The sequence below is a fragment of the Adhaeribacter sp. genome (assembly GCF_057359045.1).
Genome location: NZ_JBMQUD010000081.1, coordinates 1 through 89,852 on the forward strand (window position 1 = coordinate 1; position 89,852 = coordinate 89,852).

71 protein-coding genes, 1 tRNA gene, 1 pseudogene and 1 riboswitch are annotated in these 89,852 nt (G+C 43.2%); of the genes and pseudogenes, 28 read left to right on the forward strand and 45 right to left on the reverse strand.

Annotated features, from left to right (window positions below):
* The first annotated feature begins 653 nt into the window (after window positions 1–653).
* Window positions 654–1,298, forward strand: coding sequence for a chemotaxis protein CheC (locus tag ACO1R6_RS12730; protein ID WP_486265240.1), 645 nt, complete (start codon window positions 654–656; stop codon window positions 1,296–1,298).
* 36 nt (window positions 1,299–1,334) lie between these two features.
* On the opposite strand, the gene ACO1R6_RS12735 is transcribed toward ACO1R6_RS12730, so the two are convergent.
* From ACO1R6_RS12735 to recA, 5 genes are all read right to left on the reverse strand, one after another.
* Window positions 1,335–2,048 (reverse strand): RluA family pseudouridine synthase, encoded by a 714-nt coding sequence (locus ACO1R6_RS12735; protein ID WP_486265241.1) that lies wholly within the window; start codon window positions 2,046–2,048, stop codon window positions 1,335–1,337.
* Between the two features lie 197 nt (window positions 2,049–2,245).
* The gene (locus ACO1R6_RS12740) at window positions 2,246–3,286 is read right to left on the reverse strand and encodes a sensor histidine kinase (protein ID WP_486265242.1); all 1,041 of its coding nucleotides are present in this window, start codon (window positions 3,284–3,286) and stop codon (window positions 2,246–2,248) included.
* Window positions 3,286–3,975 carry a response regulator transcription factor gene (locus ACO1R6_RS12745; protein WP_486265243.1) on the reverse strand — a complete coding sequence of 230 codons (690 nt, stop codon included), beginning with the start codon at window positions 3,973–3,975 and terminating at the stop codon, window positions 3,286–3,288. Before ACO1R6_RS12745 ends, ACO1R6_RS12740 begins: the two co-directional genes overlap by 1 nt.
* A 437-nt stretch (window positions 3,976–4,412) precedes the next feature.
* Complete coding sequence (locus ACO1R6_RS12750; RefSeq protein WP_486265244.1) at window positions 4,413–5,138, reverse strand: DUF3108 domain-containing protein; 726 nt, start codon at window positions 5,136–5,138, stop codon at window positions 4,413–4,415.
* Between the two features lie 226 nt (window positions 5,139–5,364).
* Complete coding sequence (recA, locus tag ACO1R6_RS12755; protein ID WP_486265245.1) at window positions 5,365–6,396, reverse strand: recombinase RecA; 1,032 nt, start codon at window positions 6,394–6,396, stop codon at window positions 5,365–5,367.
* A gap of 148 nt (window positions 6,397–6,544) precedes the next feature.
* Here recA and ACO1R6_RS12760 point away from each other — a divergent pair, with 148 nt between their 5' ends.
* Entirely contained in the window at window positions 6,545–7,681 is a 1,137-nt protein-coding gene (locus tag ACO1R6_RS12760) for a hypothetical protein (protein WP_486265246.1), read from the forward strand.
* Between the two features lie 25 nt (window positions 7,682–7,706).
* Here the strand turns inward: ACO1R6_RS12760 and ACO1R6_RS12765 are convergent, their stop codons facing one another.
* From ACO1R6_RS12765 to ACO1R6_RS12810, 10 genes are all read right to left on the reverse strand, one after another.
* Window positions 7,707–8,294, reverse strand: a complete 588-nt coding sequence (locus tag ACO1R6_RS12765) for a GNAT family N-acetyltransferase (protein WP_486265247.1) — start codon at window positions 8,292–8,294, stop codon at window positions 7,707–7,709.
* A gap of 112 nt (window positions 8,295–8,406) precedes the next feature.
* The gene (locus ACO1R6_RS12770) at window positions 8,407–8,835 is read right to left on the reverse strand and encodes a hypothetical protein (RefSeq protein WP_486265248.1); all 429 of its coding nucleotides are present in this window, start codon (window positions 8,833–8,835) and stop codon (window positions 8,407–8,409) included.
* 163 nt (window positions 8,836–8,998) lie between these two features.
* Window positions 8,999–9,964 carry an AAA family ATPase gene (locus ACO1R6_RS12775; protein WP_486265249.1) on the reverse strand — a complete coding sequence of 322 codons (966 nt, stop codon included), beginning with the start codon at window positions 9,962–9,964 and terminating at the stop codon, window positions 8,999–9,001.
* A 6-nt stretch (window positions 9,965–9,970) separates the two neighbouring features.
* Window positions 9,971–11,344, reverse strand: coding sequence for a peptidylprolyl isomerase (locus tag ACO1R6_RS12780; protein WP_486265250.1), 1,374 nt, complete (start codon window positions 11,342–11,344; stop codon window positions 9,971–9,973).
* Window positions 11,345–11,630: 286 nt separating this feature from the next.
* Window positions 11,631–13,901: a peptidylprolyl isomerase gene (locus ACO1R6_RS12785; RefSeq protein WP_486265251.1), complete on the reverse strand. Its 2,271-nt coding sequence runs from the start codon at window positions 13,899–13,901 to the stop codon at window positions 11,631–11,633.
* Between the two features lie 447 nt (window positions 13,902–14,348).
* Entirely contained in the window at window positions 14,349–14,798 is a 450-nt protein-coding gene (locus tag ACO1R6_RS12790; protein WP_486265252.1) for an ATP-binding protein, read from the reverse strand.
* Entirely contained in the window at window positions 14,791–15,129 is a 339-nt protein-coding gene (locus tag ACO1R6_RS12795) for an STAS domain-containing protein (protein WP_486265253.1), read from the reverse strand. Before ACO1R6_RS12795 ends, ACO1R6_RS12790 begins: the two co-directional genes overlap by 8 nt.
* A 15-nt stretch (window positions 15,130–15,144) precedes the next feature.
* Entirely contained in the window at window positions 15,145–17,211 is a 2,067-nt protein-coding gene (locus ACO1R6_RS12800; RefSeq protein ID WP_486265254.1) for a GAF domain-containing SpoIIE family protein phosphatase, read from the reverse strand.
* Window positions 17,212–17,403: 192 nt separating this feature from the next.
* Window positions 17,404–18,873, reverse strand: a complete 1,470-nt coding sequence (guaB, locus tag ACO1R6_RS12805; protein ID WP_486265255.1) for an IMP dehydrogenase — start codon at window positions 18,871–18,873, stop codon at window positions 17,404–17,406.
* A gap of 430 nt (window positions 18,874–19,303) precedes the next feature.
* Window positions 19,304–19,624, reverse strand: a complete 321-nt coding sequence (locus ACO1R6_RS12810) for a rhodanese-like domain-containing protein (RefSeq protein ID WP_486265256.1) — start codon at window positions 19,622–19,624, stop codon at window positions 19,304–19,306.
* 102 nt (window positions 19,625–19,726) lie between these two features.
* Here ACO1R6_RS12810 and pnuC point away from each other — a divergent pair, with 102 nt between their 5' ends.
* Window positions 19,727–20,278 (forward strand): nicotinamide riboside transporter PnuC, encoded by a 552-nt coding sequence (gene pnuC / locus ACO1R6_RS12815; protein ID WP_486265257.1) that lies wholly within the window; start codon window positions 19,727–19,729, stop codon window positions 20,276–20,278.
* Between the two features lie 24 nt (window positions 20,279–20,302).
* Here pnuC and ACO1R6_RS12820 read toward each other — a convergent pair whose 3' ends face one another.
* Together ACO1R6_RS12820 and ACO1R6_RS12825 are read right to left on the reverse strand one after the other, a co-directional pair.
* Window positions 20,303–20,989, reverse strand: a complete 687-nt coding sequence (locus tag ACO1R6_RS12820; RefSeq protein WP_486265258.1) for an ABC transporter ATP-binding protein — start codon at window positions 20,987–20,989, stop codon at window positions 20,303–20,305.
* A gap of 251 nt (window positions 20,990–21,240) precedes the next feature.
* Window positions 21,241–22,179, reverse strand: a complete 939-nt coding sequence (locus ACO1R6_RS12825; RefSeq protein ID WP_486265259.1) for a DUF4097 family beta strand repeat-containing protein — start codon at window positions 22,177–22,179, stop codon at window positions 21,241–21,243.
* A 382-nt stretch (window positions 22,180–22,561) separates the two neighbouring features.
* On the opposite strand from ACO1R6_RS12825, the gene ACO1R6_RS12830 reads away from it, so the two are divergent.
* From ACO1R6_RS12830 to ACO1R6_RS12840, 3 genes are all read left to right on the forward strand, one after another.
* Window positions 22,562–22,720, forward strand: coding sequence for a hypothetical protein (locus tag ACO1R6_RS12830; protein ID WP_486265260.1), 159 nt, complete (start codon window positions 22,562–22,564; stop codon window positions 22,718–22,720).
* An 82-nt stretch (window positions 22,721–22,802) separates the two neighbouring features.
* Entirely contained in the window at window positions 22,803–23,321 is a 519-nt protein-coding gene (locus ACO1R6_RS12835) for an AAA family ATPase (protein WP_486265261.1), read from the forward strand.
* A 340-nt stretch (window positions 23,322–23,661) separates the two neighbouring features.
* The gene (locus tag ACO1R6_RS12840; protein WP_486265262.1) at window positions 23,662–24,534 is read left to right on the forward strand and encodes an aldose 1-epimerase family protein; all 873 of its coding nucleotides are present in this window, start codon (window positions 23,662–23,664) and stop codon (window positions 24,532–24,534) included.
* Here the strand turns inward: ACO1R6_RS12840 and ACO1R6_RS12845 are convergent.
* Window positions 24,531–24,581, reverse strand: a pseudogene (locus tag ACO1R6_RS12845) (keywimysin-related RiPP); the annotation flags it as partial. The gene ACO1R6_RS12840 and the pseudogene ACO1R6_RS12845 sit on opposite strands and share 4 nt — an antisense overlap.
* A gap of 81 nt (window positions 24,582–24,662) precedes the next feature.
* Window positions 24,663–24,917 (reverse strand): hypothetical protein, encoded by a 255-nt coding sequence (locus tag ACO1R6_RS12850; RefSeq protein ID WP_486265263.1) that lies wholly within the window; start codon window positions 24,915–24,917, stop codon window positions 24,663–24,665.
* 212 nt (window positions 24,918–25,129) lie between these two features.
* A riboswitch (TPP riboswitch) is annotated at window positions 25,130–25,226 on the forward strand.
* Between the two features lie 61 nt (window positions 25,227–25,287).
* Between ACO1R6_RS12850 and ACO1R6_RS12855 the strand changes: the two genes are divergently transcribed.
* The 5 genes from ACO1R6_RS12855 to queG all read left to right on the forward strand — a co-directional run bounded on the left by ACO1R6_RS12855 (window position 25,288) and on the right by queG (window position 32,542).
* Window positions 25,288–27,699, forward strand: a complete 2,412-nt coding sequence (locus tag ACO1R6_RS12855) for a TonB-dependent receptor (RefSeq protein WP_486265264.1) — start codon at window positions 25,288–25,290, stop codon at window positions 27,697–27,699.
* 162 nt (window positions 27,700–27,861) lie between these two features.
* The gene (locus ACO1R6_RS12860) at window positions 27,862–29,040 is read left to right on the forward strand and encodes an acyl-CoA dehydrogenase family protein (RefSeq protein ID WP_486265265.1); all 1,179 of its coding nucleotides are present in this window, start codon (window positions 27,862–27,864) and stop codon (window positions 29,038–29,040) included.
* Between the two features lie 82 nt (window positions 29,041–29,122).
* Window positions 29,123–29,821, forward strand: a complete 699-nt coding sequence (locus ACO1R6_RS12865; RefSeq protein ID WP_486265266.1) for a hypothetical protein — start codon at window positions 29,123–29,125, stop codon at window positions 29,819–29,821.
* A gap of 278 nt (window positions 29,822–30,099) precedes the next feature.
* Window positions 30,100–31,137 carry a Holliday junction branch migration DNA helicase RuvB gene (gene ruvB, locus ACO1R6_RS12870; RefSeq protein ID WP_486265267.1) on the forward strand — a complete coding sequence of 346 codons (1,038 nt, stop codon included), beginning with the start codon at window positions 30,100–30,102 and terminating at the stop codon, window positions 31,135–31,137.
* A gap of 478 nt (window positions 31,138–31,615) precedes the next feature.
* Entirely contained in the window at window positions 31,616–32,542 is a 927-nt protein-coding gene (gene queG, locus ACO1R6_RS12875) for a tRNA epoxyqueuosine(34) reductase QueG (RefSeq protein WP_486265268.1), read from the forward strand.
* Window positions 32,543–32,547: 5 nt separating this feature from the next.
* On the opposite strand, the gene ACO1R6_RS12880 is transcribed toward queG, so the two are convergent.
* The 3 genes from ACO1R6_RS12880 to ACO1R6_RS12890 all read right to left on the reverse strand — a co-directional run bounded on the left by ACO1R6_RS12880 (window position 32,548) and on the right by ACO1R6_RS12890 (window position 34,571).
* Window positions 32,548–32,739 carry a hypothetical protein gene (locus ACO1R6_RS12880; RefSeq protein ID WP_486265269.1) on the reverse strand — a complete coding sequence of 64 codons (192 nt, stop codon included), beginning with the start codon at window positions 32,737–32,739 and terminating at the stop codon, window positions 32,548–32,550.
* A gap of 223 nt (window positions 32,740–32,962) precedes the next feature.
* Window positions 32,963–33,790 (reverse strand): ferritin-like domain-containing protein, encoded by an 828-nt coding sequence (locus ACO1R6_RS12885; RefSeq protein ID WP_486265270.1) that lies wholly within the window; start codon window positions 33,788–33,790, stop codon window positions 32,963–32,965.
* Between the two features lie 22 nt (window positions 33,791–33,812).
* Complete coding sequence (locus ACO1R6_RS12890; RefSeq protein WP_486265271.1) at window positions 33,813–34,571, reverse strand: ferritin-like domain-containing protein; 759 nt, start codon at window positions 34,569–34,571, stop codon at window positions 33,813–33,815.
* Between the two features lie 469 nt (window positions 34,572–35,040).
* Between ACO1R6_RS12890 and ACO1R6_RS12895 the strand changes: the two genes are divergently transcribed.
* The 3 genes from ACO1R6_RS12895 to ACO1R6_RS12905 all read left to right on the forward strand — a co-directional run bounded on the left by ACO1R6_RS12895 (window position 35,041) and on the right by ACO1R6_RS12905 (window position 38,613).
* Complete coding sequence (locus ACO1R6_RS12895) at window positions 35,041–36,498, forward strand: BatD family protein (protein ID WP_486265272.1); 1,458 nt, start codon at window positions 35,041–35,043, stop codon at window positions 36,496–36,498.
* A gap of 1 nt (window position 36,499) precedes the next feature.
* Entirely contained in the window at window positions 36,500–37,582 is a 1,083-nt protein-coding gene (gene aroC, locus ACO1R6_RS12900; protein WP_486265273.1) for a chorismate synthase, read from the forward strand.
* Between the two features lie 65 nt (window positions 37,583–37,647).
* Window positions 37,648–38,613, forward strand: a complete 966-nt coding sequence (locus tag ACO1R6_RS12905; RefSeq protein ID WP_486265274.1) for a YitT family protein — start codon at window positions 37,648–37,650, stop codon at window positions 38,611–38,613.
* A gap of 62 nt (window positions 38,614–38,675) precedes the next feature.
* On the opposite strand, the gene ACO1R6_RS12910 is transcribed toward ACO1R6_RS12905, so the two are convergent.
* Entirely contained in the window at window positions 38,676–39,668 is a 993-nt protein-coding gene (locus ACO1R6_RS12910) for a 2-hydroxyacid dehydrogenase (protein ID WP_486265275.1), read from the reverse strand.
* Window positions 39,669–40,015: 347 nt separating this feature from the next.
* Here ACO1R6_RS12910 and ACO1R6_RS12915 point away from each other — a divergent pair, with 347 nt between their 5' ends.
* Complete coding sequence (locus ACO1R6_RS12915; RefSeq protein WP_486265276.1) at window positions 40,016–40,825, forward strand: tellurite resistance TerB family protein; 810 nt, start codon at window positions 40,016–40,018, stop codon at window positions 40,823–40,825.
* A 112-nt stretch (window positions 40,826–40,937) separates the two neighbouring features.
* On the opposite strand, the gene ACO1R6_RS12920 is transcribed toward ACO1R6_RS12915, so the two are convergent.
* The 6 genes from ACO1R6_RS12920 to ACO1R6_RS12945 form a co-directional block, all read right to left on the reverse strand.
* Window positions 40,938–42,278, reverse strand: coding sequence for a purple acid phosphatase family protein (locus ACO1R6_RS12920; protein WP_486265277.1), 1,341 nt, complete (start codon window positions 42,276–42,278; stop codon window positions 40,938–40,940).
* Between the two features lie 5 nt (window positions 42,279–42,283).
* A complete protein-coding gene (locus ACO1R6_RS12925; RefSeq protein ID WP_486265278.1) occupies window positions 42,284–45,511 on the reverse strand; it encodes a PAS domain S-box protein in 3,228 nt (1,075 codons plus the stop codon).
* Window positions 45,512–45,977: 466 nt separating this feature from the next.
* A complete protein-coding gene (locus ACO1R6_RS12930) occupies window positions 45,978–46,841 on the reverse strand; it encodes a fumarylacetoacetate hydrolase family protein (protein ID WP_486265279.1) in 864 nt (287 codons plus the stop codon).
* A gap of 181 nt (window positions 46,842–47,022) precedes the next feature.
* The gene (locus ACO1R6_RS12935) at window positions 47,023–47,805 is read right to left on the reverse strand and encodes an SDR family NAD(P)-dependent oxidoreductase (protein WP_486265280.1); all 783 of its coding nucleotides are present in this window, start codon (window positions 47,803–47,805) and stop codon (window positions 47,023–47,025) included.
* A gap of 73 nt (window positions 47,806–47,878) precedes the next feature.
* Window positions 47,879–48,706, reverse strand: coding sequence for a 3-keto-disaccharide hydrolase (locus ACO1R6_RS12940; RefSeq protein ID WP_486265281.1), 828 nt, complete (start codon window positions 48,704–48,706; stop codon window positions 47,879–47,881).
* Between the two features lie 249 nt (window positions 48,707–48,955).
* Window positions 48,956–49,672 carry a tetratricopeptide repeat protein gene (locus tag ACO1R6_RS12945; protein WP_486265282.1) on the reverse strand — a complete coding sequence of 239 codons (717 nt, stop codon included), beginning with the start codon at window positions 49,670–49,672 and terminating at the stop codon, window positions 48,956–48,958.
* A gap of 896 nt (window positions 49,673–50,568) precedes the next feature.
* Here ACO1R6_RS12945 and ACO1R6_RS12950 point away from each other — a divergent pair.
* From ACO1R6_RS12950 to ACO1R6_RS12970, 5 genes are read left to right on the forward strand one after another with little or no spacing between them, the layout of a single operon-like run.
* Entirely contained in the window at window positions 50,569–51,183 is a 615-nt protein-coding gene (locus tag ACO1R6_RS12950; RefSeq protein ID WP_486265283.1) for a TetR/AcrR family transcriptional regulator, read from the forward strand.
* A gap of 12 nt (window positions 51,184–51,195) precedes the next feature.
* On the forward strand, window positions 51,196–52,692 hold the full coding sequence (locus tag ACO1R6_RS12955; RefSeq protein WP_486265284.1) for a TolC family protein: 1,497 nt from the start codon (window positions 51,196–51,198) through the stop codon (window positions 52,690–52,692).
* A 30-nt stretch (window positions 52,693–52,722) separates the two neighbouring features.
* Complete coding sequence (locus tag ACO1R6_RS12960; protein ID WP_486265285.1) at window positions 52,723–53,865, forward strand: efflux RND transporter periplasmic adaptor subunit; 1,143 nt, start codon at window positions 52,723–52,725, stop codon at window positions 53,863–53,865.
* Window positions 53,866–53,920: 55 nt separating this feature from the next.
* On the forward strand, window positions 53,921–57,337 hold the full coding sequence (locus ACO1R6_RS12965; RefSeq protein WP_486265286.1) for an efflux RND transporter permease subunit: 3,417 nt from the start codon (window positions 53,921–53,923) through the stop codon (window positions 57,335–57,337).
* A 10-nt stretch (window positions 57,338–57,347) separates the two neighbouring features.
* The gene (locus ACO1R6_RS12970) at window positions 57,348–57,602 is read left to right on the forward strand and encodes an acyl carrier protein (protein WP_486265287.1); all 255 of its coding nucleotides are present in this window, start codon (window positions 57,348–57,350) and stop codon (window positions 57,600–57,602) included.
* A gap of 202 nt (window positions 57,603–57,804) precedes the next feature.
* Here ACO1R6_RS12970 and ACO1R6_RS12975 read toward each other — a convergent pair whose 3' ends face one another.
* From ACO1R6_RS12975 to ACO1R6_RS12990, 4 genes are all read right to left on the reverse strand, one after another.
* Window positions 57,805–58,479: a hypothetical protein gene (locus tag ACO1R6_RS12975; RefSeq protein WP_486265288.1), complete on the reverse strand. Its 675-nt coding sequence runs from the start codon at window positions 58,477–58,479 to the stop codon at window positions 57,805–57,807.
* 114 nt (window positions 58,480–58,593) lie between these two features.
* Window positions 58,594–59,337 (reverse strand): M48 family metallopeptidase, encoded by a 744-nt coding sequence (locus ACO1R6_RS12980; RefSeq protein ID WP_486265289.1) that lies wholly within the window; start codon window positions 59,335–59,337, stop codon window positions 58,594–58,596.
* Window positions 59,338–59,528: 191 nt separating this feature from the next.
* Window positions 59,529–60,239, reverse strand: a complete 711-nt coding sequence (locus ACO1R6_RS12985; RefSeq protein ID WP_486265290.1) for a YkvA family protein — start codon at window positions 60,237–60,239, stop codon at window positions 59,529–59,531.
* 254 nt (window positions 60,240–60,493) lie between these two features.
* Complete coding sequence (locus ACO1R6_RS12990; RefSeq protein ID WP_486265291.1) at window positions 60,494–61,114, reverse strand: C40 family peptidase; 621 nt, start codon at window positions 61,112–61,114, stop codon at window positions 60,494–60,496.
* Between the two features lie 499 nt (window positions 61,115–61,613).
* Between ACO1R6_RS12990 and ACO1R6_RS12995 the strand changes: the two genes are divergently transcribed.
* Window positions 61,614–61,967, forward strand: a complete 354-nt coding sequence (locus tag ACO1R6_RS12995; protein ID WP_486265292.1) for a hypothetical protein — start codon at window positions 61,614–61,616, stop codon at window positions 61,965–61,967.
* Window positions 61,968–62,019: 52 nt separating this feature from the next.
* Window positions 62,020–62,544 (forward strand): acyl-CoA thioesterase, encoded by a 525-nt coding sequence (locus tag ACO1R6_RS13000; RefSeq protein ID WP_486265293.1) that lies wholly within the window; start codon window positions 62,020–62,022, stop codon window positions 62,542–62,544.
* Window positions 62,545–62,622: 78 nt separating this feature from the next.
* Here ACO1R6_RS13000 and ACO1R6_RS13005 read toward each other — a convergent pair whose 3' ends face one another.
* Window positions 62,623–63,258, reverse strand: a complete 636-nt coding sequence (locus ACO1R6_RS13005; protein ID WP_486265294.1) for a porin family protein — start codon at window positions 63,256–63,258, stop codon at window positions 62,623–62,625.
* A gap of 188 nt (window positions 63,259–63,446) precedes the next feature.
* Here ACO1R6_RS13005 and ACO1R6_RS13010 point away from each other — a divergent pair.
* A tRNA-Val gene (locus ACO1R6_RS13010) sits at window positions 63,447–63,521 on the forward strand.
* Window positions 63,522–63,833: 312 nt separating this feature from the next.
* On the opposite strand, the gene ACO1R6_RS13015 is transcribed toward ACO1R6_RS13010, so the two are convergent.
* A complete protein-coding gene (locus tag ACO1R6_RS13015) occupies window positions 63,834–64,250 on the reverse strand; it encodes a hypothetical protein (RefSeq protein WP_486265295.1) in 417 nt (138 codons plus the stop codon).
* Between the two features lie 240 nt (window positions 64,251–64,490).
* Here ACO1R6_RS13015 and ACO1R6_RS13020 point away from each other — a divergent pair, with 240 nt between their 5' ends.
* Entirely contained in the window at window positions 64,491–65,744 is a 1,254-nt protein-coding gene (locus tag ACO1R6_RS13020) for an MFS transporter (protein WP_486265296.1), read from the forward strand.
* A 393-nt stretch (window positions 65,745–66,137) separates the two neighbouring features.
* Here the strand turns inward: ACO1R6_RS13020 and ACO1R6_RS13025 are convergent, their stop codons facing one another.
* The 6 genes from ACO1R6_RS13025 to ACO1R6_RS13050 all read right to left on the reverse strand — a co-directional run bounded on the left by ACO1R6_RS13025 (window position 66,138) and on the right by ACO1R6_RS13050 (window position 73,238).
* Window positions 66,138–67,040 carry an aminotransferase class IV gene (locus ACO1R6_RS13025; RefSeq protein ID WP_486265297.1) on the reverse strand — a complete coding sequence of 301 codons (903 nt, stop codon included), beginning with the start codon at window positions 67,038–67,040 and terminating at the stop codon, window positions 66,138–66,140.
* Window positions 67,041–67,046: 6 nt separating this feature from the next.
* Window positions 67,047–67,757: a sulfotransferase-like domain-containing protein gene (locus tag ACO1R6_RS13030; RefSeq protein WP_486265298.1), complete on the reverse strand. Its 711-nt coding sequence runs from the start codon at window positions 67,755–67,757 to the stop codon at window positions 67,047–67,049.
* A 327-nt stretch (window positions 67,758–68,084) separates the two neighbouring features.
* Window positions 68,085–68,432, reverse strand: a complete 348-nt coding sequence (locus tag ACO1R6_RS13035; RefSeq protein ID WP_486265299.1) for a nuclear transport factor 2 family protein — start codon at window positions 68,430–68,432, stop codon at window positions 68,085–68,087.
* A gap of 584 nt (window positions 68,433–69,016) precedes the next feature.
* A complete protein-coding gene (locus ACO1R6_RS13040; RefSeq protein ID WP_486265300.1) occupies window positions 69,017–71,353 on the reverse strand; it encodes a heparinase II/III domain-containing protein in 2,337 nt (778 codons plus the stop codon).
* A gap of 340 nt (window positions 71,354–71,693) precedes the next feature.
* The gene (locus tag ACO1R6_RS13045) at window positions 71,694–71,969 is read right to left on the reverse strand and encodes a hypothetical protein (protein WP_486265301.1); all 276 of its coding nucleotides are present in this window, start codon (window positions 71,967–71,969) and stop codon (window positions 71,694–71,696) included.
* A gap of 90 nt (window positions 71,970–72,059) precedes the next feature.
* The gene (locus tag ACO1R6_RS13050; protein ID WP_486265302.1) at window positions 72,060–73,238 is read right to left on the reverse strand and encodes an SIS domain-containing protein; all 1,179 of its coding nucleotides are present in this window, start codon (window positions 73,236–73,238) and stop codon (window positions 72,060–72,062) included.
* A gap of 511 nt (window positions 73,239–73,749) precedes the next feature.
* On the opposite strand from ACO1R6_RS13050, the gene ACO1R6_RS13055 reads away from it, so the two are divergent.
* Window positions 73,750–75,549: a T9SS type A sorting domain-containing protein gene (locus ACO1R6_RS13055; RefSeq protein ID WP_486265303.1), complete on the forward strand. Its 1,800-nt coding sequence runs from the start codon at window positions 73,750–73,752 to the stop codon at window positions 75,547–75,549.
* A 750-nt stretch (window positions 75,550–76,299) separates the two neighbouring features.
* On the opposite strand, the gene ACO1R6_RS13060 is transcribed toward ACO1R6_RS13055, so the two are convergent.
* A complete protein-coding gene (locus tag ACO1R6_RS13060; RefSeq protein WP_486265304.1) occupies window positions 76,300–78,480 on the reverse strand; it encodes a beta-N-acetylhexosaminidase in 2,181 nt (726 codons plus the stop codon).
* 1,209 nt (window positions 78,481–79,689) lie between these two features.
* Between ACO1R6_RS13060 and ACO1R6_RS13065 the strand changes: the two genes are divergently transcribed.
* Window positions 79,690–80,643: a carbohydrate kinase family protein gene (locus ACO1R6_RS13065; RefSeq protein ID WP_486265305.1), complete on the forward strand. Its 954-nt coding sequence runs from the start codon at window positions 79,690–79,692 to the stop codon at window positions 80,641–80,643.
* Between the two features lie 218 nt (window positions 80,644–80,861).
* Here ACO1R6_RS13065 and ACO1R6_RS13070 read toward each other — a convergent pair whose 3' ends face one another.
* From ACO1R6_RS13070 to ACO1R6_RS13080, 3 genes are all read right to left on the reverse strand, one after another.
* The gene (locus tag ACO1R6_RS13070; protein WP_486265306.1) at window positions 80,862–81,695 is read right to left on the reverse strand and encodes a class II fructose-bisphosphate aldolase; all 834 of its coding nucleotides are present in this window, start codon (window positions 81,693–81,695) and stop codon (window positions 80,862–80,864) included.
* A 77-nt stretch (window positions 81,696–81,772) separates the two neighbouring features.
* Window positions 81,773–82,681, reverse strand: coding sequence for a DMT family transporter (locus ACO1R6_RS13075; protein WP_486265307.1), 909 nt, complete (start codon window positions 82,679–82,681; stop codon window positions 81,773–81,775).
* A gap of 60 nt (window positions 82,682–82,741) precedes the next feature.
* On the reverse strand, window positions 82,742–84,721 hold the full coding sequence (locus tag ACO1R6_RS13080; protein ID WP_486265308.1) for a S9 family peptidase: 1,980 nt from the start codon (window positions 84,719–84,721) through the stop codon (window positions 82,742–82,744).
* A 1,317-nt stretch (window positions 84,722–86,038) separates the two neighbouring features.
* On the opposite strand from ACO1R6_RS13080, the gene ACO1R6_RS13085 reads away from it, so the two are divergent.
* Window positions 86,039–89,167, forward strand: a complete 3,129-nt coding sequence (locus ACO1R6_RS13085) for a SusC/RagA family TonB-linked outer membrane protein (protein ID WP_486265309.1) — start codon at window positions 86,039–86,041, stop codon at window positions 89,165–89,167.
* Between the two features lie 39 nt (window positions 89,168–89,206).
* The coding region (locus ACO1R6_RS13090; RefSeq protein ID WP_486265310.1) for a RagB/SusD family nutrient uptake outer membrane protein at window positions 89,207–89,852 on the forward strand (646 nt) is incomplete at its 3' end.

Genomic DNA, 89,852 nt, shown 5'->3' on the forward strand with positions numbered 1-89,852 from the left:
ACTACCCAACCTTTATTAGCGGTCGCCTTATTAACTGATAGCGTCTTATAACTTAAATGGTCCATTAGTTATGGTTTGTAAATATATATAAATAAGTTTATTCACTCCCAGGAAACTGAAAATGAGGTGCAAAGATAAGTTAATTTATCTGATTTGCAAATTGCTGAAGATTAAAAAATTAGAAAGTTATGCGGGTAGTAGCACATCCTTAAAAAATATAAGTTCAGCTTGGTGTGCTCATTAACCGCCTTTGTACGCGGTTATAGATTAACCGCCTGCGTAATTATTGCCAGACTTTACTTTTGCAACGGGCAAAAGATTTATCAACCTAATTTTTAAGATTAAAGCTACGTTACTTCTCCAAACATACATGCGGTAAGAACAGCTATTCTTAGCTATATAAGAATTAGGTTTAAATACGTAGTGCATTTTTTAAAACAAAATTTGTACTTACAGGTTGTTTAGGCTTGTAACCGGTTATTTATGCCTATATTAAAATAAATGTGTTAAATTTTTTAGCCATTAATAAAAAAATACCGTTGCTAACCAGTATTAATACCTAAGATAAAATACACAAATATTTAGATTTAAATAGTAAGTTTGTATTAGTAAGGTGGTAGAACGTTAGTAACTCAGATTTTAAATTTTACGGTATGTACATAGTAATTAATGAATTGGAGAAAGATGTGCTACGAGAAATAATAAGTATTGGGTTGGCTTGTGCGGCCGATTCTTTCTCGAGCTTTGCGAAAGATGGCATATTGTTAAAAGTGCCCGATGTGAAAATTATTGAGCCAAAAGTATTGCCGGAGGTAATAAATGAATACGAAGAGATTTATTACGTAACTCGTTCGGTTATAAATGGAGATTTAAACGGGAAAACTTTTTTACTTTTTTCGGCCGATAATATTACCCGGATGGCCGAGGCTTGCCTGGATACGAATGAGCGGGTTGGTCCTACTTACGAAGCCCAGAAAAAACTGATGCAACAAGAACTGAGTCAGCTTATTTCTACTGCCCTGGCCAAGCAATTAAGCAAAATATTGCATTTCGATTTGCATACCGGCGAGCCGGTAATTTTATTTTCGAACCAGGCAAAATCCATTCGTCATATCCTGGAAGATTTGCCGGAATACCAGCCTTTTGTAATTACCATTAAAACACAATTTAAGAACCTGGTAAAAGCGGTAGAGTTACCCATGCTGGTAGTTTTTGATGCTACCTCTGTATCTACGTTGCTCCGTACCATCCGGCGCGATAATCTATACGACTACAAACTCCTGAAAGCGAGTGTTTAGTTACCCCGGCTAATTCTGTTTTAACAAAGCAGTTTATTAACGGTATTGACGTAACATTTTAAGTAGAACCTGAAAATCTTTGGGGTAGGGCGCTTCTATGTGCAAGGGTTCGCCCTGCAAAGAGGTAAAACTAAGTTGGGTCGAGTGTAATGCAAAACGCTTAATAAAAGGCTGTTCTTCTTCTTTACTGCTTAAATTATACTTCTTCTTCAAATCAGAAAGGTAAACATGCTCCCCTTTATAAAGGGTGTCGCCGACAATAGGCGCTTTCAGGTAAGCCAAATGGAGCCTGATTTGGTGCATGCGGCCGGTAATGGGTTTGCAAGCCACCAAAGTGTGCCGGTTAAATTTTTCTAAAGTATTAAAATACGTTTCGGCGGGTTTACCGGAGCGGCTAAGTTTGGCCGTGCCTTTTAAACCGGGTAAAATGGCGCGGTCTACAAGTAAATCAGTAAAATCGTGGCTGCCCCAGGCTATTGCGTGGTACAACTTGCCTACTTGCCGGTGTTCAAACTGCATCGATAAATGCCGGTAAGCTTCGTTGTTTTTGGCCAAAGCCAGGGCGCCGGAAGTTTCCTTATCGAGCCGGTGACAGGCCTGGGCATCGGGCGTATATTGCCGGGCTAAGCGTAAAATATTGGTGCTTTGAGGCGTACGATCTTCTAAAGTAGCCAGAAAAGGAGGTTTATTTATTACAATGTAATCGTCGTTTTCAAAAAGTATCAGATCCTTAAAAACAGGATATTTCATGTGCGTTATTCGTTAATCGTTGGTAGTTGTTCAATTTTTTTGAACAAGGCTAACTAACTGCAAAGATGCAGCTTTATTTCCTTAACGTAACAGAACGATTTTAGGTAAATTATTTAGAAAGAGAAGTACCGCCCAAACTTTTAGCGTGTTACCAATAGCTACCCTGAATATTTAATATTGAACAACGAATAACGCAGCTAAACTTTGGGTTTGTTCAGCTTAAATTTCATGGTAGTGCCTTGGTCTACTTCGCTGGTAAGTTCTATGACCGAGCGGTGGGCTTCCAGAATATGCTTAGAAATGGCCAATCCTAAACCAGAACCGCCACTTTCCCGCGACCGGCTTTTATCAATGCGGTAAAAGCGTTCAAATATCCGGTTGCGGTGCTCGGCGGCAATACCCGGTCCGTCGTCGGTTACGGTAACTTGCACCCGTTTTTTGGTTTCGTGCAATTTAACCCAAATATTGCCATCGTTGCGGCCGTATTTTATGGCGTTATCAATTAAATTAATGAGTACTTGTTTAATCCGATTCCGGTCGGCAAAAACGGGTAAACCTTCCGGATGACTGGTTTCGTAATGTAATTGAATGTGGCGGGTAGCAGCCTTTTGTTCTAATTCATCAAAAACTTCCGCGCACAAAATATTAATATCAAAGGCAGCTTTCTGCATTTTTACTACCCCTTTTTCCAGTTGCGAAATACTGATTAAATCTTGTACCAGGTTATCTAGGCCATCCAGACTTTTGGCTGCTTTCAGCAGAAATTTATCCCGAACCAGTTCATCGTCTTTGGCCCCATCGAGCAGCGTATGTATAAAGCCTTGCGCTGCAAATATGGGCGTTTTCAGTTCGTGCGATACATCGGCCAGAAACTCCCGCCGCAGCACCTGCAACCTTTTTAGCTCGTCAATTTCTTTTTGCTTTTGCTCGGCCATGTACAATATTTCGTCGCGAATGCGCTTCAGGGGGTCGGGCCGGAATAGAAATTTATTACTCATGCGCCGGAACTCTTTGCGTTTTATATGTTCCAGTCCGGCATAAATATTATTTATCTCTTTAAAAATTAATATTTCGAAAGAAAAATAAATCAGGATAAAGCAAACTGAAAAGGTGCAGCCCAGCGTAATAGCCAGCGCCCGCATTGATAAATATTGCGAAAAATACAGGAAAGCAGTAAAAATAGCCGCCACAACTACCGAAACCAAGATGGCAATTGTGCGGGAATTAAATTCCATCATTAATCGGTATTAAACTTGTACCCAACGCCCTTTATGGTTTTAATGTGTTCTTCGCCAATTTTTTCGCGGACTTTCCGGATGTGCACGTCTACGGTGCGGGCTATTACAAAAACGTCGGTACCCCAAATATTATTTAATAATTCTTCGCGGTTAAAAACTTTATCGGGGGTATTAGCCAAAAAGGCCAGCAGCTCAAATTCTTTTTTAGGCAATGTAATCTTTTCGTCGTTTTTAAATACCGAAAAGCTGGTCCGGTCTATTTTTAAATTGCTAATCTGGATAACTTCTTTGGTTTCGGGCGTTTGGATGCTGTCGCGGCGCACGTAAGCGGCCAAACGGCTAAGCAGCGCCCGGGGTTTAATAGGCTTGGTAATAAAATCGTCGGCCCCGGCTTCAAAAGCAGCTACTTCCGAAAATTCTTCGGAGCGGGCGGTTAAAAAAATAATGAACGTTTCTTTAAATTCTGGTAATTCGCGGAGGTGCCGGCAAGCAGTTATACCATCCATTACCGGCATCATTACATCCAGCAAAATAATATCGGGCTGAAAAGTAATTGCTGTTTTGAGGGCTTCTTTCCCGTTTTCGGCGTGGGTTACTTCATAACCTTCTTTGGTGAGGTTATACTGCAGCAGTTCGGCAATGTCTGGGTCATCATCTACTACCAATATTTTGTAACGAGTTGTTTGCACTTGATTTAACTTTTACGTGTCGGGAAACAAACTTTTAATAAGCACCACTAAACACTTAAGTTGGCTTAGCTTTTACAAAGATAGGGGAATTTAATATGACAGCCTTGGCTACGGAACCGCTTGTTTGTTAAGAAATTATTAAGAAATAATTGCGGTTAAGTATAACTGGTACTTAACCAATAGGAGGGGTAGTTCCGCTGAAAAATATTAGAAGCCATTGCAGTAGCAGAACCATTATGCGGCTACTGGACTTAATGCCAAATAACCCGAAACCAAAAAGCTATGAAAAGGATTGATGTTAATAGAAAAATATAATGCAGCTTTGAGGTTTTAAAGTGTATGTTGCCTGCTCAAGTAGAAAGAACAACGGGCTTATTCTAAATCCAGGTTACAGGGCTTGGAGTTAAATTAATTAATCGTGATTAAGCTGGAACAAGCTAAATTTTAATGGTATTTAGTTTGTATTTAAGGCCGCTGGCCTGGTATAAATTTACTTTAACCGAACCCACAAACATTTCGGCTTTAATCAAAACTGGTATTTTATTTTTATCGTCAGATAAATATACCGAAACAGCATCTTCGCCGGAGAAGAGTTTGTTTTTAGGCATTTTAGGCACTAGCTTAAAAGCCCGGATACTACCGGCTTTAGTTTCTACGGTTTCGCGGCCCCGGAATACTACAGTAAAGTCAAACACTTCATCATCAAAAAAGCCTTGTAACCGGATAATATCGCCGTTTTTATATTTATCGAGGGGCAGAGTGCGCATGTAGTAAAAGCCACTTACAATATCCTGTACATTAACGGGTACTTTAAAGGTTTCGGTGCCTTTTTTATCTTCTACGGTAACTATGTTGCGGTAATGGTCAAAAGTTGCGTTTTCTTTTTTGCGGTATTTGCCTTCTTCTATATTCCTATGAAACATTTGCGGTAAAATGGCCGAGGTATCGATATAAGATCGCCAGGTATCGCGGATGCGCAGAAAATAATCAAAAGAACCAACGGTTTTGCCGTATACATTGGCTTTATAACAAGGCCGGTTGTTTATTTTATGAATATCCGGGCCAACGTCAATTACGGCTTCGGCTGCGTTTATAAGGCCGTAATGTACCTTATACCGCAATACCTCGCCGGTAGTAAACGAATCCTGCTCTACCCGGCGCATAGAGTCTGTCGTTATAAAGCCACAGACTGCCAACAGAATTAATATAACCGGTATTACTTTACGCATAATATTTTTAAAGTAGTATAACGCTTAATAAACAAATGTTATACCAACTACCACCACTATAAATGTACGAGATTGGTTTTATACGTGAAGAACTTAAATTAATAAAAAAAGGTGCCTGTAAAATAAGCACCTTTTTTTGTTAAAGAAAATTAATCTTCAGCTACTCACCGTTTAAGGTGGCGGCTACTTTCTCCGGCTCGCCTTTGATCATACTCCGGATTTTGCCTTCAATTTCTTCCATTAAGCCTTCGTTGTCTAACAAAATGGTTTTAACAGCATCGCGGCCCTGACCTAATTTATCGCCGTTGTAAGAGAACCAGGAACCCGATTTCTGAATAATATTTAACTCCACGCCTAAATCCAGAATTTCACCTACTTTAGAAATACCTTCGCCGTACATAATATCAAATTCTACTACTTTAAACGGCGGCGCAACTTTGTTTTTAACTACTTTTACCTTGGTCCGGTTACCGGTTACATTGTCGGCACCTTCTTTAATCTGGCCAATCCGGCGAATATCTAAACGTACCGAAGCGTAAAATTTAAGGGCATTACCACCGGTAGTTGTTTCGGGGTTACCAAACATTACCCCAATTTTTTCGCGTAACTGGTTAATAAAAATACATAAACAGTTGGTTTTATTAATGGTACCGGTAAGTTTACGTAAGGCTTGCGACATTAAACGAGCCTGTAAACCCATTTTGCTATCGCCCATATCGCCTTCCAGTTCGCCTTTAGGTACCAGCGCCGCTACTGAGTCGATTACAATAATATCTATAGCACCGGAGCTGATCAGGTGATCGGCAATTTCTAAAGCTTGCTCGCCATTATCTGGCTGAGAAATTAATAAATTGGTTGTATCTATCCCTAATTTCTCGGCGTATACGCGGTCAAAGGCGTGCTCCGCATCAATAAAGGCAGCCAGGCCACCACGTTTCTGAGCTTCGGCAATACAATGTAAGGTTAAGGTGGTTTTACCCGACGATTCCGGGCCGTAAATTTCAACCACGCGGCCTCTCGGCAGGCCACCTACTCCCAGTGCAATATCAAGCCCCAAAGAACCGGTGGATATAGCAGGGATTTCTTCCACTTTGTTATCGCTCAGCCTCATAACAGTGCCTTTGCCATAGGCCTTGTCGAGTTTATCCATCGTTAGCTGGAGAGCTTTTAATTTTTCGTTGTTTGCACTCATTTTTATCTTTTTATATTGCTTAAATTTAGGCCTAAATTACACTTTTTTACGTCAATTTGCAAGCTTTACTGCATTAAGAAACGGTGGTAACGGAGGCTCATTTTTAACATAAACCGCTGCTTATTCGTGCCATCGGGCCCGTGTTTTTATGAGAAAAATCGCTATATTTTTTACGTTATTATTTCCCTTTTTTATACCCCTGGCGCAGGCACAATTAAACAACCAGGCCCTGGAAAAAAATCTAACTGTCAAGCCCGAATACGACCAGAATTTACGAATTGGCGTAGATGCTTTCGGTTTTTTTAAGAACAACGAGTACTTTAATGATATTGCCGATGGGTATACCTTATTTGGGTATCACCTAAACCCCAAACTGGTATATTTTCCGGCCGATTATATCCGGTTAGAGGCGGGGGCTTTTTTGTGGCAAGACTTTGGTACCAACCGATTTAACCAGGTACGGCCAACGTTTACCATAAAACTCCAAAAGCCGCACTATGAGTTGTTGTTCGGTAATTTGCAAGCCAACGTAAGCCACCGGTACATAGAACCGCTTTACGATTTTGAAAAAGTAATGAATGATCCGCTCGAAACCGGCGTGCAATTTATACTGCACCGCAAACGCCTGTGGTTAGATACCTGGGTTGACTGGGAAAAAATGATTTACCGTGGCGACCCTTTCCGGGAGGAAATTGCCGGTGGACTGAGCGCTGTACAAACCCTATGGCAAGACAGCATTAGGGGCTGGCGTCTGGATTTACCCCTGCAATTTACCGCCCAACACAAAGGTGGCCAGATTGATGCGACTGATTTGCCCCTGATAACCTTATTTAACGGCGCGGCTGGTTTTCGGCTCCAGAAAAATATTGACGGCCCTTTCTGGAAAGCTTTACGCACCGAAAATTACCTGCTTACTTTTAAAGATTTCTCTAATGTTTACCAGTATCCTTACCAGAATGGTACGGGGTTATATTTTAATGTGGGCGTAGATACCCGGGTACAAAATGTAATGCTAAGCTATTGGCGCGGCAACGGGTATATAGCAGAGCAGGGCGGAAAATTATTTCAATCGGTATCTACTACTTTTAAAAAGCCCGATTACCTGGAAAAAAAACGGGAGTTACTTATTCTTCGGTTTACCCACGATTTTAAATTAACCGAGGATATGTTTTTGGTACTACGCCTGGAGCCGCTCTACGATTTTAACGAACCACAACTAGAGTTTTCGACGGGCTTGTACCTGCGGTTTAATACTGATTTCTTTGTTACCCAACCCAAACGTTAATGAGTTTTACCGCTTGGCAAAGAATTTAACCTTTGCGGTAAAGCAGTTCGTAATCGGCGCGGGTGAGGCCGTAGTAATAAATATCAATTAGCTGGCGGGTGTGGTCCCGGAAATCGTGCTGGAGCAAGCCTTCCCGTTTAAAACCGCACCGCTCGGCCAAACCAAAACTACGGGTGTTGTGCAACGCACTCCGGATAAATAATTTATTTACTTCTGCGCGGTCGAAGGCAAATTTAATCACTTCCTGTAAAGCTTCCAGGGCCAGGCCCTTGCCTTCAGCCGCAGCATCTAAATAATACCCTACTTCGGCTTTAGGAATAGAAAAATCGAAGTTTTTGAGCGAAATATCGCCAATATATTGGTTGTGGGGCAATAGCCAAATGCCAAAAGCATAAACCTGACCCAACATCCAATCTACTTTAAACCGTTTTATCAGCTTAAGTGCTTCTTCGGGATGTTTGGTTACTATTTGTACCCTGCTGGGAAAAGCCGGTGCCAGGCGGATTTTATTTGCCTGGATTAAACGATAAAATACCTCGGTGTGGTTTTCGTGGTAAGGGCATAAACGGAGGCGGGGAGTACTTAACTCCGTGTTGTCGGGAATTTCGGCCATAGGTAAAGCAAAACGGTTAATAGCTTTACGCAAAAAATATTTATTGCGGTTGCCTGTAGCCGGTTTATACTTTTGCCGGTTTGGTTACCCAAAGGTAGTTTGCTGTAAATATTTATTTATTAGACTTACCGTATGCGTATTGGAGAGGGCTGCCTAAAGCTTTTTGGGTGTACATTACATTCAGTACCCTTGCCGTTTCGTTAAAATATTCGAGCCGCCGAATAAGCATTTCTTTGGTGAGCATGGTGCCTTCTGGCGTTTTCATGTAAGAGCGCTTGTCATTTAAAATACGCTGCATGGCTTGCGCCGCGTGCTCTTTCTGGTGCACGTATAAATCATGAAACTCGGCTACCGCATTAATGTCCGAAGCTTTTACTTCAAAATGCTCGCCGGTGGTGTTTAACACCGTGCAAAGTATTTTAACTTCTAACGGCAGCGAAGTCTGAAAGGGCGTGCGGTTCAGGTCGATATCTGTTTTAAGAATTTCCAGAATCGTGTTCAGGTTCTTTTCAAATAATTCGTAAAGGGCACGTGCTTCCATGTTGGGTAAGGTAAAGAATATTGGTTATAGACGGAATTCCGGGTACAAAGGTATAAAAATGCTTTTTCTTTTCCGGAAAATTTAAAATGCGCCTTGGCTAAAGTTTATAAAAACACAAAGCCTGCACCGGGTAGTACAGGCTTTGTGTTTTTGTAAAGTAAGTCTACAATAAACCTTGAATTATTTTCTCGACAGTAATGCCATCGGCTTCGGCTTTAAAATTCCTAACTACCCGGTGCCGCAAAATAGGTAAGGCTACGGCTTGTACATCTTCAATATCCGGCGAATATTTGCCACTGAGCAAGGCATTGCATTTAGCGCCTACAATTAAGTGCTGCGAAGCCCGCGGACCAGCGCCCCACTCTAAATATTGGGTAGCCTGCGCTGCGCCCATGGCGGTATTAGGTCGGGTTTTATGTACCAGGCGCACGGCGTAGTCAACTACGTTATCTGCCACGGGTACCCGCCGTACCAGGTGCTGGTAAGCCATTATATCATCGGCGTGTAATACATTCTGAATGGTATGTCTAACATCAGAAGTAGTATTTTTTACAATCTGCAATTCCGATTCAAAGCTGGGATAATCGAGGTTAATGTTAAACATAAACCGGTCGAGTTGGGCTTCGGGCAGGGGATAGGTACCTTCCTGCTCAATTGGGTTTTGCGTAGCCAGTACAAAGAACGGTCTTTGCAAATCGTAACGCCGGCCGGCCACGGTAACCGAATATTCCTGCATCGACTCCAGCAACGCGGCCTGGGTTTTAGGCGGTGTCCGGTTTATTTCGTCGGCCAGAATAATATTGGCGAATACCGGTCCTTTTACAAACTGGAAATTGCGGCTTTGGTCCATGGTTTCGGAACCCACAATATCCGAAGGCATCAGGTCGGGGGTAAATTGGATGCGGTTAAAAGATAAATCCAGCGAGGATGCAATGGTTTGGATAAGCAAGGTTTTGGCTAAACCCGGTACACCCACCAACAAACAATGCCCCTGCGAAAATATAGCGGTTAATACCAACCGCACTACTTCTTCCTGACCTATTATTATTTTAGAAATTTCACTATTCAGGCCTTTGTAGGCCTCGTGCAGCGCATCGGCTGCTTCTTTATCCGAACTGAATTTTCGCATGCGGCTTTAATAGAGAACACCTTGCAAGATATCACATTTATTGAAATCTGGATCGATATCTATGTAAACTGTGTTTTTATTTTTTTCGAACCACTCTACTAAAGCTTTTCTTCTTTTCTCGTTTAGTGCCCAAGCGGCTAACTTCTGGTAATCGTCTTTTAAATTAGCCTGGTGGGGCGGGGTATTAGATTTAAGATAAATAATGCGCATAGCCTGTTTGCCGTCTTCGGTGCGGTAGGGAATTGGCTTGGTAATATCGCCTACTTTCATGGTATCGATAATAAAGAAGATGGCCGGGTCTACCAGGTCTAACGGAATAAAAGTGCTGCGGTCGCGTGGGTTAAACATTAAACCGCCGTTGTCTTTGGTGGGTTTATCGTCGGAAAAGTCTTTGGCGGCTTTAGAAAACGAGATGCTGTCTTTTAAAATAAGACCCCGGATTCTTTCTAGTTCGGCAGCGGTGGCATCCATGTCAATATCGGTACTGGTGGGTTTAAGCAGGATGTGGCGGGTATTGTATTCTTCGCCGCGGCGCTCAATTAACTGAATTAAGTGAAAACCAAACTGCGATTCTATTACTTCTGACATTTGACCAGGCTCTAACTTAAGGGCGGCTGCTTCGTATTCCGGTACCAGTTCCCGTTTTTTGAAGAAACCTAATTCACCTCCTTTTTGCGCCGATCCGGGGTCTTCGGAATATTGGGTAGCTAAAGCCGAAAAACTCTCGCCACCTTGTACACGTTTTTTCAATTCGTTTAAGCGGGCGCGTACTTCGTCTTTCTGGGCTTTGCTTACGCCAGCTAATTTTACAATCTGGCCAATTTCTACTTCGGTAGAAAAGTAAGGTAAACTGTCTTGCGGAATTTTATTAAAAAATCTTTTAACGTCGTTGGGCGTTACCGTTAATTTTTGGGTAACCTCAGATTGCATTTTTTCGGCGACTAACTGCTCCCGGATAGGTTTGCGCAAGTCGTCTTTTATTTGCTTAAGGCTTTTGTTGTAATATTCTTCGAGGCGTTGTTCGCTACCAATCTGCGACACAAAGTAAGCCATGCGTTGTTCCAGGTTGCCTTCTACCACATCATCATCTACTACTACCGAGTCTATTTCGGCACGCGCCACTAATAATTTTTGCTGCATTAAAGCCCGCAGCACTTCGCAACGATCTTTTTCCGTTAACTTTTTGCCCTGGTTTTGGGCTTCTTCCTGGGCAATGGCAGTTTCCAGGTCGGAACGTAAAATAATCTGGTTGTTTACTTTAACAATTATGCCATCTAGTACCCGGCGTTGCTGTCCCCAGGCCGTAGTGCCCAGCAAAACAAAAGCAAACAGGCAGGCAATATTTTTGAAATAAGGATTAAATCCGGTTTTGGTTATCATCTAATTAATAAAAATAAACAAGCTTTATTTAAAAAACAGGCAAAAAGCTTGCCTTTAAGTAACGGTTCTGATACAGGAAAATTTTATTTAATTTAAAAACAAAATTACCTAATTTATAGCACAAATTTAAATTTACCAATTGTAAATTATGCTTTTGTTTTTAGCTAGCCTTTAGGCTGATAAATTTTGACAAGTTTGTTTGCGAATAAAGATTTAAAATAATCTAAAATTTGGCCTTAAATAAAAAACGCTGCCCACTGGCAGCGTTTAAATAATTAGCTAAAATTTAATTCTTTACCAGTTTATCAAATTCGGCTTGGTTTACAACTACCGGGAACCGCTGGCGCAGTTCATTAATCCATTGTTTTTCCAGGTAGTTCTGGTAGTCGGAGGTGGCTACACCCCGGGTCTCATTCAGATTTTTATAGCCGGGCGGCAATATTTTGGTTATCTGAATCAGATATACCCGGCCATCTTTTTCTAAAGTAGTAGTGCCTTCCTGCCAGTTTATACCATCTAATATTTTGTTTTCGCCTTTTACAAAGCGTTTACTGGTAACCTGTAAGGCTAAAGGGTTGTTTTCGTTTAAGGTTTGCTCTAAAACTTTAACATCGCTGGAGTATAAATCCAGGCGCGTGCCCCTTATACCGGTTTTGGCTGTTGGGCTGCTTTGGGTTAATTGGTTAGGTGCTACGCCTTTCTGAAGCAGGTAATTATTTACTGCAGTAGTCCGGCGTTGGGCCAGGCTTGCCCGGCTGGTTTCTTTGGCGTCGGCTTGCCCGGTTATGGTTAAGGTTAACTTAGGATCAGCGATTAAGCGATTAGCCAGTTCGTCGAGTTGGGTTGGGGCCTTAGTGGGCAATTGAGCACTATTAGCCGCAAATAATACCGGGGCTGGTTTGTTTTTCTTTACTTCGAACCGGCCGGTTTGCATTAAATTTTGCGCACGGGTAAGTAAATCTTTGTTGGTAGCACTTAAAATAGTGGCTTCGGCCCGGGTATCCCACTTGTAATTGCCGCGGTTGTTTTGGAAAAAGTTTTGCAGGCCTACCGTATCGGCAATGGCTTTAGACCAAACTTTCTCGTCCATTAACTGGAAAAGCAAAATACCGTCGCGGTATTCCTGAACGAGCATTTTGTAATCCAAGTGTTTGTTTTCGAGGTTGGCTTTTTCGTAAGAAAGCAAGCTGTTTTCTACAAAATTATCATACAATAGTTGTATGGCATGTGCCGCCGAGGTATTGGGCCGGGGCTTTTGGCTGTGCTCGATGTAAGTAAAAAAATCTTTAATGGTGTAGCGCTGGTCTTTTATGGTAAATAGGGCAGCATTGGTTTCCTTTTCGGGGAAGCTGTTTTTCCAGGAACCTTGCGTGAGGCCAGCATCGGCTTTGGTAAATATATATTGCTTGGCCGTCGCATTTTCTACAAAATTGTTTTCGCCTTTAATGCGCTTTAAAAAGGCCGCTTTATTTAGTTCGGAACGCGAATCTTTGGCTACGCGGTTGCGCAACGAGGTTTCCATGTCTTCGTAAGGCGGCAGGCTGCGACGTTCAATTAATTTAATAATGTGCCAACCGTAGGGCGTATGAATAGGTTTGGCTATTTCGCCGGGTTTGGTAAGTTTAAATGCGGCTTCTTCAAAACTAGAAATCATGCGGCCCGTGCCAAACCAAGGCAATTCGCCGCCATTTTGCGAAGAGTTTACATCTTCAGAAAACTGCGATACCAGACGGTCCCAATTTTCGCGCCGGGCAACGCGGGTATATATTTCGTCAATCTTTTTCTTGGCTGCTACTGAATCGGCTTTGGGCATACCGGGCGTGGTGCGCACCATAATATGCGATACTTTTATTTCGCCTTGGGCCGGACGCACCTCGTTTACTTTAATTAAGTGGTAGCCGTATTTGGTCCGGATGGGGTTCGATAACTGACCGGCTGGTGTCCGGTAAGCAGCATCCTCAAAAGGGTAAACCATTTGCAACGCCGTAAAATACCCTAACTGACCATTGTTCTCTTTGGCCGATGGATCTTCGGAATAAGTAGATGCCAGTTTAGAAAAATCTTCGCCGGCCTGCACCCGTTTACGTAATTCGACTATGCGGTTGTAAGCCGCCAAGGTATCTTTCGGGTCGGCATCAGGCGCGACATTTATCAGAATATGCGCGGCGTTTATCTCTTTTTGCATCCGGTCGTAGGCTTCCCGGATGAGTTTATCAGTAACACTTTTTTCGGTTAAGTAGGGTTGCGCCAGTTGTTGTTTGTAACCGTCTAACTCCAGCCGGAAAGCGGTGGTGGTATCCAGACCGCGGCTTTCGGCATCCATCACTTTTAACTTAAAGTTGGTATAAAGATCCAGGTATTCCTGTAAGCTGGCGCGTGAGTAGGCATTCTCGGCCGAACCGTTGTTTTTATTATAAACATATTCAAACTCCGAAGTATAAACCGGTTTACTGCCCAGGGTTTCTAATACTGGTTCTTTTGTGGCCGAAGGTTGAGAAGTTTTGCAACCGGTTAAGAGCAACGCCGCAGCGCCAAAATAAAAAAAGCTTTTACGCATAAAAAGGAAAATATACCGGGTAAAGAGGTGTAAATTAACGCCGTAAACACCTGCAGATAACTCTACCCCGTTACTTAATAAACTGTAAGTTTTAATTTTTTAGCTTAATCAGGCTAAGATAACGAAAAATTTAGAGTTAAAATATTATTTAAAAGAATGTGCAGTTGTTTTTACCCGAAACGGTAAATTTTAGAGAGATAAAGAATTAAATAGCAGGCGATGATAAGGAAAGAAGTTGGGAGTAGCTGTAATTAATTATCTCTTGCCGGTGAAAAACCGGGCACAAAACCTAAGCTACCGGTAATTTCTAGGGCACGCAGTTAAGTAGCAGTACCGCAGCAAAGCTAACTGGCAATAAATTGGCTTTTACTCCATGCTTTTGGTTTAAATAAACCAAGGAATAAATAAATCTAGGGTATTATTTTTTCAGAAGCACGGGCTTAAGATTTAACGACTGGCTTTTGCCGGAACTTTAACCGCCTGAATTTTGCCTACATTTTTGTATAAACGGCAAACATTGTGGTTGTCTTGGGTCGTAAATTCTACCTTATCCATAATTCGCTTAACCAAAACCAAACCCCAGCCTCCCGCTTCTTTGTCGGCAATTTTTTTCTTCATATCGGGTAGCTTGTACTTGCCCTGGTCAAAGGGTCTTCCATTGTCCGATAATTCAAAAAGAAAGCATTCGCCAACCTGTAAAATGGTGAGCTTTACAAATTTGTTTTCGTCTTCGTTATTCGCATGAATAATTAAATTGGCTGTAATTTCATCTACAGCCAAAATAATCTGATTTAAAACAACCTCGGTTAAAGCATAAGCACTCAGATACTTCGTTACAAACTCCCTGAATACTTTTAAGTTACTTAAGCTGCATCTGATCCGGATAGAGTTATTCATTCGCAACGGTCATGGCTTCGTCGTAGGTAGAGACAATGGTCATCAGCAGGTCGAGGCCGAGAATTTCGAAAACGTTTTTAACTTTCTCCTGCATGTTGAAAAAAATGAGCTTGATTTGCGCGTCTTCGAAACGCTGCAGGTGAGAAATAAAAACGCCTAAACCGGCGGAGGAAATGTAGTTAAGATGCTCACAATCAACTAGTATCTTGTTGAAGAGCATAATTTCTGGTTTAGATAATTCTTCGTCTAACATTACTGAAGAACTGGCATCTAATTCACCATCTAAACTAATGGTGATTGTTTTTTCTCTGATTTCTTGTGTTATTTTCATGGCCATTTTATTACGTCAAGACGAAAAATTTGGTTGGACATTTCTAAACTTAATTACGATTAAGGTTTGATCGTCGTGGATAGGCATGTCCTGACTAAACTCGGTTACATCGTTGATAATTGCATATTTTATGTCATCGGCTTCGAGGTGATACGTTTGGGTTAACATCTCGAGGAGGCGTTCCTCGCCGTATTCTTCCTGGTTTTTGTTGCGCGCTTCTACAATGCCATCGGTGTAAATAACCATTACATCGCCGGGATTATAATCGTAGTGCATGTTATGGATGCGCTTGGCGTAGCTTTTATCCCGTATAATGCCCAGCCCTAAACCTTCGGTATTAAAGTAAAAGGTATCTTCGGTCATGGAGTTGTAATACAGGGTGTGGCAGTGGCCGGCACGAGCAAAGAACAAGCCTTTGAGTTTATAATCTATAATGTAGAGCGAACTGGTAATAAACGAAGTACGCTCCAGGCAGTGCGTTAAGGCATTGTTGGCCTTAACCATAAACTTAACCGGCTCCAGGTCGTCTTGCATCAGGCCATGAAAAATACCTTTCATCTGGGCCATGTGAAAAGCCGCCGAAATACCTTTACCCGATACGTCGCCGATAATAATGGCAATGCGGCCTTCGCTGAGTTGCAGAAAATCATAAAAATCGCCGCCTACTTCTTTGGCTGCCTGCGAAAAGCAGCTTATCTCAAACCAACTGTCTGAAGGAAAGGTTTTGGGGATTAAGCTTTCCTGTACGGTGCTGGCAATTTTTAATTCTTCTTTGTAGCGTTCGTTCTGGATGGCTTCTTCGGCCAACCGTAAGTTTTCGATGGTGAGATTGGTTTGGCTTACAAAAGTCCGGATTACGTTAACCGTTTCGCGATCGAAGCCTTGTTCCAGTTCCTTCAATAAATACAAAATGCCAAAAGTACGGTGCGCCGATTTTAGAGGTGCCACGTAAATAGATTTATAAGGCAGGTTTAGTGATTTAAAATGGCTGTTATCGAGGTTATTGTTAATATAATCGAGGTTGGTAACGATATTGCTTTCTACTACTCCCCGGATTTGAATAATGGTTTTTTCTTCAATCTCGTAAATTTCAGTTACTTCAACCTCCTCTTCGGTTAGTATTTCCAGCCAGGCGGCATCAGAATTAGAGGCTTTAATGGCGCTTTCAAAAAAGGTTTTAAACACCTGCTGCTGGTCATCTCCTTGCTGAATTAATTGGGTTAAACGCTGAAAATTAAGTAAATCAGAGCGCTTTTGTTCAAAAACTGAGGCGGTGGGCAAATTAAACAGGGCCACCAGGAAAGAAAAAGCAGGGTATAGGGTGGCAAACAGTGCTGCTAATAGAATAAAAGGATCTTTCAAATAATTATTTACAACCGCTTGCTCCTGGTGCGGTTTTAATAAATATTGTATAAAAATGCCTAAACTGGCCAGGGTAGCAATTAAAAGTAAAATAGCGCGCCACTTTTGACCGGCCGTTAGGTAAGCTACCCATTTAAGGTGGAAACTTAAAAATAAGGTATAAACCGCCATGAGGGCCAGTAGCGGTATAAATACAAAGCTTAGGTAATCTAGGTTAAAGAACGAAATTACCAGAGTGGCATAAAGCAGTATTTCAAACCATTTCCATTCAAACTCCAGGGCTTTGGTTTTCTGATATAAAATCAGGCGCCGCCAGATGTAAAAGCTTTTGGCAATGAAATAAACAAAAAAACCAAAGTTGATGGCGTAGGTTATTTCCAGAAGGGATGTTTTGTGATCCGGAAAATAATTTTCGAAAGTGCTGGTGCCCAAATATAAAACCGCACATGCGTAAGCGGTTATGCCGGCCCGGAAAAAGAGATTCCACAGGTAGCCCATGTAATCAATTCCCTTGTAATCGTCTACGCGGAAGCGTTGCCACAGAAAAACGGCTAATACAAAAAGGGTCTTGAAAATATAGGTCAGGTAAAGCGGGACATTGGGTTCGGCAACCGCCGAACCAATGCGGGAATAATTTAATAAAGTATTACCAACCAGCAATCCCCAGCTTAAAACCGCAATAAATATTAAATATTTTTTAAGCTTTATCTGATCTGGCATGTATTACCGGTGGTTCTTTATTTTTAGGTTAAATGCTGCTACTAAACGGTAAAAAAGAAATAGTTTGGTATAAAAAAGATTTAAATGGTATAAACCCAAGTACAGAGCAATACATTAATTTAATCCTTGTCCAGAGCAAACTACTTCTTTTAACCAAAATTAGTTTAAAAGTATTTAAAAATTTCTATTTTTCTAACGGCTGTAGTTAGGGGCTTCTCTAATAATTTGTACATCATGCGGGTGACTTTCGCGTAAACCGGCTCCGGTTATTTTAACCATTTGGGCTTCCTGGAGTTTAGCAATAGTAGCAGCTCCGCAATAGCCCATACCGGCTCGTACCCCGCCTACCAACTGGTATAGAACTTCGGCTACAGCCCCTTTGTACGGCACCCGGCCCACAATACCTTCCGGTACCAGTTTTTTCATATCGTCTTCGGCATCCTGGAAATAACGGTCTTTCGATCCATCTTCCATAGCCTCAATAGAGCCCATACCCCGGTAAGTCTTAAATTTACGGCCTTCTAGCAACAGCATTTCGCCGGGCGCTTCTTCAGTACCAGCCAGTAAAGAACCAATCATCACGGTGCTGGCACCGCCGCCAATAGCTTTTACTATATCGCCCGAAAATTTAATACCGCCATCGGCAATTACCGGCACATCGGTGCCTTCCAATCCTTTGGCGGCCTCCATTACGGCCGATAATTGAGGTACCCCGATTCCCGCAATAATTCGAGTAGTACAAATACTGCCAGGTCCTACGCCTACTTTTACGCCGTCGGCTCCTGCTTCAGCTAAAGCTTTGGCGCCAGCAGCGGTAGCTACGTTACCCGCAATTAAATCTACTTTAGGAAATTGTTTTTTAATTTCCTTTACCATATCCAGTACGCCTTGCGAGTGGCCGTGGGCAGTATCTACGCTAATTACATCTACGCCGGCTTCTACCAGGGCCGCTACACGGGCTAAAGTATCGGCGGTAACACCAACGGCAGCACCTACGCGCAAACGGCCAAACTGGTCTTTACAGGCATTGGGCCGATCTTTTCTTTTCAGAATATCTTTGTAAGTAATTAAACCTTCCAGTTTACCTTCAGCATCTACAATAGGTAATTTTTCAATCCGGTATTGCTGCAGAATATCTTCGGCCTCAGTCAGGCTAATGCTTTTGTCGGCGGTAATCAGGTTTTCGCGGGTCATAATTTCCGAAATAGGCTGCGTTTTATCTTTCTGAAACCGGATGTCGCGGTTGGTAATAATGCCTACTAATTTACGGTCGGCGTTAATAACCGGTATGCCGCCAATATTAAACTCCCGCATCAGCTTCAGGGCATCACCTAATACGGCTTGCTCGTCTAAGGTAACCGGGTCCAGAATCATGCCGCTTTCGGAACGTTTTACTTTCCTGACCATATTGGCCTGTTTTTTAATCGACATGTTTTTGTGAATAATGCCAATTCCACCTTCCTGGGCCATGGCAATTGCCAGCTCGGTTTCAGTTACGGTATCCATTGCCGCCGAAATTAAAGGAATATTTAACCGGATATTACGGGTAAGCGGGGTAGAGGTGTCGCAGTTACGGGGTAAAACTTGGGAGTAGGCCGGTAACAGAAGCACATCGTCGTAAGTAAGTGCTTCAAAAATTATCTTGGATTGGGAGGAAGACATTGCAAATACGTTTTGTTATTTGCCGTGTAAAGTTACTATAAATTTTGGAATTAGAAGAATAAAATAAAATATTCTATTGGGTTAATAAAGGATGTTGCTTTTTTGTTAGCAAATGTTCTAAACGCAGATATTTTAAGAACTCATTTTCTAACTGAATACTTAAGCGTTTATCTTTTGCAAGATGCAATCTTGCAATACACAGGTGCTAACAGTTGGTTATAGCCTAAGTAAGCTCTTGGCCGCGGGGCCCCGTCGGTGAGTTCAGACTGTCTAATCTTCCTTTCCTCCTTCGTCGGAATGCTAAAGCACCGGTATCTTAGAAGGTCTTCACTCCACCGACTGCGATATCTGCCTGTAGCTAGCGTTATTCAGGAGTTTGTATCGTGGTTTCTTTAAACTAACAGCTAACCACTGACAACTAACAACTAAGTTAATATACTGGCATGGTAAGGTCTATTTGTTCGGCCCAGGCGTGAATGCCGCCTTTTAGGTTAAGCAAATTGGTATATCCGTGGCGTTGCTGGAGGTACTGCAGGGCTTGTGCGCTCCGGAAGCCATGGTGACAAACCAATACTACGGGTTTGTCCTGGGGAATATTGTCTACGTTCTTCGGAATTTCGGACAAAGGAATTAAAACCGATGGCAACGCACAAATTTCGTACTCCACTGGTTCCCGGACATCCACTAATAGAATATCTTCGCCGGTGGTCATTTTTTTACTAAGTTCGGTTACAGTAATTTCGGGCAACATTTCAGGAAACAGTTATTAGTAAGCAGTGGCAAAGATTATTTAATATCAGACGATTAACAATCAACCATTAACAATTAACAACCAACGTTCAATAAATAATTAATGAATAATTACGAAATAGTGGGGGCTATAACCGGGCTTTTATGTGTTTGGCTGGCGGCCCGGCAAAACGTCTGGACTTGGCCCATTGCGTTAATTAGTGTATTTTGTTATTTTGTTTTCTTCTACCAGATACATTTATATGCCGATATGTGGCTGCAGGTATTTTTCTTTGGGTCTAATTTATACGGTTGGTACGAATGGCGTTTTGGCGGTAAAAATAAAACGGAGTTGCCGGTTACGCGGCTTAAACCAATCCAGATTGGGCTGGTGCTGGTAATTGGTATTGTTACCAGCGGGCTAATGGCACTTTATTTTCAACATTTTACCAATGCCTCTTATCCGTGGTTCGATTCAACATTGGCGGCTTTTAGTGTGCTGGCGCAAATACTGCTTACCCGTAAAAAGATTGAAAATTGGGTTATCTGGTTTCTGGTAGATATTGTTTACGTGGGCTTATACTGGAAAAAAGAAGCGCACCTAACGGCTGGGTTGTATTTTGTTTTCCTGATTATTGCTGCCCAAGGTTTTTGGGAATGGAGAAAATCTATGTAAACCCAACCCGCCGCGGTTTAGAAATTATTCTTTTACCATCGAGCCATCAAGTAAGTTAACAATACGGGTGCCGTAAGTTGCATTTTTTTCGGAGTGCGTAACCTGAATAATGGTGGTGCCTTCCTGGTTCAGGCGCTGGAAAAGCTCCATGATTTCTTCGCCTTGCCTTGAATTTAAATTACCGGTCGGTTCGTCGGCCAAAATAAGTTTGGGCGAGGCTACTACCGCCCGGGCAATGCCCACCAATTGCTGCTGTCCGCCCGACAGTTGGTTTGGAAATAAATCTTTTTTACCCACAATGTTAAATTTATCCAGCATTTCGGCCACCATACCTTTCCGGTCCGATGATTTTACATCCTGGTAAAGCAGCGGGGTTTCTATGTTTTCGTAAACGGTTAATTCATCTATTAAGTGGTAGCTCTGGAACACAAAGCCAATGTAGTTTTTATGCAGTTGGGTGCGTTCTTTCTCCCGGATTTTGTGCACCGGTTTGTCCAGAAAGAAATATTCACCGCTCGAGGGCTCTTCCAACATGCCGATAATATTAAGTAAGGTAGATTTGCCCGAGCCGGATGGTCCCATAATGGAAATAAATTCGCCTTCCTGTACGTCCAGGTTTATATTGCGGAGCACATAAGCACGGGAGAAACCACTGGCATAATATTTATCGATATCTTTTAGCGTAATCAGCATATATTCTTTGGGAATCATTTAAATAACATTACACAGCAAATTAAAATATATTTATGGTTATAACTTCTCAAACCCATCATTTAGAAAGAATCTTTGGTTATCTGCTAATAAGAGATTTTCTAAATGACGGCAGCAAGTTTTACTTTTATAATTTAAATTTTGTGTAACATCCGGTATGTAAACGAAGGTAAATATATTTTAATAATGGAATATAAAAATACCCTAACCCAAAATAATTGAGTTAGGGTAGCATAATTTTTTATAAGAATTTACATCCGGTACGACAATTCGGTGGTGCCGCCCGAAGTACTCATTTTTACCGGAATGCCGCCGCCGTTAACGCTGCCTTTTACCCGATTGGTTTCGGAGTTGCCGTTAAAGTTAGTAAGGGCGGTTTTTACCCGGTTACCGGTTAACTCTAAATCAAGTCCTTTGCCGGGCGGAACGGTGGCGTGTACACTGCCGCCGCTCGTTTGTAAGGTTAAATATTTACCAAGCTCCGTTACATCGGCGCGAATGCTGCCGCCGCTGGTACGGGCATCAATGTCGCCGGCTACTTTTTGCAACTGAATGCTGCCGCCACTGGTGCGGGCTTTTAACGTGCCGCGTGCATCGGTCAGTTGTATAGAGCCGCCGCTGGTTTGGGCATCGAGGTTGCCCTGGTATTGGTTCAGCGAAATACTGCCCCCCGAAGTATTCGCTACGGCATCGCCTTTTACATTTTTAAGCGTAATGCTGCCCCCGCTGGTTTTAGCTTCCTGCGCGCCAGAAAGATTGGTAAGGCTAATGCTACCGCCGCTGGTGTTTAACTTGGTGGTAATTTTTTCCGGTACTTGTATTTCAAAAGAAACGCTCAGGCCATCGTTGTCCCAGTTAAAGTTTTTTTCTTTGCGTTCGGCTACGGCATAAACGGTGTTGCCCTCCTGGCGTACATCAAAAGTATATTTGGCTAAGGCTTCCAGAGAAGGCGCTTCGTTGCGGTTACGCCCGTTAGAAGGGCGCACAAACATTTCTACTTTTACCTGGTTGCCCGCCGTGCCGGTAACTTTAATGCTACCACCCGAAGTTTTGGTTACCAGGGAGCCGTTGTTGTTTAAAGTAAAATTTTTGGTCAGATAAGGTTTCTGTTTGTCGTCCTGGGCGAAAGCAAAATAGGTAGTGGATAGCATGGCGGCTACTACAACCAGGGCAAAGATAAGTTTTTTCATAGTAGTAATTTTTGAGGTAGTATTTTTATTAAAATAAAGATAATCAATATTTTAAATTAATAGATTGCTGGCTTGCTATTTTTGAGAATGAATAATTTACCGGGTTTATAAAAGTAGATACTTTTTAAAGGCAGATGGTTGCCTGCTTAAAATAAAAATTTCACTTCAGGGTAACTTCAGCTAAAGAGAAAAGTAACAGCTGGCCCAATTTATTTTAAATGCGGTACTGGCTTTGCAGGAGCAAACCGAAAAATGCTTGGCGTTAGTTGCCTACCCAAACGACCGCGGCCGGTTAATAATAGAGTTACCGATACGGATCGGTATTTAAAAAAGAAGCGTAAGATCGGATTTTTATTCCTTGTAGTACCACCAAAAAAGCGGTTTGGGTATTGGTTTAAGTTTATCTAAGCAAATTAGGCGTTTACACAACGGCACAATTTCCGTAAATTTGTCTCAGCAATGCGGTTGCACTTTCCGACTGACCTTTTTTATAAACATCGGCGCAGCCGTTTTAATGCTCGTTGTAAAGCCTGGTATATAGAATGGCCGATATTCGCTATTCCGACTTTACCGGTATTCAATTAGCAAATTAGATATTAACAAATTACCATATTAATCTAATATTGGCAGAAGTAATAAAAGTAGCCGTTACTGGTCCCGAATCAACCGGAAAATCTACCCTGGCCGAACTACTGGCTGCCCATTACCACACGGTGTGGGTTCCGGAGTTTGCCCGGACGTATATTGCTGAATTACCTAACCGCTACACACCAACCGACGTTGAAAATATTGCCCATGGTCAGGTAACAGCTTTAGAAAAGGCATTACCCGCCGCAAATAATATTTTATTCGCCGATACCGACTTACTCGTTATTAAAATTTGGTTTACGCATGCCTTTGGCTACTGCCCTACCTGGATTCTGGACGCTTTGGCCAAACAAGATTTTGATTTGTATCTGCTCCTGAACATAGATTTGCCCTGGCAGCCCGATGCGCAACGCGAGCACCCACACCTGCGGCAATTTTTTTACGATTGGTACAAAAAAGAACTTCAGCAATACGGTTTCCCCTTCGTGGAGATTTCCGGTACCCAGGCAGAACGCCGAAAAAATACCATCCAGCACATTAAAAATATTCTTTAGCACTTTGTATTTACCTGTTTTTAATAAAAAGTTTTTTGGAAGTTAAAAGCTCCCTTTAATGTCGCTGGTTACAGGTTACTGACAGTTTCTGACGCGAGGCTCTGCCTCGTGTCTGCGATTTTAGCCGACCTTTGGCTGCGCAAACGCTTACCGGTTATTTTGTGTAATACACAAACTTTAGTGGCTAAAGGAACTTATCCGCGAGACGCTGGCGATAGCAGAAGCATAAATATTCAAATCAGTTTTAATATCAATATTTAAAAGTCCTGCGTAAACCGTTTAAATTTTACTTTAATAGAGGCAGAAAAGATAAATCTTAAACCCTGATTCTATAAGATACATGATACATTACCTGGAAAACGAAACCTGCCGCGTGGGCGTGAAAGAAAGCGGCGCAGAACTCTGTAGCTTTGTAAAACAGCCGGAAAACCTGGAATATATTTGGCAAGCCGACCCGAAAGTTTGGCCTCGGCACGCCCCGGTTTTATTTCCGTTTGTCGGTAAATTACCAGATAACCAGTTTAGCTACGGCGGCAAAACTTACCCCATGTCGCAGCACGGTTTTGCCCGTGACCATCATTTTACGCTCATCAGCCAATCCCAGACCGAATTGGTATTTGAATTAAGCGACAATGAACAAACCTTAGCCATTTACCCGTTTCGGTTCCGGTTGCAAATTATTTACCGCTTAATGGGTAACGCCTTGGAAACTATTTATCAGGTACACAATCCGGCCGAAGAAGATATGTGTTTTTCAATTGGGGCGCACCCGGCCTTCAACTGCCCATTGCTGCCCGGCGAATCTTTCTCGGATTATTACCTGGCATTTGCGCAACCCGAAACCCAAAACAAATATTTACTCGAACAAGGCTTGCTAAACGGCCAAACCGAACCGCTCCTGCAGAACGAGCAAATATTGCCGCTGTCTTACGATTTGTTTTTGCAGGATGCGCTGGTATTTAAAGGGTTGATATCCGAAAAAATAGAACTAAAAAATATTAGTCATAGTCACGGTATTAGCTTCGAGTTTGAAGGCTTTCCATATTTTGGCATCTGGACAAAAGAAACCGGGGCTGGCTTTATTTGCCTCGAGCCCTGGCACGGCATAGCCAGCAGCGTGGGCGATACCGGCGAACTGGCACAAAAAGAAGGAATCATAAAATTAGTGCCCAATACTACTTTTGTTTGTTCTTATCTTATTCGGGTAAATTAAAAAAGGCCGGTGGTTTTTCTGGGAAAACCACCGGCCTTTTTTAGTACATTTTTTACCTCAACTTTAAATCATATTAACTATAACTGCTTGGTCGGACTTATTGGAAAAGGAAATAAGGAAAATTTGGCTTAACTCGAATATACCAACGTACCTGCCTCATCTACAAAAACCCGGCTTGGCTTTTTATTATAATCTGGTTCAAAATCATTAATGGGTAAACTTATACCCGGAGGTAAATCCAGGTCCGGTAAATCATAACCAATTGGTTCGCCGCCATCATCATCGTTGCCTTCGGAAGGCGGGCTTTTGAATTTTCTTTTGGGCATTACCATAAAGTAAGCCAAAATCATCATTATGGCGAAAGTATAAAGTAAGCTAATCATACGGCATTCATTCCTAATAAAAGTTTAGCGGTTGAAAATCAATTGGATGGCAATAGCCATTGGATGACTCGGGCTATAGGTAATAACGAAAGGAAATACTTTTGGTTTTTCATTTTTTACCCTGAACGAAATTTTATTTAGGTATATTTTTTCGGCTTTCAGAAAAATAAAAGCCTATAATTTTTGATAGTTGCCGTAGCCTTTTACCTTTGCCTTCAGTTTAGGGGTGCCTTAATATAACGGGCTGAGATCATACCCATTGAACCTGATCCGGGTAATGCCGGCGAAGGGAAAACGGTTAATTCTTTTCTGCAACCTTCGGGTAAGGCATGCCTGCGCTAAATTAATTTATTTAGAACCTTTCAGCAGGATGAAAAAATTACTTTTACTTTGGCTTATTTTAGCTAGCCCCATTGTGGCTTTTGCCCAGTTTACCGTAAGTGGTAAAATTACCGAAGCCGGCTCTCAGAAACCTTTAATTGGCGCTACCGTGGTAATAGGCCGCGCGGGTACTACCAGCGATGCGCAAGGCAATTACACTTTAAATAATGTAACCGCCGGCGCGCAGCCGTTTAGTGTATCGTACGTGGGTTTTGTAACCGATAAAAGAACCGTAACCGTAAACGGCAATATTACTTTGGATGTAGCACTAACGGCTACCAGTTACCGCACCGAAGAAGTAATTGTATCGGCTACGCGGGCCAACGAAAAAACCGGCACTACTTTTACCAACGTAACCAAAGCCCAAATACAAGAGCGTAATTTTGGCCAGGATTTGCCGTACTTACTCGAGCAAACCCCTTCGGTGGTGGTTAATTCCGATGCCGGTGCCGGGGTAGGCTACACGGGAATCCGGATCCGGGGTTCCGATATTACCCGCATTAACGTAACCGTAAACGGTATTCCTGTAAACGATGCCGAGTCGCACGGGGCGTTTTTCGTGAATATGCCGGATTTGGCTTCGTCTATTCAGGATATTCAGGTGCAGCGGGGGGTAGGTACCTCTACCAACGGAGCGGCTGCTTTTGGCGCCAGCCTCAACATCCGAACTTTGGGTTTTAACCAGGAAGCTTACGCCGAAGCGCTAAATACCTACGGCTCTTTTAATACCTGGCGCCACACCGTAAATTTTGGTACCGGTTTAATTAAAGATAAATTTACGTTTGATGGCCGCTTGTCCAAAATTTCTTCCGACGGCTACATCGACCGGGCTTTTTCCAAGCTTAAATCTTACTACTTTTCGGCGGGTTATTTAGGCAAAACGGGTATGTTGCGGTTTGTAACGTTCTCGGGGCAGGAGCAAACTTACCAGGCCTGGAACGGGGTACCCGAAGATAAACTAAAAACCGACCGCACCTACAATTCCCTTACCTACGACAACGAAACCGATAATTACCAGCAAGACCATTACCAATTACATTATTCTAAAAGTTTGGGCAAAAACCTGGATTTAGGCGGCGCTTTCCACCTAACGCGGGGCCGTGGCTATTACGAACAATTCCGGGAAAACCAACGGCTCTCGAATTACAACCTTCCGGCGGTAGTTTTGGGCGATACCACCATAAGCCGCACCGACCTAATCCGTAGGAAGTGGCTCGATAATTATTTTTATGGGGTAACCTACGCGTTAAATTATAGTCCTGAAAACAATCGCTTTACGGCTACTTTGGGCGGTGCCTGGAACCAGTACGATGGCGACCATTTTGGCGAAGTTATCTGGGCCCGTTTTGCCTCTAATAGCAATATCCGGCAGCGCTACTACGAAGGCAATGCCCTAAAAACCGATTTTAATATTTACGGCAAAGTAAATTACCAACTCAGCCAAAGAGTAGGTTTGTTCGCCGATTTGCAGTACCGCACCATTAATTATGAGATTGCGGGCACCGACGACGACCGCCGCGATGTTACCTTACAAGCCGATTTTAATTTCTTTAATCCCAAAGCCGGTATTACTTATTCTTTAACCGATAACCAAACCCTGTATGCCTCTTATGCGGTGGGTAACCGCGAACCGGTCCGCAGCGATTTTATTGATCGGCCGGAAACCAGTGCGCCACAAGCCGAGCACATGCAAAACCTGGAAGTGGGTTACCGCTTACGCAGCGCCAATCCGCAGCAAACCGGCCGTACCCTGGGCTATACCTTAGATGCCAATTATTACTTCATGGATTATAAAAACCAGTTGGTATTAACCGGTCAGCTAAACGATGTGGGTTCGCCGTTGCGTACCAATATCAAAGACAGCTACCGCACCGGCCTGGAAATTGCGGGTGTGCTCAACTTCCGGAACGTGGCCGACCTGAGCAGTTCGGTAGCTTTAAGCCGGAATAAAATCCGCAACTACACCGAGACGGTATACATCTACGACGAAGATTATAACCCTGAAGGCACCGTACAAACCGATTACGCCGAAACCGATATTTCTTTTTCGCCGAACTTTGTATCCACGCATAAACTGGAAGTACAGCCGCTGCGGGGCTTAAAAGCGGCCCTAATTTACAAAACCGTAAGCAAGCAATATTTAGACAACACGGCCAGCGAAAACCGGAAAATAAACGGTTATAATGTAGCTGATTTACGCTTGCGGTATATTCTGCATCCAGGTTTTATGCGCGAAATGGAAATTTCTCTTTTATTGAACAACTTATTTAACCGCAAGTACGAAGCCAACGGCTATACCTTTAGTGAGCAATATTCCGGCGATGCTGCCCGCTACGATTACAACTATTATTTTCCGCAGGCTACGCGTAATTTCCTGCTCACGCTGGGGCTGCGTTTTTAACGAATACTTTAAAATATTTTTGCCAAAAGAGAGCTCCCGCGGGAGCTCTCTTTTTTTGTACCACGGACGAAAAGGATATATTTAAACGTTTACTTTATAAAGGGAGTAATTATTTAAATACACCACCGCAGTAAATTAAACGCTGCGTAATTCCGCAATATTATGGCAACAGATACCTCCGGCACCGTCGATTATTTTAATATTGATGATTTATTAACCGAAGAGCACCAACTGGTCCGGCAAACTATCCGGGATTTTGTGCGGCGAGAAATTTCGCCCAATATTGAGCGCTGGGCGCAGGAAGCTTATTTCCCGAAAGAGATTGTGCAAAAATTTGGCGAAGTAGGCGCTTTTGGCCCTACCATACCCGAGGAATACGGCGGCGGTGGCCTGGATTATATTGCCTACGGTATTATTATGCAGGAAATTGAACGCGGCGATTCGGGTATGCGGTCTACGGCTTCGGTGCAGGGTTCGCTGGTTATGTTCCCCATTTACCAGTACGGTTCCGAAGAGCAACGGCTAAAATATTTGCCCAAACTGGCTAGCGGCGAACTGCTCGGGTGTTTCGGCCTGACCGAACCCGATTTTGGCTCGAACCCCGCCGGTATGCTGACCAATATAAAAGATCGCGGCGACCATTATTTGCTCAACGGTGCCAAAATGTGGATTTCCAATTCACCGGAGTGCGATTTAGCGGTAGTGTGGGCCAAGAACGAAGAAGGCCGCATTAAAGGATTAATTGTAGAGCGAGGCATGGAAGGTTTCAGCACGCCCGAAATCCATAACAAATGGAGCTTACGCGCCAGCACCACCGGCGAACTGGTTTTTGAAGACGTAAAAGTGCCGAAAGAAAATATTTTGCCGAACGTAGATGGCTTACGCGGACCGCTGAGTTGCCTCGATTCGGCACGGTACGGTATTGCCTGGGGTGCCATTGGTGCTGCTATTGATTGTTATGAGTCGGCGCGTACCTATGCCCTGCAGCGCATTCAGTTCGATAAGCCCATTGCTTCTTTTCAGTTAATCCAGAAAAAGCTGGCCGAAATGCTTACCGAAATTACCAAAGCCCAGTTAATGGCCTGGCGATTGGGCGTACTCAAAAACGAAGGTAAAGCCACTACGCAGCAAATTTCTATGGCCAAGCGCAACAGCGTAGATATGGCTTTGCACGTGGCCCGCGAAGCCCGCCAGATTCATGGCGGCATGGGCATAACCGGCGAGTACCCCATTATGCGCCACATGATGAACCTGGAATCGGTGATTACCTACGAAGGCACCCACGACATTCATCTACTCATAACCGGCGCCGACATAACCGGTATTCAAGCTTTTAAATAATTTTTGCTGCTTGCAACCATAATCGGGTTCCGCGGGTCATTTTCATGTACTAACTTAACCCAGACCTAAAGTAATCCGGAGCATGCAAAAAAGTATTTACCTGTTTTTAGCCGTATTTATTTGTTTTTTATCAGCCTGTGAGAAAAATTTAGTAGGCCCAGACAAAACTTTAATTATTGAACCAGTACCAAATAAACTATTGGGCTATGATACCATCCGGACCGGCAATTACTTAGGATTAACCATTGGTGCATCGGCCGCCGAGACTTACGAGGTTTTGCAAAACTTTAATTTACCGACTGGCATTAGCTACTTAAACCTGGTTTCGAATACTTATACCGATTTAAACCAACTGCGCGATAAATTACCGCTTTACCACAATGTATATTTAACCGACCCGCAGGCCAGGCACGCTGGCATCCAGATTAGTTTTGAAGCAGATAAGGTTAATAGCATTTTTACGAACGAAGGCAAAAAGTTACAAAAATGGCCAGAAGGGGCAACTAACGTTAACCCGATCCAGGTAAACGACCCAGTTAACCTGATTTTTGATAAGCTGTCGCGCATTAAGACCAAGCCCCAGTATGCTAAAACTTTTGGCGAAATAATGCTCCTGACAAAATACGTATCTAAAGCTTACGATAATACTATGGGGCAATTACCGCAGTGGTATTTTAGTTTTAAATTAGAAGAGCGCAAGTGGGATTTGGTAATGCTAAATTTTAAATCCGGTAAGTTAGAATCTATTTATTTAGCACATTACGAATCGCCGGAGAACTGAAAGGTACCTCTGGCAATATTTTAGGCTGCCCTGAAGCAGCCTTTTTTATGCACTATCAAATTTTTTAACGCGGCCCCCGGAAAGTATAGGCGTAAAAATGAGTTCTTAATTTATCCTGAATAAAGAAGTAGTAATGAAAGCTAATTATATTAGTAAAAAGGCCTTTATAATAAAAATAATGGCAAAAATATATAATTAAGCCTAGCTCCGGGAGCGTTTTGTTAGCCAAAAGTGTTAACTTTATACTACCAATTACAAAATACTTTTTAAGCTAATTTATGCGTGAAGAATATCTAACTGGTTCTGACGAATCCATGTCGCCGGCCGAGAAGGAAATTGATAAGGCGCTGCGCCCGCTCAGCTTCCGGGATTTTACCGGCCAGGACAAAATCGTGGAGAACTTAAAAATATTTGTGCAGGCGGCCCGGCGACGCGGCGAAGCCCTGGACCATGTGTTGCTGCACGGCCCTCCGGGTTTAGGTAAAACCACGCTGTCGCATATTATTGCCTCCGAGCTGGATGCCAATATTAAAATGACCTCGGGCCCAGTGCTGGACAAGCCCAGCGATTTGGCGGGTTTACTTACCAATCTGGAGCAAAACGATGTTTTGTTTATTGACGAAATTCACCGGCTGAACCCAATTGTAGAAGAATATTTGTACTCGGCCATGGAGGACTATAAAATCGATATTATGCTCGATTCTGGTCCGAATGCCCGTACGGTACAAATCAGCCTAAACCCATTTACCTTAATTGGGGCAACTACCCGTTCCGGTTTGTTAACCTCACCATTGCGGGCGAGGTTTAGCATTAACTCCCGCTTAGAATATTACGATTCGGCTTTACTTACCACCATTGTACAAAGGTCGGCGGCCATTCTGGCTTCGCCTATTCACGACGATGCTGCTTTTGAGATTGCCCGACGGAGCCGCGGTACGCCCCGGATTGCCAATAATTTATTGCGCCGTACCCGCGATTTCGCCCAGATTAAAGGCAATGGCACCATTACCGTAGATATTGCCCAATTTGCCCTGAATGCCCTGGATGTAGATCACAACGGTTTAGACGAAATGGACAACCGTATTCTGAACACCATTATCGATAAATTTAAAGGTGGTCCGGTGGGTTTATCTACCATTGCTACTGCTTGCGGCGAAGAGTCCGAAACCATAGAAGAAGTGTATGAGCCGTTCCTGATTCAGGAAGGTTATATTAAACGAACCTCGCGCGGCCGCGAAGCTACCGAATTGGCTTACGTACACTTAGGTAAAATTCCGCCACAAAAAATCGGAACGTTATTCGATACTTCTATGTAGGTGCCCCAGCCCCCTTTTCCTCAAGGAGAAGAGGAGCCCCGGTAACGCTTATTTTAAAAGTTTTGCTTTTAGGAGAGGGTAATAATTTTATGTGCTTTATCAGATAAAATAACTCCAGTTCCTCGTCTTTAGAAGCTACGATTAGGATAAATAACTTACCCTTAGTCATTTGTTAAGAATCTTCTGATTAGGGAAGTAAAGCAGGTAATTAAGCTTTACAATAAATCGCCTGTATTGCTTTCTACCCAGAAGATTCCCTCTGGGAATGTCGGGAAAAAGCCGTAGTTCTTACAGGAAATGAGCTATTTTATATTTGTGTCCTAATGATAGGCCTTTAAGAGAGGGATTTAGAGTAAGGTACAAAATGCCATGTATAAAACTACATGGCATTTATTTTTACCGGACATAAGAATATTTACAACTCACCCGGATTTATTTTCCTTTACTTTTGTTTCAGCAGAAATAATAAATTAATTCTTTGAACCACCAGCAGCAATATACCGCCTTTATTAAGCAAAAAGCCCTGGAACTGGGGTTTATGTATTGCGGCATATCCAAAGCCGAATTTCTGGAAGAAGAAGCACCACGATTAGAGAACTGGTTGAACAAACAAATGCACGGCCAAATGCATTACATGGAAAACCATTTCGATAAACGTTTGGACCCGCGGTTGTTGGTGCCAGGAGCCAAATCGGTGGTGTCGCTGCTGCTCAATTATTACCCACCCGAACCGCTGCCCGAAAACCAATACCAAATTTCAAAATACGCCTACGGCCAGGATTATCACTTGGTAATAAAAGATAAACTTAAATTGTTGCTGGCTTATATCCGGGAAACGATAGGCGAAGTAGATGGCCGGGCGTTTGTAGATTCGGCTCCGGTGCTGGATAAAGCCTGGGCCAAAAAAAGCGGCTTGGGTTGGATTGGCAAAAACAGTAATTTAATTACCCCGCAGGTAGGTAGCTTTTACTTTATTGCGGAGCTGATTATTGACCTGGAATTAGAATACGACGGACCCATAAAAGATTACTGCGGCACCTGTACCAAATGCATGGATGCCTGCCCTACAAATGCCATAACGGAGCCTTACGTGGTAGATGGCAGCAAATGTATTTCTTACTTTACCATTGAGCTGAAAGATAAAATACCTACGGAGGTAAACGGCAAATTTGGCAATTGGGTGTTTGGTTGTGATATTTGCCAGGATGTTTGCCCTTGGAACCGGTTTGCTAAGCCCCACCACGAACCAGCATTTAAGATAAACCCCGAGCTGCAGCAGCTTACCCGCAACGATTGGCGAGACCTGACGGAAGAGGTATTTAGGGAGGTGTTTCGTAAATCGGCCGTTAAACGAACGGGGTTTAACGGCCTATTACGCAATATTAATTTTGTGGAAGAAAAATAATAAACTTAAAACGCGGCTTTAGAAAAAACCCGCTTAATTATTGGCCGGTAAATGCCCGAGAATTGCTCGTAACACCAGGCCCGCAGTAGCACCAGCTCTTGCTTGGCTAGCATTTTGAGTGCTTTACGCAACTCTTTTTCAAATAATCTAACATCGAAACTAACTTTAACAAGAATGGTTTTTACATACTCTAGCATTTTATTATACTAATTTTAAATTGTAAAAAATACTTATTTAGTATACGTAATTCATCGCTTTCAGTTAGTAAAAGAAAGTCTACCAAACTGCGGTGGGAGAGCGTGTGTAAGATATAAAAAAATATTGGGATATGAAAATTATAGGTAGCTGATTTAAGCTAAGTAGGTTACAAAACAAAAGGCCGGAAATCCCGGCCTTTTGTTTTGTAAAAGTATTTTAAAATTATTTTAAGAAAGGTGTTACAATGGCCGTAACCGCCGCGGTATCTAAAGGTTCATCAAAAGCTTCGGAGGCGGCATTGGCCGAAACTGAACCCGTGGCAATATTTACGCCGGCCTGCATAGTTACTTCTTCGCCTTCATAAATTCCTTGTGTAAAGGCAGGTAAGCCGCCGCGATCTTTCATCGTTATCCAGGGTTTTTGGGCGGCCGGACTGCTGGCCATATCACGGCGCATCCGCCGGATGTGGGCCGCATGGCGCGCTTCTACTGAGTGAATTTGTAAAGCGGCCTGTAACACATCGTTGTTGCTAATGAGAAATTGCGCCTGACCTTTGTAGGCCCTTACGCCGGTATCTTCAAAGGCTTGCGCTACGGCCAGCATGGTGCCATAGTTGGTAAAGGTATTTGTTAAATTGCCTTTGGCACTAAAATCAAAACTGTTTGCTGTATAGTTGGTAGGGGTAGCATTGGCTCCGCTAATGGTGGTTCGTAAAAAAGCCACGTGGGCAACTTCGTGGTCCCGGATGGTTTCAAAAGCCGTTTTGGCAGCTGCGGTTGGGAATAAACTGGTAGCCGCGGCTTGTTTGTAAAATTCAGCTTCCAGGTTTTCGAGCAATAATGCAAACTGCAACACATCTACTACCGAGCGGGTAGCAGTTTGCCCGTAAGCTTTGTTTAACATCGCGCCGAAAGCCAGCGGTACGGCAGCAGCGGCTAATTTTTTGCCAAATCCGCCAAAGTGTTTAAATACGCTCCGGCGCGAATCTAAGCGCGCGTAAACTTCCGGATCAGCTTTCTCGATTTCGGTTAATAAATTATAAATATTCATGGTTAGTTCTCCTGTTTAATAATTAATCCTTGGGTAAATTACTGGCGTCTATTTTCTCTTTAATATATTTCTGGGCGGCGGCCAATACTACGGTTGGAGGCAGGGCTTGGTCGCGGCCTTGCGCATCAATTAAATTGCCCGCAGTAATACCGGCCGCACCGCTCGCAAAGGTGCCGTTTTCTATCATGTCGCGTATTTCGGCTGCATGCCGGGCCTCTACCGATACAATTTTGCCGGCCAAGGTTAAAAAAGTAGCACTGGTAAGTAATTTGCCCGCACCGTTATAAGCGGCTACGCCTAAATCTTCAAAAGTTTTGGCGGCTCCTAATACGGCGGCCCGATCGTTAAAATTAATTGTTGAGAAATCGGGCGTTAAGCCCGGAATAATAGCGTTGGGAGCAGCAGCAGTAATAGCGGCTTTAAAGAACTCGCGGTGTGCTACTTCGTGGTCACGAATATCGGTTAATACGGCCCGTTCTGTAGCATTGGGGAAAGTGGTATTAAAGGTAGCCGAAGCCACTACGGTAGTATAAAAAGCAGCTTCTAATTGTTCGAGCGCATACGCGTAATTTAATACCCCCACATCGCTGGAGCCCAGGTTTACCCCATCCGTATTATTATTCATACCGTTATCATCATCGTCGTTGCAACCGGTCAGAATCAAGGTAGTGAGGGCCGCTCCGGCACCAGCATATTTAAGAAAAGATCTTCTGCCCACCGGGCTGGTAATGGTTTTCGTCAATCCGGCGCCATTTTCCTGCGGATTCCATAGTTTTCTCATGATATAAAATTTTAAGTGAATATTTTTGCAGCCGGACTACCGGTTAAAAAATAAATTAGCAAATCGGGTAATTGCTGACTGCGCTCTAACCTACGAGGTGGTTTAACTAGCCGGATTTTGGTAGTTTGAAATAATTTAGCAGAATTGCTGGTTTTAAACTTATTTTGAGCATTATTAGAAAGAATAGCAACCGGCAGGTATTTTAATTGCATACTTTTTAGCGTACTGCCTTAAATATTTAAAGAAATTTAGCTGGCTAAACCTAAAGCCACTACCAACCATAGTGGCTTAAACCAAATATTTATCGGCAGAGCCCCATAAAAGAATATAAGCCTGTAGCTGGCTAGAATTGTACTTAGAGGAGAGAAAACAAAGTTGGGGTGGTTAGTTTATTTAAAACCGGACGGAGCCACAAAATAAAAAAGAGCCAATTGGGTTATAGAACTGCGAAAATAAAAAGAAACAAGGCTTGACCGTTTTAATAAAAAGATTTAAGCTATTAATATTGCTGCTGCACGTGGCTTGCCTGGGAAGTACCGGGCAGTTGGCTTATGCCCAGCAAGCTACAATAGAATTGGGCCCCAATCGCTTACCTATTAACGAATATTTTACCATCTCGCTTAAATTGCGCAACCAGCCTTTACAGACTTACGGCGATTTTCCGGAAATAGAAGGGTTTAAGAAAAGCTCCCGGACAAATACTGCTGCCCAGATTGGCATAGGCCGCAAAAAAATTATTGAGCAAACCATTACGCAAAATTATGCGGCTTACCAGGAAGGTAAATTCACCTTAAAACCGTTTACGATAGTAGTTAATGGCAAAAATATTGCTTCGCGGGGTACTGTTATTACCATTGAGCCCATGCTTACCGAGCCCGATGAGCCCGAGATAGCAGCCAATCCGGAAGATCCCTTACCCAGAGCTATCCCAACAATGCCTTTTAAAACCCAATCGTTTTTGTCGGTAGAAGCCGATAGGAACGAGGTTTACGTAGGCGAAGGTTTTTACCTGCGGCTGGCATTTTACCTGGCCGAAGGCGAGCAGGAAACCCTGGACTTTTATAATTTTGGATTGCAATTTCCGGAATTGGTAAAACAACTACGGCAAAAAGATGCCTGGGAAGAAGCCGTAGAAACCTCAACCGAAATAAAACCCGATACCATTACCATTGCCGATAGGATTTTCCTGAAATATAATCTTTACCGCCGGGTTTTTTATCCGCTAAATACCAATCCCGTGGTGTTTAACCCGGTTTCCTTAAACATGAGCCGCCGGTTGGTACCTGAATCATACGCCGGACCTGTGCCGACGAATGCTGTTCCGGAGTTAATAACTTTTGCCTCCAAAGCCAAACGAATATTGGTTAAAGCGTTGCCGCCGCACCCATTGCGCGAGACCGTGCCGGTAGGCCAGTACCGTTTGCAGGAGGCGATTGAACGTATTGCTTTAAAAACCGGCCAAAGTGTAACTTACCGGTTTAATGTGGTAGGCCAGGGTAACCTGGGGGCTTTAAATCCGCCCGAAATATTACCAGTAGCTGGTTTAGAAGTTTACCCGCCCGAAATTATTTTAAAACGAGCCATTACAGCCGGGTTGGTAGAAGGAACCAAAGGCTTCCGGTACGTACTGCTGGCAAAAACCGCCGGCGAATACCCGTTAAATAAAATATTCCGGCTTGTTTATTTTAATACCGGTACCCAGCGGTACGATACGCTACAATCGGCGGTAACTTTACGGGTAAGCGGCGCAGCAAAAGATATAGCCGTACATAAACCCGAAACAACGGACCCTTTTTATAAACTGATTCAGGAAGAAGAAAACACTTTGGTAAGCCTGAACCAGTTTGATGAAATAAAATTTTATTCGAATGTGGTCATTTTGTTCTTAATTTGCGTTTCATTGTTTTTGTTTTATAAGAAGAAGTAAGTTGAGCAATATATACGGTAAACTTTTCCGGATTTCTACCTTTGGCGAATCGCACGGGTTATCGGTGGGGGTAGTGGTTGATGGTTGTCCGGCTGGTTTAGAAATAACCGCCGAAGAAATACAAAAAGAATTAGACCGGCGCCGGCCTGGCCAATCAAATATTACCACCCAACGGAAAGAAGAAGACGAAATAAGTATTTTGTCGGGTATTTACGAGAACAAAACCACCGGCACGCCCATTGCCATGATGGTGAATAATAAAAACCAAGCCGGTAAAGATTACTCGCACCTGGAGCACGCTTTCCGGCCCTCGCACGCCGATTATACGTACACTACTAAATACGGACTGCGCGATCACCGGGGCGGTGGCCGGAGTTCGGCGCGCGAAACGCTGGCCCGGGTGGCGGCTGGCGCCATTGCAAATAAATTTTTGAAAAAGCATAATATTCAGATTGCTTCCTATGTATCGGCAGTTGGACCTATTCAATTGCAGCAAACGTACGAGCAATTAGATTTAAGCTTAATCGACAGCAATAAAATCCGGTGCCCCGAGCCAACTACCGCTGAAGCCATGATTAAACTGGTAGAAGAAACCCGCAAAAGCCGCGATACCGTAGGGGGTATTATTACCTGCGTTATAAAAGGGGTACCGGTTGGTTTAGGCGAACCCGCTTTTGATAAATTGCACGCCGAATTGGGCAAAGCCATGCTGAGTATAAACGCCGTAAAAGGTTTTGAATACGGTAGCGGCTTTGCGGGTAGCCAGATGTTTGGTTCGCAGCACAACGACGAATTTTACACCGATGAAAATGGCCGGGTAAGAACCCGTACCAATTACTCGGGCGGCATACAAGGCGGTATTTCTAACGGCGAAGATATTTATTTTAAAGTGGCCTTTAAGCCAGTGGCTACCATTTTACAACCGCAAACCAGTATTAACGACAGCGGCGAAACCATTACGCTCGAAGGCCGGGGCCGGCACGACCCGTGTGTTTTGCCGCGGGCCGTACCAATTGTAGATGCCATGGCGGCGCTGGTAATTATCGATTTTATGTTGCGTCAAAATGCCGTTAAATCGGCTTAAAAAAGTTTGATATTTTAAAATAATATTTGCCGGATAGTCCATTCTTTCCAAAACTTTTTCGCAAAATGAATACGTCTATCCGGCAATTTATTTTAAATAAAATTCGGCAGGAAAATTATCCGGCCGAAGTAAGTCAGTACGGGCGGGCCAAAGAATTTTTAAAGTTTAAGGTAACTGTTTGGCACCTGGTTAAAGATTTAACGGCTATTTTTTTAGGCATTATTTCGGCAGGTTTTGGCTTAAAAAGCTTTTTGTTACCCAATTCTTTTATCGATGGTGGGGTTACTGGTATATCGCTGTTAACGACGCGCCTTACCCAAGTACCTTTACCGGTTTTAATTGTAATTATCAATATTCCTTTTTTGGTACTGGGGTTTACCCAAATAGGCAAAACCTTTGCTGTAAAAAGTATTATGGCTATTTGCGGACTGGCGCTGGCGCTGGTTTTTGTAGAATACCCGGTAATTACTTCCGATAAGCTTTTGGTGGCAGCCTTTGGCGGATTTTTCCTGGGAGCCGGCATTGGTTTGGCCGTGCGGGGTGGGGCCGTGCTCGATGGTACCGAAATTCTGGCTATTACCATTAGTCGCAAAACCGGTTTAACCATTGGCGATATTATTTTAATTTTTAATGTGGTAATATTTTCGGTAGCCGCATACTTATTAACCATTGAAGTAGCCCTTTATTCTATCTTAACGTACCTATCCGCTTCCAAAACTGTAGATTTTATTATTGAAGGGGTAGAAGAATACACCGGGGTTACGATTGTGTCGTCGCACAGCGACGAGATAAGGATAATGCTCACCGAAAAAATGAGACGTGGGGTAACTATTTACAGTGGTAAGCGCGGCTACGGCAAAAGCAATAATAATTTGGGTAGTGTAGATATTGTGTATACCGTTATAACCCGCCTGGAGATTGCCCGGCTGCAAGCCGAAGTAGAAAAAATTGACCGCCACGCTTTTATTGTAATGAGTAGCATAAAAGATACCAAAGGCGGTATGATTAAAAAACGGCCCTTAAAAGGCTAAGTCGTTTTTAGCTTCTTTAGGGCCGTTCTGTTCTGTAATATTTTATAAAAGCTATGTGGATTTTAGGTGCAAGTAACCTGGTTGGGTAATTTACCTTCGCTAAAATCGGCAATATTGTGTAAAGTTATGTCGGCAATATTTTGTAGCGCATTGCTGGTAAAAAAGGCCTGGTGGCCAGTAATTAACACGTTATTAAACGAAAGCAGGCGCATAAAAACATCGTCCTGAATAACTTTGCTGGATAAATCTTCAAAGAACAAGTCTCCTTCCTCTTCGTACACATCTAATCCCAAATAACTGATTTGCTCTTTTTTCAGGGCCTGAATAACGGCTTGGGTATCAATTAATGCACCGCGGCTGGTATTAATCAGCATAACGCCCTTTTTCATTTGGGCAATAGACACCGGGTTTATAATGTGGTAGGTTTCGGGCGTAAGCGGACAGTGCAGCGAAATAATATCGGATTGCGCGTATAATTCGGATAAGGAAGTAAATTGGATACCAATTTCTGCTACTTCGGCGGGTTCCTCTACGTCGTACCCCAATACCCGGCAACCAAATCCTTTCAGAATACGGGCTGTAACCAAACCAATTTTGCCTAAGCCAATTAAGCCTACGGTTTTGCCGTGCAAATCAAAACCCATTAAACCATTCAGGGAGAAGTTGCCTTCCTTAACGCGGTTGTAGGCCCGGTGTGTTTTGCGGTTGAGCGTTAATATTAGGGCAAGGGTGTGTTCGGCCACCGAATAAGGCGAGTAAGCCGGCACTCGAACAATTTTAATTCCCAAGGCTTCTGCCGCTTTTAAATCAACGTTATTAAACCCGGCGCAACGCAAGGCTAATAATCTAACGCCTTGTTCTGCTAATATTTGCAACACCTCGGCGGTTACGCTATCGTTTACAAAAACACAAACCACATCGTGGCCTTGGGCCAGTACGGCGGTTTTGGTATTTAAATGAACTTCCTGAAAATTAAGCTCAAAATGATGGGCTTGATTGGCTTGCAGGAAAAATTGCTTATCGTACTGCTTGGCGCTAAAAAATATAATTTTCATAATGGTTTTAATTTAAAGGCGCAGTTAAATCAGAATAGAAAATAAAATTGAGTCGGTTTAGGGCTGCGCTGCCAAATTATAAATATTTATGGGCGGATGTTACTTTTTGCCGCTGCTTTCAATAATTTGTTGCAAACTAAAAGTATTGAAGCCAAAGGTTATATGATTTAGATCAGCTAGTTTAGTAATATTAAAACTTGGTTATTGTTTTTAGGCTGATACAGGTTTACGCTAAAAAATAAAAAAGCTGCTAACCCCGCGCGTATAAACCATTCTTTTTTCGGAACAGAAGTAGCTAACCCGCCAGCCATTTGCTGCGTTAGTAACAAAAAATATTATCTGTACCCATGGAACAAGAACCCACAATTTTATTAAAAGATTATTCGCTCGAAGAAAAAGGCGCGTACCTGGCAGCTTTGGCCACTATTGCCTCGGCCGACGGGAATGCCTCGGAAGAAGAACTGGAATTTCTAGCATTAATGGGCGATGCTGCCGAGCTACCCGAAAATGTGCAGCAGGAAATTATTCAGATTGCGAAAAATCCTTCGCAAATTAGTTTAGAGAAGTGTTTAGATGTACTCAAAAAAAGTCAGTTGCGCTTTTCGTTTATTACCGATATTATCAGTTTTGCCAAAGCCGACGGGCAATATACCCCCGAGGAGCAACAGCGAATACAGCAAATGGCGCAATACCTGGACATTAACCAAAAGCAGTTTAGCGTACTCGATCAGTTTGTAAACAAAGCCAACGATGCCCAGCAGCACGGCGAAGATACCACCTCGCCGGCGTTTGTAAATAAAAGTGGTTTTGGCGATATGTTTAAGAATGCTGGTATTTCGCCGCAAATGGTGCAAGGTATGTTGGGAATATTAGCCCCCATTGTTATTAGCCGGATGATGAGTGGTGGCCGGCACCGGCGTTCGGGCATGATGGGTGGAATGGGCGGTGGTTTGCTGGGCGGCTTATTAGGTGGTGGCGGCCTGATGGGTGGTGGTTACCGCGGAGGTGGTATGATGGGCGGCGGTGGCCTGGGATCTATTCTTTCTGTTTTGGGGGGCTTAAACGGTCGGCGCGGCTACGGCAGTATGGGTTCTGGCGGTTTGGGAGGTTTACTGGGCGGCATTTTGGGCGGTAACCGACGGTCGTCGGGGTGGTAGTTCTTTTGCCAGTTTAAATAAAAAATATTTATTCAGCGCCCGCTATTGGAAGTTTAGCAAAGATATTAAAAATAGATGCCTGGAAAGAACCCGAAAAATAATATTTACGGGCTTACTTCTGAGAGCTTTTGAGGGTATTTTCAAGTTTGCGTTCTGGCGTTATCTCGGGTTTAAGTTCCCGGAGTTCTTTGGTACCATCAGCCGCTTTTATCAGTTCAAAGCCATCGTATAATTCTCCGGTAACGGTTTGGGATTTGTACAGCAGTTTCCCTTTGTCGATAGAAATAATCTGATAGAGCTGGGTGTTTTCGCCGGTACGGGTGGCCCAGGAATGGTCGGTTATAGCGTACATTTTAGGCCCGCTGATGGAAACTACGTAAACCGGCCCCGTTGTATTGGTTTTAGCTGGCTGATGGGCGGCGGGGAGGGTGCCCCGGGCATATGTATGGTCGTGGCCCTGTAGTACCAAATCTACGCCGTACTTATCGAAAATAGGTTTCCAATGGCGGATAAGATTGTCTTCGCCGCGCCCGGTAGTAGATAAAACCGGGTAATGAAATGTAACTACCGTCCATTGCTTGGGGTCTTTCCGCAACACCTCTTCGAGCCAGCGGGCTTGGGCCGGTACAAACCAATAAGAATTTAAACAAATTACCCGCAAATTCTGGTAATCGGTGTAGTACACCAAACCTTCCTGGCTCTTCAGGCCATTATCCGGGAAGTTAAACTGCGGCTCCCACAACCTGGTTATGCGGGGTAAACCTACCCCACTGCGCGCGTATTCGTGGTTACCCGGTACTATTAAACTTGGGATAGTGGCATAAATAAAAGAACCTGCGGTAAACCATTCGTGCCATTCGGTATCGTCTTCGGCGTGGTTTATCAGGTCGCCGGCATAAACCATAAATTTAGCTTTGGGCATTTCGGCGTAGGCCGCTCTGATAACCCTGGACCACTGCGAAAAAACCTGGTTCTGTACATCGCCAAAATACAGGAAAGAGAAAGGCTCTGGCTGGTCTTTGGCGGTTCTAAACTGAAACCACTCGCTCCAGTAAGTGCCGTTGCCTACCCGGTATACGTACAAAGTATTGGGCTTAAGTTGCGTAAAATTTACCGAGTGGTACAGGGCAGCGCCGTTTTCGGTTTGAAATGCTTTGGTTCTAGCCGGTAAGGCAGTGGCATACTCGGCAAAGTTAGCCGAAGCATCGGCCAGCGCAATTTCGGCGGTAGCATTTTTTACCGTGTTGTCGGTGCGCCAGGTTACCGTTTGTGAGTTAGTTGGGTCGGTTTGCCAGGTTAATATAATCCGATCGGGGCGGGGGCTGGGCTTTGCATCTACTTGCTTTACGGCAGGTGCCTGGGCCTGAACCGGGAGCCTGGTTGTTATGGCCAAGCTTCCGGTTAACGAAAATATTATCGAAATTAAATAAACCTGTAATTTAACCAAGCGCATTTACTTTAATTCAATTTAATCTGTTCTTGTTTTTCGGCCAGTGCTTTTATTATATGCTGACACAATAACTGCACCTTTTTAACCGACTCCTGGGCTTGTTGTTCGCTAATGCCTGCATGTAGCAGTTTTTCGGCATTTTCCAGTTCGTTGGTCAGTTCGCGGGCTTCAATAAGCTTAATTACGGATTTTATTTTGTGCGCCGCAAACCGCAGCTTACTTAAGTCCGGATTTAATAAAAGATTGGTTTCATATTCGGCCAAAAATTCCTGTAGGGTGCCTGTAAAACTCTTTAATAATTCGTTTAAAAATGCTTTATCGTTGCCGGCAAGTTCCAGCATGCCCGTAAAATTATAACCTTCTATTGGTTCCGGTATAATGGGTGTCGAGTGCTCGGGCATTGACACAGGCAATGAACCGGATTGGGTATAACGAACAATTTTTTGGTATAATTCATTGGGGTTAAACGGCTTGGTAACGTAATCGTTCATGCCAAATTGTAGCACTTTGTCGCGTACATCCAGCATGGCCGAGGCGGTAAGCGCAATAATAGGTATTTCGGCGTACCGGTCGCCTAAATTCCGGATAGCCCGGGAAGCGTCGTAACCGTCCATTTCGGGCATTTGTAAATCCATTAATACCAGATCGTAAGCGCGTTTTTGTACTTTATCTAACGCCTGAATACCATTAAGGGCATAGTCGGGCGAAATACCCCATTTCTGCAAAAATTTGGTAGCAATAATCTGGTTAACCTCGTTATCTTCTACCAGCAATAACTTAATATGGCCCAGGTTATTTTCGGTTATATCCAGGTAGTGCTTTGAGGCAGAAGCAACAATTTTTTTACTTTTCTTAAATCTGAGGGTAACCGTAAAAGTGGTACCACGACCTTCTTCACTCTCTACAGCTATAACACCTTCCTGCATTTCTACCAGCCGTTTGGTAATAGTAAGGCCTAAGCCTGTACCGCCGAATTTGCGGGTAGTATTGGAATTGGCCTGCGTAAAGCTTTCAAAAACCGATTCTAATTTATCGGCTGGAATACCAATACCGGTATCGGTTACCGCAAATTGTATTTCGGCTATTTCCGGCGTTTCGTTTTCGAGGGTTATATCCAGGGTAACGGCGCCGGCTTCGGTAAATTTAACGGCGTTGCTCACCAAATTCATTAATATCTGGTTTAACCGCACCGGGTCGCCTATCAGTACATCGGGCAAATCCGAATCGATCCGGGCTTTTAGCCGAATGCCTTTTTCAATAGCCCGGTGGCTAAATGTTTGCCGAATGCTGGTAATAATATTGTTCAGGCTAAAATCAATTTCTTCAAGCGAAATTTTGCCGGCTTCAATTTTACTAAAATCCAGAATGTCGTTAATGAGGGTAAGCAGGTTTTCGCCGGAGAACTGAAGAATTTTAAGGTTTTCGATTTGCTCGGGCCTGGGGTTTTCTTGCAACAATATATGCGACATGCCAATAACGGCATTCAGTGGGGTCCGGATCTCATGACTCATCATCGACAGGAACATTTCTTTTGCCCGCATGGAGTGTTCGGCTTGTTCTTTTGCGGTAATTAACTCCTGTTCTACTTGTTTCAGGGCGGTAATGTCCATACCGTACCCAATTACAAACTGCAACTTACCATTAGCATCAAAAACCGGGCTTAATTGCCTTAAATAACAAACCGACCTGCCATCAGGTAAGGTTACTTGGTCTTCCCAGGCCAGTATGCGCTTTTCGGCTACCGCTTGTTTAAATAATTTGCGTCGTTTTTGGGCAATGGCAATATCTTTTTGCCGGAACTGGCAATACTCAAAATCATCTTTCCCAATTATCCAGTTACGTACTTCCTCATTTTTAATAGAAATGGGATTTACAAACATGTACCGGTGTTCCGGGTCGAATACAGCAATATCAGATGGAATCTGGTTTAAAATATTCTCGTAAAAAGTACGCTGCGCTTTTAATTTTTCTTCGATGCAAATACGGGCCGATATATCGTTAAATACAATTACCAGGCCGTCGTCGAGTGGTGAAGAGATAATCTGAAACCAAGTAGGCTGCTTTCCTAACTCAAATTGTTGTTCGCTGCTGTTACTAACTTTGTTCTGGACCACATCGCGTAAAACCTGCAAAAAAGTTTCGCGGTTATCGGGCGGTATATAATCTGCTAAATTTTGCCCGATAAGCTCGTGCGCTGGCTTGTTCATGATTTGCTCGGCTGCCTTATTGAGCATGAGCCACTTAAAATCTATAATTACCCCGCTAGCATCGCGTACACTGGCCAAGGCACAAATACCGGTTGGCGAGTTATTTAATACACTAACCAGCAAGTCTTTCAGGTCAATTTTTTCACTTCCCGATTGTTTTAATTCGGTAATGTCGCGGGCAGTAGCAAACCATTTCCCGTCGAGGGCTGTGGCCGTCCAAGCTAACCATCTAGTATTGCCACTTTGCGTAAAAAAACGCGATTCCATGTGCAAAGGCACGTGGTGCGGCATGGTAAGCAAGGTTTGTTGTAAATGGGCTAAATCATCGGGGTGTAAAAAATCACCAATGGGCTGTCCAACTAATTCGCCGGTGGTGTAGCCCATAATATACTGGAAAGCATCGTTTACTTCTAAGAATACCCCAGTTTTAATATCAAGAATGCACATCATCTCATGGCTGCTTTTAAACAGCAATTTGTAGAGATTCAGGTGGGTGCTGTTTTTAACAATTTTTTTGTTCTGGCGGCGGAACTCTAATAATGTAACTACTTGGTTAGCCAGCGTTAGCAAGGCATCGCGCTGCACCGAAGTTAAAGTTTTAGGTTGATAACCCAGCACGCACATAGTGCCTATGCGATAGCCCGAAGGTGTAACCAAAGGTGCACCCGCATAAAAACGGATATGGGGCTCGTTTTTTACCTGCGGAAAATTCCGGAATATGGTATGAGACTGGGCATCGGTTACTTCCAGAATGGCACTTTCTGCGGGTTGAACCGCATAATGGCAAAAAGAGGTTTCGCGGGGCCATTCCGCCACCGTTGTGCCTGTTTTAGCTTTTGCCCATGTTCGGTGCTCATCTAATAAAGAAACCTTTGAAATTGGCGTGCCACAGATGTAACTGGCCAAGCGGGTAAGAGCATCAAAATCCTCTTCGGCTTCGGTATCCAGAATGTCGTAATTGTATAAAACCTGTAATCTTTCTCTCTCGTTCTGGGGCGTGGCAGATTCTATAATATTTGTATAAGGCATGCAGTGGATGCTTGTTATCAGCGGTTATAATTCCGAAATATTGGTTTTATTATATAAAGTTAAGGGGAGGGGATCTTAAATACAACTATATTAACTAAATATTCAGTGTAAAACCTAAATGAGTTAAAATATTATAATTCTATGTTTTTAAATTTATAAACGGCTTGAGGAATAAAGGGGTGAATGCCTAAATATTATTAGCCCGTATATTTAAGTAAGTGAATTAGATTTTTTTAAGATGTGTATTGGGTTTTTACATTTTACGAATAAAGATAGCAGTACCTTTTTACGCCTGAAACATTTTATAATTGTTTAGACTTATATTAGATATTCAGGTAAGTTATACAGTAAGGAATGGGAGTAGGGTAGTAAAAATACTATACCAACCAGCAAAAATATTCCTATATCTACTGGTTGGTATATAAAATACCGATGAGTCCGGTAAATGAAAGTACCTATTAAGGTATTAAGCGCCTGGAGTGTAGGCCTTCGCAATTTGGCGCGAGGAACCTAAACCATCAATGCCCAATTCTACTACATCGCCGGGTTTTAAATATTGGGCTGGTTTAAAGCCCATACCAACACCGGCCGGCGTACCCGTAGAAATAATATCGCCGGGCAGTAAACTCATAAACTGGCTTAAATAGCTAACGATAAAAGGAATTTTAAAGATAAGATTGCCCGAGTTGCCGTCTTGTTTAGTATCGCCGTTTACTTTTAACCAAAGGCGTAAATTATTTATATCGGTTAATTCATCGGGGGTAGCTAAAAACGGGCCCAGCGGAGCAAAGGTATCGCAGCTTTTGCCTTTTACCCACTGGCCACCCCGTTCTAACTGAAAAGCTCGTTCGCTGTAATCATTGTGCAGGGCGTAGCCGGCTACGTAGTTTAATGCTTCGGCTTCGGTTACGTAAGATGCTTTTTTACCTATAATCACGGCCAATTCAACTTCCCAATCTGTTTTTTCGCTGTTCTTCGGAATTATCAGGTCGTCGTCGGGGCCAACCAACGAAGAAGTTGCTTTAAAGAAAATAATGGGTTCGGTTGGTACGGCCATGTTGCTTTCGGCCGCGTGGTCAGAATAATTTAAGCCGATACATACCAGTTTACCGGGTCGCGCCACGGGTGGCCCTAACCTTTGTTCTGCCGGCACCCGGGGCGCCGTATCCTGATTTTGTTGCAGCCATTGCGCCAGCCGATCAAGGCCATTATTCGAGAAAAACGCTTCGGTGTAATCTTCGCCGAAAGCACTGGCATCAATACGGCTGCCATCGGGCAATATAAGGCCGGGCTTTTCCTGACCGGGTTGGCCAAATCGAATTAATTTCATTCGTGCAAGTTTTAATATGAGAAAATAAAATTTATTTAAAGTTAATCAACCAGCCACCTGTAGTTACATTTTTAAACTTATTACAACCACCGCTTTCATCCAAAAATTAAGGTAAGGTGGTAATGAAAAAGAAAGTGAAACACACCGGTGATGATGCGGGCAAGTAAAAAATGCTTTTAAATCAGGTATTTAAGTTAATAAAGCCGCCATCTATGGGGTAATTGGTGCCGGTGATAAAGGAAGCTTCGTCGGAGCAAAGATAAAGCGCCAGCAGGGCAATTTCTTCGGGGTTGCCCATGCGGCCAATGGGTTGGGTGCGCGATAATTTATCGAACATTTCTTTTTCCTGACCAGGATAATTTTTTTGCAGAAAACCATCTACAAAGGGGGTGTGCACCCGGCCCGGCGCAATGCAGTTACACCTAATGTTTTTTGTAACATAATCGCGGGCTACGGAATAAGTCATGGTAAGTACCGCGCCTTTACTCATAGAATAAGCAAACCGATCCGGAATGCCTACTACCGATGCCACCGAAGCCAGGTTTAAAATAACGCCGCCGCCTGTTTCTAGCAGGTGTTTTACAGCAGCCAGCATGCCATTGTAAACGCCTTTTACATTTACCTGGTAAATACGGTCAAAATCGGCTTCGGAGGTGTTTTGGATATTGCCAACGTGTGCAATACCGGCATTATTTACCACAATATGAATGGGGCCAATCTGTTCTTTAATTAAGTCGAAAACGGCCAATACTTCGGCCTGATTGCTTACGTTGCAAGCAAAAGAATTTACCTGGCCACCTTCGGCTTTAATTTCGGCTACGGTTTGGGCGGCCGCTGCCGGGTTTAACTCCAGTATGCAAACGGTAGCCCCTTGCCGGGCAAACAATGTAGATATACTGCGACCAATGCCGCTGCCACCACCCGTAATAACGGCGGTTTTACCGGCTAAACTAAATAAAGCCATCCTGCCTAAAGTTAAAAAACAGGGCTTTGTGTTACTAAAGCCCTGTTCTGTTAAATAATAAAGTTTTGGTTAATTATAGCTCACGAATCCAGATATTCCGGAAACTGATGGGTTCGCTGGGATCGCCGTGGTCTTGTAATTTAATGGGGGTTTTGCCGTGGGCAACTTTGTAGCTGTGCAGCCCAATGTACTCGGTAATACCTCTAATTTCGGTGTCGTTCTGAATAAGTACGCCGTTGTGAAGTACCGTTACCCGGGCCGCCGAAAACAAAGAACCATCGGCTTTAAAACGCGGAGCAGTGTAAATTACGTCGTACACGTTCCATTCGCCGGGTTTGCGCATGGCATTTACCAGCGGCCGGCTTTCTTTGTAAATACTACCAGCTTGTCCGTTAGAATAAGTCCGGTTGTTATAAGAATCTAATATTTGCAGTTCGTAGCCCGAATCGCCTTTGCCTACCGACGATAAAAACAAACCGCTGTTGCCGCGGCCCTGGCTGGTACCCGTAATTTTTTCCGGAATACGCCACTCAATATGCAATTGGTAATCTTCGAAAGATTGTTTTGTTTGAATATTGCCCGTGCCTTTTTTAACGGTAAACACACCTTTTTCTACGGTCCATTTGGCTGGCGTAGCGGGGTCGTTTACCGAAACCCACTGTTCTAAGTTTTTGCCGTCGAATAAAATTATGGCATCGGAAGGAGCGGCCATACCGGGCGTGTTACCAGGGGTAACTACCTTGGGTTCTGGTTCCCAAAACTCTGTCATTTGGGGTGTCATTTTAGGCGGCGTCGGCACAGCGCCCTGGCCCTGGGTTTGGGCAAAGCTTTCTGATAAAGAGAAAATACCAGTTACCAGAGCGGCAGCTAATATTTTTTTACTGGCAGTGTTTAAAATCATATTTATAAGGGATTAATAATTGCGCGAATAAATATATAAAATAATCCTTGCCTTATGCAAAACCAGTTTAGGTAATTAGTTGAAAGATGAGCGGGAATTACCCAAAACTGACTTGCAACTACCAAATGCACCATATTATAAATTAAAAGGTTTTACTACTGGTGCCAAAACTAAAAAGCCTTGGTTTTGCCAAGGCTTTTTAGTTAAACAACAAGCGTTTATCAGAAACTAACGGGTAAGTAAAAATATTTATTTACAAGTTCTAGCCAGTAAATCGCGGGCTTCGGCCGAACCCATTTGCGCCGCTTTTTGTAAATCGGAGCAGGCGCCAGATTTATTATTCAATATTACCTGGCTGTACCCGCGGCCATAGTAAGCCGTTGCCAGTTTAGGGTCTAATTTAATGGCCTGGTTAAAATCGGCCAGGGCACCATTGGCGTCCCGAACATCTAATTTTGCAAAGGCTCTTTCTACATAAGTTTCAACGGCGCCGGGTTTAAGCCGGATGCTGTTATCAAAATCGGTAATGGCTTCGCGTTGTTTTTTTAAAACTACTTTGGCTATGCCCCGGTTATAAAACAAATCGGCATCGTTAGCGCCCAAAGCCAAGGCTTTATCATAATCAGTTAAGGCCCCGGCATAGTCTTGTTTCCGGATTTTTAAAGTAGCGCGGTTGCGGTAAGCTTCGGCGTTTTTAGGCTCAGTCGAAATAACTTTGTTAAAATCGGTGAGGGCACCGTTATAATCATTTAGTTCTAATTTAGCTAAGCCCCGGTTATTATAGGCTTGCATAAAAGTAGGCTCTATGTAAATGGTTTTGGAGTACTCGGCTACGGCTTCTTTGTAAAGGCCCGCATCAAAGTATTTATTTGCTTTATCAAGCGATGGATTTACCAGATTTAAGCCTTGTGCCATTAGCCCCTGGCAGGTAATAAAAAGGAAAAAAGTAAAAAAAAGACTTCTCATGTAAACTAAACTGGTTATTAAAAATAAATTGTAAAAAGTGATATTTAATAGAGTTACAATTAAGCAAGAGCTATAATGTATTAACTCCTGATAAATAAATTTATTTTTTAAAAAGAAAAAATGATGCCAAACAAAGACAAATAAATTTGCCAGAATCTTTATGATAAAAAGTAGCCCTTATACAGGCATTATTTAAGTATTAGATTTTGTTTGTTGGAGTAGATGTAAGTGCGGGTAATAACTAATAATATATTATAAATTAAACTTAATATTATAAATTAAACTTAAAAATTATGAATCCTTTTTGAACCTTAAAATTTGTAAGCAATAGGTATAAATAAGTATTTGTAAAAATAAGAATATTTTAAGTTAAAAAGCAATATATGCCCATATTTAAATAAAAATTCTATGATTTAAGTTAAAGACACTTTTACTGGGTTAAAAGTTCTGGCACTGTTAAATATTTTAAGCGGTAAAGTGGGCTATTATACATTTTCTAACCTAATCTGAAAGGAATAACTTACTTAATCCAATACAACATTACTTAAATAGTCAATTTCTTTAAATTTAGTAGGCGTTTTGTTAACCAGTTTTCCATAGCAAATAATATTGGCTATGCCATACATTCTCCCTCTGCTTACTCTCCGCACAATAATTGTTCAAACCCCAATTTTCACGATTTAAACCCATATTTCTGTCATTCAGCCGGAAAAAACACCAGCTTACCGAGATTTGTTTGGCCAAGTATCGCTTCTGTAACACCTTTGTTCGGTAGTTCTACTAATAACTGTGTTTGTGTTATGGCTAAAGCTTACAAAGAAGCGGTAAAATTTACTTGTAGGAAACTTTGGAAACAAAAATAGTTTCCTTAGTTTTATGCCAACGTTAGCTAACGCGTGGAAACAAGAGAAAAAATATTACAGGAATCGTTCCGGCTCTTTTGCAGCCGCGGAATTAAAAGTGTATCCATGGACGACATTGCCCTACACCTGGCCATGTCGAAAAAAACTCTATACAAATGGTTCGAAAACAAAGAAGAAATTGTAAAAGCGGTTATTAAAAGGCATTTGCAAAATATAGACGAAGGTTGCAAAAGTTTAGCTAGTTGTTCGGTTAATGCCGTAGATGAGCTCCTGAAAATTAAGAACATCAATAAAAAGCTATTTGCCGAACTGCCCTCGTCTATTTTCTACGATTTGCAAAAATACTACCCAACAGCCTGGCAATTATTTAACGACTTCAAGTCTACTTGTATTCTGGAAAAAGTAAAGGCAAACATTCGGCGGGGCATGGCCGAAGGAGTTTTTCGGCCGGATTTAGATGTAGAAGTTATGGCCCGGTTACGACTGGCACAAATTGAGATGGTGTTTAATCCCGAAATTTACCCGCCTGACCAGTTTGAGGTGGGAGAGGTGCAGGGTGCTTGCCTGGAGCATTACCTCATGGGCATTGCTACCCTAAAAGGACACCAGCTTATTTGTAAGTATAAACAAACTGCCCCAGAAGAATAAATAATCTTAACTATGAAATTACAAAGATTCATAATCATTTGCCTGGTAAGCACTTTTACCACTTACCGGGCAATGGCCCAGGGAACTGCGGCTCCCCAAACATTTAGTTTGCAACAGGCTATCCGGTTTGCTCTGGAAAATCAGCCTATCATGAACTCGGCGCAACTGCAAACAAAAGCCGCAAAAGCCAGGGTAGGCGAAATCCGGTCGATTGGTTTGCCCCAGGTTAGTGCCGGCGTAGACTTAACCGATAATTACAAACTTCAGAAAAGCCTGGTTGATGTATCTAATTTTGGCCCGGCCGGACAGCAGCAGGTAACCATTACACCGCAAAATTTAGGCGAACTTAATAGCGGCCAGAATGTGGTGCTGGTGCCGGAGTTTGTACCGGCTACTGAACCGGTAGCGCCCGTTTATTCGGCTTTTGCCTTTGGGTTACGTTATGCCGGATCGGCAGCCATTACCGGGAGTCAGTTGCTTTTTGATGGTTCTTACCTGATTGGCCTGAAAGCCGCTAAAGTTTACACCAACCTGGCCCAGCGGCAAGCGCAACAAACCGAGCGCGACATTATAGAAAATGTTACCAAAGCTTACTATGGTGTGCTGGTAACCCACGAGCGAATGGCTTTACTTGATCAGAACCTGACCCGCCTGGAGAGAGTACTGCGCGAAACCCAGGAAATTTACAAACAAGGTTTTGCTGAAAAGATTGATGTGGACCGCTTACAGGTAAGCTACAACAACTTAAAAGTAGAAAAAGAAAAAGCCGAACGGCTGCAAGCTTTAAGTGTAGATCTGCTCAAGTTTCAGATGAGTCTGGACTTAAATCAGCCGATAACCTTAACCGATAAACTGGACAATGTGGTGGTAGACGCCCAGCAAGTAGCGGCAACTAATTTCGACTACGGCCAGCGCATAGAATATGCCATTTTAGAAACCCAACGCGATTTGGCTATGCTGGATGTTAAAAACCGTTTGGCTGGTTACTACCCGCGTTTGTTTTTAACCGGCCGGTACGGCATTAATGGCAGTAGCCGCACCTTAGGCGATTTAATGGAATTGCGCACCAAAGACATGGGCGTAGGTTATTCTGGGCCTAACTTCCCGAACTGGTTTTCTTTTGGCTCGGTTGGGCTGAGCTTGCAGGTGCCCATTTTTGATGGATTGAGCAAGAAATACCAGGTGCAACAAGCCCGTATTGCTGTGGAAACGGCCAACAATGGTTTCAAAACCCTGAAGCAAAGCATCGATCTGGAAGTGCGCCAATCTAATACCAATCTGCAAAATGCCCTTCAGGTACTTAAATCGCAGCAAGAAAGTTTAACCTTGGCCCAGGATGTAGCCCGCGTAGCCAATATTAAATTTCAGGAAGGAGTAGGTTCTAACCTGGAGGTAGTTACCGCCGAAACCGAGCTGCGCCAGGCTCAAACCAATTATTATGGCGCGGTGTACGATGCCATTATTGCCAAGGTAGATTTACAGCGCGCGAACGGCACTTTAGTAAAATAAATAATATTCCCAACCCACTGATTTAAAATTATGAATAATAAAATAGGAGTGCTCATTTTAACTTTTGCAATAGGTTTATCGGCCTGCAACAAAGAGGCGGGCAGCAAAGAAGAGCAACTGGCGGCTCTTAAAAAACAGCAAACCGAAATCCAGGGTCAGATTACCAGCCTGGAAGCACAGCTCCGGGCCGAAGGTAAATTAAGTGCCCCGGTTGCGGCAGCAGTGCCGGTAGGCACTTTAACTGTAACACCCCAGAAGTTTAGTAATTATTTAGAAGTGCAGGGCCGGGTAGATTTCGACCAGAATGTGGTGGTTAGCGCCAAAGTGCCGGGCGTATTAACCAGTGTGCGGGCCAAACGCGGCGACCGGGTAAGCAAAGGTCAGGTTTTAGCTACCATAGATGCGGCCATTCTGGACCAAAGTGTAGCCGAATTACGCACCAGCCTGGATTTAGCCCGTACCGTCTACGAAAAGCAAAAAAATCTCTGGGATCAGAAAATTGGTACTGAAATTCAATATTTACAAGCTAAAAATAACAAAGAAGCCCTGGAACGCCGGCTGGCTACGCTGCGCGAGCAACAAGCACAGTATGTAATTAAAGCACCTATTAGCGGCGTAATAGATGAATTCAACCCGAAAGTAGGTGAAGCCGTTGGCCCCGGATCGCCAATGCCAGTGGCCCGGATTGTAAATACCACTGGCTTGAAAGTAGTGGCTGATATTCCGGAAGCGCATGCTGGTAAATTACACAAAGGGGTAAACGCCATTGTGTCTTTACCGGATATTGGGCAGGAGTTTCCGGCTAATGTTACGGCCATTACCCAGGTAATTAATACTTCCAACCGCTCTTTCCCCATCGAAATGAGAATTAAAGGGCAAATGAATGCACCCCTCCGGCCCAACATGGTGGCGGTGGTAAAGGTGCAGGAATATAATAACCCGAATGCCTTGGTGGTGCCGGTAAATGTTATTCAGAAAGATGAGTCGGGTAGTTACGTGTACGTAGTAGAAAAGGCAGGCAATGGCACCGTGGTAAAGAAGCGACAAGTTACTTTGGGCCAGACCTACGCCGGTAATACCGAAATAACCAAGGGGCTTAACCCCAATGATCAGGTAGTTACGGCTGGCCAGCAAAATTTGAACGAAGGTCAGGCCGTGGCTTTGAATAAGTAAAAATATTATGGGCTTTCGGGTAGGCTGCGGCCGCCCGGAAATTAAAGCTTAAATCATGAAAGAAACCAAAGGTAAAATCAAAGAGTTTTTCCTGACCAGCTTATCCATTGATAATAAAACCAGCATTTACGTGCTAACGGTAATTATCACGCTGGCCGGTATTATTACCTACAACCGTCTCCAGAAAGAAAACTTCCCCGATATTGTTATCCCCACCATCATGACCGGGGTGATTTATCCGGGCACTTCGCCTTCCGATATGGAGAATCTCGTAACCCGGCCTATTGAAAAAGAAATCAAATCTATTTCGGGGGTAAAACGGGTAACCTCTAACTCCATGCAGGATTTCTGTATTATTTCGGTAGAGTTTATGACCGATGTGAATGTGGATGCGGCCAAGCAAAAAATTAAAGATGCCGTAGACCGGGCCCGGTCGGATTTACCGAACGACTTGCCCAACGAGCCCCAGGTGCAGGAAGTTAGTTTTTCCGAAATGCCCATTATGTACCTGAACCTATCGGGTAACTACAGTGGCGATAAACTGAAAAATTACGCCGAAGCCGTGCAGGACCGCATTGAAACCTTGCCCGAAATAAACCGGGTAGACATTGTGGGTGCCCTGGAACAGGAAGTGCAGATTGATGTAGATTTGTACAAAATGCAGGCTGCCCAAGTTACGTTTGCCGATATCCAGCGGGCCATTCAGCTCGAAAACATGACCATTTCTGGTGGTTTGTTAAAAGTAGGCGAAATGCGCCGGGCCGTGCGCGTGGTAGGGCAATATACCGATGCCAGCCAGATTGGTGGTATTGTGGTAAAATCTTTACCCGGCGGTAATATTCCGCTCCGCGATATTGCTACCGTAACCGACGGTTTTAAAGAACGCGAAAGCTACGCCCGCCTGGATAACAAACCCGTAATTACCTTAAATATTATCAAGCGCAGCGGCCAGAACTTAATTGAGGCATCGGATAAAATCAACAATATTCTGAAGGAAATGGAGGGTACGGCCTTGCCGAAAGATTTACAGGTAACCGTTACCGGTGATCAATCGAACACGACCCGCCATACCCTGAACGACCTGATTAATACCATTATTATTGGGTTTGTGCTGGTAACTTTTATTCTCATGTTCTTCATGGGAACGACAAACGCCCTCTTTGTGGCCTTGTCAGTGCCTATTTCGGCCTTCCTGGCGTTTTTGGTAATGCCGGCGCTTGGGTTCTCTTTGAACATGATCGTGCTGTTCTCGTTTTTGCTGGCTCTGGGTATTGTGGTAGACGATGCCATTGTGGTAATCGAAAACACGCACCGCATTCACCACCAGTTTGGTTGGAATATTGTAAAATCGGCGAAAGCTGCGGCCGGCGAGGTGTTTGTGCCGGTGCTGGCGGGTACTTTAACCACGGTGGCACCATTTGTGCCGCTGTTATTCTGGCCCGGTATTATTGGTAAGTTTATGTACTTCTTGCCCGTAACGCTTATTCTTACTTTAATGGCGTCGTTGCTGGTGGCGTTTATCATCAATCCGGTATTTGCGGTGTCGTTTATGGGTAAAGAAGAAACCCCTAACCCGGTAAAAGCCCGCAAGACTTTCCTGTACTGGATGATTGGCCTGGGTGTTTTTGCCGGCATCTGCTATCTGGTTGGCTGGATTGGTTTGGCTAACCTGACGGTATTTATCATGCTGTTTATTGCTCTGAATAAATACGTGTTTACACGTTGGATAAATGGCTTTCAGACAAAAGTATTGCCGCGCTTCATGAATGTTTACGAGCGGGTGCTGCGGAGTTTATTGGTGGGCCGACGACCGTTTGTGGTGCTGGCAGCCGTGGTGGCTTTATTAGTCCTTTCGGTAATTGCTACCATTATGCGACAACCTAAAGTAGACTTTTTCCCGCAGGGCGATCCGAACTTTATTTATACCTATTTGGTGATGCCGGTGGGTACCGACCAGGCCACTACTGATTCGGTAACCAAGTTGGTAGAAAAGCGGGTGTACGAAGTAGTAGGGGAAAATAACCCCGACGTAGAATCTATTATTTCGAACGTGGCCATTGGCGCCGGCGACCCAATGGAAGCTTCTTACCAGGCCGAGTCGAATAAAGGTAAAGTAACCGTGGCCTTCCGGGAGTTTCAGTACCGTACCGGGCCGAGCTCACGCACTTATATGAATAAAATCCGGGAAAAAATTAAAGACATTCCGGGTGTAGAAATTACCGTAGACCAGGAGCAAGGCGGCCCACCGGTGGGTAAACCGGTGCAGATTGAAGTAGCCGGCGAAGATTTTGGCACCCTGATTAAAGTAGCTCGTAAAGTAGAACGATTAATTGATTCGTTGCAGATTGGGGGTATCGAAGATTTGCGTTCCGATTTGCAGGATAAAAATCCGCAGATAAGCGTGGAAATAGACCGGGTTCGGGCTAACCGAGAAGGCATCAGCACCGCCCAGATTGGTTCGGAATTACGGACGGCCATTTTTGGTTACGAAGCTTCTAAACTGAAACGCGATGAAGATGAGTACCCGATTCAGGTGCGTTATGCCGAGCCTTACCGCTCTAATATTGATGCGCTGATGGATATGCGTTTGACCTTCCGTGACATGGTTTCGGGCCAGATCAAGCAAATACCGTTGTCGTCGGTAGCCAAAATCGATTATTCTACTACGTACGGTGGTATTCGCCGGAAAAACGTGAAACGGGTAATTACCTTGTCGTCGAACGTGCTGGCGGGTTATAATGCGAATGAAATAAACGAAACCATCCGGCAGAACCTGCAGCAATTTAAAACGCCTGAAGGCTACGAAGTAAAAATTGGCGGTGCCCAGGAAGACCAGCAGGAAACCAGCGATTTCTTAAGTATTGCACTCATCGCTTCTGTCGGGTTAATTTTCCTGATTCTGGTAACGCAGTTTAATTCTATCTCTAAGCCGCTAATTATTATGTCGGAGATTATATTCAGCTTAATTGGGGTATTGCTGGGTTTCTCCATTTTTGGCATGAATATTTCGGTGGTAATGACGGGCGTGGGTATAATTGCCCTGGCCGGTATTGTGGTGAAGAACGGTATTTTGCTGGTAGAATTTGCCGATGTGCTGCGGGAACGTGAAGATTACGAATTGCACGAAGCGGTGGTAATGGCGGGTAAAACGCGTTTAACGCCGGTATTATTAACCGCCACGGCCGCTATTCTGGGCTTAATACCCTTGGCTATTGGCCTAAACATTAACTTCTTTACCTTGTTTTCTGAATTTGAGCCGCACTTTTTCATAGGCGGCGAAAGCGCCGTATTCTGGGGACCATTGGCCTGGACCATTATTTTTGGCCTGGCTTTTGCTACAATTTTAACTTTGCTAGTGGTACCGGCCATGTACCTAATTAGCGAAACTTTAAAAATAAAGATAAAAGGCAATAAAACTATGCAACCTTCTGTGCCGGTAAAGCATCCTACTTATAAAGAACAACTTGCTTAAATTCAATACCATGAGAACACAATCGACTTCGGCTATTCAAAATGAAGTTATCAAAATAATCAGTCGCACCAAAGAAATCAAACCCTCGCGTTTGCGCACCAACGCTAACCTAAGCCAGTTTGGGTTTGATACCGTAGATGTAGTAGATATAATTCTGGAATTAGAAAAGAACTTCCATATTATTATTCCTGACGAAGTACCTATTGATACCGTAGGCGACTTTGTAAATTATGTGTCGTCGCACACAAAGGAACAAACGGTATAAAGTGTTTAGGGCAATAAATAAAAAGAGGCTACCTGTAAGGGTAGCCTCTTTTTATTTCAGGAAATAAGGTTAACGCTAACAAGGTACTTTTGCTTGGGCAACTACCTAAAAGATTAACTACTTTATTTCTGAATGTTCTAGCGCATTTAGCTTCTGGTAAACTGGTTTTTAAGAGGCAAAAGGTTTAGAAAAAAATATTAAATTAATCCAGGTAAGGTTTAAAATCTACCCTTTTGAGTACATCGTTTTTAAATATTAAATAAATGTAGTCTGCGCCTTCGGTGGCACCAATCTCTATATTGTCGGGTAAATATTTTTCTCTTTTTAGAGCCGGAAACAAATTTTTTACCTCGGCTTTGCGCTGGCCAATTTTTAAATCGTACTGAAAAATAGGTAGGGGGTCGTTAATGGCCGCTTCCTTAAAAAAGCACTTCGGTTCGGCACTTACGGCATATAAGGTTATGTAAGAACCATTTTTTTGCAAGGTAATCAGGGTATCAGTTTGATTTTTTACAAAGTGGTTACGCGTGGGTGTTTTTTTTACCTGCACGTTAGTGCCCATTAATTTCCTGACTTCGCCCAGCGAAATAGAATCGAGCAGAAAAGGGCTCCGGGCAAAATCGTCTTCTACCCGCAGGGTATCCGGGTCGGGTACGTAAGCCAATACCGGGATTTGTTTATGAGGCGTTTCCTTCCGTGCTTTTGTTTCGGGTTGCGGCTCAGAGCAAGCGGCATTCATAACCAAGGCGGTATTTACCAGTACCAGGCAAACTAAACGAACGGACAATGCTTTAGCCAACATAAACCGGGAGGTGTTCTTTCTCTGGAAGTAAATATTTACTTTATACGTAAGTTTGTACCGGACGCGTAACCCCAAAGTAAAAGTTTTTTAATATTTTAAGTTTTGGTGATTTATATTTCCTTTTAGGGCAACTTATGTTTAAACCAGATAGCTGCAACAGGTAGGATGGGTAATATTTTGCCGGAAATATTAATAAATATCAATGCGGTATTTTTTCATTTCTTTATCTAAACCCGCCGCATTGCCGCTAATTTTATCTAACAAAGCCCAGAAATGTGGGCCATGATTTTTCTGGACGGTGTGGGCCAGTTCGTGCAATATTACGTAATCGCGTAGGTGGCCGGGTAGCCGCATTAAATGTAAATTAAGGTTAATGTTATTTTGGTAAGAACAACTGCCCCAACGGGTGCCGGCCTTTTTAATCACTACATTCTTATAAGTAAACCCAAACTGGCGGGCAAAATAATCTACGCGCGTGGGCAAATAGCCTTTGGCTTCCTGTCGGTAAGCTTCTTCCAGGGCTTTCCGGATAAACTGCTGAATATCGGTATCGGTGGGTTGGCGATAGGCTGGATAATACACCCGAATTTCGGTGGGCGTTAAACGGGCTTTAAAGGTGCCTAATGCATGCGGTATTAATTGCAACTGGTGCGAGAACGTATAATATGTTTGCCCCGGCACAAAAACTGTGAGGTTGGTTTCCTGCTTTTCTATTTTGGGCAAATGTTCTTTAACCCAATCTAGTTTACTTTCCAGAAAACGCTGGGCTTCGTCGAAAGTAGCGCGGGGCGGCACAATTACTTTAATGCCTTTAAGTGGTTGTAACTTAATACTGATGCGTTTGGCTTTTAGGCTGCGTTGCAGCAACACGGCACCAATGTCAGGCAAATTAATTTGTAAAGATTGCAGGGCGTACGACGAAGATTTGGGCACAAATATTTAACCTGTTAGATACCCAAAATTACTACTTTTTAGTAATAAGTAGAAAGGAATAAGTTGTAAGTATTTTGAACTCAAATTTAAACAATCAGGGATTATAGCCTTACTAAAATTGCTTTAGAGTATGTAGCCTTTCATTGTTTTCTAAGTCTGCCTATTTACAACTTATTACTTACTATTGTATATTACCGGATATTACCGCCGGTCCGGCTGTCGTCGTTATTTGTACTGGGTATGCGGGTGCTGTCGGTAGTGGCAGCTCTAACGTTGGGTTCGCCGGAACCGGACGAAGTAGCCCGGATAGAAGCATCGTCGGGTGTTTGTTCCGGGTTTAGGTCATGGGCCGTAAAGTCTTTAACCAATACTTGGTTAGCCGGATCGTTTATATTGTTATTATCGTTAGAAACATCGGGGGGCGTAGTAGGCACCGTATTGGCAGCGGTAGCGGTAAAGGTGCTGTTAGCAGCCTGTTGGGCCTGGTTGCCTTTTTCCCAAGCTACAAATTTTTCCATTTCGCCTTTAATACTGGTCATGTACCAGGCCAGCAAAGCTACATCATCAAGCAAACCAACTACCGGAATAAAGTCGGGTACAAAATCGATGGGTGTTAAAAAATACAGCAGTACGGCTATGCCGCCAATTATGGTACTGGTAGGTATGCCGTTGTACTCGCCGGTTACGGTTGCTTTTATCAGGCGGAATAAAATTTGCAGATTATCCCAAACATCGTGGGCAATGGTACCTACATCTTTATTTTCGCTGGCTTTTTTATAGGCGTCGTTTAAGAGTTCTTTTACCCGTAAAGGTTTTTTAAAGTAGCTTTCGGCTTGGCCTAATATTTTTTTAAAAGTGCCGGAGTTGGCTATGTTTTCTCCGCTATTTGTTTTGTTATCCATAGTTTTGTTCTGGTTGTGTTTTTAAATTGTTTAATAAATTGGGATGCAAATTTAATGGGTGCGTTTTAAATATTATGGTTTTGCCAGGCAGCCGGCAAATCGATTAAAAAGCCTTTTTACTAGCCGGTAAAGTAAATATACTTTATCTGTTAAAAATAGTTGTTAGCTCCCGTATGTACGGATATCAAATGCCGGCATAAAAGAAAAGCCCGCTGATGAGGTCAGCAGGCTTTCAGAATTTAAGCAAATATTTTTTACATTACCCGGCCAGCGGCATAATAATTACGCTGGTAGTATTGCTCTTTCAAAGAACTAATGCGTACTCCCCCGCTGGAGGCAGAGTGCACAAATTTATTATTTTTTAAGTAAATACCTACGTGGTAAATGGGCTGGCCCGGACCCCGCCGGAAAAATACTAAGTCACCTTCTTTTACTTCGGATTTTTGAATGCGTTTTACATCCTGAAACATAGATCGGGAGCTACGGCTTAAATCTACGCCATAAACTTCTTTATAAACCTTGGTAACAAAGCCCGAGCAATCAGTACCCTTTTTAGAACTGGAGCCGCTGCGGTAAGGTGTGCCAATCCAGTCGGTAACTGTTTCTATTAACTCTTTATTTTCGTTGTATTCTAATTTTACGCCCAGGGTTTGCGAATAATAGTTGTAAAACAAAGAATCTTTAAAAGACGGAACATCAGGATTTTTGTCTATTGGGTAGTAGTTGGGCGAAGTTGCTCCGGGCAGGAGAGAAGCGGTATAAACGTTGGTAGTAGGCGCCGGAGTAGGGTTGGAAACGGGAGTAGGTGTTTTTTCGAAGAAGAAGGATAACACAAGTGATACGGCGGATAAACTGCATAAAATACTATTCTTCATAAGGTGTCTTTAGAGCTTTAAGCTTATTTTGGGTTTAGGACTACCACAAAAAATAAGCTATAATAGCTGTTTGTTAGATAGATTTTAAGTTCGAAATAATATTTTTTAACTATATCTAAAAGCTTTTTTGGCTTTTTTGTAGTCCTAAATTAGTAAGTGCTTGTTAAAGTACCAAATAAAAAAGGTTGCAATTTTAAAATATTTTTTTTGCTATCCTTTAAAAGTGATATTTTTATACTTTTCCCGGGTTAAGTTAACAAACGAATTAAGGTGGCCCTAAAATAAAAAATAATTTTAATATCAAAAATTTATGATATTAAATATAATCGGCCACTTACCTGATACTTAAGGTAGTTACAGTTTACAGAAGAGAACTTTTTTATCTTGATGTTTCGTAAATTACTGAACCATTAGAGATTAATAATAAAACAAAATGGATTTTGCGGGTGCAATAAAAAGCCGAAGCAAAATTTTTTATTTTTTTTCGTATGAATATTTCATGGAATACAGAATTGTAGAAAAATCGCCGTTTGCCCGCGTGGCCCGTTGGGTTTTAAAATCTTCGAACGTAGCCATGGTATTGGGCAAAACAATTCACTTAAGCGGGGTTAAAAAAGAAGAGTTTTTGCAGAATACTTCTTGGGTTGCCCACGAACTTTGCCACATCCGGCAATTTAAAGAACACGGGTATCTGCGCTTTTTGTGGTTGTATTTGTTAGAATCTGTCCGGAACGGTTATTACCAAAATAAATACGAGGTGGAAGCCCGGTTAGCCGGCACCAAAGAAGCCTTAGCTGCTAAAGAAAAAAATAGTAAAGACCGGCTTAACCAAACCCCGGATAACCCGGTATAGCTATTTTAGAAGTAAGCGCAGCTTTTCCTTATCCTAAAAATATGCCTGCTATATGTTAAACCAAGACCCCGCCAGACCATTGGTAAAAGCGCCGGAAAGTAAATTGTTTGTTCGTTTCCAGGATTGTGATCCGTTTGGGCACTTAAATAATGCCCGCTTTCTCGATTATTTCCTGAATGCCCGCGAAGAGCACACCTATAAATATTATAATTTAAATTTAATGGAGCTGGCCCGCCAGCACCAAGCCAACTGGTTGGTAACCAACCATCAGATTGCGTACTTAAGGCCGGCTAACCTGGGAGCCACTATTTATATCCAGACCAAGCTTGTTCACTTCGATAATACTACTATTGTAATTGAAGGCACGATGCTCAATAAAGATAAAACCAAACTTAAATCGCTGCTCTGGACAACTATGCGATACGTAAGTTTAGAAACCGGTAAGCCAACCGAGCACCCCGATGATATTATGAATACGCTGGAACTAATAGACAACGACGAGATTATGTACGACCCGGAAGGTTTCCAGGAACGGATTAAACAAATAACCAAACAACTAAAAACGCAATCAGAATAGCTGCCGTTTACATTAAAAAGAAAGCGGGGAAATAAATTTATTTCCCCGCTTTCTTTTTAATGTAAACGGCAGCTACTTTTAACGGGTACCAATCCCTACATAAACCTGAAAGGTGCCGTTTTTAATGTCGCGGTTAATATTATTAGCTACTTGCCGGTAAGTATCCTGGTAAATTTCCCGAAGGCCTAAACTGTACCGGGCACCTAGCCGGAAGTAAGATATCCGGGCTTCTACGCCGCCCACTAAACCATAATCTAAGCTTTGGTAAGAAAATTCTTTGTTTATTTCCGTATCGCCTTCTTTTACGGTCATGAGCAAAGAGGCTTGTGGCCCCACATGAAAACTAACATTATCGAGCGGGTTAAATACCAACAAGAGGGGTACATCAAAATAATCTAGTTTGCGGGCAACATTGGTAGAATCGTAACCTTTGCGGGAATATAAAATTTCGGGTTGCAGCGAGAACCAATCGGTAATGCTAAACTGGGCAAAAGCGCCAACGTGGTAGCTGGTTTTGTTTTTTAAATCCATGCCCGAATCTACACTCCTGACATCGGCAAAATTAAGGCCGCCTTTAATACCAAAGCCGGCATTTTCGGGAGCGGTGCTACCCTCCAGGTTGTGGTTAATGGGAGCAGTAGTAGTAATGCGACGCTGGGCATTGGCCGCAAAACTTAAAAAAATAAAAAGCAGGGGTACTAAAATCTTTTTCATAGTAATAACATTAAATCGGGAACGCGAACAAGCCAATATTTACTTTAGCCTGGTGTTGCTATATACTAGTGGTAAGGTATAATGTTTCAATACCAATTACTTGGCGGGTTGCGTATATAAGCTGACTAAGGCTATACCAGGCTGGTTTATTTTAATATTGGGGGTAAACTTGTATCTTTGTACCAGCGGGGGCATTAGCTCAGTTGGTTTAGAGCGCTACCTTGACAGGGTAGAGGTCACTGGTTCGAATCCAGTATGCCCCACTCCTTAATTTCCTGGCCTTAAAACCCTTTCCAGTTCTGGGAAAATATACCCCCAAATCTGCTTGTAAAGCCTTTAATCAAGATATTTGATTGGATAGGCTTGCACTTCTAAATCAGTATTGACTAATCTAGCGGTTCAGTAGGTAGTACAGTAGTTTTATATGGTGAGTATTGCTTATTATCCTACCAAATAAAAGTGGTTTTCCGCTCAACAGGAAACCCACTTTTTATTTATAAGCTGTTTTATTTTAAGCAGGAGAATATTTCTTTTTAATGAAGTGTTTTAGTTATAACTGGAGCATAGGAGGCTAGCTACTGCTTAGGGTTTTGTTTAGAAGCCAGCCATTGTAAAGCTTTATCTTCCGAATCCAGAATTTTAATGTGGGTGGCCGGTGAAAAATTTTCGAGGTATGCAATGCCCAAGGTATCGCGCACTTTAATATAATGGGTAGGAGAAACCAGGTAAGCTACGTAAATTTGTTTTTTTAGCAGAGCTTCTATCCGGGGGAAAAAATCCTCCAGAATCCACTTTTCGTCTTCGGAGCGAGCGGGGCCCCGCCGGCGTAAATCAAACAACCAAAACGATGCTAGTTGCTGTTGGGCTACGGTAAAAGCATATTCGTAACCCGCTTTAAGTTGCTCTGAGGTACCGGGTTGTATAAAGCGGCAAAACAATATATTTAGGTCGAGCCTGTATGTAACACTAATATTCTCTAACACCTCAACCATATTGCTTAATTTTGTGTAAATCTACAAAATAGTAAGACGTCTTAAAAGTTTCTTTGGCCATTTATTCTGCTCCGCCCAAAGCCCTTATTTTATTTCTGTTTTTGGCTTTTTACCATGTTCCGGATATGGCCAGAACTACTCCTGCCACGGGAAAAACTCAGCAAAAATGAATAATCTTTAGATTGGGTATTTAACTGAACCTGGGCTTTGCCGTAATTAAAGGGGCTTTAAAAGAATTACATGACACCTGCACCTGTGCCGGACCGCAACGATCCGTATGCCGTTCTAAAAAATGCTGAATTCCGGTTATTCATATCTGCCCGGTTATGCTTATCGCTAGCTCTACAAATACAAGGCGTAGTAGTAGGCTGGCAGATCTACAGCATTACCAAAGATCCGCTTTCGTTGGGTTTAATTGGTTTGGCCGAAGCCATTCCGGCTATAGTAGTGGCGTTGTATGCCGGCCACGTAGCCGATAACAATAGCCGGAAAAAGATAATAATTACTTGCGTGGCAGCCTTGCTAATCTGTGCCGTGGCTTTGCTTTTTTTTACCTTACCGGTTGGCCATAATTTATTCGTTACTTTTGGTATTTGGCCTATTTACCTGGTTATCTTTTTTACCGGTATTGCGCGCGGATTTAACAATCCGGCTGTTTTTTCTTTTATGCCGCAAATTGTAAACAACAAGCAGTTGTATGGTAATGCGGTTACCTGGTCTACTACTACGTCGCAGGGGGCATCTATGGCTGGGCCCGCCATAGGCGGTTTGCTTTACGGATTTTACGGCATTACGGCCTCTTATACCGTTGATGTGCTATTACTGTTTTTAGCCACTATTTTCTTTTTTCTCATCAGCGCCAAGCCTTTACCAGCATCCGAAAAGCGGCTGCCCATTAAAGAAAGCTTATTGTCGGGTTTGCGGTTTGTATTTGGTAACCAAATAATTTTAAGTGCCATTTCGCTCGATTTATTTGCCGTGCTATTTGGGGGAGCAGTGGCTTTGTTGCCGGTTTTTGCTTCCGATATCTTGCGTACTGGTCCGCAGGGCTTAGGTTTTTTGCGGGCAGCCCCGGCGGTTGGCTCTATATTAATGGCGGTTTATCTTACGCATAAGCCCATCCGGAAAGATGCCGGCAAACGCATGTTGCTGTGCGTAGCGGGTTTTGGTTTATGTATCATTTTATTTGGCTTATCGCGGAGTTTATGGTTTTCGTTGTTACTGCTGGGATTGAGCGGCGCTTTCGATAGCATTAGTGTCATTATCCGGCAAACCCTGATGCAAACCCTTACGCCCGAGCACATGAAAGGCCGCGTGTCGGCGGTAAATAATATTTTTGTGGGTTCTTCTAACGAGATTGGCGCTTTTGAGTCGGGTACGGCTGCACGGCTAATGGGGGTAGTGCCTTCGGTAATATTTGGCGGTTGTATGACTTTGTTGGTGGTGGGAGTTACGGCTTATAAAGCTGATAAATTAAGAAAGTTGCAGTTGTAAAGAATGCTTTATTCAGCGGATAGGTAGAATATCTTCTGAAAGATTTCATCTTTAAATGCAGTGGTGCTAACTAATTTTACAAACCTAAGTTTGCTCCCGGCCGCGGGCCCCGTCGGTGGGTTCAGACGGTCTAATCTTCCTTTGCTCGTACCTCGCAATGCTAAAGCACCGGAATCTTACAAGAGCATCTTCCAGAAGGTATTCACCTTACTAACTGCTGTATTTGCCTGTAGCTTGCGATTATGAATGGCAGTAGTTTAGTTTCTAAAGGATGCTAGCTGATATCTTAAATCCTGTTCATTCTGAATGGCGATTATTGTTCTGGTTTAACGCTAATCGTTAACATTCGTCCAATCCCAAAGACAAACAATAATCAGCAATCAACAATTACCTTTAAAATGGCAGCTTTACACCGTAAACTGGTATTTTAGTAACGAAGTGCTCTTGTAGCAGGTCCAGGATGGCCGAACCGGTACGGTTAATTATCTGGCGGCCGTCTATTTCGTGCACGGGGGTAAGTTCGCCCATGGTGCCGGTGGTAAAAACCTCGTCGGCGTTGTAGAACTCCGTTAAAGATAAATTTTTTTCGGTAGCCGGTATTTGTAGTTCTTCGGCCATTTCCAGCACCAGTTTACGGGTAATACCGGGTAAACAGGCGTCGGGTAAGGGCGTAAATAATTTGCCGTTTTTAACCATAAACAAATTTGTGGCATTGGTTTCAGCTACAAAACCCAACATGTCCAGCATAACGGCATCGTCGGCTCCGGCCACATTGGCTTCTATTTTGGCCAGAATATTATTAAGTAAATTGTTATGGTGAATTTTCGAATCCAGAAACTGCGGATTGTTGCGCCGAATGGCACTGGTAATAAGCCGGATGCCGTGGGCGTTGTCGTAAACGGGTGGTTTGTGCTCGGCCAGTACAATTAAAGTGCAACCGGTTTGGTTCAGGCGTGGGTCCATGCCCGAGGTTACTTTTTCGCCGCGGGTGAGCGTAAGCCGGATATGGGCATTATCGCGCATGTTATTGGCTTCGAGCGTAGCAAAGATTGCTTGTTTTATGTTTTCGGCGCTGGGAACCTGGTTAAAAGCTAAGGCGTGCGCCGAATAGTGTAGCCGGTCAATGTGCTGCTCCAGCATAAATGCGTAACCATCGTAAATTCTTATGCCCTCCCAAACGGCATCGCCGCCTTGTACCACACTATCAAAAACCGAAACTTTGGCTTCTTGCCGGGAACATAAGCCATTTACCCAAACTTTAATATCGGCATTGGCGGGGTTATATTTTTGCTGCATTTTTTATTAGCTAATTATCTTCTCTTTTAATTTTAGGTAATACGGTAAAGCCTCTCTATAAACCGATGTAAGTGCCTCCGGCAACGGCGTGGCTTCTGCGTCGGGCGGCATAAAACTAGTTGATTGGTGCACATTGTGATACCAGTAAGGTGCCCACACCCCGTCTTCGGTTTTAGGGCCCGCTGGCCACGATAGCATTTCCGGTGCAAAAGGTAAATTAATGGCGCTACACAATTTTTGCAAAACTACCTCTGGGTTTTTTCGCACACTATTGCCGTCTATTACTACCGGGGTTTGTCCTGCGGCTTCTAACCAATCGTACAACTCAGCCTGAAATTTTAAACCTATATCGTCCAGTGTCGGAAACTCCCGCACCTTGGCGTAAGAGGCCAGCATTTGCTGCGGGTCGCGAATCAGGAAAATATTTGTGAAATTTTTTATCTGGCTATAATCAAAGCCCTGCAAATGGTGCCCCATATTTTTTACAAATACGTGGCCTTTCTGCTTTTCACTTTCCTGGATCAGTTTAAATATTTGGGTTGGTTCTTGCGACATACTTTCCAGAACCTCGTTACGGCCTGGGTGTTGCAAACCCGTGTGTTGTAAATAAAAAGCATAGAAAGGCTCGTCTAAAGCTACCGTATCAGCCCGTTGGGCAAATGAATACATCAGGGCCGTAGAAATATTGCGGGGTCCTGCAATCAGGTGTATAATCATAAAAATACTAAAAGCTTTGGTCCGGAGGCTGCTATTTATAAATATTCAACAAAATGAGCCTTAAATAAAAGGGAATATTTTAATGAGCCGCGGTCGGCAGTCTTACTTACTTTTTTAGTCGGCTAATTACCGGCTAGGAAAAGTAATAAATTAGTCTCTGGCGTACAACCCGCAATTTAGCCGCATCGGCAACCAACCTGCCTGGCATTGAAAGATATTAGTTTACGCAAATAGCTGAGCGTTTTCTCAGATGGCTTTAAAATGGAAATATTTAACTGCTCTGGTTCTGATAAGACACCGGTAACCAGTATTTATTCCTGATTGGCGCTACTCTGTTTTAATAACAAAAGCCTTTAGTTCGGCCATTTTCCCGTCGCGAAACCGCCAAACGTCGCAGTAGGTGTAATTGGTAAGTTGGCCGTCTTCGTCTGGCAATCTGATTTTACCAAGCGCTGTAACAAAATCACCGCCGGCAATTAAATTTTCGACCATGAATTTTGGCGGCTCCAGGTAAGCCGTTGCCATCCACTGCCGAACGGCTTCTTTTCCCTTTAAAGTCTTATCGCCTACAAATGTCCATTCGGTATCGTCGGTGCAGAAAGACAGAAAGCCCTCATAGTTACCTTCTGTAATAGCTGCATTCGCTTTTTCTAAAATTGCTTTATTCTCTACCATTTTAATATTTCCTATATGATGTTTAAGTGAATATTTTATTGTTGTGGTTTTTTTAAGCAAACTTTATAATTGGTGCCAACCGTTTTGTATATACTAACCGTTAGGCGAGGTAGTTATGCTTTTTGTAAGTACCCCTAAAATCGGAACTGCTTTAAATAAAGCAAAAAGCGTACATCTAAAATGGCAATAAAAGAAGGGTAGGATTATTGAGAACCGGATGGTGAAGGTGTTTAATGAGAATGAATATGGATGAGTGGCAAACAAAATATATTTGCCGGCAATTAGAAGTAAGCCGAGCTATTTTCTATAGGCGTATGGCGGACAGGGAATAGCCGATGTAAAGCACCTAAAGGAGTTGGCAGAAGTGAAGGCACGGTTAAAGAAAATATTTAATTACCTGAACCTGGGCCCACATAAGGAGGTTATAACAAAAAAGTAATGCATTATGGCCGTAAAAGCAGTTAGCTGAAGCGGTGATTAGCAACTATAGCTATTGGTAACCCAAGGTAGGAATATTTTAAATTTTACTTTAGTTAGGCAGTGCAATGGGCTATTTTCTTAAAAATATTATAAACCTTACCTTTTTACTCTGCCAATATCTGGATCCTTCTTACTCCGTTGCCTTCATCTTTAAAAAATAAAACACCCGCCTGGGAAGTTTGGAACGTGCCGATGGTTTTGTTGTTTACAATGACTTTTACTTTTTTATCTGGGGCTAGTTCAGTTATTACATGGTTTACCGGCGCCATAGCCTTTAGCTTATACTTTAGCGGAAAAGCTGCTTTTTGATGCGCATGGCCTTTGGCATCGAGGCTACTGCTAAACATTACCAGATAAGGATTTTGCGCTGATTGAAAAAATGCACCTTCCAGCTTACCAGCCTGGTCCCGCACGTATTCTGTGGCAACCATCTCTTTTTTACCTGATTCTGAAATCTGAAAAGCATGCAAAAACGAAGTAGCCGTACCGGGCTTTTCCGGGCTTACTTCCATGCGCCACTTACCCGACTCACGATTCTCCAGAAAAGGTTTTTCGGGTGGGAAGTTCTTTTTTGAAAAGCGGTTATAATATTCGTAGCCCGGCCCGCCTATAATAGAAATGCTTCTTTTGGCGGGCAAAAGGGTTTTAATAAATAAACTGCCGGAGTAAGGCACTACCCGGCCTTCCAGTGGTAACGTTCCGGTACGTTGTGAATGAACCACGGAGGCACCTCGGTAATCCTTTACACCGGTTTCGGGTATTTTCCCGTCTATGGTAGGGCGCTCTTCAAAGTGTAATAACCAATATTTATCCAGCGGCCGGGCCGTGATCACGCGGTCTTTCACCACCAGAAAATCAGCTTGTGGCAGGTAAAGCAATTGCCGGTCCATCCACCCTACTTTATCGCCATAGGCATTTGTCAGGTTGCTTTTTACATAATTATACCGATTCGAGCCCTTATCGGCATCAAACGCGAGTACGCTCGCTGCATGCAGCCCGAGATCATCAGCCTTCTCTTTAAATTCTTTCCAGCTTTTCAGGGGTTGCGCTCCCCTGATTAAACGCTGCCCACCGTCCAGATGAATTTCTGTTTTATTTACCTCCTTGCCTGGAATCTCCGCCGGATCATAAACCAACACATTGTTATGAGCCAGTGTCCGGATAGAGTAATTTGACCAACTGCTACTATACATTCTGGAATAACCACCGCCATCTACAATCAAGCCGCCATTTTTATAGATCAGAAAATGGCCCTTATCGAAATGCTGGTGGTCGGTGTAATGATCACCACTTATAAAGGTAATTAAAGTGCCGTTTTCACTCCAGTCGCTACGGAACATAATATGCTCATAGGTATTTTCTCCCAGGCGCATGGCAGTCGGCAGGGTGGTGTAAGACGGCTGGGAGGGAATTTTTGCATTGTAATTTACCAACATCATCCAACGGTACGGCTCGGCTACCAGGTCCGGCCCATAATAAGCCGACAACTGTTTAGAAAATGAATGTATTTGTCCCTGTAGCGTTGGGTCGTTGATTTTCAGGGCCATTAAATCTATAAACGGGCGCATAAAGGTTTTGTGCGGGACAACGCGCGTGGTTACGTCGCCAATCCGTTCGATTGTAAGATCCGGCCGGAAGTTGGCAATCGTAAATTTGGACATTGGCACGAGGAAATCGTCGTATTTCTCTCTTATTATGCCAAAGTAATCTTGGTTGGTAGCGGTGGTAAGCCCATTTAGGGTCATAAGCAGCGGATAAAGTACCACAAACGGCGTATAATGATTGCCCTCTCCCCAGGTTCCCTGTTTGGCTTTTAAAGTTTCAAACAACATGTGTTCATCCAATAGCAAACGGTTTACCATGTTAAGGTACCCGGCGGCCTTTTGGTTGTAGGTGTCGTTCTCGCCATAAATGGCCATAGCCGCCATTGCTACCCCGTGCAAGGATACTGTGGTATAGTTGTGGTTGATGGAAGGAGACATTACGCCACCCTTAAGATGTTCGGCACCTTCGGCTAAACGGGCGCAGATCTTTAATGCCAGATCATTCGGCAGTGCCTTCCTTACCCAGTCAAACGCAATGGCGCTATTATAAACCATGGCGGCAGCAGATGTATGCTCCCCAAAATTGTAAGGCGTATTGGCAATATATTCACCTACCGATTGTGCAATTTTTCTATCTCCTTTCAGTAAATATTGCATGGCCATTGCCGGCAAGCTTTCCCAACCGTTTATTCCGCCGGTATAATTAATCCAGTTCTGATACGCCGGGTCCTGGCTCCTTGATCGCAATGCCGACACCGTAAGTCCGTTGCCGATCTGGTCTTCATCAGCCCGCACGAACAGACGCGGCCGCAGGTTGGATATTTTTACATCGCCGCGTGGATCTGTAAAAGCAACACTACTAATACTTGCTGGTGTATGAGGTGTGAGGGCGGCCATTTCCCTAGGTTCCTTATGGGTTAGCAGTGTTTGCGCCTGCAATAACCCACTCCATAATAGAAAAAAAACAATGCAAGTGCGGCACTTTCCTATCATACAATTTAAATTAATTAAGTAATCAGTTTTAAGTAATAAGCTATTAAAATATTGTTTTTTAATACCTTAAATAAATAGTGTCAGATAGTATTGTGTTACTTAATATTTTATTTAAGACTTGGTACATACGCCATTCTATTCCGTAAAGCTTACCCAAACCTCTTGCAAGAGACCAGGTGACCGCTAAACGTATGCACGAATAGTAATAGAAAATAATAATGACAAGGCTTTTTTGTGCAGAAATTTATTCTGAAACGGATTCAAAAAGATTTACCGTTATTACCTCCACTTGCCGGCAAAGCTGATTACGTAATTTTAACACCGTTTCTTTTGTTTCTTCAACGATAACTAACACCCGCTGCCCTTCACCACCGTTTAATCGGCTGGTCTGAAAATCCAGTACAGGAATCCGGCTCCGCGAAAAAATGTTATAAAGCCGTATTGAAATGTGCAGCGTATAATCACTTTCGATAACAAAAATGTATTGGCTATTTTTACCAGGAGTTTCAAGACCGGTCATTTTTCTGGCTTTCTGTACTTTAGAGAACGCACTGATAATTCGCCCTTCGAATCAGTCTACTATGGTTGATAATCAGTATCGTCATCCGGATCAGACATGATTATCCGTCAGTTCATAAATAGGGAACTCTTCTACGATACGGGAAATAGCACCGGTTTCGGAAGGTGAGTCTGGCCGAAGGCCTAATTGGACGGATTTAAAAAATGCGAGTATTTGCGCGGGAAGCACGCTGCATACCGGCAGAAATTCCTGCGGCAAGCTCAGGTTATCTTCCGAATAACAGAAAGAATAATCCAGGTTAAGCTCTGGGACCTGCTTTTCCATAATTCCAACTTCCAGTAGTGGCCGGTTTCCTTTTTTCATAGAAACAACCATGTCCATTTCATATTTTAACACATAGCTGTCGGTTGAAAAAATATAGACTACCAAGGTTGTATCATCTACAACCGCCTTTGGGCCATGTCGGAAGCCGAGAAAGGAATCATCCTTACAGATAACCCTGCCGTCGGTAAGTTCCTGGACCTTCAGGTGCGATTCAGTGGCCGTACCCAATAACGGTCCGGATCCAAGAAAAACAACGCGCTTAAAATCTTTTTCCGCGATCATGCGGAAATCCTCGCAGTAATCGCTGATAATTTTGCTGCCGTAACTCCTTAATATATCTACCGTAGCCCTGTTGGCCTCAATATTTTGCATTTGCGAAATAAGAATACCTGCCAGTAACATGCCGGTGTAACTACTGGTCATGGCAAGACTCTTGTCATTTGCTTCCTTGGGTAATACAAACACGAATCTGCGATCTTCATCAGCCATACCATATCCGGCAAGCTCACCATCGCTATTGCAGGTAATAATCAAGTGAAAGCAAGTGTGGCAAAGTGCATCAGCCAGGACAACCGCAGCTATACTTTCAGGGCTGTTTCCCGACCGGGCAAAAGAAATCATTAGGGTAGGCGTATCCGGGTCCAGGTAATCTTTCGGAGCAGACACAAGGTCTGTAGTCGAAATGGCTTCTGTTATAATTTTAGTATTTCGCTGAAACACGCCAGTTAATGAACGCCCGATGAATGCACTTGTACCGGCGCCTGCCAGTATAATCCGCTTTGTTTTTGGTAATACCTGATCCAGAAACTTGTTAATTTCTGACCGGTTTTTATAAATCATCTCCCAAACGCTTAGCCAAATTTCCGGTTGCTGCGATATTTCCTTCGCGGTATGGAATGCACCTTTTTCATTTAAAGTCCGAAAATCCAGCCCTAGGTGTTTCATATCGTATTTTTTTAAACTTTATGTGTACTGAACAAAATTAATAAAAAAAACCTAAAAACATTCGTTTCGTTATCTTTTTTAAGAATTTATCTTTTCTTTTAAAATGCATCATCTATTTAGCTGTTATTGCTTATAAATATTTAGTAGGGAACAAATACTACTATTTTATTTAAACCTCAGCAATTTTAACAGTAAAGGCGTTTTTTATCTTAATTCTACTTCTGGCTCATTATATTATTGCGGATGTACATAAATTGTATATTTATTTCATTTTCTTGAATATATTTTTTTCAAAAGCTTGTTATTATAAAATTATAATTATAAATTACTTTAATAAACTTATAAATCCTTTGTTTTAACAAAATTTTACAACCTTATCTATTAAATTAAGAAAATGAAAAAAACTTGTACAATCTTGATTGTTTTTACCTTCTTTTGCTGTTTGCTAGCATCAGCAAAAGATAATCGCCGTCTAAATGGTCTAAATACGAGCCGCTATAACGCTAGTGTGGTGTCTACTGTTTGGCAGGTGGGCCCAACCCGCACTTACACCAAGCCCAGTCAGGTAGCTACCTTAGTGCAGGATGGAGATATTATTGAAATTGATGCCGCAGATTACGTTGGGGATGTAGTAAGATGGACTAAGCATAACCTTACGTTTCGGGGTGTTGGCGGAATGGCTAACTTAGATGGAAATTATAAAGCATCTGGCCGGAAAGCAATTTGGGTTATCGCCGGTAGCAATAATGTAGTTGAGAATATCCGGTTTTCGAATTGTAAAGACCTGACCGATGTAGATAAAAACTGGGCGGGCATACGCATGGAAGGCACTAATCTGGAGGTGCGGAATAGTGTCTTTTTTAACAATTCTAACGGCATTTTATGTGGTGAAAACCTGAATAGCGACATCCTGATTACCCGCACAGTTTTTGATAGTAACGGTCATAATGACGGTCAGTCTCATAATCTATATATAGGCAAAGTTAAAAGTCTTACTTTTACCTATAATTATTCTACTGGTGCAGTTGGTGGCCATGAATTAAAGAGCCGGGCGGTACTTAATTATATCCTTTATAATCGGATATCGGATGAAAAGGCTAACTCTGGCCGGTTATTAGACCTACCAAATGGTGGTATATCAGTAGTTATGGGCAATGTGCTACAACAAGGACCCAATGCAGTAAATCGCAATTTACTTGGATATGGTTTAGAAGGTGTAAATCCCGGACCAGAGGAGTTGTACGTTATCAACAATACTTTTATAAATGATCATCAAAACACTGGCCCTTTTATTTCAGTTGGAAGAAATACTGAACTGTTAAAAGTCTATAACAATATATTCGCTGGTCCTCATAACCCAAATCCAAATATTTATTTCGATTACAGGGGAACTACGACCGCTAAAGATATCAGCCACAACCTATTTAAGCAAAATGTTACCGATGTAGGACTGTTAGATGCGGCTAATATAGATTACCACTTAGTACAGGGTTCAGAAGCAATTGGCGCAGGCACTGATGCTGGTACCACTTCCAATGGCTTTGACCTGACCCCGATAGAAGAGTATGTGCATGTTACAGACCGGGTAGACCGCGCGGTTGCCTGCAATATTTCCCTGGGAGCCTACGAGTATGGTACCCAAACTACTGTGCAAGCAGCCGCAGATAAACCCGTAGTTTATTATGGCTACGCGCCGGAAGCCACGGCTACCCTAAGCGCTTCCGTAACCTCAGATCGGGCACCTTATAAAATTTTGTGGAGCACCGGCGAAACAACCGAGGGTATCCAAGTCAGTCCTACTGCCACCACTGTTTATAGCGTTACCGTTACCGATGCAGTTGGATGCCAGGTGACGAAAGAGGTAACCGTTGAAGTAGTAGACGTGCGGTGTGGACCGGCTAAACACCAGATGGTTGTTGTTTGCAACCAGGCCGGACAGCAAATATGCATTGATGCGAATGCGGTGCCTGCTCATCTGATGAATGGCGGTAAGCTGGGCGCTTGTAATACGGCCGATAAGCAAGCTGCGAGTGCAGCGTCGAGTGGGCCAGCACTGGTAGTAGCTGCCTATCCTAATCCTTTTTCGGAACGAATGACAATTGAAATTACCTCTGAAAAGGAAGATTATGTAGTGGTTGATTTATATGATATCAGCGGCACTTTTGTAAAACGGATTTATGAAGGAGATATGGCGTCCGGCCAAGTAAAGCAACTTGAATTAAGCGCTGGCGAATTGACCCGGAATATGTATGTCGGAAAAATTATTACCAAAGAGGGCGTTAAGACCATTCATCTGCTGAAAAAACAGTAAAAGCTATATTTTCTGAAAACTGTAGGAATATATTCTACAGTATATAAATACGAATTCTCCTGAATTTTTATAAAGGAAAGAAAAAACAGAAAAGCGCCTCTGGTTTATGCCAGAGGCGCTTTTTTTCTATACAAAACCTTGCCTGTTAGGTCTTATAAATGCAAATTATACCCCTGCTAAATCACGAATACAGTTAATTCAATGCTCTCTCCAGCATCCTGCCGGAGAGGGTTGCTACCGGACCGTGGCCGATATTAGGCTTAACAAATAATGAGCAGCCAGCTTATAGCGACTATACGCAGGGAAATAAGGATCGGGCGAAGTGTACTGGTGCCATATAACACCGGGTGCTTATTTTCTTTAACTCGTTAAGCGCAAAATGGAGTCTCATTGGTATCAAACCAAACCGTAAAATAAATCTGCCTTAATTATTTAGTTCTTGCTAGGGGATTGCCTGGATACCCGGTAATATTGTTGGTATTTCCAAAAGTTAAATTATTTGAATGGTCACTTCCGCCACAGCAGGCTGTGAAAACCCAAGAAAAATAGCGGTAAAAAGAACCTTTTAACCGCCAGTAAACCTAATTTAATGCCGGATGGTTGCTTTAAAATATTCGGAATAACTCTTGGCGCAAAAAAGGCGGTAAATTGTTGAGTGGTTTTTGTCCGCATCAACAATTTCCGCCTTTTTTGCTTCTCTCCGGAGAAAGATGTCTTTTTTTATATATCTGAATATCGGGGTAGAATGGGTTAGTCTTCCAGACGTTTTTCAGCCAGGCCTTTCACCGGGACTTTGTTTGCCGCCGCGTATTGTTTTATTCTTTCGTTAAGCTTATCCCGCCAACCCGGCAGATTTGTCCGTTGAAAAGGAGCGATCAGATAATCCAGGCCTTTTCGGCGGTCGGCAAAGTGATCTTTTACATCGTCCATTTCATACACAAAGTTACGGCCATTTACGTTACGGTTTTTTTCAAAACGGCTTTTTTCCCACACCTCCGTAACGTTTTCCCACATTCCTTTACTCCAGTTATCGAGAGCGCCAATCTTGTTACTGACTTCTACCAGGGCGCCAACGGCATCTTCGTGTTTACCGGCCGCCGAAGCCGCTTGGGCCCGTTCAAATGCGCGTTCGGCATCGCGAAATGCAAGTACGGTTTTAATGAAGTAGCGCTCCAGGTAAGCAATCGACAGATATACCTCCAGGCTATAACGGTTGCGGTCAACCTGCGTAATGTACCGGGCCAGCTTGTTGATTAACTCATCATTTTTTCCTTCCAGTTCTTCTGCCTGCGCAATAAGCTTGCTGTGGTCGGTGGTGTATTTGTTATTGGATTTTAGATTCTTATCCAGCGGAATCTCCGGGAGCCGGAGAAAATCGTCGGTTCGTTCGGTGCCAATTCCCTTGCCGAAACTGTTGCCGTAACTGGGGCCGCGCTCGGTGCTGGTTACCCTATCCCATCCTCTTCTAAAGAATTGCGCGCCTTCCGTTAGGAGTTTATAGGCAGAGGCTATGTCCGGACTGTTTGCCCCGTAGAACACATCTAAAAAGTCTGCCAAAGTTTGTTCATAAGCCGGGCCATAAGGGTTCCAGGCATATTGCGTAACAGTAGCCCAACCCAAATGAAACACTTCTTCGTGTAAACCGCTGTCGTCCCAAGCGGCGGCAAAGCTTCCGATGGGGTTAGCGCCCGCTTTGATACCATTGCGTACGGTGCTTGCGTAAGCCGGATACCTTGAATAATCGGAAAAAAGCGGCTCGGCACCCTGGATAGAACTGTAGGCCAGCTGCCGCATTCCTATTTTCCGTTGCATGTCAAGAAATTCCTTGTCTTCGCCCATTATGCCATTAATTATACCGGGTGGCAGGCGTGTAATATCCTGCGGCAGCAGGGGGTATTCTACCCAGGCAATCATCCGGCGATTACGTTTTGCCAGCCAATCGTGGGCTTTTACAGCGAACTCGGCCCACGCCAGACTGCGGTTTTCCGGATTGTACGGACGCTTACATTTGGCGCAGATACCGGCGTAATAAACTTCATCAGTAGAGGCCAGAAAATAATCAACGCCGGGTGTCGCATCAATCATATCCTGGTACATGTCGAAGATTAGGTTGATTGCTTCATCGTCGCACATACAGGCCTGGTAATTAGACTCAGGTTCAGCCTTTAAATGCTCAAATTCTTTATGCTTCAGAACGTGCGCCATGTGTGCCGGTGCCTGGATATTGGGAACAATCTGAATATGTCGCTCCAGGGCGTAACGGGTCAGTTCCTGTAACTCTGCTTTGGTGTAAGCGCCAGGAGCGCCGATAATGGGATGTCGTGGAAATTCATATTTATCTTCAATCTCCAGGGCAATCATGTTCACTTTAAAGAAGGCGTGCCAGTCGATCAGGCGCTTCATGGTTTCCATGCGTTTCTGGTGGTGCTTCGTGTCCCAATGTACAAACCGCAATTGCACCGCCGGCCAGTCGCGAATTACTACTTCCGGAACAATGAGCCGGCCAGCGTGATCCCGCCGGAGTAATTGCAGCAAGCTTTGCACCCCGTAGAAAAGGCCTGTCTGGCTATTGCCGGTGATCTCGATCTTCTCGGCTGAGATCTCCAGCAGGTAACCCTGTTCGTTGAGTGCCGGATCATTCGTGGCTTTTACAGCGTTGGGTTTAACGGCAAGTATAATCTTTTTTCCTCCCTTTTTCGCGAGAGTTAATCCATGAAGCTCCGATGCGCCTTCAAGAAGTCTCCGCACAGCAATATCCTCTTTGCTTATTTTTGAATCTACCGACCATGAACCATCTACCACAATATTCTTATTGCCCAATTCTACCTGTTGAGGGGCTGGAAGCAGGCTGAAACCACGCAGGCGGAGTGGCGAAAGAAAAGTTGAAGAGTCATTAGCAACGGCAGCCGGGGCCGTGCGGTTATTTATCACAGCAAACGCACTCTGCCCGTTATAGGCCAGAAGAATGAGTGTATAAAATAACGTTAAACAAATGTTTCTATTCCGGATCATAGGCATAGTAAAGCGCTTTTATTTTTTTTTAAAAGAACCATTATTTTTGTTATAAAGCAAGCTTATAAAACATTTTAGATTAAAAAATAAGGTTTTGAAAATACAGTATATGGAAAGGAAGGGGTGCTCAGGCCAACATTGAGCGTAACTGAGCAATTTTTACGTAATAATGTTAGGCAGCATTGAGCACAAAATGGTTTATTGCATATAACGCAAGTATTGCAATAGAAATTTGTCAGCTTACTAAAAATAGAACTGTATAGGAGGGAAAAAAATAATGCACGACAGGGCTTATTTAATCAAATCATTCTGTTTCCAATAATTAGCCAATATTATTACAGCAATTTTGGTAGGCAGAAGTATGTAGAATTTAAAATTATGGGTTCAAATAGTAAATATTTAAAAATACTGGCCGGTAGTAAGGTGTAATATAATGCCGATATCAAGGGTTAGAAGAGGAGCCAAACCCTGAGCGGGTTAATTAATAGGGAAAATTTTCTGAAGGATTGAATTTAGCGGCTTAATAACGAAAGAAAAACTTATTTTTTAGATTAGTAATAAAACGAAGGATTTTGATTTGAATTACATAACTTTGTTTTGCTATTTAGGGTTTTATACAACCATATAAAATACAGGTCTTGGTTCAGGCAGTTTAACCTCATATAAAGGCTTTTTGTGTTACCGAAGATATATCCCATAAACCTGGCGTTTGGCAGCAGGTCCCGGAGTTTAACCCGGTTTATTCTTGCTGTTGTGCGGATGCTAATCTAGTCCTAATGCAGGAACTTCTGTTGGAAATGAGTGTGCTTGCTGCTCAGTTATTTGCACTTTTCAAATCCGATAATTAGGTTTTTGTCTAGATTCGCCTTCCGGAATAGGTGGTATTTCCCGTTATCGCAAAAGAGGTTTCTATTTACTTACAATATAAGTAATAGGCTACAAAAATTTATCCATCAGCAATCCATAGACGGAGCAAGCGGAGTAGGGCCAGGCTTTAAAAACAGAAATATTACCAGTGTAAATCGAAAAGCCCATCGATAATTACTTTTGCAAGTTGAATTTAGTTGATTTAAATATTATGCTTTACAAAGCGGGGAAATAGCAATTTAGAATACTATAGTTTACTTTATGACTATCCAAAAGAAATATGATGTTGTAGTGGTTGGCGAGCTGAACGTTGATCTTATCGCCAATGGATTAAATAAATTTCCGGAGATCGGTAAAGAAATACTTGCTGGTCAACTCGTCACCACGTTAGGCAGTAGTTCAGCAATTTTTGCTAGCAATCTAAGTGCCTTTGGAACAAGCGTAACCTTTTCCGGGAAAGTTGGCAATGATAACTATGGCGATCAGATCGTCGATACTTTAAAATCGAGAGGTGTGGATGTAAGTAACATTGTTCGCACAGGCAAACCAGATACCGGCGTTACAATAGTGCTTAACTATGATGAAGACCGGGCAATGGTAACGTATCAGGGGGCTATGGCGGTATTTGCCATCGGAGATATTCCGGATACCGTATTAGAAAGAGCCAGGCACCTTCATCTCAGTTCGATTTTTCTGCAGGAAGGTCTAAAAAAAGATATCGTATCACTTTTTAAAAGAGCAAAGGATCTTGGGTTAACGACTTCTCTTGATCCGCAGTGGGATCCGTCGGAAAAATGGGAAGTTGACTTAGAAAGTCTTTTGCCTTATGTAGATATTTTTATGCCAAACCAGACCGAACTAAAGGCATTAACGAATACCACAACCATTTCGGAGGCAATTGACTCTCTCAGAAATTATTTTAATGTGCTGATTGTAAAAAGTGGGCGGAAAGGCGCTGTTTTATGGGTTGGGAATAATTCAATTCATCAACCAGCCTTTTTAAATAACGCAGTTATCGACAGTATTGGGGCGGGAGATAGTTTTAATGCGGGCTTTATTCATGCTTTTCTGCAAGGGAGGTCTTTGCAGGAATGTATGGAGTATGGCGCCCTTATGGGAGCCGTAAGCACGACCAGTTCGGGAGGAACTACGGCCTTTGAAGATATGGGTAGGGTAAAAGAAATTGCAAAATCTTCTTTTGACTACATTTTGTAAATACCTGGTGTTTTTATGTTATAAGCAATGGCTAAATAAAATATTGATTTAGGGCATATTTAAATTTTATCTAATCTCGCCAAACGCAACAATCCGGAAGAATATTATCGATTGATAAGATTCCTCCGGATTGTTTGCAATAAAGGATAATGGGTTTCCTTGTTCTTGTTTATGCAATATGTTCTAGAATATTTATTCCTAAAATCTATAGTTAAAAGTTAAACATACTCTTTTATATTTTGAACCGCTATTAGTTTTTCCTTAACTAACTCAGTTACTTTGGCTGTTGCTTTTGGAAACACTTTTCTTAAATCTATTTCATCGGTATCTCTTAACAGGGCCTGCAAACTTTTCATGAAAGTATTTTTTATTTCTGTGGCCAGGTTAACCTTACAGATTCCTCTTGAAATAGCCTCTTTAACTTGGTTTTCCGGTATGCCGGAACTGCCATGCAATACCAGAATAGCATCTGTTTTTGCGCGAATTTCCGATAACAACGGTAATTGAAGTTTGGGCACTTCTTTATAAAAACCATGCGCCGATCCAATGGCAATTGCCAGCGCATCTACGCCGGTTTCTTCTACAAACAGGCTGGCTTCTTCCGGGCTGGTAAATATTTGCTGTGTATGGGACTGGCCCAGTTTTGCGACATACCCCAATTCTCCCTCTACGGTGGCGCCGTATGCTTCGGCCATTTTTACGGCCTCGGCCGTTAACCTTATGTTATCTTCAAAAGGTAATTCACTTCCATCAAACATAACTGAATCAAAACCAGCATCCAGGCATTGGCGAACCAGTTCCAGGGAGTCGCCATGGTCGAGATGCAGCCATCCTTCTACCCCGAATGCTTTCAAAGCGCTTCTTCCCATGTCAACAGCCGTTTCAAGTCCCATGTATTCGATGGAACTTCTGGTTAGTTGTAAAATTAATGGTTGCTGCAAGGCTGCCGCAGCCTGCAGTACCCCATGCAGGGTTTCCAGGTTATAATAATTAGTAGCAAGTAAGCCCTTTTTCTGCTGGGTGAGTACTTGCATTTTTTGCTTTAATGTCATTTTGTAGCAGGAGAATTTAAAAATTTACCAATTTTGGTTAGCGTTATTTTATCCGTAAGGAGGGACCGCCACTGGCGTTATACTTCGTTTAATTTTACTGTTTTTGTCTCTTTCGTCTCTTCAACACCCATCAGAAGTGCCGAGATAATGGCCAGGAGCATTCCGGTTATTATTACGGGATGGGGTATGAAGGCGTAAATGGTTAACGAGATAATCACGGTTAAGACCGGCGAAAGGGCCGTAGTCATGGGGGCCACAATAATGGCTTTGCCAAACCTAAACGCATACACAAGACAAAGAGCGCCAAAAGCATTTAATATCTGAATTACCGCTGCCAGGTAAGGGCCCTTCATTCCCAGGTTAATGGGTTGGGAAAAATCGGTCATAAACAAGGCAACCGGAATGAGTAAAACCGAGCCCAGGGCCATATAAAAGAAAATGCTCTCGGCTTTCATGGTTTCGTTAGCAAATCGCAAAACGTACCCCTGAATGCCCCACGCCAGCAAGGGAATGGCTGTTAAAACCATCCATAAATAACCCCTAACCGCGCCATCGCCGGGAGGTTGATAAGAGAGTAACAGAACGGCTATAACGGCAGCAGCAATGCCCAACCATCCCATCCGGCCCGTTTTTTCCTTTAATATTATTACAGCTAATAAAATGGTAATAACCGGGGTTAAAGAAAGCAAAGGAAAAACAAGATAAGCGGGCGCTATCTTCAGGGTAAAAAAAAGAACCAATTGACCGCCTGCCCCCATAAGTCCGGCACTGGTACCCAATAAAATGGAGCGCTTGTCATGTTCGAGTTGCCAGCGGTTTACCGCCAGGGCAAAGATTGCCGCCACAATCATGGTTAATGCCCATACAACATAACCCAGGGTGGCCGGAAAACCATTTTTTTCAGGTATCTCAATGAGGGCGCCCCACACGCCCATAAAAATTACATGTATGATTACAAAACTGATCCAATTCTTTCCTTTGTTCATCGTAAAAAATATGTGTTAATCAACTTGTTAGATTATTTACATTCGGGTTGAATACCGTTATTACTTTATGTACTCATCAAACCAGTTCAGCACCCGGCTGTATAAATCATATCTGCTCTTCGGCTTTAAATCCGGCCGCCAGCCATGGCCTTCTTCGAGATACTGGACGAAAGAGGTCGTGACGCCTAATTTTTTTAAGGCAATGTACATTTCTTCGGCCTGGGTTACCGGAACTTCATTGTCTTTAGTGCCATGCAGGAACAGCGTAGGTGTTTTAACGTTTTTTACATGGCGCAGCGGCGACCATTGCCAAAGCAGGGGGAAATTATCATAAACACTCCCGTTAAATTCCGATTCTATCAGCGAATGGTACAAAGAGGTGCCCGCGAAACTGATTAGGTTGCTGATCCCGCCATCGACAACAGCAGCCTTGAAGCGGTTGGTTTGCGTGATGATCCAGTTGGTCATGTACCCGCCGTAACTCTGGCCTGTTACACCTAGTTTTTCTGCGTCTATCCAGGAGTTATTAGCAATAGCATATTCTAGCCCGAGCATCAGGTCCTTGTAATCGCCACCGCCCCAGTTCAGAACGGTGCCTTTCGAGAATGCCTGGCCATAGCCGCTGCTGCCTCTTGGGTTAATAAAAAGCACACCGTACCCGTGTGCCGCTAACAGTTGCATGAACGGGTCAAAAGAATAGCCGAACATGTTATGCGGGCCGCCGTGAATGACCAAAATTAAAGGGTACTTTTTAGAATCGTCTAAAGAACAAGGCGGCATAATCCAGCCTTGTACCGGCGTTTCGTCAAAGCTATCAAACCAGAATTCTTTAACCTTTTGCAGAGCCAGATGATCCAGTAAATTTTTATTTTCATCTGTTATTTGAATGCTGGATAGCTCGCCGGCTTTCTTTAGGAATATTTCCGAAGGATGCGTAATAGCTGTTAAAATATAGGCCACAACGTCTCCATCGGCCGTTAAGGAATATTCCTGTACCAGGGAATTACCCACCAAGACAGTTTCAATTTCCCCGATGCCTATAGGGGCGCGGTACAGGGGCGTTGTGCCTTTGTTTCCGGCGCAAAAGTAAACCCATCTGCTAAGTGGATGCCATTGAATATTTTCTATTCTCCGGTCCAGGGACCGGGTTAAACATCGCGACGCTCCACCCGCTGCTGGTACAATATACAAATGCGTATCGTCCGCCTGGCTGTCGTTCGTGCTGACGGCACTGGTTGTGGCCAGGTACGCGATGTACTTTCCATCGGGTGACCAGGCTGGCTGAAAGGCCGTGCCCGAATGGTGCGTTAATTTTTCTACTCTTTTTGTCTTTATATCAACTGTCCATAAATCACAATTCTGATTGTTGTCGGGATCAGAAGTACGATTGCTGATAAAAGCAATTTGGGTGCTGTCGGGAGACCAGGAAATAGAATGTTCATGATAATCTCCTGGTGTTATAATCTGCGGTTCGCCACCGTTGGCAGGAACAATCCAAATATGACTTGTATTTCCATCCGCGAAGAATGGCCGGCCCCATCCGCCTTTAGTCTTGTAAAGCAGTCTGTTTACTGCCATAATGGAGCTTGCCTCGTCTTCCGGCAAAGAAGCAGGGGGAGCAGTACTTATATAGGCAATATATTTCCCGTCCGGCGACCAGGAGAAATTCGTTTGGGTCAGGTGATTAATGAAGTAGGCTGATTCATATACGTTGGTAAGGAATCGGGTTCTGCGATCGTTTAAATTATAAATCCATATTCCGGTCCGGCCGTTTTGAGAGGCATGGTAAGCAATGGATGAGCCATCCGGCGACCATACAGGTGAATCCCCCTCGACTAAAATCTCTGTATGATTATCGTAAGTTGAGATTAATACAATATAATCTGGCCTGGTATTTTGGTTTAAATCGGCTACGGTTCTCACGTAAACAATCCTGCTGCCATCGGGCGAAATTTTTACCCCGCTTAAATTCCGAATTTGGAAAATATCGTCTATCTGAAAAATGCGGTTGCGCTTCTCTTGGCTTTTCGTCTCTCTCATGATTTTAGTTGGTAGTTCACTTAAGCAATTTTAAGGAACAACCCGCAATAGGAAAATAATTAATGCAGTATTCAGGCAAGGCTAAGGTTTTTATCAAACAAAAATGTTTGAGTAGATTTCCTTTTCATATCCTTGTCTTTCGAAATGTATACTAGTGGCTTGTATAAAGTTTTTCGTAACCCTTCCTAGTATTGCAAAAATAGGTTTTAATTTGCAAAAACAAAGGTAAAAAAATATATTTTAGGCACGAGTTCTATAAAACAGAAGCAAGGAACAGGGTAAACCTTCTATGGATGTATCGGGTGTCTTGTACATTTTAATAATATTATAAGTTGCTTTAGGCTCGCAAGATTAAAGGATAAAGGCTGTGATTTCGGGTCAACTTATAGACTGACCAGGTTATTTGCTTCTGACATCTTAGGCTATTGGAACTATTAAGAGGCTCATGGAGGATGCGGGAACGTAAAGGTATATTGGCGACGAGTCTAATGAAAATGTAAGAATGGCACAGGTAACCTAGTTACATTGGAAATTTGAAGAGTAGAAATTTTTCGAAATTTAAGTGGATGGTCGTAACCTATTCGGTAGAAGTAAAGTAGCCAAGCCGTGCCAATCGCTGCATGATTTATTGTCAACGAGGTAAAGACTATACTATATTAATATTATATAGTCAAGATTAATACAAATAGTCAATGTAATAAACATTATATCAGCCTGATGCCAGCGGGCAAAAGTGCCCTGGAGAGCCTCTGCTACGAAATGCTTAAGCTTAAAGTAGCATTTCTCCTCATCAGCTTCAATGCATTCTGTAACTCGCAGGTTGGCCCCACGCCTCGCGGTTCAGAAGGTTAATATGTCAAAAAAAGAAGAGAAAGATAACCAGAACAAAATGCTTCGCAACATCCCCACTTCTAGCAAGCAAAGAAAGGTTTGTTTCCTCGAATAAATTTCCAATCTCTTATTCCTGGTAAGTGAACAGGATAGACGGAGTGTGTCATATTATAATGTGTGCCGTGGCAAACTTTATTATGGTGGCCATAATATAATTACTGGGCACCTGGTTCCTCTCGGGAAACAATTTTTAACGGCGTACTCATAAAAATAAAGGCGTAGTCGGCTTGTGCTATGATGCCTTAAAATATTTCTTCTTCATTTTGCTAATGGTTATTTGCTTTACCTTATCTATTGTAAAGAGGTTTTGTTTCAAAACATTATTTATTTTAAAAAAAAATCTTTTACTATTATGATTTATCATTTTATTCATTTTTCTTTAGGTAACGAAAGGCATCATTATTATCTACACTTCAAAAAGTTATTATGAAATTAAAAAATTTTACAAAAATGTATTGGCCTGAACCACCTGGAAAGGCCTTTTTGGTAATCTGGATAGCTTGCATGCTTATCTGCGGTATCCAATCGGTGGCATTTGCCCAACAAAGAACTGTTACAGGTACCGTTAAGTCTGATAAGTCTGATGCGTTGCCTGGTGTTACTGTACTGGTTAAAGGAACTACTAAAGGTACAACTACTGATGCGGAAGGTGGATTTAGTCTACAGGCTTCCCAGGAAGATGTGCTGGTTTTTTCTTTTATCGGGTATGTGGCAAAGGAGGTTGCGGTAGGAAACCGGACAACGATTAACGTCAGCATGTCCGAAGACATGCAAAGTCTTTCCGAAGTAGTAGTTGTGGGCTTTGGAGCGGAAAAAAAGGTAAATGTTATCGGCTCCATTGAAGCAATTTCGACAAAAGAGATCACCGCATCCCCTGTCGGTTCCGTTTCCAACGCTTTGGCCGGACGGTTACCTGGTCTTATTGTACAACAGCCGCAGGGAGAGCCAGGCGCTGATGCAGCCCAGTTGTTAATCCGCGGAAGGGGAACATTGGGAAACAGTGCCCCCTTAATTATTATTGACGGCACGGAAGGAAGGGATATTAATGCCTTAAACGCGAATGATATTGCGAGTATTAGTGTGCTCAAAGATGCATCGGCGGCTATTTATGGCGCGCGGGCGGCAAACGGTGTAATTCTGGTTACCACCAAAAAAGGTGCGCAGGGCAAACCCCGGATTGAATATTCCATGTACCAAGGATTATCAAGACCTACCTGGTTGCCTGAAATGACGGATGCAGCTACTTATGCGCAAATGGTTAGAGAGATGCAAACCTATGACGGCGTTACGGAAGCCAACTTAAGATATAAGCCGGAAGACGTAGAAAAATACAGATCCGGTGAATATCCCTGGACCCATCCGAATACCGACTGGAATGAGGTGACGCTGCGCGACTTTGCCAATACATCTAACCACAATATTTCTATTAGCGGTGGAAACGATAGACTTACCTACTATGGTGCTGTAGGCTATTTTAATTCTGATGGAATTTATAAACGCGACGCAAATGATTTTAAGCGCTTTAACGTCAAAGTAAACGTTGATTTCAACGTCAATAAATATCTAACAGTTGGGGTGGCGTTGAACGAAACCCAGGAAAACAGAATGTCTTCGGCGATGGATCGGGAAACGATTTTCAATGTTGTTAACCAGGGCCGGCCTACCGATTATGCTTACTGGCCTACTGGCCAGCTGGCAACCGGTTCTTTTGGATTAGGATACCATCCTGCTGTTATCTCTACCCTCGATTATGGCTTTAACGACCGAAAAAACTTTATGAGCTACAATACGCTTAACGCCTCTTTGAAAATACCGGGTGTTGAAGGATTAGCTCTATCCACCTATTATTCTTATGATATCGACTTCAACAAAGGTAAGCATTTTGTACAGCCACTGGAAGGGTATACCTTTAACCGTGCTGCATACCTGGCCGCCGGTAATACCGGAAAAGAAGACGGTTCAGCGTTCTTAACCAAGATATCGAACAATTCTCCGAGAACATTGCGAAATATTTATGGCGACGCTACCCGGAAACTCTATCACTTACAACTAGATTACACAAAGAGCTTTAACGACGCCCATAACCTGAGCGCGTTTGTGGCCTACGAGCAATTTAAAAACGAGACCAATAATATAATGGCTTACCGTACGGGCTTTGTTAGTAGTGCGCTGCCGTACCTATTTGCGGGAGGTAACCTAAACAAAGACAACAGTGAAGGGGTTTCGGTTGATACAAGAGTTAACTACTTCGGCCGGCTTAGCTACAATTTCAAAGAAAAGTATCTATTCCAATTTACTTTACGCAGAGATGGTTCCGTGCGCTTTTCAGAAGAAAGTGGCCGCTGGGGCACTTTCCCGAGTGTATTGGCCGGCTGGGTCCTTACCCAGGAGAACTTCATGAGAAATAACAGGTTGGTTGATTTCCTGAAGCTGAAGGCCTCGTGGGGAAGAATGGGTAATGACCAGGTCGCGCCTTTCCAATACCTGGCTAGCTATTCGTTTGGTACTGGTGGGGTTTACGGAACGAACCTGAATTATGGTACCAGTCTCATCCAAAATGTTACCCCAAATCCTAATATTACCTGGGAGATTGCCAACATGACCAATGTTGGTTTCGAGTCGGCCTTCTTGAAGGATTTCTTTTTAAACGCCGACTTATTTTATCAGCGCAGAAGCCGGATTCTGGTGGCCAGAAATGCTTCGGTGCCTGACTTTTCCGGAATTTCCCTGCCAAACGAAAACTTTGGTATTGTAGATAGCAAAGGTTTAGAAGTAGAATTGGGATATCAGAAGCAAAAATCTGAGTTGTCGTACGGCTTGACTGGTAACTTTACCTTTGCCCGGAACAAGATAGTTGAATTTGATGAGGCGGCGCAGGTGGTTGAATGGCAGAAAAGAACCGGGCATCCCATCGGGGCCATATTGCTGCACAAGTCAGCCGGTATTTTCAGAGATGTAGACCATGTTAATTCGTTGCCGCATGTAACCGGTGCCATACCAGGTGATGTGATTATTGAAGATATTAACAAGGATGGTAAAATTACGGCCGATGACAGAATTCTTTTTGATCAGACGAGCGTTCCGGAAATAACCTATGCGTCATCGCTCAATGTTAGATACAAATCTGTGCGGTTAACTGCCCTGTTAACCGGCGTTGGAACGGCCTGGCGGCAGATGCTGGGTTCTCAGCAGGGTTTGCAAGGTAATTACTACCAGTTTCAGGCCGATGGACGCTGGACACCCGAAAACCGGGATGCTACCAAACCCAGAACCCCTAATGGCTGGAACCCTTATTGGAGAAGCAATAGCTTCCGGACAGATATGGAATATCAGAATATGGAGTTTGCCCGGTTAAAAAATCTAGAGCTGACCTACACGTTGCCTAAAACATTCCAGAACACGCTTAAGATGGCCAATGCAGAGGTCTATTTATCAGGACAAAATTTATTCCTCATCTATGCCTCGCAGGGTATCTGGGATCCGGAATTTAGCGGTAACCGGGATAACTACCCGATTATGAAGGTCTATACAGTAGGAGCGCGGGTTTCTTTTTAAAACATACAGATTTTTTAGTTAAAATATGAATTCACCATTATGAAATATAATAAAATATTAATAACAGTATTAAGCGCACTGATGTTGGGGATGTCCTCTTGCCACGACATCCTCGATCTAAAGCCGGTAGATAGGTATACCGATGCGGTTCTTTGGGAAGATATAAACCTGTCAAAAGCTTATTTGCTGGATACCTATCGGGGTACAGGTATGGGCTACCGGCAATATATGGTTACCGGTGTATCGGATGAGGCCCAAATTAAATTCCGGGAAAATTTTTATGTGAGGGGTGATATCTCGCCGGATAACGTCTCCCCCTGGGGATTATCGGGGCACCTTCCGGGTTGGAATGACCATTTTAGAAACATCCAAAAACTTAACAAATTTCTGGACAATGTAGGACGTGCTGTGGACGCTGCTCCGGAAGGCAACAAGACTGCCATACAGGCGCAAGTGGATATTTTGCGGGGCGAGGCACTGTTCCTGCGGGCGTTTGCCTATGCAGAACTTGTCCGGCTTTTCGGAGGCGTTCCCCTGCTGGCGAAAGAAAGTCAAATAAACCAAGATTTCTCGTTAGTAAACCGGGCCTCGTTCGAGGAAACCATCAACTTTATTGTGAAAGACTGTGACGAGGCCGCTGCGCTGCTGCTTGCAAAAAGCCAAACGGAGATGGGCAAGGCAACCA

Excerpts from the sequence above, each read along its gene's own strand:
- ACO1R6_RS12785 (WP_486265251.1), bottom strand. The coding sequence starts at position 13,901 with ATGCGTAAAAGCTTTTTTTATTTTGGCGCTGCGGCGTTGCTCTTAACC.
- ACO1R6_RS12855 (WP_486265264.1), top strand. The coding sequence starts at position 25,288 with ATGAAAAAATTACTTTTACTTTGGCTTATTTTAGCTAGCCCCATTGTG.
- ACO1R6_RS13005 (WP_486265294.1), bottom strand. The coding sequence starts at position 63,258 with ATGAAAAAGATTTTAGTACCCCTGCTTTTTATTTTTTTAAGTTTTGCG.
- ACO1R6_RS12915 (WP_486265276.1), top strand. The coding sequence starts at position 40,016 with ATGGAACAAGAACCCACAATTTTATTAAAAGATTATTCGCTCGAAGAA.
- ACO1R6_RS12790 (WP_486265252.1), bottom strand. The coding sequence starts at position 14,798 with ATGAATAACTCTATCCGGATCAGATGCAGCTTAAGTAACTTAAAAGTA.
- ACO1R6_RS12865 (WP_486265266.1), top strand. The coding sequence starts at position 29,123 with ATGCAAAAAAGTATTTACCTGTTTTTAGCCGTATTTATTTGTTTTTTA.
- ACO1R6_RS12990 (WP_486265291.1), bottom strand. The coding sequence starts at position 61,114 with ATGAAGAATAGTATTTTATGCAGTTTATCCGCCGTATCACTTGTGTTA.
- ACO1R6_RS12750 (WP_486265244.1), bottom strand. The coding sequence starts at position 5,138 with ATGCGCCGGGTAGAGCAGGATTCGTTTACTACCGGCGAGGTATTGCGG.
- ACO1R6_RS12765 (WP_486265247.1), bottom strand. The coding sequence starts at position 8,294 with ATGGCCGAAATTCCCGACAACACGGAGTTAAGTACTCCCCGCCTCCGT.
- ACO1R6_RS12850 (WP_486265263.1), bottom strand. The coding sequence starts at position 24,917 with ATGATTAGCTTACTTTATACTTTCGCCATAATGATGATTTTGGCTTAC.
- ACO1R6_RS13045 (WP_486265301.1), bottom strand. The coding sequence starts at position 71,969 with ATGACCGGTCTTGAAACTCCTGGTAAAAATAGCCAATACATTTTTGTT.
- ACO1R6_RS12840 (WP_486265262.1), top strand. The coding sequence starts at position 23,662 with ATGATACATTACCTGGAAAACGAAACCTGCCGCGTGGGCGTGAAAGAA.
- ACO1R6_RS12960 (WP_486265285.1), top strand. The coding sequence starts at position 52,723 with ATGAATAATAAAATAGGAGTGCTCATTTTAACTTTTGCAATAGGTTTA.
- ACO1R6_RS13030 (WP_486265298.1), bottom strand. The coding sequence starts at position 67,757 with ATGATTATACACCTGATTGCAGGACCCCGCAATATTTCTACGGCCCTG.
- ACO1R6_RS12910 (WP_486265275.1), bottom strand. The coding sequence starts at position 39,668 with ATGAAAATTATATTTTTTAGCGCCAAGCAGTACGATAAGCAATTTTTC.
- ACO1R6_RS12930 (WP_486265279.1), bottom strand. The coding sequence starts at position 46,841 with ATGAAATTAATTCGATTTGGCCAACCCGGTCAGGAAAAGCCCGGCCTT.
- ACO1R6_RS12730 (WP_486265240.1), top strand. The coding sequence starts at position 654 with ATGTACATAGTAATTAATGAATTGGAGAAAGATGTGCTACGAGAAATA.
- ACO1R6_RS13040 (WP_486265300.1), bottom strand. The coding sequence starts at position 71,353 with ATGGCCGCCCTCACACCTCATACACCAGCAAGTATTAGTAGTGTTGCT.
- ACO1R6_RS12820 (WP_486265258.1), bottom strand. The coding sequence starts at position 20,989 with ATGATTCCCAAAGAATATATGCTGATTACGCTAAAAGATATCGATAAA.
- guaB (WP_486265255.1), bottom strand. The coding sequence starts at position 18,873 with ATGTCTTCCTCCCAATCCAAGATAATTTTTGAAGCACTTACTTACGAC.
- ACO1R6_RS12800 (WP_486265254.1), bottom strand. The coding sequence starts at position 17,211 with ATGCCAGATCAGATAAAGCTTAAAAAATATTTAATATTTATTGCGGTT.
- ACO1R6_RS12970 (WP_486265287.1), top strand. The coding sequence starts at position 57,348 with ATGAGAACACAATCGACTTCGGCTATTCAAAATGAAGTTATCAAAATA.
- ACO1R6_RS12795 (WP_486265253.1), bottom strand. The coding sequence starts at position 15,129 with ATGAAAATAACACAAGAAATCAGAGAAAAAACAATCACCATTAGTTTA.
- ACO1R6_RS12810 (WP_486265256.1), bottom strand. The coding sequence starts at position 19,624 with ATGTTGCCCGAAATTACTGTAACCGAACTTAGTAAAAAAATGACCACC.
- ACO1R6_RS12955 (WP_486265284.1), top strand. The coding sequence starts at position 51,196 with ATGAAATTACAAAGATTCATAATCATTTGCCTGGTAAGCACTTTTACC.
- ACO1R6_RS12945 (WP_486265282.1), bottom strand. The coding sequence starts at position 49,672 with ATGAGAAGTCTTTTTTTTACTTTTTTCCTTTTTATTACCTGCCAGGGG.
- recA (WP_486265245.1), bottom strand. The coding sequence starts at position 6,396 with ATGAGTGCAAACAACGAAAAATTAAAAGCTCTCCAGCTAACGATGGAT.
- ACO1R6_RS12860 (WP_486265265.1), top strand. The coding sequence starts at position 27,862 with ATGGCAACAGATACCTCCGGCACCGTCGATTATTTTAATATTGATGAT.
- ACO1R6_RS12880 (WP_486265269.1), bottom strand. The coding sequence starts at position 32,739 with ATGCTAGAGTATGTAAAAACCATTCTTGTTAAAGTTAGTTTCGATGTT.
- ACO1R6_RS12920 (WP_486265277.1), bottom strand. The coding sequence starts at position 42,278 with ATGCGCTTGGTTAAATTACAGGTTTATTTAATTTCGATAATATTTTCG.
- ACO1R6_RS12905 (WP_486265274.1), top strand. The coding sequence starts at position 37,648 with ATGAATACGTCTATCCGGCAATTTATTTTAAATAAAATTCGGCAGGAA.
- ACO1R6_RS12890 (WP_486265271.1), bottom strand. The coding sequence starts at position 34,571 with ATGAGAAAACTATGGAATCCGCAGGAAAATGGCGCCGGATTGACGAAA.
- ACO1R6_RS12885 (WP_486265270.1), bottom strand. The coding sequence starts at position 33,790 with ATGAATATTTATAATTTATTAACCGAAATCGAGAAAGCTGATCCGGAA.
- ACO1R6_RS13085 (WP_486265309.1), top strand. The coding sequence starts at position 86,039 with ATGAAATTAAAAAATTTTACAAAAATGTATTGGCCTGAACCACCTGGA.
- ACO1R6_RS13035 (WP_486265299.1), bottom strand. The coding sequence starts at position 68,432 with ATGGTAGAGAATAAAGCAATTTTAGAAAAAGCGAATGCAGCTATTACA.
- ACO1R6_RS13020 (WP_486265296.1), top strand. The coding sequence starts at position 64,491 with ATGACACCTGCACCTGTGCCGGACCGCAACGATCCGTATGCCGTTCTA.
- ACO1R6_RS13065 (WP_486265305.1), top strand. The coding sequence starts at position 79,690 with ATGACTATCCAAAAGAAATATGATGTTGTAGTGGTTGGCGAGCTGAAC.
- ACO1R6_RS12760 (WP_486265246.1), top strand. The coding sequence starts at position 6,545 with ATGAGAAAAATCGCTATATTTTTTACGTTATTATTTCCCTTTTTTATA.
- ACO1R6_RS12925 (WP_486265278.1), bottom strand. The coding sequence starts at position 45,511 with ATGCCTTATACAAATATTATAGAATCTGCCACGCCCCAGAACGAGAGA.
- pnuC (WP_486265257.1), top strand. The coding sequence starts at position 19,727 with ATGAATAATTACGAAATAGTGGGGGCTATAACCGGGCTTTTATGTGTT.
- ACO1R6_RS12825 (WP_486265259.1), bottom strand. The coding sequence starts at position 22,179 with ATGAAAAAACTTATCTTTGCCCTGGTTGTAGTAGCCGCCATGCTATCC.
- ruvB (WP_486265267.1), top strand. The coding sequence starts at position 30,100 with ATGCGTGAAGAATATCTAACTGGTTCTGACGAATCCATGTCGCCGGCC.
- ACO1R6_RS12965 (WP_486265286.1), top strand. The coding sequence starts at position 53,921 with ATGAAAGAAACCAAAGGTAAAATCAAAGAGTTTTTCCTGACCAGCTTA.
- ACO1R6_RS12780 (WP_486265250.1), bottom strand. The coding sequence starts at position 11,344 with ATGATAACCAAAACCGGATTTAATCCTTATTTCAAAAATATTGCCTGC.
- ACO1R6_RS12935 (WP_486265280.1), bottom strand. The coding sequence starts at position 47,805 with ATGGCTTTATTTAGTTTAGCCGGTAAAACCGCCGTTATTACGGGTGGT.
- ACO1R6_RS12985 (WP_486265290.1), bottom strand. The coding sequence starts at position 60,239 with ATGGATAACAAAACAAATAGCGGAGAAAACATAGCCAACTCCGGCACT.
- ACO1R6_RS13000 (WP_486265293.1), top strand. The coding sequence starts at position 62,020 with ATGTTAAACCAAGACCCCGCCAGACCATTGGTAAAAGCGCCGGAAAGT.
- ACO1R6_RS12775 (WP_486265249.1), bottom strand. The coding sequence starts at position 9,964 with ATGCGAAAATTCAGTTCGGATAAAGAAGCAGCCGATGCGCTGCACGAG.
- ACO1R6_RS13070 (WP_486265306.1), bottom strand. The coding sequence starts at position 81,695 with ATGACATTAAAGCAAAAAATGCAAGTACTCACCCAGCAGAAAAAGGGC.
- ACO1R6_RS12940 (WP_486265281.1), bottom strand. The coding sequence starts at position 48,706 with ATGATTTTAAACACTGCCAGTAAAAAAATATTAGCTGCCGCTCTGGTA.
- ACO1R6_RS12735 (WP_486265241.1), bottom strand. The coding sequence starts at position 2,048 with ATGAAATATCCTGTTTTTAAGGATCTGATACTTTTTGAAAACGACGAT.
- ACO1R6_RS13050 (WP_486265302.1), bottom strand. The coding sequence starts at position 73,238 with ATGAAACACCTAGGGCTGGATTTTCGGACTTTAAATGAAAAAGGTGCA.
- ACO1R6_RS13025 (WP_486265297.1), bottom strand. The coding sequence starts at position 67,040 with ATGCAGCAAAAATATAACCCCGCCAATGCCGATATTAAAGTTTGGGTA.
- ACO1R6_RS13075 (WP_486265307.1), bottom strand. The coding sequence starts at position 82,681 with ATGAACAAAGGAAAGAATTGGATCAGTTTTGTAATCATACATGTAATT.
- ACO1R6_RS12770 (WP_486265248.1), bottom strand. The coding sequence starts at position 8,835 with ATGGAAGCACGTGCCCTTTACGAATTATTTGAAAAGAACCTGAACACG.
- ACO1R6_RS12740 (WP_486265242.1), bottom strand. The coding sequence starts at position 3,286 with ATGATGGAATTTAATTCCCGCACAATTGCCATCTTGGTTTCGGTAGTT.
- ACO1R6_RS13080 (WP_486265308.1), bottom strand. The coding sequence starts at position 84,721 with ATGAGAGAGACGAAAAGCCAAGAGAAGCGCAACCGCATTTTTCAGATA.
- ACO1R6_RS12995 (WP_486265292.1), top strand. The coding sequence starts at position 61,614 with ATGGAATACAGAATTGTAGAAAAATCGCCGTTTGCCCGCGTGGCCCGT.
- ACO1R6_RS13015 (WP_486265295.1), bottom strand. The coding sequence starts at position 64,250 with ATGGTTGAGGTGTTAGAGAATATTAGTGTTACATACAGGCTCGACCTA.